The sequence below is a fragment of the Duganella kummerowiae genome, assembly GCF_053572355.1.
This window is the reverse complement of record NZ_JBKFEH010000002.1, coordinates 342,765-456,877: the sequence shown is the minus strand read 5'-3', so window position 1 is coordinate 456,877 and position 114,113 is coordinate 342,765. Positions and strand designations below refer to the sequence as shown.

General features: G+C 65.4%; 98 protein-coding genes, 2 pseudogenes and 2 riboswitches (2 of these 102 cut by a window edge). Of the genes and pseudogenes, 52 read left to right on the top strand and 48 right to left on the bottom strand.

Translation table 11 applies throughout. The features are described 5' to 3' along the window. Positions 1–1,384: the 3' portion of a hypothetical protein gene (locus tag ACLB1G_RS02785; protein ID WP_491625644.1), read on the top strand. It extends 68 nt beyond the left edge of the window; 1,384 of the gene's 1,452 nt are visible here — the last part of the coding sequence; the start codon falls outside the window, past its left edge; its stop codon occupies positions 1,382–1,384. Here the strand turns inward: ACLB1G_RS02785 and ACLB1G_RS02780 are convergent, their stop codons facing one another. After that, positions 1,385–1,768, bottom strand: coding sequence for a cupin domain-containing protein (locus tag ACLB1G_RS02780; RefSeq protein ID WP_491625643.1), 384 nt, complete (start codon positions 1,766–1,768; stop codon positions 1,385–1,387). It lies immediately after the preceding gene. Between the two features lie 65 nt (positions 1,769–1,833). Further along, positions 1,834–2,169 carry a hypothetical protein gene (locus ACLB1G_RS02775; protein WP_491625642.1) on the bottom strand — a complete coding sequence of 112 codons (336 nt, stop codon included), beginning with the start codon at positions 2,167–2,169 and terminating at the stop codon, positions 1,834–1,836. A gap of 197 nt (positions 2,170–2,366) precedes the next feature. Here ACLB1G_RS02775 and ACLB1G_RS02770 point away from each other — a divergent pair, with 197 nt between their 5' ends. Continuing rightward, positions 2,367–4,004, top strand: a complete 1,638-nt coding sequence (locus ACLB1G_RS02770) for a methyl-accepting chemotaxis protein (protein ID WP_491625641.1) — start codon at positions 2,367–2,369, stop codon at positions 4,002–4,004. Positions 4,005–4,114: 110 nt separating this feature from the next. Next, positions 4,115–7,027: a ligand-binding sensor domain-containing protein gene (locus ACLB1G_RS02765; protein ID WP_491625640.1), complete on the top strand. Its 2,913-nt coding sequence runs from the start codon at positions 4,115–4,117 to the stop codon at positions 7,025–7,027. Positions 7,028–7,138: 111 nt separating this feature from the next. Here the strand turns inward: ACLB1G_RS02765 and gcvP are convergent, their stop codons facing one another. The 3 genes from gcvP to gcvT form a co-directional block, all read right to left on the bottom strand. Further along, a complete protein-coding gene (gcvP, locus tag ACLB1G_RS02760; protein ID WP_491625639.1) occupies positions 7,139–10,018 on the bottom strand; it encodes an aminomethyl-transferring glycine dehydrogenase in 2,880 nt (959 codons plus the stop codon). Positions 10,019–10,128: 110 nt separating this feature from the next. Next, the gene (gene gcvH, locus ACLB1G_RS02755) at positions 10,129–10,509 is read right to left on the bottom strand and encodes a glycine cleavage system protein GcvH (RefSeq protein ID WP_491625638.1); all 381 of its coding nucleotides are present in this window, start codon (positions 10,507–10,509) and stop codon (positions 10,129–10,131) included. Between the two features lie 31 nt (positions 10,510–10,540). Continuing rightward, a complete protein-coding gene (gene gcvT, locus ACLB1G_RS02750) occupies positions 10,541–11,674 on the bottom strand; it encodes a glycine cleavage system aminomethyltransferase GcvT (protein ID WP_491625637.1) in 1,134 nt (377 codons plus the stop codon). Between the two features lie 76 nt (positions 11,675–11,750). Further along, a riboswitch (glycine riboswitch) is annotated at positions 11,751–11,857 on the bottom strand. 23 nt (positions 11,858–11,880) lie between these two features. Beyond that, positions 11,881–11,979: riboswitch (glycine riboswitch) on the bottom strand. A 129-nt stretch (positions 11,980–12,108) separates the two neighbouring features. On the opposite strand from gcvT, the gene ACLB1G_RS02745 reads away from it, so the two are divergent. Further along, positions 12,109–12,666 carry an ATP-dependent Clp protease proteolytic subunit gene (locus ACLB1G_RS02745; RefSeq protein ID WP_491625636.1) on the top strand — a complete coding sequence of 186 codons (558 nt, stop codon included), beginning with the start codon at positions 12,109–12,111 and terminating at the stop codon, positions 12,664–12,666. Positions 12,667–12,709: 43 nt separating this feature from the next. Here ACLB1G_RS02745 and ACLB1G_RS02740 read toward each other — a convergent pair whose 3' ends face one another. Then, on the bottom strand, positions 12,710–12,895 hold the full coding sequence (locus tag ACLB1G_RS02740) for a hypothetical protein (RefSeq protein ID WP_491625635.1): 186 nt from the start codon (positions 12,893–12,895) through the stop codon (positions 12,710–12,712). A 149-nt stretch (positions 12,896–13,044) separates the two neighbouring features. After that, the gene (locus tag ACLB1G_RS02735) at positions 13,045–13,668 is read right to left on the bottom strand and encodes a glutathione S-transferase family protein (RefSeq protein ID WP_491625634.1); all 624 of its coding nucleotides are present in this window, start codon (positions 13,666–13,668) and stop codon (positions 13,045–13,047) included. A 98-nt stretch (positions 13,669–13,766) separates the two neighbouring features. Here ACLB1G_RS02735 and ACLB1G_RS02730 point away from each other — a divergent pair, with 98 nt between their 5' ends. The 7 genes from ACLB1G_RS02730 (at position 13,767) to ACLB1G_RS02700 (ending at position 24,048) form a co-directional block, all read left to right on the top strand. Further along, positions 13,767–14,648, top strand: coding sequence for a LysR family transcriptional regulator (locus tag ACLB1G_RS02730; RefSeq protein WP_491625633.1), 882 nt, complete (start codon positions 13,767–13,769; stop codon positions 14,646–14,648). A 107-nt stretch (positions 14,649–14,755) separates the two neighbouring features. After that, positions 14,756–15,370, top strand: coding sequence for a phosphatase PAP2 family protein (locus ACLB1G_RS02725; RefSeq protein ID WP_491625632.1), 615 nt, complete (start codon positions 14,756–14,758; stop codon positions 15,368–15,370). 90 nt (positions 15,371–15,460) lie between these two features. After that, on the top strand, positions 15,461–18,988 hold the full coding sequence (smc, locus tag ACLB1G_RS02720; protein ID WP_491625631.1) for a chromosome segregation protein SMC: 3,528 nt from the start codon (positions 15,461–15,463) through the stop codon (positions 18,986–18,988). Continuing rightward, complete coding sequence (locus ACLB1G_RS02715; RefSeq protein ID WP_491625630.1) at positions 18,985–20,139, top strand: cell division protein ZipA C-terminal FtsZ-binding domain-containing protein; 1,155 nt, start codon at positions 18,985–18,987, stop codon at positions 20,137–20,139. The genes smc and ACLB1G_RS02715 overlap by 4 nt, the downstream gene beginning before the upstream one ends. 35 nt (positions 20,140–20,174) lie before the next feature. Next, a complete protein-coding gene (gene ligA, locus ACLB1G_RS02710; RefSeq protein WP_491625629.1) occupies positions 20,175–22,523 on the top strand; it encodes an NAD-dependent DNA ligase LigA in 2,349 nt (782 codons plus the stop codon). Positions 22,524–22,552: 29 nt separating this feature from the next. Then, the gene (gene def, locus ACLB1G_RS02705) at positions 22,553–23,089 is read left to right on the top strand and encodes a peptide deformylase (protein ID WP_491625628.1); all 537 of its coding nucleotides are present in this window, start codon (positions 22,553–22,555) and stop codon (positions 23,087–23,089) included. Between the two features lie 8 nt (positions 23,090–23,097). Then, a complete protein-coding gene (locus ACLB1G_RS02700) occupies positions 23,098–24,048 on the top strand; it encodes an ion channel (RefSeq protein ID WP_491625627.1) in 951 nt (316 codons plus the stop codon). Between the two features lie 201 nt (positions 24,049–24,249). Here ACLB1G_RS02700 and ACLB1G_RS02695 read toward each other — a convergent pair whose 3' ends face one another. The 3 genes from ACLB1G_RS02695 to ACLB1G_RS02685 all read right to left on the bottom strand — a co-directional run bounded on the left by ACLB1G_RS02695 (position 24,250) and on the right by ACLB1G_RS02685 (position 26,206). Next, a complete protein-coding gene (locus tag ACLB1G_RS02695; protein ID WP_491625626.1) occupies positions 24,250–24,723 on the bottom strand; it encodes a hypothetical protein in 474 nt (157 codons plus the stop codon). Between the two features lie 54 nt (positions 24,724–24,777). After that, the gene (locus ACLB1G_RS02690; RefSeq protein WP_491625625.1) at positions 24,778–25,878 is read right to left on the bottom strand and encodes a DNA topoisomerase IB; all 1,101 of its coding nucleotides are present in this window, start codon (positions 25,876–25,878) and stop codon (positions 24,778–24,780) included. 97 nt (positions 25,879–25,975) lie between these two features. Next, positions 25,976–26,206, bottom strand: a complete 231-nt coding sequence (locus ACLB1G_RS02685) for a hypothetical protein (protein ID WP_491625624.1) — start codon at positions 26,204–26,206, stop codon at positions 25,976–25,978. A gap of 134 nt (positions 26,207–26,340) precedes the next feature. On the opposite strand from ACLB1G_RS02685, the gene ACLB1G_RS02680 reads away from it, so the two are divergent. From ACLB1G_RS02680 to urtE, 7 genes are all read left to right on the top strand, one after another. Further along, complete coding sequence (locus ACLB1G_RS02680; RefSeq protein WP_491625623.1) at positions 26,341–28,059, top strand: S41 family peptidase; 1,719 nt, start codon at positions 26,341–26,343, stop codon at positions 28,057–28,059. 206 nt (positions 28,060–28,265) lie between these two features. Beyond that, a complete protein-coding gene (locus ACLB1G_RS02675) occupies positions 28,266–29,375 on the top strand; it encodes a porin (RefSeq protein WP_491625622.1) in 1,110 nt (369 codons plus the stop codon). Positions 29,376–29,423: 48 nt separating this feature from the next. Further along, positions 29,424–30,680 (top strand): urea ABC transporter substrate-binding protein, encoded by a 1,257-nt coding sequence (urtA, locus tag ACLB1G_RS02670; protein ID WP_491625621.1) that lies wholly within the window; start codon positions 29,424–29,426, stop codon positions 30,678–30,680. 198 nt (positions 30,681–30,878) lie between these two features. Next, positions 30,879–32,435 (top strand): urea ABC transporter permease subunit UrtB, encoded by a 1,557-nt coding sequence (urtB, locus tag ACLB1G_RS02665; RefSeq protein ID WP_491625673.1) that lies wholly within the window; start codon positions 30,879–30,881, stop codon positions 32,433–32,435. Beyond that, positions 32,432–33,526: an urea ABC transporter permease subunit UrtC gene (gene urtC / locus ACLB1G_RS02660; protein ID WP_491625620.1), complete on the top strand. Its 1,095-nt coding sequence runs from the start codon at positions 32,432–32,434 to the stop codon at positions 33,524–33,526. The genes urtB and urtC overlap by 4 nt, the downstream gene beginning before the upstream one ends. Before the next feature lie 26 nt (positions 33,527–33,552). Next, positions 33,553–34,377: an urea ABC transporter ATP-binding protein UrtD gene (gene urtD / locus ACLB1G_RS02655; protein WP_491625672.1), complete on the top strand. Its 825-nt coding sequence runs from the start codon at positions 33,553–33,555 to the stop codon at positions 34,375–34,377. 9 nt (positions 34,378–34,386) lie between these two features. Further along, positions 34,387–35,085: an urea ABC transporter ATP-binding subunit UrtE gene (urtE, locus tag ACLB1G_RS02650; RefSeq protein ID WP_491625619.1), complete on the top strand. Its 699-nt coding sequence runs from the start codon at positions 34,387–34,389 to the stop codon at positions 35,083–35,085. Here urtE and ACLB1G_RS02645 read toward each other — a convergent pair. From ACLB1G_RS02645 to ACLB1G_RS02600, 10 genes are all read right to left on the bottom strand, one after another. Beyond that, positions 35,082–35,828 carry an AAA family ATPase gene (locus tag ACLB1G_RS02645; RefSeq protein WP_491625618.1) on the bottom strand — a complete coding sequence of 249 codons (747 nt, stop codon included), beginning with the start codon at positions 35,826–35,828 and terminating at the stop codon, positions 35,082–35,084. The two genes, urtE and ACLB1G_RS02645, sit on opposite strands and share 4 nt — an antisense overlap. Before the next feature lie 31 nt (positions 35,829–35,859). Then, entirely contained in the window at positions 35,860–36,954 is a 1,095-nt protein-coding gene (locus ACLB1G_RS02640; protein ID WP_491625617.1) for an AI-2E family transporter, read from the bottom strand. Between the two features lie 71 nt (positions 36,955–37,025). After that, a complete protein-coding gene (locus ACLB1G_RS02635; protein WP_491625616.1) occupies positions 37,026–37,448 on the bottom strand; it encodes a nuclear transport factor 2 family protein in 423 nt (140 codons plus the stop codon). Beyond that, a complete protein-coding gene (locus ACLB1G_RS02630; RefSeq protein ID WP_491625615.1) occupies positions 37,445–38,224 on the bottom strand; it encodes an SDR family NAD(P)-dependent oxidoreductase in 780 nt (259 codons plus the stop codon). Before ACLB1G_RS02630 ends, ACLB1G_RS02635 begins: the two co-directional genes overlap by 4 nt. Further along, complete coding sequence (locus ACLB1G_RS02625) at positions 38,212–38,745, bottom strand: DUF3833 domain-containing protein (RefSeq protein ID WP_491625614.1); 534 nt, start codon at positions 38,743–38,745, stop codon at positions 38,212–38,214. Before ACLB1G_RS02625 ends, ACLB1G_RS02630 begins: the two co-directional genes overlap by 13 nt. Then, positions 38,742–40,076 carry an MFS transporter gene (locus ACLB1G_RS02620; protein WP_491625613.1) on the bottom strand — a complete coding sequence of 445 codons (1,335 nt, stop codon included), beginning with the start codon at positions 40,074–40,076 and terminating at the stop codon, positions 38,742–38,744. Before ACLB1G_RS02620 ends, ACLB1G_RS02625 begins: the two co-directional genes overlap by 4 nt. Beyond that, the gene (locus ACLB1G_RS02615) at positions 40,073–40,714 is read right to left on the bottom strand and encodes a chalcone isomerase family protein (protein ID WP_491625612.1); all 642 of its coding nucleotides are present in this window, start codon (positions 40,712–40,714) and stop codon (positions 40,073–40,075) included. Before ACLB1G_RS02615 ends, ACLB1G_RS02620 begins: the two co-directional genes overlap by 4 nt. A gap of 4 nt (positions 40,715–40,718) precedes the next feature. Beyond that, complete coding sequence (locus ACLB1G_RS02610; protein ID WP_491625611.1) at positions 40,719–41,924, bottom strand: class I SAM-dependent methyltransferase; 1,206 nt, start codon at positions 41,922–41,924, stop codon at positions 40,719–40,721. Beyond that, positions 41,921–42,682: a DUF1365 domain-containing protein gene (locus tag ACLB1G_RS02605; RefSeq protein WP_491625610.1), complete on the bottom strand. Its 762-nt coding sequence runs from the start codon at positions 42,680–42,682 to the stop codon at positions 41,921–41,923. Before ACLB1G_RS02605 ends, ACLB1G_RS02610 begins: the two co-directional genes overlap by 4 nt. Continuing rightward, on the bottom strand, positions 42,679–43,959 hold the full coding sequence (locus ACLB1G_RS02600) for an NAD(P)/FAD-dependent oxidoreductase (RefSeq protein WP_491625609.1): 1,281 nt from the start codon (positions 43,957–43,959) through the stop codon (positions 42,679–42,681). The genes ACLB1G_RS02605 and ACLB1G_RS02600 overlap by 4 nt, the downstream gene beginning before the upstream one ends. 98 nt (positions 43,960–44,057) lie before the next feature. Here ACLB1G_RS02600 and ACLB1G_RS02595 point away from each other — a divergent pair, with 98 nt between their 5' ends. Then, the gene (locus ACLB1G_RS02595) at positions 44,058–44,672 is read left to right on the top strand and encodes a TetR/AcrR family transcriptional regulator (RefSeq protein WP_491625608.1); all 615 of its coding nucleotides are present in this window, start codon (positions 44,058–44,060) and stop codon (positions 44,670–44,672) included. Here ACLB1G_RS02595 and ACLB1G_RS02590 read toward each other — a convergent pair. The 8 genes from ACLB1G_RS02590 to ACLB1G_RS02555 all read right to left on the bottom strand — a co-directional run bounded on the left by ACLB1G_RS02590 (position 44,656) and on the right by ACLB1G_RS02555 (position 56,053). Further along, positions 44,656–45,468: a substrate-binding periplasmic protein gene (locus tag ACLB1G_RS02590; RefSeq protein ID WP_491625607.1), complete on the bottom strand. Its 813-nt coding sequence runs from the start codon at positions 45,466–45,468 to the stop codon at positions 44,656–44,658. The genes ACLB1G_RS02595 and ACLB1G_RS02590 overlap by 17 nt on opposite strands. A gap of 31 nt (positions 45,469–45,499) precedes the next feature. Then, the gene (locus ACLB1G_RS02585) at positions 45,500–46,456 is read right to left on the bottom strand and encodes a response regulator (protein WP_491625606.1); all 957 of its coding nucleotides are present in this window, start codon (positions 46,454–46,456) and stop codon (positions 45,500–45,502) included. Then, positions 46,443–49,844, bottom strand: a complete 3,402-nt coding sequence (locus ACLB1G_RS02580; protein ID WP_491625605.1) for a hybrid sensor histidine kinase/response regulator — start codon at positions 49,842–49,844, stop codon at positions 46,443–46,445. Before ACLB1G_RS02580 ends, ACLB1G_RS02585 begins: the two co-directional genes overlap by 14 nt. A 95-nt stretch (positions 49,845–49,939) precedes the next feature. After that, complete coding sequence (locus ACLB1G_RS02575) at positions 49,940–50,701, bottom strand: flagellar brake protein (RefSeq protein WP_491625604.1); 762 nt, start codon at positions 50,699–50,701, stop codon at positions 49,940–49,942. 87 nt (positions 50,702–50,788) lie between these two features. Beyond that, positions 50,789–51,538, bottom strand: a complete 750-nt coding sequence (locus tag ACLB1G_RS02570; protein WP_491625603.1) for a pseudouridine synthase — start codon at positions 51,536–51,538, stop codon at positions 50,789–50,791. A gap of 35 nt (positions 51,539–51,573) precedes the next feature. After that, on the bottom strand, positions 51,574–54,156 hold the full coding sequence (locus tag ACLB1G_RS02565; RefSeq protein WP_491625602.1) for a [protein-PII] uridylyltransferase: 2,583 nt from the start codon (positions 54,154–54,156) through the stop codon (positions 51,574–51,576). A 1-nt stretch (position 54,157) separates the two neighbouring features. Beyond that, a complete protein-coding gene (gene map, locus ACLB1G_RS02560) occupies positions 54,158–54,994 on the bottom strand; it encodes a type I methionyl aminopeptidase (RefSeq protein ID WP_491625601.1) in 837 nt (278 codons plus the stop codon). Between the two features lie 144 nt (positions 54,995–55,138). After that, a complete protein-coding gene (locus tag ACLB1G_RS02555) occupies positions 55,139–56,053 on the bottom strand; it encodes an MHFG family PEP-CTERM protein (RefSeq protein WP_491625600.1) in 915 nt (304 codons plus the stop codon). A gap of 346 nt (positions 56,054–56,399) precedes the next feature. Here ACLB1G_RS02555 and rpsB point away from each other — a divergent pair, with 346 nt between their 5' ends. From rpsB to ACLB1G_RS02475, 16 genes are all read left to right on the top strand, one after another. Continuing rightward, positions 56,400–57,146 (top strand): 30S ribosomal protein S2, encoded by a 747-nt coding sequence (rpsB, locus tag ACLB1G_RS02550; protein WP_491625599.1) that lies wholly within the window; start codon positions 56,400–56,402, stop codon positions 57,144–57,146. Positions 57,147–57,289: 143 nt separating this feature from the next. Next, positions 57,290–58,204, top strand: coding sequence for a translation elongation factor Ts (gene tsf, locus ACLB1G_RS02545; RefSeq protein WP_491625598.1), 915 nt, complete (start codon positions 57,290–57,292; stop codon positions 58,202–58,204). 148 nt (positions 58,205–58,352) lie between these two features. Then, positions 58,353–59,069, top strand: a complete 717-nt coding sequence (gene pyrH, locus ACLB1G_RS02540; protein WP_491625597.1) for a UMP kinase — start codon at positions 58,353–58,355, stop codon at positions 59,067–59,069. 30 nt (positions 59,070–59,099) lie between these two features. Next, the gene (frr, locus tag ACLB1G_RS02535) at positions 59,100–59,660 is read left to right on the top strand and encodes a ribosome recycling factor (protein ID WP_491625596.1); all 561 of its coding nucleotides are present in this window, start codon (positions 59,100–59,102) and stop codon (positions 59,658–59,660) included. 111 nt (positions 59,661–59,771) lie between these two features. Next, on the top strand, positions 59,772–60,524 hold the full coding sequence (gene uppS / locus ACLB1G_RS02530; RefSeq protein ID WP_491625595.1) for a polyprenyl diphosphate synthase: 753 nt from the start codon (positions 59,772–59,774) through the stop codon (positions 60,522–60,524). After that, positions 60,524–61,354 carry a phosphatidate cytidylyltransferase gene (locus ACLB1G_RS02525; RefSeq protein WP_491625594.1) on the top strand — a complete coding sequence of 277 codons (831 nt, stop codon included), beginning with the start codon at positions 60,524–60,526 and terminating at the stop codon, positions 61,352–61,354. The genes uppS and ACLB1G_RS02525 overlap by 1 nt, the downstream gene beginning before the upstream one ends. A gap of 13 nt (positions 61,355–61,367) precedes the next feature. Next, the gene (gene ispC / locus ACLB1G_RS02520; RefSeq protein ID WP_491625593.1) at positions 61,368–62,549 is read left to right on the top strand and encodes a 1-deoxy-D-xylulose-5-phosphate reductoisomerase; all 1,182 of its coding nucleotides are present in this window, start codon (positions 61,368–61,370) and stop codon (positions 62,547–62,549) included. Next, positions 62,546–63,898 (top strand): RIP metalloprotease RseP, encoded by a 1,353-nt coding sequence (gene rseP, locus ACLB1G_RS02515; protein ID WP_491625592.1) that lies wholly within the window; start codon positions 62,546–62,548, stop codon positions 63,896–63,898. Before ispC ends, rseP begins: the two co-directional genes overlap by 4 nt. Positions 63,899–63,943: 45 nt before the next feature. Next, positions 63,944–66,280 (top strand): outer membrane protein assembly factor BamA, encoded by a 2,337-nt coding sequence (gene bamA, locus ACLB1G_RS02510; RefSeq protein ID WP_491625591.1) that lies wholly within the window; start codon positions 63,944–63,946, stop codon positions 66,278–66,280. Positions 66,281–66,309: 29 nt separating this feature from the next. Then, positions 66,310–66,843, top strand: coding sequence for an OmpH/Skp family outer membrane protein (locus ACLB1G_RS02505; RefSeq protein ID WP_491625590.1), 534 nt, complete (start codon positions 66,310–66,312; stop codon positions 66,841–66,843). 41 nt (positions 66,844–66,884) lie between these two features. Continuing rightward, positions 66,885–67,940, top strand: a complete 1,056-nt coding sequence (gene lpxD, locus ACLB1G_RS02500; RefSeq protein ID WP_491625589.1) for a UDP-3-O-(3-hydroxymyristoyl)glucosamine N-acyltransferase — start codon at positions 66,885–66,887, stop codon at positions 67,938–67,940. Continuing rightward, entirely contained in the window at positions 67,937–68,434 is a 498-nt protein-coding gene (gene fabZ, locus ACLB1G_RS02495; protein ID WP_491625588.1) for a 3-hydroxyacyl-ACP dehydratase FabZ, read from the top strand. Before lpxD ends, fabZ begins: the two co-directional genes overlap by 4 nt. Before the next feature lie 3 nt (positions 68,435–68,437). After that, positions 68,438–69,229, top strand: a complete 792-nt coding sequence (gene lpxA, locus ACLB1G_RS02490; protein ID WP_491625587.1) for an acyl-ACP--UDP-N-acetylglucosamine O-acyltransferase — start codon at positions 68,438–68,440, stop codon at positions 69,227–69,229. Further along, positions 69,213–70,373, top strand: coding sequence for a lipid-A-disaccharide synthase (gene lpxB, locus ACLB1G_RS02485; protein ID WP_491625586.1), 1,161 nt, complete (start codon positions 69,213–69,215; stop codon positions 70,371–70,373). The genes lpxA and lpxB overlap by 17 nt, the downstream gene beginning before the upstream one ends. Before the next feature lies 1 nt (position 70,374). Further along, a complete protein-coding gene (rnhB, locus tag ACLB1G_RS02480; protein WP_491625585.1) occupies positions 70,375–71,034 on the top strand; it encodes a ribonuclease HII in 660 nt (219 codons plus the stop codon). Further along, positions 71,031–71,816: a TrmH family RNA methyltransferase gene (locus tag ACLB1G_RS02475; protein WP_491625584.1), complete on the top strand. Its 786-nt coding sequence runs from the start codon at positions 71,031–71,033 to the stop codon at positions 71,814–71,816. Before rnhB ends, ACLB1G_RS02475 begins: the two co-directional genes overlap by 4 nt. Here the strand turns inward: ACLB1G_RS02475 and ACLB1G_RS02470 are convergent. Beyond that, positions 71,813–72,109 (bottom strand): hypothetical protein, encoded by a 297-nt coding sequence (locus tag ACLB1G_RS02470; protein ID WP_491625583.1) that lies wholly within the window; start codon positions 72,107–72,109, stop codon positions 71,813–71,815. The two genes, ACLB1G_RS02475 and ACLB1G_RS02470, sit on opposite strands and share 4 nt — an antisense overlap. A gap of 19 nt (positions 72,110–72,128) precedes the next feature. Next, positions 72,129–72,977 carry a posphoenolpyruvate synthetase regulatory kinase/phosphorylase PpsR gene (gene ppsR, locus ACLB1G_RS02465; RefSeq protein WP_491625582.1) on the bottom strand — a complete coding sequence of 283 codons (849 nt, stop codon included), beginning with the start codon at positions 72,975–72,977 and terminating at the stop codon, positions 72,129–72,131. Between the two features lie 153 nt (positions 72,978–73,130). On the opposite strand from ppsR, the gene ppsA reads away from it, so the two are divergent. The 4 genes from ppsA to ACLB1G_RS02445 all read left to right on the top strand — a co-directional run bounded on the left by ppsA (position 73,131) and on the right by ACLB1G_RS02445 (position 77,497). Further along, positions 73,131–75,569 carry a phosphoenolpyruvate synthase gene (gene ppsA / locus ACLB1G_RS02460; protein WP_491625581.1) on the top strand — a complete coding sequence of 813 codons (2,439 nt, stop codon included), beginning with the start codon at positions 73,131–73,133 and terminating at the stop codon, positions 75,567–75,569. Positions 75,570–75,685: 116 nt separating this feature from the next. After that, positions 75,686–76,105 (top strand): NfeD family protein, encoded by a 420-nt coding sequence (locus tag ACLB1G_RS02455; RefSeq protein ID WP_491625580.1) that lies wholly within the window; start codon positions 75,686–75,688, stop codon positions 76,103–76,105. A gap of 20 nt (positions 76,106–76,125) precedes the next feature. Then, on the top strand, positions 76,126–77,076 hold the full coding sequence (locus ACLB1G_RS02450) for an SPFH domain-containing protein (RefSeq protein ID WP_491625579.1): 951 nt from the start codon (positions 76,126–76,128) through the stop codon (positions 77,074–77,076). Positions 77,077–77,086: 10 nt separating this feature from the next. Continuing rightward, on the top strand, positions 77,087–77,497 hold the full coding sequence (locus tag ACLB1G_RS02445) for a DUF4259 domain-containing protein (protein ID WP_491625578.1): 411 nt from the start codon (positions 77,087–77,089) through the stop codon (positions 77,495–77,497). On the opposite strand, the gene ACLB1G_RS02440 is transcribed toward ACLB1G_RS02445, so the two are convergent. Further along, the gene (locus tag ACLB1G_RS02440) at positions 77,498–78,715 is read right to left on the bottom strand and encodes a cyclic di-GMP phosphodiesterase (RefSeq protein WP_491625577.1); all 1,218 of its coding nucleotides are present in this window, start codon (positions 78,713–78,715) and stop codon (positions 77,498–77,500) included. Between the two features lie 199 nt (positions 78,716–78,914). Here ACLB1G_RS02440 and ACLB1G_RS02435 point away from each other — a divergent pair, with 199 nt between their 5' ends. Genes ACLB1G_RS02435 through ACLB1G_RS02425 form a run of 3 tightly spaced genes read left to right on the top strand, consistent with a single transcriptional unit; the run spans position 78,915 to position 81,621 of the window. Continuing rightward, on the top strand, positions 78,915–79,847 hold the full coding sequence (locus ACLB1G_RS02435; RefSeq protein WP_491625576.1) for an aspartyl protease family protein: 933 nt from the start codon (positions 78,915–78,917) through the stop codon (positions 79,845–79,847). Then, positions 79,844–80,776: an aspartyl protease family protein gene (locus tag ACLB1G_RS02430; protein WP_491625575.1), complete on the top strand. Its 933-nt coding sequence runs from the start codon at positions 79,844–79,846 to the stop codon at positions 80,774–80,776. Before ACLB1G_RS02435 ends, ACLB1G_RS02430 begins: the two co-directional genes overlap by 4 nt. 23 nt (positions 80,777–80,799) lie before the next feature. After that, positions 80,800–81,621, top strand: coding sequence for an NAD-dependent protein deacetylase (locus ACLB1G_RS02425; RefSeq protein WP_491625574.1), 822 nt, complete (start codon positions 80,800–80,802; stop codon positions 81,619–81,621). Between the two features lie 14 nt (positions 81,622–81,635). On the opposite strand, the gene ACLB1G_RS02420 is transcribed toward ACLB1G_RS02425, so the two are convergent. The 3 genes from ACLB1G_RS02420 to smpB all read right to left on the bottom strand — a co-directional run bounded on the left by ACLB1G_RS02420 (position 81,636) and on the right by smpB (position 83,544). Next, entirely contained in the window at positions 81,636–82,190 is a 555-nt protein-coding gene (locus ACLB1G_RS02420; protein ID WP_491625573.1) for a FlgO family outer membrane protein, read from the bottom strand. Between the two features lie 4 nt (positions 82,191–82,194). Beyond that, positions 82,195–82,887 carry a YajG family lipoprotein gene (locus ACLB1G_RS02415; RefSeq protein ID WP_491625572.1) on the bottom strand — a complete coding sequence of 231 codons (693 nt, stop codon included), beginning with the start codon at positions 82,885–82,887 and terminating at the stop codon, positions 82,195–82,197. Between the two features lie 207 nt (positions 82,888–83,094). Beyond that, the gene (smpB, locus tag ACLB1G_RS02410) at positions 83,095–83,544 is read right to left on the bottom strand and encodes an SsrA-binding protein SmpB (RefSeq protein WP_491625571.1); all 450 of its coding nucleotides are present in this window, start codon (positions 83,542–83,544) and stop codon (positions 83,095–83,097) included. Positions 83,545–83,641: 97 nt separating this feature from the next. On the opposite strand from smpB, the gene ACLB1G_RS02405 reads away from it, so the two are divergent. Together ACLB1G_RS02405 and ACLB1G_RS02400 are read left to right on the top strand one after the other, a co-directional pair. Next, a complete protein-coding gene (locus ACLB1G_RS02405) occupies positions 83,642–84,082 on the top strand; it encodes a type II toxin-antitoxin system RatA family toxin (protein ID WP_491625570.1) in 441 nt (146 codons plus the stop codon). Next, positions 84,066–84,344, top strand: a complete 279-nt coding sequence (locus tag ACLB1G_RS02400) for an RnfH family protein (RefSeq protein ID WP_491625569.1) — start codon at positions 84,066–84,068, stop codon at positions 84,342–84,344. The genes ACLB1G_RS02405 and ACLB1G_RS02400 overlap by 17 nt, the downstream gene beginning before the upstream one ends. 19 nt (positions 84,345–84,363) lie before the next feature. On the opposite strand, the gene ACLB1G_RS02395 is transcribed toward ACLB1G_RS02400, so the two are convergent. Continuing rightward, positions 84,364–85,227 carry a hypothetical protein gene (locus ACLB1G_RS02395; RefSeq protein WP_491625568.1) on the bottom strand — a complete coding sequence of 288 codons (864 nt, stop codon included), beginning with the start codon at positions 85,225–85,227 and terminating at the stop codon, positions 84,364–84,366. Between the two features lie 201 nt (positions 85,228–85,428). Here ACLB1G_RS02395 and ACLB1G_RS02390 point away from each other — a divergent pair, with 201 nt between their 5' ends. Continuing rightward, entirely contained in the window at positions 85,429–86,262 is an 834-nt protein-coding gene (locus ACLB1G_RS02390) for a hypothetical protein (RefSeq protein WP_491625567.1), read from the top strand. Positions 86,263–86,281: 19 nt separating this feature from the next. Here the strand turns inward: ACLB1G_RS02390 and ACLB1G_RS02385 are convergent, their stop codons facing one another. From ACLB1G_RS02385 to gntR, 4 genes are all read right to left on the bottom strand, one after another. Then, positions 86,282–88,519: a glycoside hydrolase family 3 C-terminal domain-containing protein gene (locus tag ACLB1G_RS02385; RefSeq protein ID WP_491625566.1), complete on the bottom strand. Its 2,238-nt coding sequence runs from the start codon at positions 88,517–88,519 to the stop codon at positions 86,282–86,284. A 28-nt stretch (positions 88,520–88,547) separates the two neighbouring features. After that, positions 88,548–90,905, bottom strand: a complete 2,358-nt coding sequence (locus ACLB1G_RS02380) for a GH36-type glycosyl hydrolase domain-containing protein (RefSeq protein WP_491625565.1) — start codon at positions 90,903–90,905, stop codon at positions 88,548–88,550. Beyond that, positions 90,905–92,326 (bottom strand): MFS transporter, encoded by a 1,422-nt coding sequence (locus ACLB1G_RS02375; RefSeq protein WP_491625564.1) that lies wholly within the window; start codon positions 92,324–92,326, stop codon positions 90,905–90,907. Before ACLB1G_RS02375 ends, ACLB1G_RS02380 begins: the two co-directional genes overlap by 1 nt. Positions 92,327–92,475: 149 nt before the next feature. Continuing rightward, positions 92,476–93,504 carry an HTH-type transcriptional regulator GntR gene (gene gntR, locus ACLB1G_RS02370; RefSeq protein ID WP_491625563.1) on the bottom strand — a complete coding sequence of 343 codons (1,029 nt, stop codon included), beginning with the start codon at positions 93,502–93,504 and terminating at the stop codon, positions 92,476–92,478. Between the two features lie 201 nt (positions 93,505–93,705). Here gntR and guaB point away from each other — a divergent pair, with 201 nt between their 5' ends. Both guaB and guaA read left to right on the top strand, forming a co-directional pair. Further along, the gene (gene guaB / locus ACLB1G_RS02365; RefSeq protein ID WP_491625562.1) at positions 93,706–95,169 is read left to right on the top strand and encodes an IMP dehydrogenase; all 1,464 of its coding nucleotides are present in this window, start codon (positions 93,706–93,708) and stop codon (positions 95,167–95,169) included. A 71-nt stretch (positions 95,170–95,240) separates the two neighbouring features. Further along, positions 95,241–96,851 (top strand): glutamine-hydrolyzing GMP synthase, encoded by a 1,611-nt coding sequence (gene guaA / locus ACLB1G_RS02360; protein WP_491625561.1) that lies wholly within the window; start codon positions 95,241–95,243, stop codon positions 96,849–96,851. A 560-nt stretch (positions 96,852–97,411) separates the two neighbouring features. Here the strand turns inward: guaA and istB are convergent. Together istB and istA (ACLB1G_RS02350) are read right to left on the bottom strand one after the other, a co-directional pair. Further along, positions 97,412–98,194, bottom strand: coding sequence for an IS21-like element helper ATPase IstB (gene istB, locus ACLB1G_RS02355; protein ID WP_491625560.1), 783 nt, complete (start codon positions 98,192–98,194; stop codon positions 97,412–97,414). Continuing rightward, positions 98,191–99,805: pseudogene (istA, locus tag ACLB1G_RS02350) on the bottom strand (IS21 family transposase). The gene istB and the pseudogene istA (ACLB1G_RS02350) overlap by 4 nt, the downstream one beginning before the upstream one ends. A 188-nt stretch (positions 99,806–99,993) precedes the next feature. On the opposite strand from istA (ACLB1G_RS02350), the gene ACLB1G_RS02345 reads away from it, so the two are divergent. From ACLB1G_RS02345 to ACLB1G_RS02335, 3 genes are all read left to right on the top strand, one after another. Beyond that, positions 99,994–103,164, top strand: coding sequence for an RHS repeat domain-containing protein (locus tag ACLB1G_RS02345; protein ID WP_491625559.1), 3,171 nt, complete (start codon positions 99,994–99,996; stop codon positions 103,162–103,164). Beyond that, complete coding sequence (locus tag ACLB1G_RS02340; protein ID WP_491625558.1) at positions 103,136–105,847, top strand: hypothetical protein; 2,712 nt, start codon at positions 103,136–103,138, stop codon at positions 105,845–105,847. The genes ACLB1G_RS02345 and ACLB1G_RS02340 overlap by 29 nt, the downstream gene beginning before the upstream one ends. Positions 105,848–105,905: 58 nt before the next feature. Continuing rightward, positions 105,906–107,071 (top strand): IS3 family transposase gene (locus tag ACLB1G_RS02335; protein WP_491625557.1). Its coding sequence is split into 2 segments (ribosomal slippage): positions 105,906–106,185 and positions 106,185–107,071, totalling 1,167 coding nucleotides; the frame shifts between segments, so codons are not numbered across the junction. Between the two features lie 14 nt (positions 107,072–107,085). On the opposite strand, the gene ACLB1G_RS02330 is transcribed toward ACLB1G_RS02335, so the two are convergent. The 3 genes from ACLB1G_RS02330 to ACLB1G_RS02320 form a co-directional block, all read right to left on the bottom strand. Continuing rightward, positions 107,086–107,436, bottom strand: coding sequence for an ATP-binding protein (locus ACLB1G_RS02330; protein ID WP_491625556.1), 351 nt, complete (start codon positions 107,434–107,436; stop codon positions 107,086–107,088). Beyond that, positions 107,429–108,913, bottom strand: coding sequence for an IS21 family transposase (gene istA, locus ACLB1G_RS02325; protein ID WP_491625555.1), 1,485 nt, complete (start codon positions 108,911–108,913; stop codon positions 107,429–107,431). Before istA (ACLB1G_RS02325) ends, ACLB1G_RS02330 begins: the two co-directional genes overlap by 8 nt. 182 nt (positions 108,914–109,095) lie before the next feature. After that, the gene (locus ACLB1G_RS02320) at positions 109,096–109,497 is read right to left on the bottom strand and encodes a winged helix-turn-helix transcriptional regulator (RefSeq protein WP_491625554.1); all 402 of its coding nucleotides are present in this window, start codon (positions 109,495–109,497) and stop codon (positions 109,096–109,098) included. Here ACLB1G_RS02320 and ACLB1G_RS02315 point away from each other — a divergent pair. Continuing rightward, positions 109,497–109,877 (top strand): annotated as a pseudogene (locus ACLB1G_RS02315) (FMN-dependent NADH-azoreductase); the annotation flags it as partial. The gene ACLB1G_RS02320 and the pseudogene ACLB1G_RS02315 overlap by 1 nt on opposite strands. A 51-nt stretch (positions 109,878–109,928) precedes the next feature. Next, the gene (locus tag ACLB1G_RS02310) at positions 109,929–110,177 is read left to right on the top strand and encodes a hypothetical protein (RefSeq protein ID WP_491625553.1); all 249 of its coding nucleotides are present in this window, start codon (positions 109,929–109,931) and stop codon (positions 110,175–110,177) included. A gap of 204 nt (positions 110,178–110,381) precedes the next feature. Here the strand turns inward: ACLB1G_RS02310 and ACLB1G_RS02305 are convergent, their stop codons facing one another. From ACLB1G_RS02305 to mfd, 4 genes are all read right to left on the bottom strand, one after another. After that, positions 110,382–110,855, bottom strand: a complete 474-nt coding sequence (locus tag ACLB1G_RS02305; protein WP_491625552.1) for a VOC family protein — start codon at positions 110,853–110,855, stop codon at positions 110,382–110,384. A 52-nt stretch (positions 110,856–110,907) separates the two neighbouring features. Then, on the bottom strand, positions 110,908–112,197 hold the full coding sequence (locus ACLB1G_RS02300) for an acetamidase/formamidase family protein (protein ID WP_491625551.1): 1,290 nt from the start codon (positions 112,195–112,197) through the stop codon (positions 110,908–110,910). 49 nt (positions 112,198–112,246) lie between these two features. Next, positions 112,247–113,089: a phosphoserine phosphatase SerB gene (serB, locus tag ACLB1G_RS02295; protein ID WP_491625671.1), complete on the bottom strand. Its 843-nt coding sequence runs from the start codon at positions 113,087–113,089 to the stop codon at positions 112,247–112,249. A gap of 76 nt (positions 113,090–113,165) precedes the next feature. Then, positions 113,166–114,113, bottom strand: the final stretch of a protein-coding gene (gene mfd, locus ACLB1G_RS02290) for a transcription-repair coupling factor (protein ID WP_491625550.1). 2,493 nt of this gene lie beyond the right edge of the window; 948 of the gene's 3,441 nt are visible here — the last part of the coding sequence; the start codon falls outside the window, past its right edge; it ends in the stop codon at positions 113,166–113,168.

The window sequence follows — 114,113 nt, the reverse complement described above, 5'->3', positions numbered from 1 at the left end:
GGGGCTGTTCTTGTGGTGCTTGCTGGTACTGCTGCTGGTGCTGCAGTCGCTGGTGCATGGCAGCGCCAGGCGGCCGCTGTCCATGGTTTGCATACTGGTCACGGGGGCCGCCATCTCGCTGTGGTGGCAACGGTATGTAAGCAATGCGCAGCGCCAGAACCTGCCGGCCAACGCCGTGCTGGTGCCGCATCTGCGGGCCCGTTTGATGAAGCTGACCGCGCTGCTGTGGCTGGGCTGCACGCTGTTGCTGGCGGCTGTGTGCTGGCTGGGCTTTGGACATTTCGGCTACGCTTTCGTGGGCTTCGGCGGCGCCTTGCTGCTGTTGGCCGGCATGGCCTGGCTGCGCTGGCTGGCACTGGTTCCGGCCCTGCTGTCCATCAGCACCATGCTGGGCGTCCATCAGCCGTATGACGCCATGGCCGACGCCATCGCGGCGCTGGGCGAGCCTGTCGCCAGCGCGGCCGGGCTGCTGGCGCTGGCCGCCACCGGAGCGTATCTGCTGCGGGCCATCTTCCCGCACGGCGGCGAACGGCATTGGTCCACCTGGCGGCGCATCGGGCAGGCTGCGACGGCCGCCGCCAAGGGTGAGCTGCCGGCGCGCGACGGTGCGCGTTCGCTGTCCACACTGTGGGATCGCGGCTACCTGGCGCTGCTGCGGCGCGATTGCGCGCTGACCCGCACAGCTGCGGGCGCATCCGCGTCCGGGACGGCGGGACGCATGCTGCTGTATGCGCTGGGTCCACGGGCACATTGGTCGGGCGCCGTGCTCAGTAGCGTGGTGCTGGCGACGGCGGGGGCCGCACTTGGCTGGTACCAGTCCACACGCGGCCCGGGCGCCCCCATGATATGGAGTCCGGTGATCCTGGTGATGTGGCTGTTGCCGGTGCCCATGCATGTCGCTGCAGTCCGCCTTGCCATGCACGAAAAACGCGCGGAGCAGGCGCTGCTGCGGCTGGCGCCGGTAGCACCGGCTGCGCAGGGCTGGAACCGCCAACTGGGCCACGCATTGCTGCGCCAGCTGGTGCTGGTGTGGGCAGTGGGTCTGGCCAGCATGCTGGCGGCGGACCTGGCGCTGGGTCGGGGACTGCATCCCGCGGTCAGCACCGTGGTCGCAGCCACCGTGGGCGTACTCGTCGGCGCCGGGATATTGCGTGACTATGCCGCAGCCCCTGCGCCCGCGCGCCAGGCGGGCTACGGACCCGCGCCGGCGGTGCTGGTGACGCTGGCGGCGCCGGTGGCGTTTGGGCAGTGGCTGGATCACCCGCTGCATCTCGCGCTTGCGGGCATGGCCCTGGCCGCATGCGGCCTGGCGCGCATGGCCATGCGCTGGCGGCGCATGTGCGCCGCTCCGCCAGCCTTCCCGGCCGGCCGCCTGGCGCAGTGACTACCTGGCCGGAATGGCCAGCGGCTTGTCCTTCTCGACCACGAACACGCCCACCAGCCGCGCCGTGCCCTTGCCGACGTTGCGGGCGTCGTGGATGGTGCCGGCCGGGATGATGTAGGCCTGGCCCGGTTTCAACCGGCGCGGGTCTTCGCCATGGATCAGCAGTTCTGCCTCGCCCTCCAGCACATAGCCGATTTCGTCGCCGGGATGGCTGTGGCGCCCGGCGCTGGCGCCTTCGTCCAGTTCGACCCGGGCCACCACGGCCTGGCGGCCGGTGGCGGCGACGTCGCCTTTTTCGATCACGGTGCGGCGGATGCCGCTTTGCTGCGCTTGCGCCATCGCGGCGCACATCAGGAGGAGCAGGGGCAGGCTGCGTACTTTCATGGCGTATCCTTTATAAGGTTTGTTATCGGATCAGGCAAAGCGATCCGATTGTACGCCTGCCTACCCTAATGGGGCGCGCGCCGCCCCAGCCATAACGCGTCGGCCACGCTGCCCACCCAGCACACGATGATGACCAGGGCGGCGCCATTGGTCTGCGGATTGTCGATGCCGGAGGCATGGATGCGTTCGATCAGCTGGAAGGGATCGAGCGCCAGGAAGCCAGCCTGGATCTCGGCCAGCAGCGCATCGGCCAGCGTAATGACGGCGCGCAGCAGATACGCCACCGCCAGCAGCAGCGGCACCAGGAACACGAGTCCGCGGCGCGCATGGCCTATGGCCAGATGCCCCAGTCCGGGGCAGAGCAGGGCGTTCATCAGGGCCGCCTTGGTGCTGTTTTTCATGCGTTTCCGATTCCTTTCTGGTGCTTGAGCAAGCGCAAGGCCGGCCCCGGCTGCGGAGCGTAGATTACGAAATGCGCTGTGGAAAGATTGCGTGTAGGAACAATCTGATGCCTGTTGCTGACAGCGCCCATCATAGTCGAAAGGAGTGCCATGCGTCGTCTTGCTACCCGCTGCGCCGCGCAACCGTGGGGTGGGGCATGCTGAGCAAACTGAAGATCGGGCCCAAGCTGCTGCTGGCGCCGGCGCTGGCGCTGCTGTTGCTGGCGACCTTGTCCGGCGGCGCCTATCTGGCGCTGGTGCGCCAGAACCAGTCGCTGGACGTGATCGTCCAGCAGCGCACGGCGCGGGTGCGCGAGGCTGGAGAACTGGCGGCGGCCGCCCACCGCTCCCACTCCGAGGTGTACCAGTTGCTGACCTGGATCAGCGGCAGCTTCTCGCCGGCGCGCATCGATGGCCTGGTGGCCGACCTCCATGCGCGCCAGGCCGCGTTGGACCGCATGTTCGTCCAGCTGGAGCTGCTGGTGCAGGCCAGTCCCGCCGAGCGGCGCTATGTGGCGCAGTCGCAGGCCGCCTATGCCGAGTACACCAGGGCGGTGGCCGATGCGGTGGAAATCAGCATGCTGGACCAGTCGATCGCGGCCAACGCCATGTCCAAGGCCGAGCGCGCCTTCGACGTGGTGGCGCGCCGCCTGGCCGAGCTGGCGGAACTGGAGCGCAGCCTGAGTGAACGCGCCTATGCCGAGGCCGAGTCGGAGTTCCAGCTGTGCTCGCGGGTGCTGCCGTTGGTGGTGGTATTGTCGATCTGCCTGTCGCTACTGGTAACCATGGTGGTGCGGCGTTCGCTGCTGCGTGAACTCGATGGCATAGGCGCGGCCGCGCTGGGCCTGGCCAGCGGCAACCTGACGGTGCAGGCGCGCGACTACGGCAGCGATGAAATCGCCGCGACTTCGCGCGCGCTGGACGAGAGCATCCGCAACCTGAACGGCACCTTGAAGCATATCTTCGCGTCGGCGGCCTCGCTCAATGAGGCGTCGCGCGAGCTGGTCGAGGACAACGCTCATCTGGGCAGCCAAGTCGGGGCCCAGGCCAGCGCGCTGGAACAAGCCAGCAGTTCCATGCGCGAGCTGAGCGAGACGGTGGCCCAGGCGGCGGACCAGGCCCGGCTGGCCGACGAGCTGGCGCGCTGCGCCAGCGGCTTCGCGGCGCGCGGCGGCAGCGTGGTCGAGCAGCTGACGGTCACCATGGACAGCATACGGGGCAGCTCGCGCAAGGTGGGCGACGTGGTGGGCGTGATCGACGCCATCGCCTTCCAGACCAATTTGTTGGCGCTCAATGCCGCGGTGGAGGCGGCGCGCGCCGGCGAGCAGGGCCGCGGCTTTGCCGTGGTGGCGGGCGAGGTGCGCCAGCTGGCGCAGCGCTCGGCCATGGCGGCGCAGGAGATCAAGGCCTTGATGGCGGCCTCGGTGGCCGAGATCGACGGCGGCAGCCGCTCGGTGCGGGAGGCCGGCAGCAGCATGGCGCAGATGGCCGCCTCGGTGCGCCAGGTGGGCGAGCTGGTGGGGCAGATGGGCAGCGCCAGCGCGCAGCAGGCGCAGGGGCTGCAGGGGATGCAGCAGGCCATCGTCGACATGGACCAGGTGACGCAGCAGAACATGGCGCTGGTCGAGCAGGCGGCCGACGCCGCCAGCGGCCTGCAGCAGCAGGCGCTCAGCCTGTCGCAGGCGGTGTCGGCCTTCAAGCTGGGCCAAGCGATCGACGCTGCCAACACCCCGGCGTTGCAGGCGCCGTCCAAGGACGGTGGCCCCAGGCTGCACCTGGCCCACGTGCGCAAGTGAACCGCTTGCATCAAATTGGCAACACCGAGGCATGAGTCTACATCGCCCGGTCGGGGCAGCGTAGTCCGGCTGCGCTATACTCGGGAGATTGACGTTGCCCAGATGAAACCATGGGATTGCTCAGGCCAGTCTTTGTCCGCCCGTTCTGGGCCGCCGCCGGCGGCTTGTGGCTGGGGCTGGCCTGCGCACAGCAAATCCCCTTGCGGCAGTACACCCAGGCCGATGGCCTGGCCAACCAGGCGGTTACCGCGCTCGCCCAGGACGCGGACGGCTACCTGTGGATAGGCACGGAGAACGGCCTGTTCCGCTTTGATGGCGCCCGTTTCGCACGCTACGGCGGGGCGGAGGGCTTGCCGCGGCCCTTCGTCACCGCCATGCAGGCCGACCGTGCCGGTCGCATCTGGGTCGGAACCCGGGACGGACTGTGCTACATGGAGCGCGGACGCTGCCTGGCAGTCCCGGGCCCGGACGGCAAGCCGATGTCGCTCTGGGCCGGCCAGCGCATCGCGGCGTATGGCCGCGACGGCGTGCTGGCCGTCAGTGAGCGCGCGCTGCTGGTGGTCGAGCCGGTCCAGGGCGCGGGGTGGTCCAGCCGCTATCTGTTCAGCGCGGCGCAGCGCCAGGCGCAGGCGCCGCTTGCCGATATCCAGAGCATCGCCAGCGGCGCCGATGATGAGCTGTGGATGGGCTGTCAATCCCGGGTGTGCCGATATCGAAATGGTGGCCAGGCACGGGTCTACGGTCCGGCGCAAGGGGTGCCCGAGGGCCGCTGGGGCGGCATCCTGCCGGGCGGCGATGGCCAGGTCTGGCTGCGCAGCCAGCGCCATTTGCTGTCCGTCGGCCCCGATGGCGAGGTGAAGGCGCATCGTCCGCCCGGCGTCGACCAGGGAATATTGCGCCAATACTATCCCATGCTGCAGGACCGCGATGGCGCACTGCTGGCCACCAGCGACTATGGCCTGCTGCAGGGCGGCGCCTGGGCCTGGCGCCAGCTTGGCGCCAGGGAGGGCTTGAAGGCCGACGGCAGCGTTAGCGCCATGCTGCTGGACCGCGAGGGCGAATTGTGGCTGGCGGTCTCCGGGCGCGGCCTGCTGCACTGGCAGGGTTACGGGGAGTGGGAAAACTGGACCGTGAACCAGGGCCTGCCCAGCGACGATGTCTGGTCTTTCTACCGTACGCGGGAAGGCAGCCTGCTGCTGGGCACCAGCGAGGGACTGGCCACCCTGCGCAGCGGGGGCGCCGCCTTCACCGCCGATGGCGCGGACCATGATGGAGCCCGGCACCAGCGCTCGGCCATGGTCCAGGATGGCGCCGGCCACCTCTGGAGCGGCACCTTCACCGGCGCGCTGATACGGCGCGACCACGCCACCGGCCGCAGCCTGAAGGTCGCCAGCCTGCCCCTGATTTACCGCCTGCTGCTCGATACGTCTGGCCAGCTGTGGATCTGCACCAATACCGGGCTGTATGTGGTGCGGGAGCCTGGCGTGGCGCAGCAACCGCGGCTGGTTACGGGGCTGCAGGCGGTGGCGGGCGCGGAGCGGCCCGAAGTGACCGGAGCCTGCCAGAGCCGCGACGGCACCCTCTGGTTTGCCGGACCTGCCGGCCTGCTGCGCCATGCCGGCGGCCGCTGGTCACGGCCACGCCTGCCGCTGGCCCGCACCGAACCCAACCTGCTGAGCTGCGATGGCGACACGCTGTGGCTGGGCAGTACCCATGACGGCGGTGTATGGCGGGCCCGGGCCGACAGCGGCGCGGCCCAGTTGGCGCTGGAGCCCTTGCCGCTGGCCGGCACGCCGCTGGCCGGATTGTCGCTGCAGTCCATGCATGCGGACCGGCGCCACTGGCTATGGTTCGGCACCGACCAGGGCGTGGTGGTCTGGAATGGCAGCGACTGGCGCCTGCTCAACCAGCAGAGCGGTCTGGTATGGAACGACACCAACCAGTACGCCCTGTACGAAGACGGCGATGGCTCGATCTGGATAGGCACCAGCGGCGGCGCTTCGCACCTGCGCCGGCCTGCCGGCCTGTTTGCGGCGCCGGCCATGGCGCTCAGGCTGGACGCCTTGCGCTACGGCGAGCAGCCAATGGATCCCGAGGCGGTCTCGGCCGTGCCTTGGAACGGCGGGGCGCTGTCCGCCAGCCTCGCGGTAACCAGCTTCCGCAACCACGAGGCGCTGCGCTACCGCTACCGGCTGCAGGGACTGGAAACCGGATGGACCGCCAGCGAGAACGGCGTCCTGCACTATCCGGCGCTGCCGGCGGGCCGCTACCTGCTGCAGGCGGTGGCGGACAACCTGGCGCTACGCACCTCGACCAGGATGCTGGAGCTGGCGCTGGAGGTGCGGCCGCCATGGTGGCGGACCAACTGGTTCTATACCGCCTGCGCCCTTCTGGCGCTGTGCCTGGCGCTGGCCGCGCACCGCTGGCGCCTGCGCACTGTCATGCACCAGAAGTTGCGCATGGAAGCCCTGGTGCGGGAGCGAACGGCCGAACTGGAGGCGTCGCGCGAGGAGCATCGCCTGCGTTCCCTCAAGGATGGACTGACCCAGGCCTGGAACCGGATCGCGATCATGGAACTGGCCGCCCAGCAGATTGCCGCCAGCGAGCGTGGCGGCAGCTTCCTGCTGGTGCTGCTGGACCTGGACCACTTCAAGCGCGTCAACGACACCAAGGGCCACCTGGCCGGCGACGCCGTGCTGCGCGAGTTCGTGCGGCGCCTGATGGGGCGGCTGCGCGGCGGCGACGCCGTCGGCCGCTACGGCGGCGAGGAATTCATCCTGCTGTTGCCCGGACTGGACTGCACCACCGGCGCGGCGCGCATCGACCAGCTGCACCGTGACATTTGCGCCGAGCCGGTGACGCTGGATGATGGCACCCAGCTGGCCATCAGCTGCAGCCTGGGCGTGGCCGCCGGGCCATCCCCGGGCTGCACGCCGGAATCGCTGCTGGCGGCAGCCGACGCCGCGCTGTACCGCGCCAAGGAAAATGGCCGCAACCGCATCGAATACAGCGCGGCCTGCTGAGCGGCGCCCGGCCGCAGCCAAATGCCGGCCTGTGGGACGCTGGCATGAAAAAAGGGCGCACCCGCCGCAAGGCAGATGCGCCCCTGTTGCGCCGCACCGTGCGGCACAGGCTTATTCGTAGTCGCTGATCGGCGCGCAGCCGCAGAACAGGTTACGGTCGCCGTACACGTTGTCGGCACGGCCGACCGGCGGCCAGTACTTCTGCTTGCGCAGCGAGGGCACCGGGTAGGCCGCCTCGGAACGGCTGTACTTGCGCTCCCACACGTCGGCGGTCAGCACGGCCGCCGTGTGCGGGGCGAACTTGAGCGGGTTGTCCAGCTTGTCGAACTCGCCGCTTTCCACCTTGGCGATTTCGCCGCGGATGGCGATCATGGCGTCGATGAAGCGGTCCAGCTCGGCCTTGGATTCGCTCTCGGTCGGCTCTATCATCAGCGTGCCCGGCACCGGGAAGCTCATGGTGGGGGCGTGGAAGCCGAAGTCCATCAGGCGCTTGGCCACGTCCTCGTTGCTGATGCCGGTGGCGTCCTGCAGCGGGCGCAGGTCGATGATGCACTCGTGCGCCACCAGGCCGTCGTGGCCCGTGTACAGCACCGGGAAGTGCGGCGCCAGGCGGCGCGCCACGTAGTTGGCGTTCAGGATGGCCGTTTCGGTGGCGGCGGTCAGGCCCTCGGCGCCCATCATGGCGATGTACATCCAGGAGATCGGCAGGATGCTGGCCGAGCCGTACGGCGCGGCGCTGACCGAGCCGATGCCAGAGTCGTCGCGCACATAGCCGTTGCTGCGCTGGTTGGGCAGGAATTTGGCCAGGTGGGCGCCGACGCCGATCGGGCCCACGCCGGGGCCGCCGCCGCCGTGCGGGATGCAGAAGGTCTTGTGCAGGTTCAGGTGCGAGACGTCGCCGCCGAAGGCGCCCGGCGCGGCCACGCCGACCAGCGCATTCATGTTGGCGCCGTCGATGTAGACCTGGCCGCCGTGGCTGTGGACGATCTCGCACAGTTCCTGTATGCCTTCCTCGAACACGCCGTGGGTGGACGGGTAGGTCACCATCACGCAGGCCAGGTTTTTCGAGTGCAGCTCGGCCTTGGCCTTCAGGTCGGCCAGGTCGACGTTGCCGTTGGCGTCGCAGGCGGTCACCACCACCTGCATGCCGACCATGTTGGCGGACGCCGGGTTGGTGCCGTGCGCCGAGGACGGGATCAGGCAAATGTTGCGGTGGCCTTCGCCGCGCGACTGGTGGTAGGCCTGTATCACCAGCAGGCCGGCGTATTCGCCCTGCGAGCCGGCGTTGGGCTGCAGCGAGACGGCGGCGTAGCCGGTCACGGCGCACAGCATGTCTTCCAGCTGGCCTATCATTTCGCGGTAGCCCACGGTCTGGTCGGCGGGGGCGAACGGGTGGATGCTGGAGAACTCGGGCCAGGTCACCGGGACCATCTCGCTGGTGGCGTTCAGCTTCATGGTGCAGGAGCCCAGCGGGATCATGGTGCGGTCCAGCGCCAGGTCCTTGTCGGCCAGGCTGCGCAGGTAGCGCAGCATCTCGGTTTCCGAGTGGTAGCGGTTGAATACCGGGTGGGTCAGGTAGGCACTGGTGCGGGCCAGGGCGGCCGGGTAGGCGTCCTGCACCTGGGCTTCCACGGCGTCGAAATCAGTCGCAGCACCGCTACCGCCAAACACGGTCCACAGGGCGGCGATGTCGTCGCGGGTGGTGGTTTCGTCCAGCGACACGCCGACGCGCTGGCCGTCGATGCGGCGCAGGTTGATGCCCTGGGCGGCGGCGGCCGCGTGCAGTTTTTCCGCATCGTCGGTGGCCACGGTCAGGGTATCGAAATAGGTATCGTTGACGCTGTAGCCCAGACTCTTCAGGTTGGCCGCCAGGATGCCGGTGTAGCGGTGCACGCGCTGGGCGATCTGGCGCAGGCCTTGCGGGCCGTGGTAGACCGCGTACATGGAGGCGATCACGGCCAGCAGCACTTGCGCAGTGCAGATGTTGGAGGTGGCTTTCTCGCGGCGGATGTGCTGTTCGCGGGTCTGCAGGGCCAGGCGGTAAGCCTGGTTGCCCTGGGCGTCCACCGTCACGCCGACCAGGCGGCCCGGCATGGAGCGCTTGTATTCGTCGCGGGTGGCCAGGTAGCCGGCGTGCGGGCCGCCGAAACCGAGCGGCACGCCAAAGCGCTGGCTGTTGCCGACCACCACGTCGGCGCCCCATTCGCCCGGCGCGGCCAGCAGGGTCAGGGCCAGCAGGTCGGCTGCCACCACCAGCATGGCGCCCTTGGCGTGCAGGGCCTCGGCGGCGGCGCGGTAGTCGCGCACGTCGCCGTTCACGCCCGGGTATTGCAGCAGCACGCCGAAGCATTCGCCCAGGTCGCCGATGGCGGCCGGGGCGAAGCTGCGCACCTCGATGCCCAGCGGCCTGGCGCGGGTCTGCACCACTTCCAGGGTCTGCGGCAGCACGTCGTCAGCCACGTAGAACACGGTGGACTTGGATTTGCCCACGCGCTGCAGCAGGGTCATGGCCTCGGCGGCCGCGGTGCCTTCGTCCAGCATGGAGGCGTTGGCGATGCCCATGCCGGTCAGGTCGGTGATGGTCTGCTGGAAGTTCAGGATGGCTTCCAGGCGGCCTTGCGAAATCTCGGGCTGGTAGGGGGTGTAGGCCGTGTACCAGGCCGGGTTTTCAAAGATATTGCGCAGCACCACGCCCGGGGTGTGGGTGTTGTAGTAGCCCTGGCCGATCAGCGACTTGAGCACCTTGTTTTTCGAGGCGATGGCTTTCAGCTTGCCCAGCGCATCCTGCTCCGGCAGGGGCGCGCTGAACTGGCCCAGCGGCAGCGCGCTCTTGTTGCGGATGGAGGGCGGCACGATGGCGTCGATCAGGGAGGCGCGGCTGGCGTAGCCGAGGGTGGCTAGCATGGCTTGCTGTTCTGCGGCGTCCGGGCCGATGTGGCGGGCGATGAAGGCGTCGCGGGCTTCGAGTTGGGTCAGGCTGGTGCGGGTCATGATGGGCGAGGGCAAATGAGGAATAAAGTGCTGCGCCGCTCCCGCGCGCAGCGGGAGCGTGGTGCCGGCCACGGGCCGGCGGTCGTGCCAGCCAATGGCTGGTACGACGATCAGGCGTCGGTGGCCTTGCCGTAGGCGGCGGCGTCCAGCAAGCCGTCCAGGGCCGACACGTCGGCCGGCTTGATCTTGAACAACCAGGCGGCGTAGGCGTCGCTGTTGATGGACTCGGGGGCGCCGGCCACGTCGTCGTTCACGGCGATCACTTCGCCGGCGATGGGAGCGTAGATATCGCTGGCGGCCTTGACCGATTCGACCACGGCGGCGTCGTCGCCGGCGCCGTAGGAGGCGCCCACTTTCGGCAGCTCGACGAACACGATATCGCCCAGCGCATCCTGCGCGAACTCGGTGATGCCGACGGTGACGGTGCCGTCGGACTCCAGGCGCACCCATTCGTGGGATTCGGTGTACTTCAGGTCTGCAGGTATATTCATGTGGGGCTCCAGGTTGGGATGGTTTGTTATGTTAGACAGCCAGGATTTTGCCGTTGCGCACGAACGGCAGCTTGACCACGGAGGCGGCCAGCTTCTTGTCGCGGATCTCGACCTGCACAGTATCGCCCACTTGCACGCCCAGCGGCACGCGGGCCAGGGCGATGGCCTGCTGCATGGTGGGGGAGAAGGTGCCGGAAGTGATTTCGCCGGTGGCGTCCTGTCCTGGTACGATGACTTTCTGGTGGGCGCGCAGCACGCCGCCCTTTTCGCGCAGGATCAGGCCCACGAACTGCGAGCGCTGGCCTTCCGAAAGCAGGGCGGCCTTGCCGATGAAGTCGCGCTCGGAGACCAGGTCTATGGTCCAGGCCAGGCCGGCGTCCAACGGGTTCACGGTTTCATCCATGTCCTGGCCGTACAGGTTCATGCCGGCTTCCAGGCGCAGGGTGTCGCGTGCGCCCAGGCCGGCCGGCTTGACGCCGGCGGCGGCCAGGGCGTTCCACAAGGCCGGCGCCTGGCTGGCGGACACGCCGATCTCGAAGCCGTCCTCGCCGGTGTAGCCGGTGCGCGCCACCATGGCCTGGCCAAAGGCGGCGCTGTGCACGAAGGCGACGTTGAACGGTTTCATGTCGGCAGTGGCGGCCTGCGATTCCGGGATCACTTGCCACACCTTGGCGCGCGCGTTCGGTCCCTGCACGGCGATCAGCGCCAACGCTTCATTGCCCGCCGCGTCACCATCGCGGCGCTGGGTGATGGACAGGCCGCTGCCGGCGGCCTCATTTTGCGCCTGCATCCAGGCCACGTCCTTCTCGGCGGTGCCGGCATTGACCACCAGGCGGAACCAGCTCTCGTCGATGAAATACACGATCAGGTCGTCGATCACCCGGCCTTCCGGATTCAGCATGCAGGAGTACAGGGCCTTGCCCGACACTTGCAGCTTGTCGACATTGTTGGCCAGCAGGCCGCGCAGGAAGGCGCGCACGTTGGCGCCCTTGATGTCGACCACGCACATGTGGGCCACGTCGAACATGCCGACGTCGGTGCGCACCGCGTGGTGTTCCTCGATCTGGGAACCGTAGTTGACCGGCATGTCCCAGCCGCCGAAATCGACCATGCGGGCGCCGGCGGCGCGGTGGACGGTGTTGAGTGGGGTGGCTTTGAGCGACATAGATCCTCGGTCCGGGAGAGTAGGGTTAACAGAACAAGCAAGGAAGCGCCTAGCCGGCCGCTCCACAACATTGATCGCAGACCCCTCTGTCCTTGGTACCTGAGAGATAGCGGGAAGATGTTCCCGCGCGCCCCTTCGGTGGGCCGCCGGCGTGCGCCGCGGCCGCTCTCCAGAGTTGAGCCCAAATCCGCACGGGGCGGATGCAGGTTCCTTGACCGGTCCTTTTGCCTGAGAGTTTATGGGTAATGCCCCTTCGGCGGCAGCGCTGGTAATACCTACCGGCTACCCTCTCCCGATCAAGACTCGGGACTATATGCCAGAAGGGCAGGAGTGTCAATCTTGCCCCGCACCCCGGTGCGCACGAATGAAAGCGGGGCGGCGGCCCTGGACAACAACTATTTGCTAGAATAAATTCATCTTTATTGGAGCCTGCCATGAGCGAAGAACATAGTTTGGAGGGCCAAGCCTGGTTTACCCTGTCCGGCGACGTCAACAGCGATATGGTGCATCGCGTGTTCGACGCCGTGGCCGACATGACCGAGGACCGCATCACCACGGCCCACATCCTGATCCAGTCCAACGGCGGCTACGTCAGCGACGGGATCTGCCTCTACAACTACCTGAGCAAGCTGCCGATCAACATCATCACCTACAACGCGGGCGCGGTGGCGTCGATTGCCGTGATCCTGTTCCTGGCCGGAACCAAACGCTACGCCAGCGAGACCGCCCGGTTCATGGTGCATAAATCGCACGCCAGCGCACCGCATGGCGCCCGTCCGGACGCGCTGCGCATCATCGTCGAGGGCTTGCAGGCGGACGACGCCCGCACCGAGCAAATCCTGCGCAGGCACGTCCAGCTGACCGACGACCACTGGCGCACCCACGCCTACTCCGACCTGCACCTGACCGGCAAGGAGGCGCTCGGCGTCGGCATGATCAACGAGATCCGCGATTTCGTGCCGCCGGCCGGACACCGCGTCACCAACATATGAAAACAGCCCGGCAGGCCGGGCTGTCATATCTTACGCGGCGCCCTTAGCGCGAACGGCTGCCCGAACCGGATTGCTTGTTGCCGTCGTTCTTGTGGCTTTGACGGCCGGCTTCCACGTGCTGCTCGTGGGTGCCGCCCTGGGTGCCGCTGCGTGAACCCTGGTTGCCCGACTGCTTGCTGCTGCTGTTGGAACTTTGCTTGCTGCCGCTGGATTTCTGGTTCGAGGCCATGGTGATTCCTTTATGAAGTCAATAAAAGTATCGGCCGGAACCGCCGCGACGGGCGGCGCGCTCCGGTAATGCCATGATGGGTGTGTCGCGCGGCAGCAGGAATCGGAATGCTACTTGCAGGCCTGTAGGAATATGCCTTGCTGGGCCCTTCAGACCAGCCCATTGCGGCCGTGGGCCAGGAAGGCCGGGCGCTGCGCCAGCCGGTCCAGGTAGGCCTCCACCGCCGGCAGCGCCGCGTGCGCGATGGGCGCCAGCAGCCAGCGGTTGGCGGACAGGCCCAGCACGATGTCGGCCAGGGTCAGCGTGTCGCCCTCGACGTAGCCGCCGGTGTGCTGCAGGCGCCGCTCCAGCAGGGTCATCTGGCGGTTCCATTCGCGTACGCTGGCCTCGATGGCGGCCTCATCTGTATGGGACGGGCTGTTGCGCACCAGCGCCATGAAAGCATAGCGCCAGGAGTTGTTCAGTTCGGTGGCCTGCCAGTCCATCCATTTTTCGACCTGTGCCCTCGCCAGCGGATCGGCCGGCAGCAGGTCGCTGCGGCCGTGGCGACCTGCCAGGTAGCGGCAGATGGTGTTCGATTCCCACAGTACGGCGTCGCCGTCGACCAGGACCGGCACCAGCCCGTTGGGATTCCTGGCGAGGAAGTCCGGCGTGTCGGTGGGCTGGAAGCCGGCGCCATATTGCTCCTGACGATAGGCGAGCCCGATTTCGTCCAGGGTCCACAGCACCTTGCGTACGTTGATGGAGGAAGACTTGCCCAGTAAGGTCAGCATGGCGTTCTCTGGTGTGGTTGGCAAGGCCCCAGTATCGCGTCACGTATCGCCGTGATAAATAGCGTAATATTTAAATTATTCTTAACCAGCGATTAAATATGGACCGCCTGCGCAGCATGGAAGTGTTCGTGGCCGTCGTGGATGAAGGCAGTTTCACGGCTGCCGGGCGCAAGTTCGATATCTCCACCGTCATGGTCGGCAAGCATGTCGCCGAGCTGGAGCAGCGCCTCGGCGCGCGCCTTCTCAACCGCACCACGCGGCGCCAGAGCCTGACCGAGATCGGCGAGCAGTATTGCGAGGAGTGCCGCCAGATCCTTGCCCATGTGCGGCGCGCCGAGTCCGGGGCCCTGGCCATGCGCAGCACGGCGCGCGGCACCCTCAAGGTCAGCGCCCCGGTGGCCTTTGGCAGCGCATTGCTGGCGCCGGCCATGGCCGGCTTCCTGGACAGCCATCCGGAGGTGAGCCTGGAACTGGAGTTGAGCAACCGCCTGGCCGACGTGGTGGAGGAGGGTTTGGACGCCGCCGTGCGTATCGGCGTGCTGGACGATTCAGCCCTGGTCGCGCGCCCGCTGCGCCCCTTTGGTGCGGTGATCTGCGCCGCGCCGGCCTACCTGGACAAGTTCGGCGTGCCCGCCACCCCGCACGACCTGGTGCGGCACCGCTGCCTGGACTTCATGCACTGGCGCCGCCTGCTGCGCTGGCGCCTCGATGGCGTGGAGGGCGAGCCGGCGCTGCCGCCCAGCCGCTTCCGCTCCAACAACGGCCAGGCCCTGAAACAGGCCGCGCTGGCCGGCTATGGCCTGGTGATGCAGGCCGAAATCGTGCTGGCCGACGAGATCGCCGCAGGACGCCTGGTGCCGGTGCTGCGCGAGTTCGTGCCGCCACCTCGCCCCATGCACCTGATTTACCCGCGCGACCGGCAGTCCACGCCCAAGATGAGCAGCTTTGTCGACTTCGTGGTCGGCCGCTTCGGCATCTGAATATTGTTTTTCGGCAATAGCTACTCCGGCCGGCCGACGATTGTGGTTTAATGTTGCGTTGCAAAACAAAATGGAAGGCAGCAGGATCGATGACTTTGTGGCATGGCTTGAGTATATTAGGCAGCCTGGCGGTGACCGGGCCGATCGGCGTCACGATTGCGGCCTGGCTGCTGTTGGGGCGTTCATGGCGCCTGACCACCGCCTGGGGCGTGCTGTTCGGCGCCGGCATGGCGCTGGTGGTGCTGACCAAGGTCGCCTTCCTGGGCTGGGGTGTCGGCCTGGACGAGCCGCGCTTCGAGGGTGTGAGCGGGCATGCGATGCGTGCAGCGGCCGTGTTCCCGGTCGCGGCTTACCTGGCTTTCCGTTCGCGTAGCCGGACCGAGCGCGGATGGGCGCTGGCGGCCGGCGTCCTGCTGGCGGTGCTGATATCGATTTCGCGCGTGAAAGTTCATGCACACGCGGTGTCCGAATGCGTGACCGGCACCCTGTTGGGCCTGTCGGTGTCCGCCGCGTTCATCTGGCTGGCGCGCGGCGAAGGCCAGCTGGCGCTCAGCCGTGTGCTGGTGGCATTGTGCCTTCCGGTGCTGCTGATCGCCCCGCGCGTCGATCCACTGCCCACCGAGGACTGGATGGTGGATCTGGCGCTATTCCTGTCGGGCCGCGAGCAGCCTTATCGGCACGGCTACTGGGACCTGCCCGTACCGCGCAATGCCATGCGCTGACGTCCGTCACACCGCGTGTTTTCGGCCTGTGCGCGTACGTGGGGTGGTATTATTGTGAACTTTTACAGCCTACCAACCTTATAAAACAACGTGCGTCTTTCATCGATCAAATTGTCGGGATTTAAGTCGTTTGTCGATCCCACCAATTTCCAGGTGCCCGGCCAGTTGGTGGGGGTGGTGGGACCGAATGGCTGCGGCAAGTCCAACATCATCGACGCGGTGCGCTGGGTGCTGGGTGAATCCAAGGCTTCGGAGCTGCGCGGCGAGTCCATGCAGGACGTCATTTTCAACGGCTCCACCCACCGCAAGCCGGCCGGCCGGGCTTCGGTCGAGCTGGTGTTCGACAATAACGCGGGCAAGGCCGCCGGCCAGTGGGGCCAGTATGCCGAGATCGCCGTCAAGCGCACCCTGACGCGCGACGGCGCTTCCACCTATTACATCAACGGCCAGCCGGTGCGCCGGCGCGATATCCAGGACATCTTCCTCGGCACCGGCCTGGGGCCGCGCGCCTACGCCATCATTGGCCAGGGCATGATCTCGCGCATCATCGAGTCCCGGCCGGAGGAGTTGCGGGTATTCCTGGAGGAGGCGGCCGGCGTTTCCAAGTACAAGGAACGCCGCCGCGAAACGGAAAACCGGCTGCACGACACGCGCGAGAACCTGCTGCGGGTGGAGGACATCCTGCGCGAGCTGGGCGCCAACCTGGAAAAGCTGGAAGGCCAGGCCGCCGTCGCCACCAAATTTCACCAGCTGCAGGCCGAGCAGGAGGAAAAGCAGAAGCTGCTGTGGCTGGTGCGGCGCAACGAGGCCGAGTACGAGCAAAAGAAGCTGTTCCGCGAGGTCGAACAGGCCCAGAACGACCTGGAGGAGCAGACTGCCAAGCTGCGCAATGTCGAACTGTCGCTGGAACACATGCGCCAGGCCCATTTCGCTGCCGGCGACCGGATGCACACGGCCCAGGGCGCGCTGTACCAGACCAATGCCGAAATCGGCAGCCTGGAAGCGCGCATCAAGTTCGTGACCGAGCAGCGCGCCCGCCTGCAGGCGCAGCTGGCCACCCTGGGCGCCCAGCGCGACCAGTGGCAGGGACAGGCCCAGGATTACGCCACCCACATAGCGGAAGCGGAATTCAACCTGGAGGAACTGTCGGCCAAGGTCGAGGAAGCGGCCATGCGCGCCGAGCAAAAGGCCGAGTCGCTGCCGCTGCTGGAGCAGGCCTGGCGCGAGGCCCAGGCGCGCAGTACCGAATCGCGGGCCCGCATCATGCAGGCGCAGCAGCAGCTGGAACTGGAATCGGCGCACCAGCGCAACGCCAACAGCATCCTCAACAGCCTGGCCGCGCGGCGAGAACGGCTGCAGCAGGAAAAGAATGGCCTGAGCCTGCCGGACAGCCGCCACCTGGAAAACCTCAAGCTGCAGCTGGAGGAAAAACAGCAGGCCCAGGAAGAACTGTCTTATCAACTGGAAGAAGCGCAGGCGCTGCAGCCGCAGCTGGAACAGGAACGCCAGGAAGCCCAGGCCCAGGTCAATGCGGAAACCGCCGCCAACGCCCAGCTGGAAGCGCGCCTGGCGGCGCTGCGCCAGATGCAGGAGCGCGTGCAAACCCAGGGCAAGGTCCAGCCCTGGCTGCAGAAGCATGAGCTGGACAGCCTGCCGCGCCTGTGGCAGCAGCTGCACGTGGAGCAGGGCTGGGAAACCGCCATGGAATCCGTGCTGCGCGAACGCACCTCGGCGCTGCAGATGTCGAATATAGACTGGGCCCAGGCCTTCTTCGGCGACGCGCCGCCGGCCAAGCTGGCGCTGTACGCGCCATCGTCCGCCACGCCACCCGCGCCGCAGGAAGCGCCTGGCCTGCAGCCCTTCATGCAGCTGCTGAAGCTGAACGACCCCGGCCTGCGCGCCGTGCTGCAGGATTGGCTGCACAACGTCTACGCCGCCGAGGACGCTGGCGCCGCACTGGCCGACCGCGCCCGCCTGCCGGCCGGCGGCTGCTTCGTCACGCGCCAGGGCCATGTGGTGACCCAGTCCAGCGTGCGCTTCTACGCCGCCGACGCCGAGCAGGACGGCATGCTGGGCCGCCAGCAGGAAATCGACAACCTCACCAAGCAGCTGCGCGCCCAGCAAATGCTGGCCGATGAGGCGCGCGCCCGCTCGGTGCGGGCCGAGGCCGCGCTGTCCAACCATACACGCCAGCTGAGCGAGCTGAGGGCGCGCGCGCAGAGTCTGACCCAGTCGCTGCACGCGCTGCAGATCGAGGTGGTCAAGCTGTCCGAGATCGAGGCGCGCTACCAGCAGCGCAGTGGCCAGATCGAGAGCGACCTGGCCGAAATCGCCATGCAGGAGCAGGAGCAGACCCAGGCCAAGCTGGAGTCGGAAGAAAAATTCGAGCAGCTCGATATCGCACTGGGCGAGCTGCAGGTCGCGCACGAGGATGGCCAGACCGATTTCCTGGAAAAGGAACAACGCCTGGCCGACGCCCGTGAACAGTTGCGCGAGCTGGAGCGGGCGGCGCAGGAAGCCCAGTTTGCCGAAAAGTCGCAGCGCAGCAGGATGGACGAGCTGCGGCGTGGCATCGCCACCGCCAACGCCCAGGCTGCGCAGGTGGCGGACAGCCTGCGCGCCGGCCAGGCCGAGCTGGAGAGCCTGGAATCGGGCGACGCCGACGAAGGCTTGCAGGACTTGCTGAACCGCCGCAGCGAGCAGGAAAAAGCGCTGTCGGACGCCCGCCATGAGCTGGACCAGATCGCCCAGCAGCTGCGCGCCGCCGAGGAAGGCCGCATGTCTGCCGAACGCTTCCTGCAGCCGCAGCGCGACCGCATCATGGAACTGCAGCTCAAGGAACAGGCGGCGCGCCTGAACCAGGAACAGTATGCGGCCCAGCTGGCCGAGGCCCAGGCCGATATCGAGGCGCTGTCCACCAAGATCCACGGCGAGCTCAAACCGTCCTACCTGCAGGGCGAGGTGACCCGCCTGACCAACGCCATCGCGGCGCTGGGCGCGGTCAACCTGGCAGCGCTGGACGAGCTGGCCCAGGCCGCCGAGCGCAAGAACTTCCTCGATTCGCAGAACGCCGACCTGACCGAGGCCATCCACACGCTGGAAGACGCCATCACGCGCATCGACCGCGAGACGCGCGACCTGCTTCAGGATACCTTCAACCGCGTCAACGGCCACTTCTCCGAGCTGTTCCCCATCCTGTTCGGCGGCGGCCAGGCCAAGCTGATCATGACGGGCGACGAAATCCTGGACTCCGGCGTGCAGGTCATGGCCCAGCCGCCGGGCAAGAAGAACGCCACCATCCATTTGCTGTCCGGCGGCGAGAAGGCGCTGACGGCGACCGCGCTGGTGTTCTCCATGTTCCGTTTGAATCCGGCGCCATTCTGCCTGCTCGACGAGGTGGACGCGCCGCTGGACGACGCCAATACCGAGCGCTTTTGCCGCATGGTCAAGCGCATGTCGGACCAGACCCAATTCCTCTTCATCTCGCACAACAAGATCGCGATGGAGATGGCCAATCAACTGATCGGTGTGACGATGCAGGAGCAGGGCGTATCGCGCATCGTGGCGGTGGACATGGAATCCGCCGCCAACTTCGCTTCCGAGGCACAAGCAGCATGACAGACCTACAAATGAGTTTACTGGCGGCCGGTGGCGGTTTCATCGTCATCGTCTTCGGCTACAACAAGTGGCAGGAGTACAAGGCCAAGAAATCCGTGGAGCGCGCCTTCGCGGCCGACCATGACGACGTGCTGATGCGCGCTGGCGATGCCCCGGTGGCGCGCCAGGAGCCCAGCCTGGATGGCAGCGTTCCCGGCCTGGCCGGTGGCGAAGCCAGCGCCGCCGCCGAGGCCCTGGGCGCCTACGCCACGGCTGCGGCCCCGGCCGCCGCAACGATCGAACCGGCGTTCGACCCGGACCAGCCGGCCGAGGCCCCGGCCCAGGCCGAAGCCGACGCGGCTGCCGCCGCCGAGCAGGCCACGGCCCTGGTCGATCCCCTGATCGACTGCCTGCTGCCGCTGGCGCTGGAAGCCCCGGCGCGCGGCGAGAAGCTGCTGCCGGTGCTGCAGACCTTGCGCATGGTGGGCAACAAGCCGGTGCACTTCATCGGCCTGGCCGTCAGCGGCGGCTGGGAGCCCATCGTCCATGGCCACGTGTACACCAAACTGCAGGGCGGGGTCCAGCTGGCCAGCCGCAGCACGGCGCTCAACGAGCTGGAATACTCGGAACTGGTGACGCGGCTGCGCGCCATGGCCGACGAGATCGGCGCCGAGCCGGAAGTGCCGGACATGATCGAGGTCATGGCCGAAGCGCGCAACCTGCACCGCTTCGTGGCCGGGCACGACGCCCAGCTGGGCGTCAACCTGCACACCAACGGCGCCCCGTGGGCCATCGCCACCCTGCTGCTGGCGCTGGAGAAGCAGGGCTTCGACGTGCGTCCCGACGGCCGCTACGTGATGCCGGACGGCGAGGGCGGCCATTTGTTCACGCTGACCACCAACGTCACCATGGGCGAGGAAACCACGCCGCGCCTGACCCTGCTGCTGGACGTGCCCTGCGTGGCGCCGGCGCGCGACGGCTTCGGCGCCATGGTGGCCTGCGCCAAGTCGCTGGTGGCGCGCCTGGACGCGACCATCGTCGACGACTACAGCCAGCCGCTGTCGGACGCCGCCCTGGCGGAAATTGCCGGCCAGGTGCAGGACTTCTATGCCGAGATGGAAGCGGCCGACATTCCCGCCGGCTCCACTCGCGCGCTGCGCCTGTTCAGCTGAATCAGCGGAATCACCTCACGTAACACCGAAGCACCATGACCGACCAGAACACCCAGGCCGCCGCCACCCGCATCGCGGACCTGACCGCCGAATTGAACCGGCATTTGCACGCCTACCACGTGCTGGACGCGCCCACCATCCCGGACGCCGAGTACGACCGCCTGTTCGTCGAGCTGCAGCAGCTGGAGGCGGCCCACCCGGAGCTGGCGCTGCCCGACACGCCCACCCTGCGGGTGGGCGCGGCGCCGTTGCCGCAGTTCGAGGCCGTGACGCACACGGTGCCCATGCTGTCCCTGAATAACGGCTTTACCGAGGAAGACATCGCCAACTTCGACCGCCGCGTGCGTGAAGGGCTGGACGCGGTGGAAGTCGAATACGCGGCCGAAGTCAAATACGACGGCCTGGCCATCAACCTGCGCTATGTGGATGGCCTGCTCGTGCAGGCCGCCACCCGCGGCGACGGCTACACCGGCGAGGATGTCACCGCCAACATCCGCACCATACGCGGCATTCCCCTGCGCCTGAAGACCAAGGAACCGCCGGCCATCCTGGACGTGCGCGGCGAGGTGCTGATGTTCAAGGCCGATTTCGAGGCCATGAACGCGCGCCAGCGCGAGGCCGGGCAGAAGGAATTCGTCAACCCGCGCAACGCGGCGGCGGGCAGTCTGCGCCAGCTCGATTCACGCATCACGTCGCAGCGCAAGCTCAGTTTCTATGCCTATGGCGTGGGCGCGCTGGAAGGCCATGAGATGCCGGAATCGCACTCGGCGCTGCTGGACTGGTACCGCGAGCTGGGCCTGCCGGTGGCGAAAGAGGCCTCGGTGGTGCGCGGCTACGAAGGCTTGATGGCCTACTACGCCAACATCGGCAAGCAGCGTCCGGCCATGCCATACGAGATCGACGGCGTGGTCTACAAGGCCAACAAGCTGGCCGACCAGCGCGCGCTGGGCTTCGTCTCGCGCGCGCCGCGCTTCGCGCTGGCGCACAAATTCCCGGCCGAGGAAGCGCTGACCGTGGTGCAGGCCATCGAAGTGCAGGTGGGCCGCACCGGCGCCATCACGCCGGTGGCGCGGCTGGCGTCCGTGTTCGTGGGCGGCGTCAACGTCACCAACGCCACCCTGCACAACGAGGACGAGGTGCGGCGCAAGGACGTGCGCGTGGGCGACACTGTCATCGTACGGCGCGCCGGCGACGTCATCCCCGAAGTGCTGGCCGTGGTGCTGGACAAGCGCCCGGTGCCGGAACCCGCGCAGTACGTACTGCCGAAAACTTGCCCGGTATGCGGTTCGCACGTGGTGCGCGAGGAGGGCGAGGCGATCGCGCGCTGCTCCGGCGGGCTGTTCTGCTCCGCGCAGCGCAAGGAAGCGATCCGCCACTTTGCCGGGCGCCGCATGATGGACATCGAAGGCCTGGGCGACCGCTACATCGACAACCTGGTCGAAGCGGGCCTGGTGCACAGCGTGGCAGACCTGTACCAGCTGACCCTGGACGACCTGCTCAAGATGAAGCGGCTGGCCGATGAACGGGATGGCACGACACCGGAGACTGTCGCCCAGGGCAAGATCGCCACCAAATGGGCCGACAATCTTCTGGAAGCCATCGCCGCCAGCAAGAACCCGCCGCTGGAGCGGCTGCTGTTCGCGCTGGGCATCCGCCACGTGGGCGAATCGACCGCCAAGACCCTGGCCGAATGGCTGGGCCGCTTCGACCTGATACGCCGCGTGCCGGCCGCGCTGCTGCGGGTGCTGCCCGATATCGGCGGCGTGGTGGCCGACTCCATCGCCGACTTCTTCGCAGAACCCAAGAACCAGCAAGCCATCGACGACCTGCTGAAGGCCGGCGTGGCGCCCAAGGGCGAACATCCGCCCAGCGCCAGGCTGCGCGAGAAGCTGGACCCGGTCAAGCTGATGACGGCGCTGGGCATCCCCAAGCTCACCGAGCCGCGCAGCAAGCAGCTGGTGGAGCAGGATGTGTCGCTGCAAGTGCTGGCCCACCTGCAGATTTTCACCGTGTTCGGCCTGCCGGCCGCCGTGGCGGACGCATTGACGGAATGGATGGCCGACCCGGCCCACCGCAAGCAGGTAGCCGCGCTGGACCGCCTGCGCACCGACTTGCTGGCCGAGCTGCCGGAAGCGGCGGCGGCCGGCCCGTTCACGGGCAAGACCTTCGTCCTGACCGGGACGCTGCCAACCATGACGCGCGACGACGCCCAGGCCCGCATCGAGGCGCTGGGCGGCAAGGTGTCCGGCTCGGTGTCGAAGAAAACGCATTACGTGGTGGCGGGCGCCGATGCCGGCAGCAAGCTGGCCAAGGCGCAGGAACTGGAAGTGGCTGTGCTGGACGAGGCGGGGCTGCTGGCCCTGATCGCCTCGGCCCAGGCATGACATGCACAAAACAAATAAAGGGGATCGAGATGGCTGTCCGAGAAATTCTGAAGATGGGCGACCCGCGTTTGCTGCGCATCGCCGAGCCGGTGCGCGAATTCGACACGCCGGGCATGCGCGACCTGATCGTTGACATGTTCGACACCATGCACGCCGCCAATGGCGCCGGGCTGGCAGCGCCGCAGATCGGCGTCAACCTGCAGCTGGTGATTTTCGGCTTCAAGCAGAGCCCGCGCTACCCGGATGCGCCGCAGGTGCCGGAGACGGTGCTGATCAATCCCGTGCTGACGCCCTTGTCGGACGAGATGGAAGAGGGCATCGAAGGCTGCCTGTCCGTGCCGGGCCTGCGCGGCAGCGTGCCGCGCTATACGAAGCTGCGCTACGAGGGTGTGGACCCGTTCAACCAGCCCATCCGGCGCGAGGTGGACGGCTTCCATGCGCGCGTGGTGCAGCACGAGGTGGACCACCTGCTGGGCATTTTGTACCCGCGCCGCATCAGGGACTTCAGCAAGTTCGGGTACACCGAGATCATGTTCCCGGGCCTGGACCCCAACGACGACGACTGAGGCCGGCCATGAGCGAGCAGCCCGGACACGTACCGCGTCCCCGGGTAGGGCGGGTGCGCGGCGCCTTCCAGATGGGGAATTCGCAGATACGCCGTGTCGGCGTACGCACCGCACACTGGGCCGACACCTACCACTGGATGCTGACCCTGAGCTGGCCGCGCTTCTTCGTGCTGATGTTCGTGCTGTACATGGCCACCAACCTGGTATTCGCCGCCGCCTACTTCGCGGTGCCGGGTTCCATTGCCAATGCGCGGCCGGGCTACTTCCCCGACCTGGTGTTCTTCTCCATGGAGACACTTGCCACGGTGGGTTACGGCTACATGAACCCGGCCACCACCTACGGCCACATCGTGGCCTCCACCGAAATGCTGATCGGCGTGGTGCAGGCGGCGGCCATCACCGGCCTGCTGTTCGCCCGTTTCGCGCGGCCCACCTCGCGCATCATGTTCTCCAACGTGGCCGTGATCACCCCGTTCAACGGCGTGCCCACCCTGATGCTGCGGGCCGGGAACGAGCGCGACAACCTGATCCTGGAAGCCTCGGTGCGGGCCACGCTGGTGCGGCGCGAAGTGACGCTGGAAGGGCAGGTATTCACGCGCTTCTACGACCTCAAGCTGGAGCGCGAGACCAGCAGCGTGTTCGCGCTGACCTGGACCGTGATGCACAGGATAGACGAGAGCAGCCCGCTGTGGGGCAAGACCCAGGAGCAGCTGCGCGAGGAGGCAGCCACCTTGTCGGTGGCGATGACCGGCACCGACGACACCCTGAACGACTTCGTTCACGCGCGCCAGACCTACGCGGCCGAGCACATCTATTTCAACTACCACTTCGCCGACATCATGTCCGACAAGATCGAGGGCAATGTGCGCGTCCTGGATTACAGCAAATTCCACGACATCTATCCGGACGGCAGCAGCGAAGGCACCATGCCCGGCGCCGCGCTCGCCCATCCCGGCTAGCCCCCGTGTCCATGCCTGGTGTCTGTCCTCCCCCTGGTGTCAGATCTGCCAATGTCCTCCCCCTGGTGTCAGATCTGCCAATACCCCTGGTGTCAGATCTGCCAATGGTACATGAGCTCGCGTCTTCAGGCGGCCCCATGTACCATTGGCAGACCTGACACCGCAGTGCGGACACCGCAGTGCAGTGGACAGCCACCACAGTTATGGCAACTCTGACGCCGACGTCGAGTCCAGCGGAGTATGTGCCGGGGGCGGCAGGTCGGCCAGCAGGTCGCGGGCGTTCAGCAGGGCGTAGACGATCTCGGGATGGCGGTCCAGGCTGCGGCGGATGGCGGCCGGTATCGCTTGCCGCGTCTTGCGGCACAGGCCGGGACGCGGCGCCAGCACGATGCTCAGGCCGCGCACCGTGCGCACCCCGCGGGCGCTGGGCGTGATCTCCAAAGTGACGCCCAGCAGTTCCTGCATCCGCTGTTCCAGCCGCCCCAGCTCGGCATAGCTGGTGATGCTCTCGATTTTCGCGATCAGGCGTTTTTCTTCTTCGCGGTTCAGGCGCAGCACGCGGATATCGGTCCTGTCCGGCGCTTGCTCCCAGCTTTGCAGCAGCTCGGCCTGGCCGCACTCGCACGCGCCCGGCGGGCACTCTACACGAATCGGAAAGGGCAGTACCAGCGGCATCTTGATGACCTGATCAGGGGACGAAAAATCGCCGAATCAGGATTCTACTCCCAGTCAGGCCGCCTGCAAGCGCTGTTGTAGCAGCGCCAACACCGCTGCTTCCTCAGGCCGCAAGGCGTGCACGTCTTCGCGCAGTTCCTCCCGGGCCCGCTGGCGCAGCGCTTCCAGCATGCTGCCATCCAGGTAGGATTCGATCACGGCCGGGTGCACATAGCATTTGCGGCAAATGGTGGGCGTGTTGCCCAGCTTCCTGGCCACGCTCTCGATGGCGCGCACCACGTTTTTCTTGGCCTGGGCTTCCGAGTCGACCTTCTCGTACTCCTGCAGCGCCATGGCCGCCAGCACCGTGCCGGACCAGGTGCGGAAATACTTGGCCGTGTAATCCTCGCCGGCGATGCGGTGCAGGTAGTCGTTGACGTCGGCCGAATCGATGCTGTGCGGGGCGCCGTCATCGTCCACGTACTGGAACAGTTCCTGGCCGGGCAAGTCGCGCACGCTGCGGATGATGCGCGCCAGGCGCCGGTCCGCGACCTTGACCGCGTGGTGTACCCCGCTCTTGCCGCGGAAACGGAATTCGACCTCGCTGCCATCCACCCGCACGTGGCGGCCGCGCAGCGTGGTCAGGCCGAAGGACTTGTTATCGCGCGCGTATTCCTCGTTCCCGATCCGCATCATGGTCGCTTCCAGCAGGTAGACGATGGTCGCCAGCATTTTCTCGCGCGGCAGGCCGGGCAGCTTGAGCGCCTCGTCGACGGCGCGCCGGATGGCGGGCAAGCGCTTGCCGAAGGCCAGCATGCGGCCGTACTTGGATTCGTCGCGCAGTTCGCGCCACCTGGCGTGATAGCGGTACTGCTTGCGGCCGCGCGCGTCGCGGCCGGTGGCCTGCAAATGGCCGTGCCCGTGGCGGCAGATCCAGACGTCCGTCCACGCCGGCGGGATGGCCAGCTTGCGGATGCGGGCAATGGTGTCCTCGTCCTTGACTGGCGCGCCATCCGCATCCACGTAGCGGAAGGTCTTGACGGTGCGGCCCTTGCGGTGGATGCCGGGCTGGCCGTCGTGCACGTAGCGCAGCCCGGCGGCCTTGGCGGCGGCCGGGGCATCGGCGGCGGGCTGGATGGGGGCAGCCGCTGTGGCTGCGGCGGGATCGCGCTTCATGCTGGGTCTCTGGTATGGTTTGTTTCCAGATGCTAGCGCCAGGCGGGGCAGGGCAGCGTGATCCGCATGCGGCCAGTGTGAGGCCGCGTACACATGCCTACTTTTCGATGCGGGACAGGCGCTGGCCGTAGATGCCCCACTTGGTCGGCTCGCCATCGACCAGGCCGCGCAGCGCCCAGCCGGTGCCGATTTTCTCGACCGTGACCTCGCATTCCAGCTCGCGCGCCACTTTTTCGGCCCAGCCGCGCGCCGCGCCCTGGCCCTTGAACAATTCCTGGCCCTCGTAGATCACGGTAGCGTCGAAGACGGGCTGGGCGAAGATGGTCATGGTGTGCTCCCGGTATGAATAAAGGGGCATGATAGCGCCGCAGGCGCCGGATGCGAAGCTTTGATCTTGTGATAATTATGGCGGCATGGCAAGATCATGCTTTTTTGGTAAGGGGTCTAATGCGCGCCGCATCCTTGTCTGCCCTGTTGTTCACTGTGGCCTGGTCCGCCAGCGCCGCCGACGTGACGCCGCCCGCCGCCGGCGCCACCACCCAGGCGATACACCGGTATCTGTTCGACCGGCGCAACGCGCAGGACGACTTGCTCAAGCCGGGCGCCAGCAAGGCCGATGCGCAGCGCGCCGCGACCGAGCTTGAACGTTTGCGCACGTATCTGGAGACGCCTGCAGTGGCGGAGCGCGCCATCTCCTTTGACCGCCTGTATAGCGAACACGTGGAGCTGCAAATCGCACTGGCCTGGTCGTACATGCGCCAGGGCCGCCAGGACGATGCGCTGGTCGCATTGGAAAAAGTAGGCACGTACATGTGGTATCCCGCACTCGGCAAGATCCTGCAGCAACTGCCTGATCTGGCGCCGCTGCGCGGCGAGCCGCGCTATACGGCGATGCTGCAAACATGGGACACGCCGAACCGCGTCTACGGCAAGGCGGCCTTCGCCACGCCTTATCAGCCGGACCTGACTGCGGCGGAAAAAACCGCCGGCCTGTCCCTGTTCTGGGCCGAGGCGCGCGAGCACTTCGCCTGGTTCGACCACGTTCCGGAGCTGGACTGGAACAAGACCTATGTCGAGTACCTGTCGAAAGTGGCGGCCACGCGCAGCACGCGCGAATACTACGATGTCATGCGCCAACTGGCGGCACTGCTGCAGGATGGGCATAGCAACGTCTATCTGCCGGGCGAGCTACAGGACCAGGTCTACCAGCGGCCCGCGCTGGACACCGCGCTGGTGGAGGACAAGGTGCTGGTGACCAGCGTCGGCAATGAGGAACTGGGCAGGCGCATCCACGTCGGCGACGAGGTCGTGGCCATCGACGGCGAACCGGTACGCCGCTACGCCGAGCAGCGCGTGCAACCCTACGTGGCGGCATCGACCCCGCAGGACCGCACGCTGCGTACCTACGGCTACGAGCTGCTGTCCGGCGACCTTGCCACGCCGGTCAAGCTGCGCCTGCGCGGCGCGGACGGCGCCGAACGGGAAGAGACCGTGGCGCGCGGCGGCCGGAAATCCGCGCCCCGCTTCGTGTTCAACGTGCTGCCCGGCGGCGTGGCCTACATCGCCATCGACGATTTCGAGAGCGACAAGGCGGTGAAGGCGGTTGAAAAGGCGCTGCCGGAGATACTGCAAGCCAAGGCCCTGATCATCGACGTGCGCCGCAACGGCGGCGGCAACAGCGGTTTTGGCCTGCAAATCCTGTCCTATCTGGGCAAGGAGGGCATCCCGACCCCGCGCTCGTATGAGCGCGACAGCGCGGCGGTCCAGCGCGCCCGTGGCAACATCAGCATCGTCCTCAAGCCGCTATCCGCAGTGGCCGAGCCGGTCAGTATCCCGCGCCAGCAAGTGTTCCAGGGTCCGGTGGCAGTGCTGACCAGCGCCCGGACCTTCTCGGCTGCGGAGGATTTCGCGGCCAGCTTCCGGCTGATGAAGCGCGGCATCATCGTCGGCGAAGCCACTGGCGGCAGCACCGGTCAAGCGCTATCCTTCCCGCTGCCCGGCGGCGGCATGGCCCGCATCTGCGTCAAGCGCGACACCTGGCCGGACGGCTCAACCTTTGTCGGCAAGGGCATACAGCCCGATATCGCCGCCGCACCCACTATCGCCTCGATTCGCGCCGGCAGCGACCCGGTGCTGGAGGCCGCCGTCGAGGCACTGCAACAACCTATCCCCGCCAAGTAAGCCCCTGCTCGCGGCGCCGTGCCATGCGGCGCCGCATCAACTACGTCAATTGACGTATTCGCCATTCTCTCCCCCTTGGGTAATCTTGCAATCATGTCAAGCGCGGCAGCGCCTGGCGGCAAGTCCAACAACCAAGAATCCATCCAGAACGGGAGAACACCATGGGCGTGGTACTGAGCAGAAAACGGGAGCGAAGCGGGAACCGCATGGCGCTGGCGGCAATGGCGGCGGCGGTCCTGTCGGCGGTAGTGGCGGGACAGGCGCACGCGGGCGCCACCATCAACATCGCCGAGGACAAGTCGGTCACCGTGGGCTTCGGCATGCGCGGCAGCTACAGCAGCGTGGAAGACGCTGCGCCGGACGGCGGCCGCACCAGCGACTTCAACCTGGACAGCGCCCGCCTGTTCTTCGGCGCCTCGCTGAACAAGAACATCAAGGGCATGCTGAACACGGAGTGGGACGGTGAGCAGATCCGCATCCTGGACGCCGCCGGCCAGTTCGCCATCTCGCCCGAGTTCAACGTCTGGGCCGGCCGTTTGCTGTCGCCCAGCGACCGCGCCAACATGGCCGGTCCCTACTACTCGCTGGGCGGCGGCTACTGGGCCGGCGTGGCCTCGCGCTACGGCTACAACGGCGGCATCTTCCGCGGCCGCGACGATGGCGTGGTGGTGTGGGGCAATGTGGCCGACGGCAAGCTGGGCTACTCGGTCGGCGCCTTCGAGGGCCACACCTTCGGCATCGGCTCGCTGACCCAGTCGCAGGCCAAGGCCGCCGGCATCAAGGCTGCCGACAATCTGATGTATGCCGGGCGCCTGCAGTACGACTTCTGGGACGCCGAACCGGGTTACTACGGCACCGGCAACTACCTGGGCAATGCCGACATCCTGGCCATAGGCGTGGCCGCGCGCACCCAGAAGGATGGCGTCATCACCGCCGCCAAGGTGGGCGACTACACCTCCTACAACATCGACTTCCTGCTGGAGAAGCGCATCCCCGGCGCCGGCGCGGTCGGCATCGAGGCTGCTTACTACGATTACGACACCAGCGACATCATCAAATCGGAACAGGGCAAGGCCTATTCGGCCGGACTGTCCTACGTGTTCGACCAGAAGGCCGGCTGGGGCAAGCTGCAGCCCTTCCTGCGCTGGCAGAAGTTCAGCGCCGACACCAACATCGACACCAAGCAGTTCGACGCGGGCGTCAACTACATCATCGACGGCTACAACGCGCAGCTGAGCGCCGTGTATTCGCGCACCAAGGTCACCAAGGCCAACGACAGCGACAAGTTCGTCGTGGCCCTGCAGCTGCAGTACTGATTCCTATATACACACTGACTCACACACTAACCGAACGGGGAAATGAATATGCAAAATCGTCGTCACTTTATCGCCACCCTGAGCCGCATCGCCGCCGGCGCCGCGCTGCTGGTAAGCGGCATGTCGGCCCACGCGGCCGACACCATCAAGGTCGGCATCCTGCACTCGCTGTCCGGCACCATGGCCATCTCGGAAACCTCGCTCAAGGACGTGGCCCTGATGACCATAGAGGAAATCAACGCCAAGGGCGGCGTGCTCGGTAAAAAGCTGGAGCCGGTGGTGGTGGACCCGGCCTCGAACTGGCCGCTGTTTGCGGAAAAGGCGCGCGGCCTGATCTCGCAGGACAAGGTGTCCGTGGTGTTCGGCTGCTGGACCTCGGTGTCGCGCAAATCCGTGCTGCCGGTGTTCAAGGAGCTCAACAGCCTGCTGTTCTACCCGGTGCAGTACGAGGGCGAGGAGCTGGAAAAGAACGTGTTCTACACGGGCGCCGCGCCCAACCAGCAAGCGATACCGGCCGTCGAATACCTGATGAGCAAGGAAGGCGGCGGCGCCAAGCGCTTCGTCCTGCTGGGCACCGACTACGTCTACCCGCGCACCACCAACAAGATCCTGCGCGCTTTCCTGAAGAGCAAGGGCGTGAAGGATAGCGACATCGACGAGGTCTACACCCCGTTCGGCCACTCGGATTATCAAACCATTGTCGCCAACATCAAGAAGTTCGCGGCCGGCGGCAAGACGGCGGTGGTCTCGACCATCAATGGCGACTCCAACGTGCCGTTCTACAAGGAGCTGGGCAACGCCGGCCTGAAGGCGACCGACGTGCCGGTGGTGGCGTTCTCCGTGGGCGAGGAAGAACTGCGCGGCGTGGACACCAAGCCGCTGGTGGGCCACCTGGCGGCCTGGAACTACTTCCAGTCGATCAAGAACCCGGTCAACGCGGAATTCATCAAGAAGTGGAAGGCCTATGCCGTGGCCAAGAAGCTGCCCAACGCGAACACCGTCGTGACCAACGACCCGATGGAAGCGACCTACGTCGGCATCCACATGTGGGCGCAGGCCGTGGAAAAGGCCAAGTCCACCGATACCGACAAGGTGATCGCAGCCATGGGCGGCCAGACCTTCAAGGGACCTGACGGCTACACGCTCACCATGGACGCCACCAACCACCACCTGCACAAGCCCGTGTTCATCGGCGAGATCCGTCCGGACGGCCAGTTCAGCGTGGTGTGGAAGACCCCCGGCCCGGTGCGCGCCCAACCGTGGAGCCCCTTCATCCCGGGTAACGAAGGCAAGCAAAAGCTGTAATTGAAGTGGTGCCCTCCGCCCGCCCGGCGGAGGGATCGGCTGTTTCAAAGCGGCCATGGCGTTGTTGCAGCTCCTTGCCGTGCAGGCGCACTGTCTGCGTCGTCCCGGCCTTGGCCTGCGCCTAGCCACGCCCGCTTTGAAACAGCCTCATATACGGAGCACCCCTTGAAAAAAATACTCCTACTCGCGCTACTCCTGATGGCGGGCGCCGCGCAGGCCGCCATCGACCGCTCCCTGCTGGCGCCGCTGGCCGGCGACGATCCCGACGCCCGCGTGGCCGCCATCGCCCACATCGGCGCGCTGGCCAACGAGGACGCCAGCCGCCTGCTGAACGCCATCAAGAACGAGGCCGTGTACGCCACGCCGGATGGCCATCTCTACATCGTCGAGAACGACCAGGCCTACGATCCCGCCACCGGCCAGAGCGGCCCCATGCCGGACGGCCTGGATGGCCTGATGGTCAACAACCGCCTGCGCGGCGCCGTCGATGACGCTCTGGCCGGGCTCAAACTGTTTTCCCCCGACCGTGCGCAGCGCTACGCGGCCGTCAACGAACTGCAGAAAAGCGTGACGCTGGAGCAGGCGCCGCTGATCGAGAAAGCCCTGGTGCAGGAACGCGACGCGGACATCCGCGAACTGCTGCACCTGGTGGCCGCCACCGCCTATCTGCATGCGCCGGACGCCGCCAAACGCAAGGCCGCCGTCGAGGCGCTGGCCGACAGCAGCAACGCCAACCTGCGGCCGCTGCTGCAGCAAATGCTGGACAAGACTGATAACGCTTACAACGAGCCGGACGAAGGCGTGCGCGTGGCCGCCGCCCGCACCCTGGCCAAGCTGGACAGCCGTCTGGCCCGCACCGAAATGGTCGGCAACTTCTTCTACGGCGTATCGCTGGGCAGCGTGCTGCTGCTGGCGGCGCTGGGCCTGGCCATCACCTTCGGCCTGATGGGCATCATCAACATGGCGCACGGCGAGCTGCTGATGATAGGCGCCTATACCACCTACCTGTGCCAGGTACTGTTCCGCACCTACTTCCCCGGCGCGGTGGACGCCTATTTGTTCGCGGCGCTGCCGGCCGCCTTCATCGTGACGGCGCTGGTCGGCATCGCGCTGGAGCGCACGGTGATACGCTGGCTGTACGGCCGTCCGCTGGAAACCCTGCTGGCCACGTGGGGTATCAGCCTGATCCTGATGCAGACCGTGCGCACCATCTTCGGCGCGCAAAACGTGGAAGTGGCCAACCCGGCCTGGATGTCGGGCGGCGTGACGGTACTGGGTTCGCTGGTGCTGGCCTATAACCGCATCGCCATCATCGTGTTTGCCGCCATCGTGGTGGTGGGCGTGTGGCTGATACTGAACAAGACCCGCCTGGGCCTGTTCGTGCGCGCTGTGATGCAGAACCGCCGCATGGCCGGCTGCGTGGGCGTCTCCACCGCCAAGATAGACATGATGACCTTCGGCCTCGGCTCCGGCATCGCCGGCCTGGGCGGGGTGGCGCTGTCGCAGCTCGGCAATGTGGGACCGGACCTGGGGCAGGGCTATATCGTCGATTCCTTCATGGTGGTGGTGCTGGGCGGGGTCGGCCAGCTGGCCGGCACCATCATTGCCGCGCTGGGCCTGGGCGAAGTGAATAAATTCCTGGAGCCGGTGGCGGGCGCGGTGCTGGCCAAGATCGCCATCCTGGTCTTCATCATCATGTTCATCCAGAAGCGGCCGCAGGGCCTGTTCGCCATGAAAGGCAGGAGCGCCGAATGAGTGCCATCATCACCAAACCATCGCTGTTCAGCGGCCGCGCCTGGGCCGCCATCCTGGCCTGCTGCGCACTGGCCGCGGCGCTGCCGCTGCTGAACGTCGCTTTCCCCGCCGGCCATGCGCTGCACGTGCCGGACTACTGGGTCGGCCTGATCGGCAAATTCATGTGCTACGCGCTGGCTGCGCTGGCGCTGGACCTGGTGTGGGGCTACACCGGCATCCTGTCGCTGGGCCACGGCCTGTTCTTCGCGTTGGGCGCGTATGCGCACGGCATGTATCTGATGCGCGCCATCGGCCGCGAAGGCGTGTACCAGACCGATCTGCCGGACTTCATGGTCTTCCTCGACTGGAAATCCTACCCCTGGTTCTGGAGCGGCACCGACAGCTTCTGGTACTGCCTGGCGCTGGTGGTGCTGGTGCCGGGCGTGCTGGCCTTCGTATTCGGCTTCTTCGCCTTCCGCTCACGCATCAAGGGCGTTTACTTCTCCATCATCACCCAGGCCATGACCTATGCCTTCATGCTGCTGTTCTTCCGGAATAACACCGGCTTCGGCGGCAACAACGGCTTCACGGATTTCAAGCGCATCCTCGGTTATCCGATCAGCGCGCCCGGCACCAAGGCCGCGCTATACCTGGCCACGCTGCTGGCGCTGGTGGGCGCGCTGCTGCTGTGCCGCTGGATCGTCACCTCGAAGCTGGGGCGCGTGCTGCAGGCGGTGCGCGATTCCGAATCGCGGTTGATGTTCATCGGCTATAACCCGCTGTGGTTCAAGCTGTTCGTGTGGACCCTGTCGGCCATCCTGTGCGGCATTGCCGGGGCGCTGTACGTGCCGCAGGTGGGCATCATCAACCCGTCCGAGATGTCGCCGGCGAATTCGATCGAGATGGTGATCTGGGCCGCCGTGGGCGGACGCGGTACGCTGCTGGGACCCATCATCGGCGCGTTTTCCGTCAATGGATTGAAAAGCTGGTTCACCGGCGCCTTCCCCAATCTGTGGCTGTTCGCGCTGGGCCTGATCTTCATCCTGGTCACGCGCTACCTGCCGCAAGGCATAGCAGGACTGGCGGCGCGGCTGCGCAAGGAGCAAGCATGAGTGTGAATGAACAGTTGGCGGAACGCATGTCGGCGGAGAGCAGTGACCCCGGCGGCGCCCAAGGCGTGGCCTACGAGCGCGTGGCGCGCGAGGGACTTGACACCACCCACGGCGCCATCCTCTACCTGGAAGAGATCACGGTGTCGTTCGACGGCTTCCGCGCCCTGAACAAGCTCAGTCTCGATATTTCGGTGGGCGAGCTGCGCTGCATCATCGGCCCGAATGGCGCCGGCAAGACCACCATGATGGACGTCATCACGGGCAAGACGCGTCCCACCTCGGGCCGGGTATTTTTCGGCCAGACCATGGACCTGAGCCGCATGGCCGAGCATGAAATCGCCCACGCTGGCATAGGCCGCAAGTTCCAGCGGCCCACCGTGTTCGAGCAGCACACGGTGTTCGAGAACCTGGAGCTGGCCATGAAGATGGACAAGCGCGTGCGGCCCACGCTGTTCGCCCGCCTGTCGTCGGAACAGCGCGGCAAGATCGACGAGATCCTCAGGCTGATACGCCTGAACGGCAGCGAGCAGCGCCTGGCCGGGCTGCTGTCGCACGGCCAGAAGCAGTGGCTGGAGATCGGCATGCTGCTGATACAGGAACCGCAGCTGATCCTGCTGGACGAGCCGGTGGCCGGCATGTCGGACGCCGAAACTGAGCGCACCGCCGAACTGCTGAACGAATTGCGCGGCAAGCACTCCATCATGGTGGTGGAGCACGACATGGCCTTCGTGACCGAGATCGCGCGCGACGGCATCGTCACCGTGCTGCACGAAGGCTCGGTGCTGGCGCAAGGGAAAATGGGCGACGTGCAGGCCGACGAGCGCGTGATTGAAGTCTACCTGGGACGCTGAGGAAAGCACATGCTGGAAGTCGACAAACTGAATCAATACTACGGTTCCTCGCACACGCTGCGCGGCATTTCGCTGGGGCTGGAACGGGGGCGTTGCCTGGCGCTGCTGGGCCGTAACGGGGTGGGCAAGACCACCTTGCTCAAATGCCTGACCGGCGTGCTGCCGGTGGCATCGGGCACGGTCAGGCTGGAGGGCAAGGACATCACGCGCATGGCGACCCACCAGCGGGCCCGCTCCGGCATCGCCTACGTGCCACAGGGCAGGGAGATCTTTGCCCGCCTGACGGTGGAGGAAAATCTGCTGATGGGCCTGGCCACGCACTCGGGCAAGAAAGCCAGCACCATCAAGGGCGAGGTCTATGAGCTGTTCCCGGTCCTGAAGGACATGCTGCACCGGCGCGGCGGCGACCTGTCGGGCGGCCAGCAGCAGCAACTGGCGATTGCCCGCGCGCTGCTGGCCGAGCCCAAGCTGATCATCCTGGACGAGCCCACCGAGGGCATACAGCCTTCCATCATCAAGGACATCGGCAACGTGATACGCCTGCTGCGCCAGCGCGGCGACATGGCGATTTTGCTGTGCGAGCAGTATTTCGACTTCGCCCACGAGCTGGCCGACCAGTTCGTGGTGCTGTCGCGCGGCGAGGTGGTGGCCGCCGGCGCCCAGGCGGCCATGAACGACCCCGAGGTCAAGCGCCACCTGGCGGTTTAGTCCAGCAGGCGGTCCAGTGTGCGCTGAGGATTCACGATGAAATCGTGGGTGACCAGGTAGTGTTCGGTGTCGTAGTAGTCGGTTTCGCGCAGGCCGCGTTCCGAGCATACGTAGATGCGGGCGTTGGGATAGGCCATCAGGATGGGCGAGTGGGTGGCGATGATGAATTGCGAGCCGGCCCGCACCAGCTGCTGGATGCGCGCCAGCGCCGCCAGCTGGCGCTGCGGCGACAGCGCGGCCTCCGGTTCGTCCAGGATGTACAGGCCACGCCCGCCGAAGCGTTCCATCAGCAGCGTCATGAAGGATTCGCCGTGCGACTGCTCGTGCAGCGAGCGGTCGCCGTGGCTGTCGATGATCAGGGGGCCGCCCATGGGATCCTCGTCCAGCTTTTCGATCTCGGTGGCGACGTTGAAGAAACTTTCGGCGCGCAGGAAATAGCCGTCGCGCCAGCGCCGGTAGCCCTTGGCGACGCGCAAATACTGGTGCAGCACCGAGTGCGAGGCGCGGGTGCCGAAGCGGAAATTCCTGCTGCCGCCTTCGGGGTTGAAGCCGCAGCTGATGGCGATGGCTTCCAGCAGCGTGGATTTGCCGGAACCGTTTTCGCCGACGATGAAAGTGACCGAAGGGTGGAACTCCAGCGTGCCCAGCTTGCGGATGGCTGGCAGCGAGAATGGATAGGCCTCGGCGTCGGGAACGGCGTCCCATTGCAGGCGGGCGGCGATGGCAAATTGGGTCGATATCATGGTTGCCATCATTGTAATTCAAGCCGGGGTGCTAGGGCAGGGAGGCGTTGTCCTTGAGCACGTCCTGCACATACAGCATGGCGATCAGCACCGACAGCACGGCCGCCAGCGGCGTGGCCAGTGCGATGCCGGCCAGGCCGAACAGGGCGCCGAACAGCATCTGCATGGCGATGGTCAATGCGGGCGGCAGCGACACGGTGCGCGCCTCGATCAGCGGCGACAGCAGATAGCCTTCCACCAGCTGCACCCCGGTGAACAGCAACACCGTGTACAAGCCCAGCTCGGGGCTGATGGAAAACGCGATCAGCACCGCCGGCACGCCCGCCATCAGCGGTCCCAGGTAAGGGATGAAGTCCAGCAGCCCGGCAATCAGGCCCAGGATCAGGGCCAGCGGCACCTCCAGCAGCCAGAGCCCGGTGGCGGTCGCCACGCCCACGATGACCATGGAGCAGGCTTTGCCCACCAGCCAGCGGGCCAGCACGGAGCCGATTTCATCCAGCACCTCGCGCGCCCGGCGCCGCCGCGTGGGCGGTATCAGCTTGATGAAGCCTTCCACATACACGGCAGGCTGGGCGGCGAAGTAAATTCCCACGCAAAGGATGATGACGGCATTGCCCACCGCGCCAAACAGGCCGGTGAAGAACAGGCCGGCGTTGGGCATCTGGGCGGTGAGCTGGCGGCGGATCTGCTGTGCGCTGGGCAGGTCGGCCAGGATGCTGCGCAGCAGGGGATTGCTGGCCACGGCCTGGCGTACGCGCTCTATCGCTTCCGGCACCACGGAACCCAGCTGCGAGGCCTGATCTTCGATTTGCGGGGCGGCCGCCATGCCGCCGCCGCCCATGATGGCCAGCAGCGCCGCCACAATGATGGCCAGCGCCACGCCGCGCCGCATAGGGGTGCGGCGCGCCAGCCGGTGGCTCAGTTCATACAGCAGCACGGCGAACAGGGCGCAGGCGAACAGCAGCAGCAGGGCGTCGGCGCCGAACCACAGCGCCGCCAGCCCCAGCAGGAACAGCATGCCGACGCCATAGGCCAGCACCACGCGGTGCACAAAGCTGCGTTCGGCCGCCGGCGCCGGCTGCGCCGTTGCGGGGCTGGCGGGTGCGGGGTGGCGGCTCGGTTCCATGCCGCATTATATCGATCCGGCGTCCGGCTGGATGGCAGCCGGCCGCTATCGTGCGCGCCCCGCTGGCCGTATCAGTCCGGCGTGGCGCGGAAGCGGCGCCGCAGCCAGCGGATGGGCGCTCCCACCACGGGCAGCTTTTGCAGCAATTCCTCGGCAGCGTCCCAGTAGTCGCGGTGCGAGGCCACCATGCCCTCATCATTGAACACGATGTGGCTGCCGCCTTCCACCTGGTAGGGCTGGCCGCGCAGGCTGAACACGAAGCGCCAGGTGACGAAGGCTTGCCGTCCCTGCACGATGCGTTCGGTGATAACGAAGCGCGGCTGCTCCGTGTGGCGGAACATGTGTTGGAACAGCATCTCGATGGCGGCAATGCCGCGCACGTCGTTGAAGGGGTCGCGGAAGCGTGCGTCGGGCGCGTAGTAGCGGGCGGCCTCGCTGATGTTGGCGGGAGTGAGCGCGGCATACCACGCCAGCAGGGCATCGAGCTGTGTCATTGTGGCCTCATGATGCGGGTCAGCAGGGCGAAGCGGGCACGGTAGGGCAGCCAGCGCAGCAGCTTGACCAGCATGGTAAAGCGTTTCGGGAAGTGGATCTCGAATTCGCCCGCGCCCATGCCGCGCAGGATGGCTTGCGCCGCATCCTGCGGGGTTTGCAGGGCCGGCATGGAGAAGTCGTTCTTGGCGGTCAGCTCGGTCCGCACGAAACCCGGATTGATCAGGTAGACGCTCAGGCCGCGCGGGCGCAGTTCCGTGTACAGCAATTCCGCCAGGTTGATCAGGGCCGCCTTGCTGGGGCCGTACACGCTGGCGTTGGGCAGGCCGACATAGCCGGCCACGCTGGCGATGATGGCGATGCCGCCGCTGCCGCGTTCCAGCATGTCCGGCAGCACCGTGGCCAAGCCGGTATAGACGCTGCCCAGGTTGACCTCCAGCGTGTGCGCCGCGCCGGCCGGATCGACTTCCCAGCTGTGTTCCGGGTGGTAGTCGGCGGCGCAGAACACCACCAGGTCGATGCCGCCGATGCGCTCACGGATGTCGCCATAGCGCAGGGTCCAGGCCTCGCGGTCGAGGATGTCCAGCGGCGCCACCATGGCCAGCGGGTAGGGCGCGGCCAGCGCTTCCAGCCGCTCCGCGCGGCGGGCAGACAGCACCACCCGCGCGCCCGAGGCCAGCAGTTCGGTGGCCATGGCCGCGCCTATGCCGCTGGAGGCGCCGACCACCCACACGCGCAACCCGTCCCACCAGCGGATGCGCTGGTTCAGGGGGCGCATGCGCGCCTCCGGAACATCAGGGTGACCTGGCCGAACTCGATGCCGAACTTTCGCATGCTGGCGCGGTTGATCATGGTGCACTGGTCGATCAGGAACATCCAGTCGTCGAACTGCATTTCGTAGGTGGCGCCGTCGACCGGCAGCAGCAGCGTGTATTGCCAGCGCAGGGCGTTGCCGGCGATCTCGCCGGTGGCCTCGCCCTTGACGTCGTCGGCCCGTCCGCGCCAGCGGCCGTCGGGATCGCGCGTCAGGCGCCAGACGCGCTGCTGGGTGCTGCCGTCGTCGTAGCGGAACCGTTCGTCCAGGGTCAGCTTGCCATCGGCGCTGGCGCCGGTGATGACGACGTGGAAGCGCTTGGCCACGCTGCCGTCGCGCTTCTGGAACATGCCCCAGGCGTCGGTGGTGCCGGCGAAATAGGCTTGCAGGTCCAGCGCCGGCTGGACGGCGCGGTATTGCTGCACGTCCGGGCCGGCGCAGCCCGCCAGCAGGGTGAAGGCCAGCGCAGTCAGGGTTTTTTTCATGGTGAGCTCCGGGTGGGTAGGGGATGGCCACGGCGCAGCGCCGCCATCGCCAGCAGTTTGCACAGGCACGGCAGGACGGCGTAGGCCAGCACCAGGGCCTGGCCGCTGCCGGTGGCGGCGCCTGGCCGGTAGCCGAGCGCGGCCAGCAGCGGCAGCGCCAGGCCGGACAGTGCCAGCGCCAGCTTGCCCAGCAAGGTCAATACCCCGTAGTAGGCGCCGGGTTCCTCGTCGGCCGGGATCAGCTGCGCCAGCAAGACCGGCGGCATGGCCAGGTCGGCGCCCAGCGCCAGGCCGGCCGCGATGCAGATGGCGAAGTAAGCCGCGATGTCGCCCGGCCCCAGCAGTGCTGCGCCGGCAAAGCACAGGGTGGCCAGCGCCATGCCCAGCCGCCAACAGGCGCGCACGCCGATGCGGCCCGCCAGGCGGGTCCACAGCGGCAGGCCGCAGGCGGCCGCTGCGAAATAGCTGCCCAGGAAGGCGCCCGCATAGGCCGCGGCCTGGAGCCGGTCGCTGATGAAGAACATGGCCAGCGTGGCCGGCAGCGATACCGACACGGCGTTCAGCAGGTAGGGCGCCAGCAGCTGGCGGAACGGGCGGTTGGCGGCCATGCGGCGCAGCACGGCGCGGCTGTCCCGTACTGCCGCGCAGGGCGCCGCGCTGTCCGGACTTGCCGTGGCCCGCTCCGGCCAGGGCGGCGCGGCCCGCAGCAGCGCCAGCAGGCCGGCCAGCAGCAGGGCAGCGAAGGCCAGGCTGTAATAGGCCATGCCGCTGGTGGCCTGGGCCGGCGCCCCGCCCAGGATGGCGGCGGGGATGACGCTGGCGGCGATCACTCCCAGCAGCCCGGCGCCCTCGCGCCAGGCGGCGGCAGGCAGCAGCGGAGCGGAGGTGCCGCCGGCTGCGCCCTGCAGGCGCGCGCCCCAGGACAGGTAGGCGATGTTGAGCAGGCTGTGGGCGCTGTAGGCCAGCACCAGCATGGCGGCCAGCCAGGGCAGGGCCCAGGCGGCGGGCGGCAGCCACAGGCCGGCAAAGGCCAGCGCCAGCACCACGGCGGCCAGCGCCAGCCAGCGCGCCAGGCTGCCGCGCGCATGGTCGATGGCGTGCCCCAGCAGCGGGTCCTGCACGGTGTCGAACAGGCGGGCGCCAAACAGCACCCATCCCAGCTGCGCCAGGCCGACGCCGTACACGCGGCTGTAGTAGGCCGGAATTTGCACATACACCGGCAGCGCCGCCATCGCCAGCGGCAGGCCCAGCAAGCCATAGGCGGCGTGGCGCCACCATGGCGGCGCTGCGGGCAGGCTGTCCGCGCTGGCTGGCGGCTTGGCCGATATCATGGCTGGCCTCCGAGCAGCTGGCGGCGCAGGCCGGTATCACGGGTGCGCTGGTCCAGCCAGATGGCGAAGAAGGCGCGCGCCAGTTCCGGATCGGCGATGTCAGCCAGCAGCCGTTGCTGGTTGTAGAAGCGCATGCCGTGGCCGGGCGCGTACACGCCGGTCAGCTGGTCGCCTTCCGCAACGTCGGTGAAGGCGCTGTTGAGCGAGGTTTTCCAGCGCGCCAGCGTGGCAGGGTCCAGTTTGCCGCCGTTCAGCCGCTGCATTTCATCGAGGCTGGTTTGCACCAGCCGATCGCGGCTGATGCTGCGGTAGTAGCTCAGCTGCAGCGCGAACGGCTGCTCCGGCTGGAATGGCCGCTGCTCCGCCCACAAGGTGGCGTGGTAGATGCGCAGGCCGAACCAGCGCAGGTCGCCCTGGCCCAGGGCGACGGCGCGCGGCAGCTCGTCGCGCCAGGTGGCGGCATGCCCGGGCGAGGCCAACTGGGCAGCCAGCAGGCACGCCAGCAGGCAGCGCTGCAGCCGGCTGCCCAACCATCCCAGCGTACGATCCCGCGACGGGCCCGGCAGTGGACCAACCGCCAGCCTGGCGCGCGGCCGGGCGGGCGCGCCCGGGGCGGCGGGCTGGGCGCGCCGCCCCATGGCCTCAGCCCTTGCGGAGCAGGAATTGGACCACATCGGTGCGTCCCTCGTCGAAGGCGGCTTCGCAGTAGGCGAAATACAGTTCCCAGATGCGCATGAAGTGCTGGTCGAAGCCCTGGGCCGCGATGCCGGCGCGCGCGGCCTGGTAGTGGGTATTCCAGCGGCGCAGGGTTTCGGCGTAATCGGGGCCGAAGGCGTAGTGCTCCTGCGGCGCCAGCCCGGCGCGCTCGGCGTGGCGCTCGAAGCGTTCCACGCTGGGCAGCATCCCGCCCGGGAAGATGTACTGCTGGATGAAGTCGGCGCTGCTGCGGTAGCGCTCGAAATGGCGTTCGGCGATGGTAATCGACTGCACCAGCGCCTGGCCGCCCGGCGCCAGGCGCGCCGCCACCGTGCGGAAGTATTCGGGCCAGTAGCGCTCGCCGACGGCCTCGAACATCTCGATCGACACCACGGCGTCATACTGGCCGTCCAGGTCGCGGTAGTCGCGCAGTTCCAGCTGCGCGCGTTCTTCCAGCCCGTGTTCGCGGATGCGGCGCTGGGCCACCTCCAGCTGCGCGCGCGAGATGGTCACGCCATGCACATGGATGCCCTGGCGCGCGGCCTGCTCCGCGAAACCGCCCCAGCCGCAGCCTATCTCCAGCACGCGCTGTCCGGGGCGCAGGCCCAGGGTGTCGATGATGCGCTGGTACTTGCGCTCCTGCGCGCGCTGCAGGGACTGGGTGTAATCGCCGTCAAAGATGGCGGCCGAATAGGTCCAGCTGGGGTCCAGCCACAGCGCGTAGAAGTCGTTGCCGATGTCGTAGTGGGCGTGGATGTTGCGCTCGCTGCCCTTGCGGGTGTTGGGGCGCAGCCAGTGGCGCAGGCGGTACCAGCAGCGCGCCAGCACGCCGCCGAACAGCATCTGGTCCAGCGCCGCTTCGTTGCGGATCGCCAGCCGCAGCAGGGCGGCCAGGTCCGGCGTTTCGGCCCAGCCCGCGCCATAGCCTTCCGCAAAGCCGATGTCGCCGGCCTGCAGGATGCGCTGGCAGGCGCGCCAGTCGTGCAGCCGCAGCACGGCCCCTCTCGGGGCATGGGCGTCGCCAAACAACATGCGGTTGCCGTCCGGTGTGATCAGCTCCAGGTGGCCGTGCCGGATCTTGCTCAGCAGCGCCAGGAACAGGCGCGCGCCGGCCGGCGCCGCCAGCGGCTGGGTGGACAGGGTGTGATTCATCGGGCAGTCTCCTGTTGCACGGTGGTGGTTTGGATGGGAGCGGGCGGCTTGCTGAACCAGGGCACGCGCTTGAGCCACAGCCTGAGCGCCTGCCAGTGGATGCGGGCCACGATGCCCACGCCCAGCAAGGGATAGCGCCACAGCGCGGCGCGCACGGCGGCCGGCGTGAGCGGCACGGCGCGCCCGCTCAGGGTGGTCTTGAGCAGCGGGCCGTCGTCGTCGTGGTAATCGATGGCAGTGACGCGGCTCGATTCAGCTTCGCGGAAACGGAAGCGGTAGTGGCCGCGCACTTCGCAGAAGGGCGACACGTGCATCTGCTTGGACGCCATGGCGGCGCCGTCTTGGTCCGGACGCAGCAGGTAGCGGTGGGTTTCGCCAAAGGTGTTGTTGACTTCCGCCAGCACGGCGCACAGTTTGCCTGCGGCGTCGTGGCACTCCCAGAAGCTGACCGGATTGAACACGTAGCCGGCCACGCGCGGGAAGGTCTGCAGCCAGATCTCGCCATCGGCGTCGACGCCGTGCTGGCGCAGCAGGGCGCGCATCCAGGCCTCCAGGCTGGTGCCGTCGCGCGGACCGTAGTCGCGCGTGCGTATCGACAGCGGGCGCCAGCGGTCCACACCGAACCAGGCCGAGTTGCACTGGTCCAGGCGCGCCAGGTTAAGGCGGACGTAGCACACCGGATAAATGAAGCGGTGCCGCGCCGGCCGCAGGCGGGCGTGCATGACCTGGCCGCGCAGCAGCTGTGCCGGGGCGCTCATGGCAGCGTGGCCCAGGGGGGAGCGGCGCCGAAGGCGGCGGCGATGCGCAGCGCGGATTTCAGCCCGTCCTCGTGGAAGCCGTAGCCGCACCAGGCGCCGGCATACCAGGCGCCGCGCACGCCCTGGATCTGCGCCAGCTGCTGCTGCGCCGCGATGGCCGCCTGGTCCATGATGGGATGGTCGTAGTCGAAGCGCGCCAGTACCGCGTCCGAATGCGGCGGCGTATGCGGATTGAGGGTGACCAGCACCGGGGTCTGGAACGGCAGCGCCTGCAGCTGGTTGAGCCAGTAGGTCACGCACACCGGGCGCGCGCCGTCGACCCGCGCGCCGGACAGGTAATTCCAGGCCGACCATAGCTTGCGCCGTTGCGGCATCAGGGCGGTGTCGGTGTGCAGCCAGGCCGTGTTGGGCTGGTAGCGCACCGCGCCCAGGATGGCGCGCTCGTTGTCGTCGGCATCGGCCAGCATCGCGAGGGTGGCCGGGGCGTGGGTGGCGAACACCACCTCGTCGTAGGCCTCGCTGCCGGCGTCGGTGTGGACCAGGACCTGCCCGCCCTCGCGCCGCACGGCGCGCACTGGCGTGCCCAGACGGCAGGCGGGCAGGGTGGCGGCGATCTTTTGCACGTAGTGGCGTGCGCCGCCGGACACGGTGCGCCAGCGCGGCCTGCCGTTCACCTGCAGCAGCCCGTGGTTCAGGCAAAAGCGCAAAAAGGTCGCGGCCGGGAAATCCAGGATGTCGCGCGGGGCGCTGGACCAGATCGCGGCCGCCATGGGCAGCAGGTAGTCGTCGCGAAAGCCCGCACCATAGCCCTGCCGCGCCAGCAGCTGGCCCAGCGTGAGCGGTTCGCTGCCGGCCTGCCCCAGGTAGCGGGAGGCGTTGCGGTTGAAATGCAGCAGGTCCCACAGCATGCGCAGGAAGCGCGGCGAACACAGGTTGGCGCGCTGGGCAAACACGGTATCCAGGCTGGTGCCGGCCCATTCCAGGGCGCCGCCATCCATGGACACGGCAAACGACATGTCGCTGTCTATGCTGGCTACGTCCAGTTCCTCGAACAGGGCGATCAGGTTGGGGTAGGTACGCTCGTTATAGACCAGGAAACCGGTATCCACGCCGTGGGTGCGGCCTTCCAGCGTGACATCGACCGTGTTGGTATGGCCGCCCAGGTAGGCGCCCGCCTCGAACAGCACCACCTCATGGCGGCGGTTGAGGAAATAGGCGCTGGCCAGGCCGGAAATGCCTGCTCCGATGACGGCGATGCGTTTACGTGTTGGATTCATGGTCTCCACGGGGTTTATTCATGCTCGAGTTCGTACCGGCGTGCTAATATTACTACCGGCACCATAGAAAAGCTACTGATTAGTAGCGAAATTTATCGATGAGTATATTTCCTAAACTTAGCTTTAAGAATCAGGCATTCAAGCTGCGCGAGAACGCCATCCTGGACGCCGCGACTGCCGTGCTGAGCAGCAAGGGCTATGATTTGATGACCATGGACGATGTGGCCGGTGCGGTCGGCATCTCCAAGCCCAGCCTGTACAAGCACTTCAAGTCGAAGGAGGAACTGGTGGGCGAGGCGCTGATACGCCTGCTCGACGGCGCGCTGGACTACGTGGCCGGCATCGATGCCGCGCTCGATCCGGTGGCCAAGCTGAAGGTGTTGCTGGAGTGGGCGCTGCGGGTGCGGCTGGAAGGCGGGCTGCCCTTCCTGCCCTCGACCAGCAACCATGTGCGCGAAATGCTGATGCGCAACCTGAAGTACATGCTGCGCATCCGCAAGCTGAACCGGCAGCTGGAAGCCATGGTGCAGCAGGCCCAGCGCGACGGCCTGCTGAACGCCGACCTGCCCAGCGACGTGATCCTGTTCAGCTACTACGCGCGCACTTGCGATCCTGCCGTGGAGTACTTGCAGAAGTTCAGCAAGATGAGCACCGACGATATCGTGCGCCACATGCTGAGGGTGTCCTTCGACGGCTTCACGGGTGGTTCCTGAAGTAGCTGCGGGCGATGGCGTCGATTTCGCCGGTACGCTTCATCTGGTAGATGACGCTGTCGAACTGCTTGACGAAGTCGGTCTTGTAAGTGAATTTTCCGTTGTCGCGGTCGGTGAAGCCGAGGAAGCCGTGTTCCACCGCGATCACAGTGGCCTCGGCCAGCTCGGCATGGACGCCGCCCTCGTCATACTTGCCCTGGGCCTTGAGCTGGTTGCGCGTCCACTGGATGGAGACGCGGTCGTTGATGTAGCAGTCGATGCGCCTGAGCCCCAGCTTGACGATGTTGGTGGCGGTATCCTTGCCTTCTTCCACGCGCAGCTTGCCCTCCCGGACCGCCGTTTCAAATTCATCGCCGCCCACCACGAAGCCGGCGTTGTTGCCGATGGTGAGGCCGTAGAAATCCTGCGGCCAATGCCGGCGCGGCTTGGACAATACATCCTTGCGGCACACCGCCACCACCTTTTCCTCGTACAGCGGCAGTGAATAGGGCCAGGTCCAGGGCTCTTCCCTGGTGTTCATGTAGGGCGGATACAGCGCGAAGGCGGCGCCGCTTTTCAGCATGGCCATGCCGCGCTTCCACGGCACCGGCTGGATGTCGACCTTGTAGTCCGGCATGCGCGAGACGGCCGTGCGCACGATCTCGTAATACAGGCCGGCCGGTTTGCCGGCTTCTTCATAGGAGTAGGGCGGATAGCCGGCGTCGGCGTAAATGGTGACGGGCAGCGGCGCGGCCGCATGGACACTCAGGGGTAGGGCCAGCAGCCAGCCCGGGTAGCGCCTCGCGTTGTTCGTCATCAGCCCGCTGGAGAGGAGTTATGCCAGTTGTTCATCCTATCATGAAAGCCGCGGCCGCTTCCGGTTTCAAGGCCCTGATCTTGTTGAGGGCCACCGAGGCGGCCGAGGTGCGGGTCTCCACGCCCAGCTTGATGAACACATGCTCCAGGTGCTTGTTCACGGTGCGCGGGCTGGTGCCGAGGATGTCGCCGATGTCGCGGTTGGTCTTGCCCTTGATGACCCAGTTCAGCACCTCCGATTCGCGCTGGGTCAGCTTCAAACAGGACATCAGGGCCTCGACCAGGGCCGCGTCCGATTCCTCGCGCAGCACGATCATCCACTGCGCGTTCTCGCTGTATTCGGCCGCCGAGAAGATCAGGCGGCGGGCGCCGCTGGCGATGGTCAGCGGCGCATGGGCCTGGCCGGCGCGGTGCGCCAGCTGGGTGGCGTCCAGCCACGCGCGCAGCTGGGGCGGGGCCTGGGCGCTGTCGTCGGCCGGCAGATAGCCCTGCAGCAGCTGGCGCGCCAGCGGCGTTTGCCACACGATGCGGCCATCTTCGGGACGCACCGCGATCACGGCGTTGCCGAAGGCGTCCAGCGCGCTGCGGGCCTGGTTCATCAGCCTGGCGGTCTGCATGTGCGAGGCGATCCGGGCCAGCACTTCGCTGGTGCGCAGCGGCTTGGTGACGTAGTCGTTGCCGCCGGCCTCGAAGGCCGCCACCACGTGCTCGGTCTCGGTCAGGCCGGTCATGAACACCACCGGGATGTGGCGGGTGGCCATGTCCGCTTTCAGGCGGCGGCACACCTCGAAGCCGTCCATGCCGGGCATGATGGCGTCCAGCAGGATGATGTCGGGCTGGGCGGCGGCGGCCCGCTCCAGCGCGGCCTGGCCGTGGTTGGCCACCAGCACCGTGTAGCCGGATTCGTCCAGCGCATCGTGCAGCACGGCCAGGTTTTCCGGCACGTCGTCCACCACCAATACCAGTTTGCCGCGTTCAAATGGGTTCATGCAAGTCTGCCTTTCCGACGAAGTTGGCCATCGCATCGAGCTGGAAGCGGGCCGCGAAGTTGCGCATGGTGTGCGTGAAGGGATGGTAGCGCGCATCGAGGGCGCTGATCTCGTCCAGCTGGGTGACGATGCCGCGTACGTAGCCAATGCGGATCTGCTCGCGCAGGGCTTGCAGCAGCGGTTCGGGCGGGAACACCAGTTCCTGCGGCGGCTCCGGCGGCGGCGCCGGCGCGCGCGGGCCGGTAGTCCATTCCAGGGCCAGCTGGCGGCCTATCCAGTCCAGCAGCTCGCCCACGTTGACCGGCTTGACGATGAAGTCGGCCGCCGTGATGCCGGCCGCGTTGTCCATGCCCTTGTCGAAGGCGTTGGCCGAGACGATGGCGATCGGCACCGTTGATTGTGCGCGCCGGCGCAGGATGGCGCTGGTCTCCCAGCCATCCATGCCGGGCATGGCCAGGTCCATCAGGATCAGGTCGGGCCGGAAGGCGCTGTAGCGTTCCAGGCAGGCCGCGCCGGAATCGGCCTGGGCCACCTCGAAACCCAGCGGCTGCAGGATGGCTAGCAGCAGTTCGCGGTCGACCTGCTCGTTGTCCACCACCAGCACGCGGCGGCGGGGCCCCAGGTAGCCGGTGCGCAGCAACGGTGTGGCGGCCGTGTCGGCACCGGCCTTGCCCGGCGCATGCACGCTGGGCAGGAACAAACGGATGTGGAACACGCTGCCCTGGCCCGGCGTGCTGCGGATATTCAGTTCGCCGCCCATCATCTGGGTCAGCATCTTGCTGATCGGCAGGCCCAGGCCGGTGCCGCTGGCGTTGGCGTGCGCGCTGGCGCTGCCGCGCGAGAACGGTTCGAAGATGTGGTCGATCTCTTCCTGCAGGATGCCGGGGCCGCTGTCCTGCACCTCGAACGAGGCCATCTCGCGCGCGTAGTGCAGGCGGAACACGATGCCGCCGCGGCTGGTGAACTTGACCGCGTTGCCGAGGATATTCATCAGGATCTGGCCCAGGCGCTTGCGGTCGGCGCGCACCACGCGCGGCAGCTGCCCGGTCAGCTCGTAGCGGAAGGCCAGGCCCTTGTTGGCGGCCTGCAGCTCGAACATGCGCACGATTTGCGCGATGAAGTCGGGGAAGTCCAGTTCCTTGATGTCGAAGGTGAACTTGCCGCCCTCGATGCGGGCGATGTCCAGCGTGCCCTCGATCAGCGACAGCAAATGCTCGCCGCTGCCGCGTATCACGCGCACCGCCTGCTGGCGGTTGGCCGGTATCGAGGGATCGTTGTCGAGCAGCTGGGCGTAGCCGAGGATGGCGTTGAGCGGGGTGCGGATCTCGTGGCTGATGCCGGCGATGTAGCGGCTCTTGGCCTGGTTGGCCAGGTCGGCGGTCTTCTTGGCCTGCTGCAGCTGGGCGTCGGTCTGGCTGTGCAGCTCGATCTCGCGCACCAGCAGGCCGGTCTGCCGGTTCGATTCCTCCTGCGCTACGCGCCGGCTTTCGCTGGTCAGCACCAGCCACCAGGCCACGATGCCGCTGGCCAGCAGCAGGGCCGCGAAAATCTTGAAGAACACCAGCCGCAACGCCGGCAGCAGGGCGGCCGCATCGGCCGGCAGCACCGATTGCTCGTGGTAGTAGATCAGTCCCAGCAGGGCGGCCAGGAACAGCACAGTGACCAGCATCAGCAGCAGGTAGTGTCCCAGCCCGCTGCCCAGGTAGGGCCAGGTGGATTTCGGCAGCACGGCGCGCGCCGCCGCCTCCCACTGGGTGGAGAAGCGCGCGTGCGGCTTGCAGACGTCGTTGCAGCGCGCGTCCAGGCAGCAGCACAGCGAGCAGATCGAACCCTGGTAGGCCGGGCAGTGCGCCATGTCGTCGGCCTCGTACTCCTTCTCGCAAATCACGCAGGTCTTGCTGTGGGGGTGGGCGGCCGGCCGCGCCAGGTAGTATCGCCCGCGCGTGGCGATGGCGATCGCGGGCGACGCCACCAGCGCGGTCAGGAGCGCGATGAAGGCCGAGAAGCTGTGTGCCTGTGCGCCGAACAGGCCGGTGTAGGCGGCGATGGACAGGGCCGAGGCCAGCGCCATGGCGCCCACCCCGACCGGGTTGATGTCGTACAGGTAGGCGCGCCGGAATTCGATCCCTTTCGGGCTCAGGCCCAGCGGCTTGTTGATGACCAGGTCGGCCACCACCGCCGTGATCCAGGAAATGGCGATATTGGAGTACAGGCCCAGCACCTGGTCCAGGGCCTGGAACACGTCCAGTTCCATCAGCAGTACGGCGATCAGGGCGTTGAACACGGCCCACACCACGCGGCCCGGATGGCTGTGCGTGAGGCGCGCGAAGAAATTGGACCAGGCCAGCGAACCGGCGTAGGCGTTGGTCATGTTGATCTTGACCTGGGAGATGATGACGAACACGGCGGTCAGGACCAGCGCCACGGCCGGATCGCTGAAGGCCAGCTGGAAGCCGGCCCAGTACATGTGGGTGGGATTGACGGCCTGCGCCAGCGGCACCGCCGCGCTGAAGGCCAGGTAGGCCAGCAGGGCGCCGCCCAGCATCTTGAGGATGCCCAGCCCTATCCAGCCCGGCCCCGCCGCCAGCACGCCCAGGTGCCACTGCAGGCGGTTGGCGCGGGTCCGGGGCGGCATGAAGCGCAGGAAGTCGACCTGCTCGCCGATCTGGGTGATCAGGGCCACGCCGACGGCGGTGGCGGCGCCGAACATGGGCATGCTGAAGTGGGCCTGTTCGCCGCCGCGCCCGCCGTAGTCCAGCAACTGTCCCAGCAGCTCGGGGCGCCGGTGCAGGATGGCGATGAAGGGCAGGGCCATGAGCAGCAGCCACACCGGCTGGGTCAGCATCTGGATGCGGCTGATCAAGGTCACGCCGTGCGTCACCAGCGGAATGACGATCAGGGCGCTGACCATGTAGCCTATCCACAGGGGCAGGTGGAAATACAGCTCCAGCGCATAGGCCATGATGGCCGCCTCCAGCGCGAACAGGATGAAGGTGAAGGAGGCGTACACGAAGGACGAGATGGTGGAGCCGATGTAGCCGAAGCCGGCCCCGCGCGTGAGCAAGTCCATGTCCACGCCATGGGTGGCGGCGTAGTAGCTGATCGGCAGGCCGGTCAGGAAGATGATCAGGCCCACGGCCAGGATGGCCCAGAATGCATTGATGAAGCCATAGTTGACGGCGATGGTGCCGCCTATGGCTTCCAGCACCAGGAAGGAGATGGCGCCGAAGGCGGTGTTCGCCACGCGGAACACCGACCAGCGCCGGAATGCGCGCGGCGTAAAGCGCAGGGCATAGTCTTCGATGGTCTCGTTGGCGACCCAGGTGTTGTAGTCGCGCCGTATCTTGACGATGCGCTGTGGCGGTTCGGTGTCGGCTGCTGCCGTCATGGTGCGGTCCGTGGTAGCGTAAAAAAGGCCGGATCGTCGCCGATCCGGCCTTTTTCCTTAGCAAAAAATATGCCGACCACGCGGGCGCTATGCCGTCAGCGCGGGTTTTTCTTGCCCAGCCTCTCCAGCAGGCGGTCCAGTTCCTCCTTCATGGGGGCAGACAAGCCGCTGAAGCGGCAGCCTATCTGCACCTGCTCGCCCAGCAGGAAGGAGCGGAAGGTGCGTACCAGCCGTACTTCCAGATCGGCGATCATGACCGTGTCCGGACCCAGATCGAGGCGCACCCGATGCAGTTTGCGGCCCACGTTCAGGCCCGCCGTGTCGCGCGGCGGCGCCCGCATGCCGATGCCGCCCGCCGAAAAGTCGTACAGCTGCAGCTCGTACGGACGCCCGCTGAGCACGAACGAGGCCATGTAGTAAATGCCCAGCGGGGTTTCCAGGCGCGCCGAGGCGCGCCGGTTCAGCACCGAGCACTTGAGTGGAAATTCCAGCGGAATCAGGGTCGGCTCGCCTTCCTTGTGCCTCCACTCCGACGTCAGCTTGAACTGCAGCTTGGCGTTGCGCAGCAGGGTGACGAAGGTGGCCTCGCCGGGCGGCAGGGTATCGCCGGGATTGAGCTCCAGTACGAAGCGCGGCTGCTGGGGATCGACCGAGTGGATGCGTGCCATCACCACGCTGGCCGAGCCGGCCGGGTAGACGGAGACCGCGTCGCCGCTTTCAGCCAGCAGGGTGAAGGAGTTGCCGATATCGTGCTCGTCCGTCATGTCATGCGGCTTGGAGCCGGGCGCGATCGGTTCCACCGCGTCGGTGAGGGCCGGCGGTCCACGGCGGAATTCGTTGGGGATGGGATCGTTCATTGCTCTTTAACGGATCTGTAGCCCGCATAGTGTAGCGGCTCTGGCGGCGCTTGTCTTGCAAAAAGGAAATTAGGAACCGGCCTGTGGCTAAAATTTCTCGTCCGGCCGCAGGTAGCGCCATTTACCAGGCGGCAAATCGCCCAGCATGACCTTGCCTATCCGTACACGCTTCAGGCCCAGCACTTCCAGGCCCACCATTTCGCACATGCGGCGTATCTGGCGCTTCTTGCCCTCGCGCAGGGTGAAACTGAGTTGATCCTCATTCTGCCAGCGCACCTTGGCCGGCAGCAGGGGCTTGCCGTCCATCCACAGGCCGTGCCTGAGCTTTTGCAGGCCGCCGTCCGGCAGCCGCTCGCCCTTGGTGTAGCGTACCCGCACCAGGTATTCCTTGTCGATGTCGGTATGCTCGCCGATCAGCTGCTTGGCCACGCGGCCATCCTGGGTCAGCACCAGCAGGCCGACCGAATCGATGTCCAGGCGGCCGGCCGGCACCAGGCTGCGCAGCTGGGTGGGGTGGAACTGCTCGGGTGAAGGATCGTCCTCCCAGCGGTTTTCCGGCTTGATCAGGGCCACGGCCGGCTGGTAGCCATCCTCGGCCTGGCCGCTGACGTAGCCGACCGGCTTGTTGATCAAGACCGTGACGCGCTTGGATTGCTCGGCCGCCGCCTGGCGCTCGACCGACACGCGCTGGCTGGGATGGATCTTGGTGCCCAGCTCGGACACTACCTTGCCGTCCACGCGTACCCAGCCGCGTGCTATCCATTCATCGGCTTCACGCCGCGAGCACAGGCCCAGTTCGGACATGCGCTTCGACAGTCGTAGCAATTCTTCACTCATGATTCTTCACTCACTTCTTGAACTTCTTGAAATTCTTAAACTTTGATGGCTTCCAGCAGTTCGGTTTCCAGCTGCAGCTGGCTGCGCTGGTTGCTGAGGGCGGCGCCGTCCAGCAGGAACACGTCCTCGACCCGCTCGCCCAGGGTCATGACCTTGGCCGTGTGCAGGTTGACCTTGTACTTGGTCAGCACGTTGGCAATCGAGTACAGTAGGCCGGTGCGGTCGTTGGCCGCCAGCGACAGGATGTAGTACTGGCCGCGCTCGTCCGGGCGCAGGTCCACCGTGGGCTGCAGCGGGAAGGTGCGCGACAGCCGCGACAGGCGGCCCTTGCCGGGCGCCGGCAGCGGCGCGTCCGAGCCGATCAGCTCGCACAGCTCGTGCTCGATCAGGCTGATGATGTCGCGGTAGCTGTTGGCGAAACTCTGTTCCGTCACCAGGAAGGTGTCCAGGGCGTAGCCGTGGCGCGTGGTGTGGATCTTGGCGTCCAGGATGCTGAAATTCTTGCGGTCGAAATAGCTGCAGATGCGTGCGAACAGGTCGGGCCGGTCGGGCGAGTAGACCGCCACCTGCAGCCCCTCGCCGATGGGGGCCAGGCGCGCCTTGACCACCGGCCGGGGGCTGTCCACGCGGTCGTGCAGGGCGCGCGTCTGCCAGGCGATGTCGGCCGCGTCGTGGCGCAGGAAATAGGCCACGTCCAGCTGCTTCCACAGCGCCTCGTGGGCGTGCGGGTCCAGGCCGTACAGGCGCAGCGTGGCCAGCGCCTCCTGCTGGCGGTGCTGCAGTTCGCGGTCGGCCGTGTGCGGCTCGCCCCCCAGCACGCGCAGGGTGATGCGGTACAAATCCTCCAGCAGCTTGGCCTTCCAGGCGTTCCACACCTTGGGGCTGGTGCCGCGGATGTCGGCCACCGTCAGCAGGTACAGGCCGGTAAGGTGGCGCTCGTCGCGCACCACCTGGGCGAAGGCGGCGATGGTGTCCGGGTCCGACAGGTCCTGCTTCTGCGCCACCTGCGACATGGTCAGGTGGTTCTCGACCAGGAACACCACCAGTTCCGTGTCCTCCTCGCTGACGCCGTGGTCGCGGCAGAACTGTTCGGCGTCCGCCATGCCCAGCTTGGAGTGGTCGCCGCCGCGGCCCTTGGCGATGTCGTGGAACAGGGCCGCCAGGTACAGCACCCAGGGCTTGGGGAAGTTGGCCATCAGCTGGCTGCAGAACGGGTATTCGTGCGCGTGCTCGGGCATGGTGAAGCGCCGCATATTGCGCACCACCATCAGGATGTGCTGGTCCACCGTGTACACGTGGAACAGGTCGTGCTGCATCTGGCCCACGATCTTGCGGAAGTTGGGCAGGTAGCGGCCCAGTATGGACATGTCGTTCATGCGCCGCAGGGCGTGGATGATGCCTTGCGGGGCTTGCAGGATCTTCAGGAACAGGGCGCGGTTGGCCGGATCGGCGCGGAAGGCCGCGTCGATCTTGAAGCGCTCGTGCCACAGGGCGCGGGTGGCGCGCGCCGTCATGCCCTTGAGCGAGGGGCGCTCCGTCATCAGCAGGAAGATTTCCAGCATGGCGGACGGCGCCTGCTCGAAGGTGTCGTCCTCGGCGATGTCGATCAGGCCGCCGACCTCGTTGAAGCGCTCGTTGATGGGCACGGCCTGGCCCGATTGCGGGAACAGCCGGTCCTCGATGTTCTGCAGCAGGATGGTGTTGAGCTGGGTGACGGTCTTGGCGGCCCAGTAGTAGCGCTGCATCAGGTATTCGCTGGCGCGCCGCATGTTGGGGCCGCTGCCGGTGGCGTGCAGGCCCAGGGTTTCGGCGATCGCGGTCTGGACGTCGAACACCAGGCGGTCCTCGCGCCGGCCGGCGTGCAGGTGCAGCCGGATGCGGATGTCCTTGAAGGCGCGCTCCTTTTCCATCAGCTGCTTGGCTTCGGTCTGGGTGATCAGGCCGGAGGTGGCCAGGGTGCGCCAGGAGTTGGCCAGGCGCGCTGCCTTGACTATCCACAGTATCACTTGCAGGTCGCGCAGGCCGCCCGGGCTTTCCTTGCAGTTGGGCTCCAGGCTGAAGGCGGTGTCCTCATACTTGGCGTGGCGCTGGCGCATTTCCAGCACCTTGGCGTTGAAGAAGGCTTGCGGGTCCATGGCGGCGTCGTAGCGCCGCTGCAGCTCGGCGAACAGCTGGCCGTCGCCCGTGATCAGGCGCGCTTCCAGCAGGCTGGTCTGGACCGTGATGTCGGCCGCCGACTCGCTCAGGCATTCGTCCACCGTGCGTATGCTGTGGCCCAGTTCCAGCCCCAGGTCCCACAGCAGCTGCACCAGTTCCTCCAGCTTTTCCGTGGTCTCCGGGCTGGGGGACTGGCCCAGCAAAATCAGCACGTCGACGTCGGAATACGGGAACAGTTCGCCGCGGCCGTAGCCGCCCACCGCCACCAGGGCGGTGTCCGGCGGCAGGCCGGCCGCTTCCCAGGCGCTGGTCAGCACCCCGTCCACGCTCTGGCGCAGGCTGCGCAACAGCTTTTCGGGCATGCCGTCGGCCTGGAAGGCCGACACCACGATCTGGCGGTCGGCCTTCAGCCTTCGCTTGAGTTGTTCGCGCAATTCCTTCTTCATCGCGGCCGCGGGCATGTCAGGCGGCGACGGCGGCCGGGGCCGCGCTGGCGCCGCCCGTGATGAAGGCCGGCGGCGGCGGGCTGCCGGCCGACAGGGTCAGCACCTCGTAGCCGGTCTCGGTCACCAGCACGGTGTGCTCCCACTGGGCCGACAGGCTGCGGTCCTTGGTCTTGATGGTCCAGCCGTCGCCCATTTCGCGGATTTCGCGGCGGCCGGCGTTGATCATCGGCTCGATGGTGAAGATCATGCCGGGTTTCAGTTCGTCCAGGGTGCCGGGCTGGCCGTAGTGCAGCACCTGCGGTTCCTCGTGGAACACCTTGCCCACGCCGTGGCCGCAGAATTCGCGCACCACGCTGTAGCCGGCCTTTTCGGCATGCTTCTGGATGGCGTGGCCGATGTCGCCCAGATGCTTGCCCGGCTTGACCTGGGCGATGCCCAGCCACATGCATTCATAGGTGATCTCGGACAGGCGCTTGGCCAGGATGGACGGCTCGCCGATGAAGAACATGCGGCTGTTGTCGCCGTGGTAGCCATCCTTGATGACGGTCACGTCGATGTTGATCACGTCGCCGTTCTTGAGCACCTTGTCGCCCGGGATGCCGTGGCAGATCACGTCGTTGACCGAGGTGCAGATCGACTTGGGGTAGGGCGTGTAGCCGGGCGGGCAGTAGTTCAGCGGGGCCGGGACGGTGCCTTGCACGTTGACCATGTAGTCGTGGCACAGGCGATCCAGTTCGGCGGTGGTGACGCCGGCCTTGACGAAGGGGGTGATATAGTCCAGCACCTCGGAGCCCAGGCGGCAGGCCAGGCGCATGCCTTCGATGTCTTCGGCGGTTTTGATGGAAATAGGCATAGGGATCGCAATCGGCTAGTAGCTAATAATCTGCTAAATAATCGGGGAAACAGCGTAAACGGTGAACAGCGCAGGCGGGCCTGCGCATGTGCGGAACGATGGTGATTATAAACGACAGCGGCGGCCGGGCGTGCGGCCGGCCGGTCACTGCTGTTGCGTGCGGCGCCGGGCGCGGCGCCGCGCCGCCAGTCCCAGCACGCCCACGCCGGCCACCAGCATGGCCCAGGCGCCTGGTTCCGGCACCGGCGGCGGCGGGGCCGGAGGATTGCTCCCGCTGCCGGAATTACTGGAATTGCCTCCGCCGTTGCGGCCGGGATTTTGCCAGCCCTGAGTGGAATCCGGATTGTTCCAGCCATCGGCGCCGCGTCCGGGAAGACGATTGCGCGACCCGTCGTCGTCGCCGCTGACTGTCAGCGGTGCAATATTTTGCGCCCCGGCCTCCTCGCCACCCAGGCCGGGACCGGCCTGCGGCGCGGCTGGCGACGGTTCGCCTGACGCCGCTTCGCCTGCTGGACGCAAGGCGCCCTGATGCGCCAACGTGCTGTCCGGCAGCAGTGCGGCCGGATTCCGGCTAAGCGGGGCGCCGCCGCCACCTCCGCCCCCGGCGGTGACCGGGAAAGGCGGCGCGCTGTAATAGGCCGCCTTTTTTGGTTCCTGTTCGATACGGGTAATGCGGCTGACGTTGCCACATATCCTGGGCACCAGGATGCAGTGCTCGCCCACGCAGTACACTGCGGCCGGTTCGCTGCGGCTGGCGCTCCACTGGCTGCGGGTCACGGTGTGGCATACCGAGGCGGCGCCGAAGTGCATGTCGCGGATTTCCGGCGCATAGCGGTTGCGTCCGGCGATGGCGTCGCGCGTGATGGCGACCCGGTCATCCGGCTGGTTTTCTTCCATGCGCCGCTTCAGCGTGGCGCGCACCCGCTCGGGGATGTCGGCATAGCGGTCGATGGCGGCTTGGGCCGTGCCCCGATAGCGGTTGGCGCCAGGATTGTCCCAGGAGCAGCTGGACTCCACGGTGGAAACGGCGGCAAGCGCCACGGCAAGGGCGATGGACATGATGTTATGCTTTCCAGATAATGCGGCCGCGCGCCATTGCGCGCAAGCATGCTGCCATGATAGGACAAAACCAAGTGTTTTCGGGAAATTTCATTCTATTTATGCAACTGAATGTAACATAATCGCGCATGGCGTAATGGCGACAGCAACAGTCCCCCGCTTAAGCGCGCGTCGCGGCACTTGCCCGGGCACATGCTTGTGGACTATAATCTCGGGTTGCTTGAATTCGGTTTTGAGCAATGTTGTAAAACAAGCGTTTTTTAATTCATTCAACACACGCGAATCCGGTCGACAAGGGTGCCTATATGGTGACTGATCGGATTCCAGACCCAACCCTGGAGTAATCATGTCTGTAACGATGCGCGAAATGCTGGAAGCCGGTGTCCACTTCGGCCACCAAACCCGTTTCTGGAACCCCAAGATGGCTCCCTTCATCTTCGGCCACCGCAACAAGATCCACATCATCAACCTGGAAAAAACCCTGGGCATGTACCAGGACGCCATGAAGCACATCAAGCAGGTCGCCGCCAACCGCGGCACCATCCTGATGGTGGGCACCAAGCGCCAGGCTCGCGATATCATCGCCGCTGAAGCCCAGCGCGCCGGCGTGCCTTACGTCGACCAGCGCTGGCTGGGCGGCATGCTGACCAACTTCAAGACCATCAAGACCTCGATCAAGCGCCTGAAGGACATGGAAGCCGCCCTGGCTGAAGGTTCCAGCGAAAAGCTGTCGAAAAAAGAAGCCCTGATGTTCCAGCGCGAGCTGGCCAAGCTGCAGAAATCCATCGGCGGCATCAAGGACATGGGCGGCGTACCGGACGCGATCTTCGTGGTCGACGTCGGCTACCACAAGGGCGCCATCACCGAAGCCGCCAAGCTGGGCATCCCCGTGATCGGCGTGGTTGATACCAACCACTCGCCCGAAGGCGTGAGCTACGTGATTCCTGGCAACGACGACTCGTCCAAAGCCATCACCCTGTACGCCCGCGGCGTGGCTGACGCCATCCTGGAAGGCCGTGCCGCCGCCGGCGCCGACGTGGTCGAAGCCATCAAGACCGCCAACGACGAATTCGTCGAAGTCGAACAGGCTTAATCGTCCGTAGTCAGCAGTACTTCAGCAGTACTCGAAAAGGGGTGGCGTATGCTCCCCTTTTTTTTAAATGAAAATCGGGACGGGCTGCGGGCTCCGCCTGCCGTGAGCCGGCCCGGACCATCCACCGAATACAGGAGAAACACATGGCAGCTATTACTGCAGCTCTGGTTGGCGAACTGCGCGCCAAGACCGACGCCCCCATGATGGAGTGCAAAAAAGCCCTGACCGAAGCCGAAGGCGATCTGGCCCGTGCTGAAGAAATTCTGCGCGTCAAGCTGGGCGGCAAGGCTTCCAAGGCCTCGGCCCGCGTGACCGCCGAAGGCGTGGTCGCCGCCTACTCGGCCAGCGGCGTCGGCGCCCTGGTCGAAGTGAACTCGGAAACCGACTTCGTGGCCAAGAACGAAGAGTTCCTGGCCCTGGCCGCTTCCGCCGCCAAGCTGGTTGCTGAACACAACCCGGCCAACGTCGAAGCCCTGCTGGCCCTGCCGGCCGGCGACGGCAAGACCCTGGATGAAGTGCGTACCGCCCTGATCGGCAAGATCGGCGAGAACATGACCATCCGCCGCTTCCAGCGTTTCGAAACCACCGGCAAGCTGGCCACCTACCTGCACGGCACCCGCATCGGCGTGATCGTCGACTTTGACGGCGCCGACGAGCAAGTGGGCAAGGACATCGCCATGCACATCGCCGCCATGAAACCGGTGTCGCTGTCGTCCGACCAGGTGCCGGCTGAACTGATCGAGAAAGAGCGCTCGGTCGCCAAGCTGAAAGCCGACGAAGACGCCGCCAAGGCCGCCGCCGAAGGCAAGCCGGCCCAGTCGCCGGAAATCGTCGCCAAGCGCCTGGAAGGTTCGGTGCAGAAGTTCCTGAAAGAAGTGTCCCTGCTGAACCAGGCCTTCGTCAAGAACGACAAGCAGACCATCGAACAGCTGCTGAAGGAAAAAGCCACCACCGTCAAGGGCTTCACCCTGTACGTGGTCGGCGAGGGCATCGAGAAGAAAGTGGACGACTTCGCCGCCGAAGTGGCCGCGCAAGTGGCCGCTTCCAAAGGAGCGTAATCAAGAACGGGCCGCGAGGCCCGTTTTTTTAAGCCCTGCCCACAATAAACGGTGGTGCGCGCGATATCGAAGTGTCAAGATTGTCACAAACAGGTATCATGACGTGTCACCGGCAGCCTCACCGAATTAACCAACTTAGGACTAGCTCATGTCAAAACCAGCCTACAAGCGCGTACTCCTCAAATTGTCCGGCGAAGCCCTGATGGGCGATGATGCGTACGGCATCAACCGCGGCACCATCGAACGCATGGTGGCCGACGTGGCCGAGGTCGCGAATCTGGGCGTGGAACTGGCGATCGTCATAGGCGGCGGTAACATTTTCCGTGGCGTCGCCCCCGGCGCCCAGGGCATGGACCGCGCCACCGCCGACTACATGGGCATGCTGGCCACCGTCATGAACGCGCTGGCCCTGGCCGACGCCATGCGCCACGTCGGCATCACGGCGCGCGTCATGTCCGCCATCGGCATCGAGCAGGTGGTCGAACCCTATGTGCGCCCCAAGGCGCTGCAATACCTGGAGGAGGGCAAGGTGGTGGTGTTTGCCGCCGGCACCGGCAACCCCTTCTTCACCACCGACACCGCCGCCGCCCTGCGCGGCTCGGAAGTGAGCGCCGAGATCGTGCTCAAGGCCACCAAGGTGGATGGCGTGTACACCGCCGACCCCAAGAAAGACCCCAACGCCACCCTGTACCAGTCGATCAGCTTCGATGAAGCCATCGCCAAGCACTTGCAGGTGATGGACGCCACCGCCTTTGCGCTGTGCCGCGACCAGAAGCTGCCGATCAAGGTGTTCTCCATTACCAAGCCGGGCGCGCTCAAGCGCGTGATCCTGGGCGAGGAAGAGGGTACACTGGTACACGTTTGAATTATCTAGACAAGTTACAGGAGAGCAGCAATGTCCATCGCCGACATTAAAAAGAACGCCCAGGAACGCATGGTCAAGTCGCTGGAAACCCTGCGCGGCGACCTGGCCAAGGTCCGCACCGGCCGCGCCCACACCGGCATCCTGGACCACGTGATGGTCGATTACTACGGCAACCCGACCCCCATCAACCAGGTCGCCAACCTGACCCTGATCGACGCCCGCACTATCGGCGTGCAGCCGTTCGAAAAGAAAATGGGCGCCACCATCGAGAAAGCCATCCGCGAAGCGGACCTGGGCCTGAACCCGGCCGCCCAGGGCGACCTGATACGCGTGCCCACCCCGCCGCTGACCGAGGAACGCCGCAAGGAAATGGTCAAGCTGGTCAAGAGCGAAGCCGAGGATGCGAAAATTGCCGTGCGCAACATCCGCCGCGACGCCAACGAAGGCTTGAAAAAGCTGGTCAAGGAAAAAGCCTGCTCGGAAGACGAGGAGCGCCGCGCCCAGGACGAAGTCCAGAAGCTGACCGATAAATTCATCGCCGACATCGACAAGATGGTGGTGGAGAAGGAAAAAGAAGTCCTGACGGTATAATCCGCAGGCCAGCAAAGCCGGGGACCGGGCATGGCGACGTGCCCGGTCCCCGGTTTTCTTGTTTTTTTGCTCCGCACCTGCAATACTTTCTACTTTGGCACTGAAGTTTTCATGAAATATACGAGTTCCACCACGGCGGTACCGGAGACCAGCAATGTGCCGCGCCACATCGCCATCATCATGGATGGCAATGGCCGCTGGGCGACCAAGCGCTTCCTGCCGCGCGTGGCCGGCCATGTGAAAGGCGTGGAAGCGGTGCGCACCGTGGTCGAGGGCTGCGCGCGGCGCGGCGTCGAGTACCTGACCGTGTTTGCCTTCAGCTCGGAAAACTGGCGCCGTCCGGAAGAGGAAGTGTCGCTGCTGATGCGCTTGTTCGTAACGGCGCTGGACCGCGAGGTGTCCAAGCTGCACGCCAACAATATCCGCCTCAAGGTGGTAGGCGACCTCAGCCGCTTTGACGCCAAGCTGCAGGGCATGATCGCCGCCGCCGAGCGCAAGACCGCCAACAATACCCGCATGACCGTCACCGTGTGCGCCAACTATGGCGGCCGCTGGGATATCATGCAGGCCATAGCGAAGATGGTGGCGGCCCACCCCGGCGCGACGGATTTCAGCGAGGAACAGCTGGCGCCGCACCTGGCCATGGCCTATGCGCCCGAGCCCGACCTGTTCATCCGCACCGGCGGCGAGCAGCGCATCTCCAACTTCCTGCTGTGGCAACTGGCCTATACGGAGCTGTATTTCACCGACACCTACTGGCCCGATTTTTCCACCGAGACCCTGGACGCGGCCATCGCGTCCTACCAGAACCGGGAACGCCGTTTCGGCCGCACCGGCGACCAACTGGCCGAGAAAACTAGCTGATGCTCAAAACACGTATCATTACCGCTGTCGTCCTGCTGGCGGTGCTGCTGCCGGTGCTGTTCCTCAATTCCTTCCCGGCCTTCGTGGTGGTGGCCACCGTGTTCCTGGGCGCCGCCATGTGGGAGGGCGCCCGCCTGTTAGGCCTCAAAGGCGCGCCGCTCTTCGCGGCCGTGTGCGCAGCCCTGTATGTCTACGGCTTGTACCACGCCCGCCCTGGCGCCGTGACTTCGCTGTACGCCGTGTGCGCACTGCTGTGGCTGATCCGCTTCCTGCCCTCGCTGGGCATGGGCCTGCCGCCGCTCAAGGGGGGCGGCAACTGGTCGCTGGGCATCGCCTTCGCGTTTGCCGTGTTCGGCTGCTTCTACGCCATTGCCGGCCTGTTCCAGCATTCGCCGCTGTATTTGCTGTCCGTGATGGCCATCGTGTGGGTGGCCGACATCGGCGCCTATTTTTCCGGCAAGGCCTTCGGCAAGCGCAAGCTGGCGCCGTCCATTTCGCCCGGCAAGTCGTGGGAGGGCGCCTTCGGCGGCTGCCTGGCGGTGCTGGGATTGAGCGCTGTCGCCATCCTGGCGGCCGGCGCCGCGCCCTGGCTGCAGGATACCTTTGCCGTGCGCCTGCAAGCCTCGCTGGGCTGGGGGCTGGCCCTGCTGGTGCTGGTGGCCGTGGTGGCCGCCAGCGTGGTGGGCGACCTGTTCGAATCCCAGCTCAAGCGCCGCGCCGGCATGAAGGACAGCAGCCAGCTGCTGCCCGGCCACGGCGGCGTGCTCGACCGTATTGACGCCCTGATTCCCGTGCTGCCCGTGGCCGCGCTGGTCAGCGCCTGGCTCTGAAAGACGATACACCATGCAACGCATTACCATCCTGGGCGCCACCGGCTCCATCGGCGTCTCGACGCTGGACGTGCTGGCGCGCCACCCTGAACGCTATTCCGTGTACGCCCTGTCGGCGCACAGCAAGGTGGAGGAGCTGGCGGCCCAGTGCGCGCAGTTCAGGCCGCGCCGCGCCGTGGTCGGCAGCGCCGCCGCCGCCGACCGCCTGGCCACCCTGCTGCGGGCCCAGGGCCTGGACACCGAGGTGGACTACGGTGAGCAAGCGCTGTGCGCGATTGCCAGCGCCCCCGAAGTGGACGCCGTGATGGCGGCCATCGTCGGCGCGGCCGGGCTGGCGCCCACCCTGGCCGCCGCCCGCGCCGGCAAGAAAGTCCTGCTGGCCAACAAGGAAGCGCTGGTCATGTCCGGCCAGCTGTTCATGGACGCCGTGCATGAATCCGGCGCCGTGCTGTTGCCCATAGACAGTGAACACAACGCCATTTTCCAGTGCCTGCCGCACGCCTACGGCCGCGCCCCGGCGCAGGCCGGCGTGGCCAAGGTGCTGCTGACCGCCTCCGGCGGCCCCTTCCTCAAGCGCGCCGTCGAGACCCTGGACGAGGTCACGCCGGAGCAGGCCTGCAAGCATCCGAACTGGTCCATGGGCCGCAAGATCTCGGTCGATTCCGCCACCATGATGAACAAGGGCCTGGAAGTGATCGAGGCGCACTGGCTGTTCGGCGCCCCGGCCGAGCAGATCGAGGTGGTGATACACCCGCAAAGCGTGATCCACTCCATGGTGTCCTATGTGGATGGCTCGGTGCTGGCCCAGCTCGGCAACCCCGACATGCGCACCCCCATCGCCCATGCCCTGGCCTATCCCGAGCGCATCGCTTCCGGCGTGGCCCAGCTGGACCTGACCCAGGTGGCCACCCTGCAATTCGAGCGCCCTGACATGGTGCGCTTCCCCTGCCTGGCCCTGGCCTTTGATGCACTAAAAGCGGGCGGGACCGCACCAGCATTGCTCAATGCAGCCAACGAGGTGGCGGTGGACGCCTTCCTGGCGCGCCGCATCGGCTTCCGCCAGATAGACCGCGTGATTGCCCACGTGGTGGACACGCTGCCGCACGGCGCCGCCGCCAGCATAGAAGCCGTGATGGAGCAGGACGGCGCCGCCCGCCGCGCCGCGCAAGAGCACATCGCCGGGCTGGCAAGATGATCTTCCTCTCCACCGTGCTGGCCTTTTTCGTGGCCCTGGGGACGCTGATCGTCATCCACGAGCTGGGCCACTACTGGGTGGCGCGGCTGTGCGGCGTGAAAGTGCTGCGCTTTTCGGTCGGCATGGGCAAGGTGGTGTGGTCGCGCCGGGTCGGCCCCGACCAGACCGAATGGGCCGTGTCGGCGCTGCCGCTGGGCGGCTACGTCAAGATGCTGGACGCCCGCGAGCAGGACCTGGGCGCGCTGTCCGAAGCCGACCTCAAGCGCGAGTTCACGCGCCAGAGCGTGTGGAAACGCATCGCCATCGTGGCCGCCGGTCCGGCCGCCAACTTCCTGCTGGCCATCGCCATCTTTGCCGGGCTCTACATGCACGGCGTGCCGGAACCGGTCAGCCGCATCAGCGTGGCCTCGGAAGAGAGCGCGGCCTGGCGCGCCGGCCTGCGACGGGGCGACCTGATCACCGCCGTCAACGGCCAGCCGGTGGCCTCGCTGTCCGAGGCGCACTGGCAGCTGATGCAAGCGGCCGTGGCCAGCCAGCCGGCCAGCCTGGAACTGGAGCGCGCCGGCGCCGGCCGCCAGCGCGTGGACTTGCCCGCCGCCTTGCTCAAGGTGGATGGCGACGTGTTTGCCAACCTGGGCCTGTCGGCCAGCGTACCGCCCGTGGTGCAGGAAGTGGTGGCGGGCGGCGCCGGCCAGCGCGCCGGCCTGCAGGCCGGCGACAAGGTGCTGGCGATCGATGGCCGGCCGGCCGGCGACACCGTGGACGTGATTTCCGCCGTGCGCGCCGCGCCGGGCCGCACCCTGTCCATGGACGTGCAGCGCGGCCGCGACACCCTGCAATTGTCGCTGGCGCCGGCCGCCGACACGGCCCCGTCTGCAGATGGCAAAGGAACTGTAACAGTAGGTAAGATCGGCGTTCTGTTCGCGCGCAGCCCGGATATGATCGAAGTGGCATGGTCGCCGCTGGAGGCCCTGGCCAAGGCGCCCGGCAAGGTGTGGGACACCTGCGTGATGCAGGCCAGGATGATACGCAAGATGATCGTCGGCGAAGCGTCGGTGAAAAACCTGACCGGTCCGCTCACCATCGCCGACTATGCGGGCAAGACCGCACGCATGGGTCCGGTCGAATTTATCGGGTTTATCGCCTTTGTCAGCGTGGGTTTGGGTTTCATGAATTTACTCCCCATTCCGGTTCTAGACGGGGGGCATTTGCTGTATTATTCGCTGGAAGTTTTGACAGGACGTCCACTACCTGAGCGCGTGAGCGACATAATGCAGCGCCTGGGCGTGGGTATGCTGGTGGCGTTAATGATGCTGGCCGTATTTAACGATGTCGCACGGCTGCTGTAGTGATGGGCATCGTCGCGTGTGTGTAGTTTATCCATTGATTAGCCAATGAAATTATATTCTGACCGTATTACTTCGCTTTCGTTTCGCCGCCGCCTGATCGCCGCCGCCGTCCTCACGGTCTGTGCCGGCAGCGCCATGGCCATAGAACCCTTCACCATCAAAGATATCCGCGTCGAAGGGATCCAGCGGACGGAAGCCGGCACGGTGTTCAGCTATCTGCCGGTACGGGTCGGAGAAACCTTCAACGACGACAAATCCATCGCGGCCATCAAGGCCCTGTACGCCACCGGCTTCTTCAAGGACGTGCGCCTGGAAGCCGACGGCAATGTGCTGGTGGTGCTGGTCGAGGAGCGTCCCGCCATCGCCAAGGTGGAATTCACCGGCACCAAGGAATTCGAGAAGGACACCCTGGTCAAGGCCCTGAAGGACATCAACGTGGGCGAGGCCAAGATTTTCGACAAGGCCTCGGTCGACCGCGCCGAGCAGGAGCTGAAGCGCCAGTACCTGTCGCACGGCCTGTATGGCGTCAAGATCACCACCACGGTCACCCCCATCGAGCGCAACCGCGTCAACATCGTGTTCGCGGTGGACGAGGGCGAGGTGGCCAAGATCAAGCAGATCAACATCGTCGGCAACAAGGTATTCTCGGACAAGGAACTGAAGGAACAACTGGCCCTGAACACGGGCGGCTGGTTCGACTGGTACACCAAGTCCAACCAGTATTCCAAGACCAAGCTGACCGGCGACATCGAGTCGCTCAAGTCCTTCTACCTGAACCGCGGCTATATCGAGATGCAGGTCGAATCGACCCAGGTCTCGATCACCCCGGACAAGAAGGACATCTACATCACCATCAACCTCAGCGAAGGTGAAAAATACAAGGTCGCCGACATCAAGTTCGAGGGCGAAACCTTCGGCCGCGAGGACGAGCTGCGCCAGCTGGTGCTGCTCAAACGCGGCGAGGTGTATTCGGGCGAGCGCCTGACCTCGACCAACAAGCTGATTTCGGACCGACTGGGCACCTTCGGCTACGCCTTCGCCAACGTCAACGCCAACCCGGACATCGACCGCGACAAGCGCGAAGTGTCGTTCACCTTCTTCATCGATCCGGGCAAGCGCGCCTACGTGCGCCACATGAACATCGCCGGCAACACCACCACCCGCGACGAGGTGATACGGCGCGAATTCCGCCAGTTCGAATCGTCCTGGTACGACGCCAACAAGATCAAGCTGTCGCGCGACCGCGTCGACCGCCTGGGCTACTTCAAGGACGTCACGGTGGACACTCCGGAAGCGCAGGGCACCTCCGACCAGGTGGACGTCAACCTGACCGTGACCGAACGCCCGACCGGCAACTTCACCATCGGCGGCGCCTTCTCGCAGTCGGAGAAGTTCACCTTCCAGGCCGCCATCCAGCAGGCCAACTTCGCCGGTTCCGGCACCACCGTGGGCATGGAGCTGAACACCTCCAAGTACACGCGCACCATCTCGTTCTCGCAAACCAATCCGTACTACACGGATGAAGGCGTGTCGCGCTCGTTCGAGGTCTACCTGCGCACCCAGGAACCGCCGGCCGTCAACGTCGGCTCCTACACCATCCGCCAGAAGGGCGGCCGGGTCAGCTACGGCGTGCCGTTCTCGGAAAACGACACCGTGTTCTTCGGCATCGGCCTGGAACGCTCGCAGATTGAAACGGACTACACCTCGCCGACCCGCTTCAAGCAGTACGTGACCGACGTTACCGGCATCGCGGACGGCATCGGCACCGCCGCCACCAACTCGGTGCCGTTCACGGCGGCCTGGGCCCGCGACAGCCGCGACAATCCGCTGACCCCGACCATAGGCCGCTACCAGCGCGCCAATTTCGAGATCGACGTGATCGGCCACCAGAAATACTACCGCGCCGTGTACGAGCACCAGTGGTACAAGCCGATCACGCAAAAGATCACCCTGGCGCTGCGCGGCGAGGTCGACTACGGCCACGGTTTGGACCACCAGGCCTACCCGGTGTTCAAGAACTTCTATGGCGGCGGCATCGGCTCGGTGCGCGGCTACTACAGCAGCTCGCTGGGCGCGGTCGATCCGCTGTACGGCGACGCGCTGGGCGGCGCCTCGCGCCTGATCGGCAATGCCGAACTGCAGATGCCGTTCCCCGGCTCCGGCCAGGACCGCAGCCTGCGCTGGTTCGGCTTCGTGGACGGCGGCCAGGTGTACCAGGAAGGCGAGAAGATGTACCTGTCCCAGCTGCGCTATTCCGCCGGCCTGGGCATCAGCTGGATCTCGCCGGTCGGCCCGCTCAAACTGAGTTATGCTAAGCCGTTGAACGCCAAGACCGGCGACCGCCTGGAGCGCTTCCAGTTCCAGATGGGTACCGGCTTCTGATGGCCGTGGTTTAATTGCTTTGGAGAAATATGTTGAACACCGCATCCGCAACCCTCAGTAAGTTTGCCGCCGCGCTGGCGCTGGGCTGGAGTGTGATGGCGCCGCTGCAGGCCCAGACCGCGCTGCCGCCCTCGCGCATTGCCTGGCTCAGCCCGGAGCGGATCTACAACGAGTCCAAGCTGGCCAAGAAAGCCAGCGAAAAGCTGGCCGAGGAATTCAAGACCCGCGAGCGCGCCCTGCGCGATACGGAAGGGCGCCTGAAAGCGGCCGCCGAAAAGCTGGACAAGGACCTGCCTGCCCTGGCCGAGCCGGAACGCACCCGCCGCCAGCGCGAGGTGCTGGGCCTGGACAATGAATTCCAGCGCATGCAGCGCGAGTTCCGCGAAGACCTGAGCCAGCGCACCAACGAGGAGCGGGCCCTGATCTCGGAGAAGGCCACCCGCATCATCAAGCAGCTGGCCACCACCGACGGCTTCGACGTGGTGCTGCAGGACGCGGTCTGGGCCAGCCCGCGCATCGACATCACCGACAAGGTGCTGGCGGCGCTAGACAAAGAAAAATAAACGCATCAAGTACAACCACCGATAGAGATTGGAACACGCCGATGGGCACTCGACTCGGAGAACTGGTCGAACGCTTCGGTGGACAGCTGGAGGGTGACGCGAACCTGGAAGTGACCGGGATCGCGCCCCTGACGGACGCCGGCGTTACGCACATCAGCTTTCTCAGCAATAGCAAACTGCGCGCCCAGGCGCTGCAATCGCAGGCCGCCGCCCTGATCGTGGCGCCGGCCGACCAGGAATTCATCGCAGCCGGCTACCACGGCGCGCTGATCGTCACTCCCAACCCCTATGTGTACTTCGCCCGCGCCGCGCAGTATTTCGTGTCGCTGACGGAGATCGCGCCGGCGCCCGGCATCCACCCCAGCGCGGTGGTGGCCGGCACGGCCCAGGTGGACCCCACTGCCCACGTCGGTCCCCACGTGACCATCGAGGACGGGGCCGTGATCGCCGCGCGCGCCGTGATCGGCGCCGGCTGCTACATCGGGCGCGAGGCCGTGATCGGCGAGGATACCCGGCTGTTCGCCAATGTGACCTTCCACGCGTATTGCCAGATCGGCGCGCGCGGCATTTTGCATTCGGGCGCCGTGATCGGGACCGACGGCTTCGGCTTCGCCAACGAGCGCGGGGTCTACATCAAGATCCCGCAGACCGGGCGCGTGCTCATCGGCGACGACGTCGACATCGGCGCCGGCACCACGGTGGACCGCGGAGCACTGGCCGACACCATCATCGAGGACGGGGTCAAGCTGGACAACCAGATCCAGATCGGCCACAACTGCCATATCGGCGCCCATACCGCCATGGCCGGCTGCGTGGGCGTGGCCGGCAGCGCCAAAATCGGCAAGTACTGCACCTTTGGCGGCGCCGCCATGGTGCTCGGCCACTTGACCATCGTCGACAAGGTGCACGTGGGTTCGGGCAGCATGGTATCGCGCTCCATCCTGGAGCCGGGCCAGTACACCGGCTTCTATCCGTTGGCAAAAAACGCCGACTGGGAAAAATCGGCCGCGATAGTGCGCAATTTGTCCGGCATGCGCGATAAAATCCGCGCGCTGGAAAAAATCATCAAGACCAAGACAGAAAACGAAGAATCATGACCACTACCAATCCCGAAACCTCCAAGACCATGGACATCTGCGAGATCAAGTCCTACCTGCCGCACCGCTATCCGCTGCTGCTGGTGGACCGCGTGATCTCGTACGAGGAGGGCAAGACCATCACCGCCATCAAGAACGTGACCGTGAACGAGGAATTCTTCAACGGCCACTTCCCGCACAAGCCGGTGATGCCGGGCGTGCTGATGATAGAAGCCATGGCCCAGACCGCGGCCCTGCTGTCGTTCAAGACCATGAATCTGAAGCCCGACGAGAATTCGGTGGTGTACTTCGTCGGCATCGACGGCGCCCGCTTCAAGCGCCCGGTCGGCCCCGGCGACCAGCTGCGCATGGATGTCGAGATCCTGCGCGTGGCGCGCGGTATCTGGAAATACAAGGCGGTCGGCACGGTCGACGGCCAGGTGGCGGTGGAAGCGGAACTGATGTGCACCATCCGCAATGCCAGCGACGCCTCGCAGCCGGCAGCGGGACAATAAGCCATGGCCACCATCCACGCCACCGCCATCGTCGACCCCAGGGCGCAGCTCGATAGCGGCGTCGAGATCGGTCCGTACTCCGTCATCGGTCCCCACGTCAGCATAGGCGCCGGCACCGTGGTGGGGCCGCACGTGGTAATCGAAGGCCACACCACCATCGGCAAGGACAACAAGTTCTTCCAGTTCTCGTCCATCGGCGCGGCGCCGCAGGACAAGAAGTGGGGCGGCGAGCCTACCCGCCTGGTGGTGGGCGACCGCAACACCATCCGCGAATTCTGCACCTTCAACACCGGCACGGTGCAGGACAAGGGCGTGACCACGCTGGGCAACGACAACTGGATCTCGGCCTATGTGCACCTGGCGCACGACTGCACGGTGGGCAGCAACACCATCTTCTCCAACAACGCGCAGATCGCGGGCCACGTGGAGATCGGCGACTGGGTCATCATGAGCGGCTTCGCCAATGTGCACCAGTTCTGCAAGATAGGCGCGCACGCCTTCGTCGGCATGAGCACCTCGCTGACCCAGGACGTGCCGCCCTTCGTGCTGTTGAACGGGAATCCGGCCCAGGCCCACGGCGTCAATATCGAGGGCCTGAAACGGCGCGGTTTCACGCGCGAGCAGATCAACGGCATCCGCAGCGCCTACAAGATCATCTACCGTTCCGGCCACACGCTGGAAGAGGCCAAGGCGGCCCTGATTGCCGAGGAGGCCAGCGTGCCGGCGGAGGTGGCGCAGCACATGCGCGCCATGCGCGAATTCCTCGATACGGCCAGCCGTGGCATCGTCCGCTGACATCGCACTGGCGCTGGTGGCGGGCGAGCCGTCCGGCGACATGCTGGCGGCTCGTTTGCTTTCCGGCCTGCGTCCGCACTTGCCGGACGCGCGCTTCCACGGCATAGGCGGACCCAGGATGATGGAGCAGGGCTTTGAGTCGCACTGGCCCATGGACCAGCTGACCGTGCGCGGCCTGCTGCCGGTGCTGCTGCGCTACCGCGAGCTGAAAGGCATACAGGACCAGCTGCGCGACCGCCTGCTGGCCGAGCGTCCGGCCGCCTTCATCGGCGCCGACTATCCCGGCTTCAACCTGGGGCTGGAAATGCAGCTCAAGGCGGCCGGCATCCCCACCGTGCACTACATCGGCCCGCAGATCTGGGCCTGGCGCGGCGGGCGCATCAAGAAGATCATCAAGGCGGTGTCGCACATGCTGGTGGTGTTCCCCTTCGAGGAGGAGATCTACCGCCAGGCCGGCGTGCCGGTCACCTATGTGGGCCATCCGCTGGCCGAGACCATTCCCCTGGAGCCGGACGAGGGCGCCGCGCGCCGCGCGCTGGGCCTGCCCGAGGATGCCAATGTGGTGGCCATCCTGCCGGGCAGCCGCATGTCGGAGCTCAAGTACAACACCGCTGCCTTTGTCGGCGCCGCCAAACTGCTGCGCCAGCGCGACCGCTCGCTGCGCTTCGTAGCGCCCATGGCGGGCGAGAAGCAGCGCCAGTATTTCCTGGATCTGGTGGCGCGGGCCGGGCTGCAGGACGTCGAGATACAATTGCTGGACGGGCAGTCGCACACCGCCATTTGCGCCGCCGACGCGGTGCTGGTGGCCTCCGGCACCGCCTCGCTGGAAGTGGCGCTGTTCAAGAAGCCCATGGTGATCGCCTACCGGATGATGGAACTGGAATGGCAGATCCTGCGCCACTTCGGCTACCAGCCGTGGATAGGCCTGCCCAACATCCTGGCGCGCGAGTTCCTGGTGCCGGAGCTGCTGCAGCACGCGGCCAGCGCGCAAGCCCTGGCGGACGGTCTATGGAAACAGCTGAGCGACGCCCCGCACCGCCTGCGGCTGGCGCAGCGCTTCACAGACATGCATCACAGCCTGCTGCGCAACAGCGCGCAGGAGAGCGCGGCGGCAGTGCTGCGTGTCATACAAGAGAAGAAATAACGTGAAAAAGACATCTCCCGGTCCCGGCCTGTTCGACGACCTGCCTCCGCTCGCCACCGACATCATCTGCGGCGTGGACGAGGCCGGGCGCGGCCCGTTGGCCGGCCCGGTGTTCGCGGCCGCCGTCATCCTCGACCCGGCGCGCCCTATCGCCGGCTTGCGCGACTCCAAGAAGCTGACCGAGGCCAAACGCGAGCTGCTGGCGCCCCTGATCAAGTCGCAGGCCCTGGCCTGGGCCATTGCCCAGGCCTCGGAAGACGAGATCGATGAGCTCAACATCCTGCACGCTTCCATGCTGGCCATGCGGCGCGCGGTGGAGGCCCTGAGCGTGGCGCCCACCCTGGCCCTGATCGATGGCAACCGTTGCCCGGTCATGAAGATACGCAGCGAAGCCGTGATAGGCGGCGACGACAAGGTGGAGGCCATCTCGGCCGCCTCCATCCTGGCCAAGACCGCGCGCGACGCCGCCCTGGTGGCGCTGCACCAGACCTATCCGCAATACTGCTTCGACCAGCACAAGGGCTACGGCACCGCGCTGCACCTGGAGCGCCTGCGCGAGTACGGCGCCTCGCCCGTGCACCGGCGTTCCTTCGCTCCCGTGCGCGAGGTGCTGGAACTGCATTTGTCCATGGCCGCGCAGGTCGGCAAGGCGGCCGCATGAAGTCCATCACCTCACGCGACAACGCGCAATACAAGGAGCTGGTCAAGCTGGCCGGCAGTTCGCAGGCGTGCCGCAAGGCCGGCCGCACCTTGCTCGATGGCGTGCATTTGTGCGAGGCCTATCTGCAGCTGCGCGGCCTGCCGCTGCAGTGCGTGGTGAGCGAAGGCGCGCTGCGCAATGGCGAGGTCGAGGCCATCGTGCGCGCGATCGAGGCGCGCCATGGCCATGTGCTGGCGCTGCCCGATGCGCTGTTCAACGCCCTGAGCCAGGTCGAGCATGGCGTGCATCTGCTGTTCCTGGTCGAGACCCCGGAGCTGGCCGTCAGCGGGCCGTTGTCGCAGACGGCGGTGCTGCTCGATGGCGTACAGGACCCGGGCAATGTAGGGTCGATATTGCGCAGCGCGGCGGCGGCCGGCATCAAGCAGGTGTACTGCAGCGCCGGGACGGCGTTCTGCTGGTCGCCCAAGGTGCTGCGCGCCGCCATGGGCGCCCACTTCGTGCTCGATATCCACGAGAACGTGGACCTGGCGCAGCTGGTGCGCAGTGCGAAGATCGCTACCCTGGCCACCAGCGGCTACGCGACGCAGCGCCTGTACGATATCGACCTGACCCAGCCGGTGGGCTGGCTGTTCGGCCATGAAGGGCAGGGCGTTGCGGACGATTTGCTGTCGCTGGCCACCCACCAGGTGGTGATACCGCACCTGGGCCAGGTCGAGTCGCTCAACGTGGCCGCCTGCGCGGCGGTCTGCTTCTTCGAGCAGGTCAGGCAAAACCAGGGCTAGCCGCCAGCTCCGCCATGGCCGGGCAGCCGGCCTATCAACAAAGAGGCGGCGCCCAGCAGGCTGGCTGCCACGCTCAGGGCGGCGATGATGCCGGCCGGGTTGTGCAGGCCGGCGGCGTCGGCCGCCACCGCCAGCACCACGGTGGCCACCAGCTGGGCCGGCAGGAGCACGCGCAGGCGGCCCAATACGCGGTAGTCGCCGCGCCGCCAGCGGCGCCGCGCCAGCCACAGCGCCGGCCCCCACAGCAGGCACAGATACAGCACGGCCACCATGGCCGCCAGCACTATCCTCATGGCGTTCCTCGGTGCTTGCTCAGTACTCGCGCCGGTTGGGCTTGATTTCCTGCAGGATGGTGGTGGAGATTTCCTCGATCGACTTGGTGGTCGAGGACAGCCAGCGTATGCCTTCGCGCTTCATCATGGCTTCCGCTTCGTTCACTTCATAACGGCAGTTCTCGATGGAGGCGTACTTGCTGCCGGCGCGGCGCTCGTTGCGGATCTCGGACAGGCGCTCGGGCGTGATGGTCAGCCCGAAGATCTTGGCCTTGAATTCATACAGCGAGGAGGGCAGCTTGCGGCGTTCGAAATCGTCGGGGATCAGCGGGTAGTTGGCGGCCTTGATCCCGTACTGCATGGCCAGGTACAAGCTGGTCGGGGTCTTGCCGGAGCGCGATACGCCCACCAGGATCACGTCCGCATCGGCCAAATTCTTGTGCGACTGGCCATCGTCGTGCGCCAGCGAGAAGTTGATGGCCTCAATGCGGTTGCGGTATTCCTCGCTGTCGACGATGTTGTGCGAGCGGCCTATGGTGTGGGTGGATTTCACGCCCAGTTCCTGCTCCAGCGGCGCCACGAAGGTCTGGAACATGTCCATGTACATGCCCTTGCACTGGCGGATCACGTTGGACAGCTCGGTCTTGACCAGTGTGGAGAAGATGATGGGGCGCTGGCCGTCGGCGGCAAAGGCCTCGTTGATCTTGCGCGCCGCATCGTAGGCCTTGTCCAGCGTATCGATGAAGGGCAGCCGCACCTGGCGGAAGCGCATCTCGAACTGGGTCAGCACCGAGTGGCCGAAGGTTTCCGCGGTGATGCCGGTGCCGTCCGAGACGAAGAACACGGTGCGGGCCGATGCGGGTATGGTGGGGCGTTGTTCTTGTGTCATGTAAATTGGCCTGTCAACATTGTGAATCGTAAATTTGCGCCGCAGGCTGTAAAATGATTGCCAATAGCTAGGATTGTGCTGCACGACGCTAAGAATAACAAGAAAGATGTCCGCGCCTCGCGTGAAGATTTTTATCATCAGAAGGGTGTCACTATGACCAACTTGTCCAACGCAGCATTGAAGGAGCAGAACCAGGAGGCGGTGTACGTCGCCTCCTTCGAGAATTTACGCATGACCGATGTCGAATCCGTGGGCGGCAAGAACGCCTCCCTGGGCGAGATGATCTCCCAGCTGGCCGGCGCCGGCGTGCGCGTGCCGGGCGGCTTCGCCACCACCGCACAGGCGTTCCGCGACTTCCTGTCGTACAGCGTGGACGGCGGCAAATCGCTGGCCGAGCGCATCGCCGACCGCCTGGCGGACCTGAACATCGACGACGTGCGCGCCCTGGCGCAAGCCGGCGCCGAAATCCGCCAGTGGATCATCGACACCCCGTTCCAGCCACGCCTGGAAGCGGAAATCAAATCCTTCTACGACCGGCTGGTGGCCGATTCCAGCACTGAAATGTCGTTTGCCGTGCGCTCCTCGGCCACTGCCGAAGACTTGCCGGACGCCTCCTTCGCGGGCCAGCAGGAAACCTTCCTGAACGTGGTCGGCATAGACAACGTGCTGGACGCCATGAAGCACGTGTTCGCCTCCCTGTACAACGACCGCGCCATCTCCTACCGCGTGCACAAGGGCTTCACCCACGCCGAAGTGGCCCTGTCGGCCGGCGTGCAGCGCATGGTGCGCTCCGACGTGGGCGCTGCCGGCGTGATGTTCACCATCGACACCGAGTCCGGCTTCAAGGACGTGGTATTCGTCACCTCCAGCTATGGCCTGGGCGAGACCGTGGTGCAGGGCGCCGTCAATCCGGACGAGTTCTACGTCCACAAGCCCATGCTGGAAAAGGGCAAGTCGCCCGTCATCCGCCGCAACATCGGCTCCAAGCTGATCAAGATGGAGTTCACCAACGAAGCCAAGGCGGGCCGCTCGGTCAAGACCGTGGACGTGCCGGTCGAACTGCGCAACCGCTACTCGCTGACCGACGCCGAAGTGGTGGAACTGGCCAAGTACGCCGTCATCATCGAGAACCACTACGGCCGTCCGATGGACATCGAGTGGGGCAAGGATGGCCGCGACGGCAAGCTGTACATCCTGCAGGCGCGTCCGGAAACCGTGAAATCGCAGCAGAAGGCCACCGACGTGCAGCAGCGCTTCAAGCTGAAATCGTCCGGCACGGTGCTGGCCTCGGGCCGCGCCATCGGCCAGAAAATCGGCGCCGGTCCGGTGCGCGTGATCACCGATCCGTCCGAGATGGAACGGGTGCAGCCGGGCGACGTGCTGGTGGCCGACATGACGGACCCCAACTGGGAACCGGTGATGAAGCGCGCCTCCGCCATCGTCACCAACCGTGGCGGGCGTACCTGCCACGCGGCCATCATCGCCCGTGAACTGGGCGTGCCGGCCGTGGTGGGCTGCGGCGACGCCACCGAGGTGCTCAAGGATGGCACTTTCGTGACCGTGTCCTGCGCCGAAGGCGACGAGGGCAAGATCTACGACGGCCTGCTGGAAACCGAAGTGTCGGAAGTGTCGCGCGGCGAGTTGCCCAAGCTGGACACCAAGATCATGCTGAATGTCGGTAATCCGCAGCTGGCCTTCGACTTCCAGGCCGTACCCAACGCCGGCGTGGGCCTGGCGCGGCTGGAATTCATCATCAACAACAACATCGGCGTGCACCCCAAGGCCATCCTCGAATATCCGAACATCGACGCCGACCTGAAAAAGGCCGTGGAGTCGGTGGCGCGCGGCCACGCTTCGCCCAAAGCCTTCTATGTCGACAAGCTGGCCGAGGGTATCGCCACCATCGCCGCCGCCTTCTGGCCCAAGAAAGTCATCGTGCGCATGTCGGACTTCAAGTCCAACGAGTACAAGAAGCTGATCGGCGGTTCGCGCTACGAACCGGACGAAGAAAACCCGATGCTGGGCTTCCGCGGCGCGGCGCGCTACCTGGCCGACGATTTCGCCGGCGCCTTCGAGATGGAATGCCTGGCCATGAAGCGCGTGCGCGATGAAATGGGCCTGACCAACGTCGAGATCATGGTGCCCTTCGTGCGCACCCTGGGCCAGGCCGAGAAGGTGGTGAACCTGCTGGCCAAGAATGGCCTGAAGCGCGGCGAGAACGAGCTGCGCCTGATCATGATGTGCGAAGTGCCGTCCAACGCCATCCTGGCCGAACAGTTCCTGGAGTACTTCGACGGCTTCTCGATCGGCTCCAACGACCTGACCCAGCTGACCCTGGGCCTGGACCGCGATTCCGGCATGGCCCTGCTGGCCGCCGACTTTGACGAGCGCGATCCTGCCGTGAAAGCCATGCTGTCGATGGCGATTTCGGCTTGCCGCAAGCTGGACAAATACATCGGCATTTGCGGCCAGGGTCCTTCCGACCATCCGGACTTCGCCGCCTGGCTGATGGAGCAGGGTATAGAATCGATGTCGCTGAACCCGGACTCGGTGATCGACACCTGGCAGAAGCTGGCTGCGCTGCAGAAGTAAGCCGGCCCGCCTGAGCGAGTACCCTCGTTGCCTGTCCGGGCGGCGGGGGTTTTTTTATGATGAGCCATGCTCATCATGGGGAAGGGGTGGGGAATACTTTCAAAGGAGGGCGCGGCATGAGCGACTGGAGCATCTGGCTGGCGGCTGCCGGCGTGATCGTGATACTGGAACTGTTCAGCGGCACCTTCTACCTGCTGATGATCGCCATCGGCGTGGCGGCCGGCGGCATCGCCGCGCTGGCCGGCGCAGGCGTCGCCGTGCAGGCGCTGGCGGCCGCCGTGGCGGGGGTGGCCGCCACCGCCGTCCTGCGCCGCAGCCGCTACGGGCGGCCGCGACGGGTGGCTGCCGCCAACGATCCCGACATCAACCTCGACATCGGGCAGACCGTCACCGTGCCGGCCTGGCAGGATGGCGTGGCGCGCGTCATGTACCGCGGCGCGCTGTGGGACGTGGAACTGGCGCCCGGCAGCGCTGCGGCGCCGGGACGGTACACCATACGCGAAGTGCGCGGCAGCCGCCTGATCGTGGCGGCATAACCCTATCGACGGAGACTTGCATGGAAATTGGCATCGGCAATGTGACTTTGGTCCTGTTCATCCTGGCCTTGGTATTCGTGTTCAAGACCATCAACGTGGTGCCGCAGCAGCACGCCTGGGTGGTGGAGCGGCTCGGCAAATTCCACGCCGTGCTGGCGCCGGGACTGAACATCGTGATTCCCTTCGTGGACCGGATCGCGTACAAGCACATCCTCAAGGAAATCCCGCTGGACGTGCCGCCCCAGGTCTGCATCACCAAGGACAACACCCAGCTGCAGGTGGACGGCATCCTGTACTTCCAGATCACCGACCCGATGCGCGCATCGTATGGCTCGTCGAACTACATCGCCGCCATTACCCAGCTGGCGCAGACCACGCTGCGCTCCGTGATCGGCCGCATGGAGCTGGACAAGACCTTCGAGGAACGGGAGCACATCAACACCGCCATCGTGAACGCCATCGATGAATCGGCTGCCAACTGGGGCGTCAAGGTGCTGCGCTACGAGATCAAGGACCTGACCCCGCCCAAGGAAATCCTGCACGCCATGCAGGCCCAGATCACGTCCGAGCGCGAGAAGCGCGCCCTGATCGCGGCTTCCGAGGGCCGCAAGCAGGAGCAGATCAACATCGCCAACGGCGAACGCGAGGCGCAGATCGCCCGTTCCCAGGGCGACAAGCAGGCCGCCATCAACCGGGCCGAGGGCCAGGCCGCCGCCGTGGTGGCGCTGGCCGAGGCCACGGCGCGCGCCCTGCGCGAGGTGGGCGCCGCCATCCGCGAACCGGGCGGCGAGGAAGCCGTCAGCCTGAAAGTGGCCGAGCAGTACGTGGGTGCATTTGCCCAGCTGGCCAAGACCAATAATTCGATCATCATTCCGGCCAACCTGGGCGACATGTCAGGCTTGATCGCCACCGCCATGCAGGTGGTGAAAACACAGAAGGACCAGCCGCTGGTGCGGCCGGCCGCCAAGTAAAGGAGCAACGATGGGAACCTGGGCAGTGGACGCCTTCGGCAACGATTATGCGCAGGACTGGGCACAGGACCTGCATGAGACCAGCAACCTCGATGCGGTGGAAAACACCCTGGACCAGGTGCTGCAGGCCGGCGATGAACTGGAGGCGCCCTACGCGGCCGAGGCGCTGGTGGCGGTGGAAGTGCTGGCCCGCCTGCAGGGCAAGGGCGGAGAGCAGACCGACGACAGCGCGGGCGTGGACGAGTGGGTGGCCGCGCGCAAGCCGAAAGCCAGGCCGCGCGCCGACCTGGCGGCCAAGGCGCTGCAGGCGCTGGACATCATCATCTCCAGCCGATCCGAGCTGTGTGCGCTGTGGGAAGACAGCGAGCACTACGAGGAGTGGCTGGCTTCGGTGGCCGACCTGCGCGCCCGCCTGGGCTGATCAGGCCGGCTCGGCCCAGTAGCGGTCCAGCTCGGTGAAGCCCCACTTGGACGCGTCCTCGCGCGAGACGATTTCATCGCGCGCACCGGGCGCGGCCAGGTCGATGTTCTCGGGCGGTATGTAGCTCATGGACTTGGACGAGAAAAAAGCCCGTATCACTGGCTGCAGCAGCGACTTGGTATTGTCCGCCACCACGCCCAGCTTGCCGGACTTGAGCTTGAGCAGGGTGCCCAGCGGATAGATGCCGATGCACTTGATGAAGGCGGCGAAGATGACGGGATCGAAGTGGCCGCCCTTGGTCCACTCCGCCATCCTGCGCAGCGAATCGGACGGGCACCAGCCCGGCTTGTAGCAGCGCGTCGAGGTGATGGCGTCGTACACGTCGCACACCGCGCCCATGCGCGCGTAAATGCTGATTTCCTGCGCCTTCAGGCCCTGCGGGTAGCCGCTGCCGTCGTATTTTTCGTGGTGGTGCAGACACACGTCGAGCGCGATGGGCGGTACTTTCGCGCCTTCCAGCAGCAGCTTGTGGCCGGCCGCCGGGTGCTGCTTGATGACGGCGAACTCCTCGTCGGTCAGGCGGCCCGGCTTGTTCAGCACCTCGGGCGGGATCGCCATCTTGCCTACGTCGTGCAGCAGGCCGGCCATGCCGCAATCGCGCACTTCCTCGTCGCTCAGGTTGAGCTGGCGCGCCAGCACGATCATCATGGCGCACACCGCCACCGAATGCAGGTAGGTGTAGTCGTCGGCCTCTTTCAGGCGCACCAGGCTGACCAGGGCGCGCGGGTTGCGCGCCACCGAACCGGCGATTTCCTCCACCAGCGGCACCGCCGCCGACACGTCGGACAGCTTGCCCATGCGCGCTTCGTTGAACATGGACGTGACCTGGGCCTTGGACTTGGCCACCAGCTTGCTGGCGCGTTCCAGTTCGGCCGTCATGCCGGTGGGGGCCGGCTTGGGCAAGGTGTAGGCGGGGCCGGTGGCGGCGGCCGCTGTGACCGGGGGGTGTTCCTCTTCCTCGTCCTCGCCGGGCAGGTCCAGTCCCTTGGCGGTGTCTATCCACAGCTCCTTCACGCCGCTGGCCTGCAGCTTTTTGAGCTTCTCGGCGCTGTCGATGGGGAAGGACGTTTGCCAGAAAGGGGTATGCAGCCAGGAGCCGCACAGTTGGTGGACATACATGCCCTGGATGGCCAGTTCTACGGGTATTTTCTTCAACATAAGCGTTCAGGTCGGGCGGATTGAACAAGCTCAGGGAAGGGGAGCGGAAACCGGATGGCGGGCGACGGGATAGGGGCGCTCCACGGCGAAATCTTATCACAGCCGCCACCGTGTAACAGAGCGTAAAAAGTGATGGTTGGTGATAATCCGGCGCCGGCATTGGTGTTAATGTAACGTTGCTATAACTCACGATGGAGATATGATGTTTTCTTTCAAACGCAGCTGCGCCGCGCTGGCGCTGCTGCTCTGCGCGGCCGGCGCGCAGGCTGCCGAGGCACAGTGCCGCTACAGCCAGCTGATGGAATTGCCGGTCAACCTGGGCCGGGGCATGCACCTGCTGGTGGACGGCAAGATCAACGAACAGCCGGTCACGATGATGCTCGATACCGGCGCCTGGAGCACGGCGGTGACCCGGCCCATGGCTGAAAAACTGGGCCTGTGGCTGGAGCCCAAGTCCGGTTACAGCTATGGCGTGGGTGGCGCCGCGCGCAACTATGTCACCAAGGTCAAGCAGATCAGCCTGAAGGAACTGGAGGCGCGCAACGCGCCCATGAACGTCATCGATGGCGACAAGCTGACCGGTTTCGACGTGATCCTGGGCGTGGATTTCCTGCTGCAGGCCGACCTCGAAGTCTCGCTGGCTGATAAAAAACTGCGTTTCTTCCGCTCCCAGGGCTGTGAGCAGAAGGGCCTGGGTTACTGGAGCGCCGATGTGATGGACGTGCCGCTGATCGACGACCGCAGCGACCGCCGCCCGCTGATCGAGGTCGAGCTCAACGGCAAGAAGGTGATCGCCCTGATCGATACCGGCGCGCCCGGCAGCACGGTGGACGCCGACCTGGCGCAGGAACTGGGCGTGTCCCCCATTCCGGGCCGGGTCTACAAGGCCCAGGGCATAGGCAACGAGGTGGTCGAGCAGCGTCCGGCCGATTTCGCCACGCTGAAGATAGGCGATGAGCTGATCAAGACTCCGCGCCTGGCCATCCTGCAGCGCGCCCAAAGCGGCTACCGCCTGCCGCGCATGATACTGGGCGCGGACTACCTGAAGGCGCACCGCATCCTGATCGCGCGCAGCCAGAACCGCCTGTACTACTCGTACAGCGGCGGCGCCATCTTCGACCGCTTCCAATGAGGCGCGCGCTGGCCGGATGCGCGCTGCTGCTGGCGGCGGTGCTGCCATGGGCGGCGCGGGCGCAGCAGGGCGGCTGCGCCTACACCAAGGTGGGTGAGCTGCCGCTCCAGTACCAGCAGGGCGGCCTGGCGCGGGCCCAGGGAGCGATCAATGGCGCGCCGGTGTCCATGGCGCTCGATACCGGCGCCTACAAGACTTTTTTGCTGCGGTCCACGGTGGAGAAGCTGGGTATCAGCCTCGGGCGCGCCAACGAGCGTACCAGCGGCGTGGGCGGCACCATTTTCACCGCATCGGCCAAGATCAAGGAATTCACGCTGGGCGAGGTCCGCACCAGCAACGCCGAGTTCCCGGTGCTCGATGCGCTGGACAAGGCCGATTTCGGCGTCATCCTGGGCGCGGACTTCCTGCTGCAGGCCGACCTGGAATTCTCGCTGGCGGAGCGCAAGGCCAAGTTCTTCCGCGCGCACGGCTGCGATGACAAGGGGCTGGGCTACTGGGCCGCTGATGTGATGGATGTGCCGCTGCGCGGCGAGGCCGGTGAAAACCGGCCCATCATCGAGGTGCTGCTGAATGGCCGCAAGGTGCTGGCATTGCTGGACACCGGCTCCGCCTCGTCCGGCGTGGACGCGGCGCTGGCGGAGGAACTGGGCGTGGCGCCGGCAGCCGGCGCCCGTACCTACAACGCGGTGGGCGTGGGCGATGCCCGGCGCGAGGTGCGCTTTGCCGAATTCGCCACTTTGCAAATTGGCGATGAGCTGATCAAGGCGCCCAGCCTGGGCATCAACTCCGGGCCGGCCTTCAGCGAACACCGCATGATCATCGGCCTCGATTACCTGCGTTCCCACCATATCCTGATTTCGCGCAGCCAGCACCGCTTGTATTACTCGTACACGGGCGGACCGGTATTCGAGCGTCCCGAGCAGCGCTGAATGCTTTGATGTAGCATGGCGGCATGGATACGCACGACCGCCAGCTAGACCAGTTAGCCAGCTTCCTCGACGCCCACCGCGAGGTGCTGGTGCTCACCGGGGCCGGTCTCAGCACCGCTTCCGGCATCCCCGACTACCGCGACCAGGATGGCGTGCGGCGCGGCCGCCAGCCGGTGCAAGGGCCGGAATTCCGTCGCTCGGACGCCGTGCGCCGCCGCTATTGGGCGCGCAGCATGGTGGGCTGGCCGACCCTGGCCCAGGCCGCGCCCAACAACGGCCACCGCGCCCTGGCCGAGCTGGAAGCGGCCGGCCGTATCGGCGGCGTCATCACCCAAAACGTGGACGGCCTGCACCAGCGCGCCGGCAGCCGGCGCCTGATTGAACTGCACGGGAATATCCATGGCGTGGTGTGCCTGTCGTGCCGCGCGCTGTACCGCCGCGCCGATATCCAGCAGCAGCTGCTGGCGGCCCATCCGCAGCTGGCGCACACCGAGGCCCAGGCCCTGCCGGACGGCGACGCCCAGCTGGAGCCGGAAGCGCTCGAGCATTTCCAGGTGCCGCAGTGCGAACGCTGCGGCGGCGTGCTGCAGCCCGACGTGGTGTTCTTCGGCGATACCATCCCGCCCGGGCGCACGGCCGACGCCCTGCGCCGGATGGAGGAGGCGGATGCGCTGCTGGTGGTGGGATCGTCGCTGATGGTGTTTTCCGGCTACCGCTTCTGCAAGCTGGCGGCCGAGGCGGGCAAGCCGATTGCCGCCATCAATATCGGCAAGACGCGCGCCGATGACCTGATCGGCCTGAAGCTGCAGGCATCGGCCCAGGACGTGCTGCCGCGCCTGCTGTAACGCAGTTCTGCAATTCAGTTCTGCAGCAGCATCGAGCGTATCACGGCTTCCTTGGCCAGCACGTAATCCTGGCCGGCCAGCACGAAGTTGGTGTTGGGCTGGATCACCTTGATGTTGATGAACACCATGTCGCTCGTTTCCGCATAGGAGCCGACCACGATGGCTTGGGCGTCGTGGGTTTGCGCCACTTCGCCGATCTCGCGCGTGAGCATCAATTCGCCCTGGTTGCGCTTCAGGTAGACGCTGTTACGCAGCTTCATTTCCACCATGCGCATGCCGCCCTGCGCCAGGCGCGTCGACAGCTGCTCGGACACCAGCCGGCCCAGGGTGGTGGTGCGGTCCAGCGCATCGATATTGACCACGGTGGCCATGATCAGTGGCTTGTCCGGCACCAGCTTGCCGTTCAGCTGGCGCAGCAGCGAATCGGCGGCCTTGTAGTTGGCTTCGATGAACTGGTTGGACGACACGGTCGAATAATTTCCCTCGTCCTTGACCGGAGTGGAGCAGCCGGCCAGCAGCAGGGGCAGGGCCAGCGCGCAGGCGCCGGCCAGTCGGTAGGGGTAGGCCATGGTGTCAGTCTCCGCGTACCTGGTAGGCCTTGGTCAGCTTGGGGCCTTCCGGCGGCGGCGGGTCGATGATGCCGTACAGCTGGCGGTCGGTGTCGGCCACGTAGTAGGCCGAGGTGTTGCGCGCCACGTAGCGGTACTGGTCCGAGACCGACACGGTGACGATGATCTCGGTCCTGGGCGTGGCGCCGGGCGCGAACTGGGCGTTGAACCAGCTATAGGCGTCGTAGCCGCCGGCCGCCACGGTGGCGCTGGCGATGACCGGCGCCTCGATGGCGGTCAGGGCCCACACCCCGCCGGCCAGCGCGGTGGCGTCGCCGTGGTAGCGGTATTGCGGACGGTTGGGCGTGAAGCTCACGGCCTGCACGTCCATCTCCACCTTGAGCGAGCCGGCCGGCGCGCGCGAGACCACATAGCCGTCGTTCACCAGCGAAGTGGTGAGCTGGGCCGCCAGTGCGCGCTGGAAGGGCGAGGGCTGGGCCGGTTCGGCGATGTAGACCGGACGCGGCGGGCTTTTCTTCAGTTCCGCCAGCAGGGTTCTCTCGATATGGCTGGAAATGATGGCCCAGTGCTGGGCGGCCTGCAGCTTGGGTTGGCCGGTGGTGGCAAAGTTGGTCGCCAGCGGCGCCGGCGTGTGGTGCGATGCGCAGCCTGCCAGCAGCAGGCCGGTTGCCATCGCAGCGGCGAATTTCAGCGCCATGGAAGCCTCGTCTTGGTAAGAATATTGCGCGCCACGGTACAGCGCACAAACGTAAAATCGTCCGGGAGCCAGTTTATCATGGATGTTTCTAGTTAGAAATTCGGACACAAGAAAAAACCCGGTGCGGGACCGGGTTTGTCGTGGCGGGCGCAACATCCAGGGACGGGGGAGCATCCCGGGGCGGCATGGCGTGGCACCGGAAGCGGATCAGCGGCGGATGGTCTTCATCGCGGCTTCGACCTCGCGCTTGCCATCGCGGTCCTTCTCGGCGGCGCGCTTGTCGTGCATTTTCTTGCCCTTGGCCAGGCCGATCTCGCATTTCACGCGGCCGCCCTTGTAGTGCAGGTTGAGCGGGACCAGGGTGTAGCCGGCGCGCTCCACCTTGCCGATCAGCTTGTCCAGCTCCTGGCGGTGCAGCAGCAGCTTGCGGGTGCGCACCGCTTCCGGGCTGATGTGGGTGGAGGCGGTGGGCAGGGCGCTGATGTGGGCGCCGAACAGGAACAGCTCGTCGCCCTTGACGGTGACGTAGGCCTCCTTGATCTGCACCCGCGAGTCGCGGATGGCCTTCACTTCCCAGCCCTCCAGCACGATGCCCGCTTCGTAGCGGTCTTCGATGAAGTAGTCGTGAAAGGCTTTGCGGTTATCGGCGATGGTCATGGAACAGTCTACGGGTAAAAACAGGCTTGGTCGGTTAAACTACGGTTTCGCGGGGCAAGCCTGCGAATATTTCAACATCATAGCAAACGGTTAGACTATGGCAGTAGTACATAAATCAGTTTTCCTCGGCTACAGTGCGCAGCAGATGTTCGACCTGGTGGCCAGGGTCGAGGATTATCCCAAGTTCCTGCCATGGTGCGGCGGGGTGGAAGTGCGCGAACGCGGCGAGAACAGCGTCACCGCCAGCGTCGGCATCAATTACCACGGCGTCAAGCAGAGCTTCACCACCTCCAACGTCAACACGCCGCCTACCACCATCAAGATGGCGCTGGTGGACGGGCCTTTCAAGGCCCTTAACGGCACCTGGACCTTCAAGCCGCTGCGCGAGGACGCCTGCAAGATCGAACTGGACCTGCAGTATGAGTTTTCCAGCATGATACTGGAACAGCTGATCGGTCCCGTGTTCGGCATGATCGCCAACAGCATGGTCGATTCCTTCTGCAAGCGCGCGGACACGGTGTATGGCCAGCCTGCTTGACATCCAGGTCTGCTATGCGCTGCCGGACCGCCAGTGGCTGCGCCAGCTGCAGGTGGCCGAGGGCTGCACCATAGGGCAGGCCATTGCCGCGAGCGGGCTGCTGGCCGAGGCGCCCGGCATCGACCTGTCCACCATGCAGGTCGGCATCTACGCCAAAAAAAAGACGCTCGATACGGTGCTGCGCCAGCACGACCGCATCGAGATCTACCGGCCGCTGATTGCCGACCCGAAAAATGCGCGCCGGCGCAGGAAGAGGGGATGAGGCCTCCTGGCCGGTGCTATCATTTCTGCCATAACCAATAAGGATAGGGTGGTTCGGAGAACAAGCGCAAACTATCCCTGACGATAGTGCCGGTCACGCATCTGGTCACGGTGGTCTTCATGCTTTGATGGCGTTGGAACGCTGCCATTATCTGTTTTTTTGCCAGCAGCCGCTCGCCGCCGGCGACCGGGTTCCAGCAGATCCGTGGCGACAGCAGGAATTGCATGTCGGGATATTTACCTTTGCGCCAGCAGCGGATTGCGCACAGCACGTGGTTGCTGGCCACATGTTCCACCGCGACCTCCCGGGCTGCGGCAAGATCGGAACCGTCGCGGATCTGGTAGGTGTAGGTCTTGTAGGCGGCGCCCAGGGCGACAGCGTAAATCCAAATCCATTCGCCGTCTTCGTCGCTGCAGCCCTCGATGGGAAAGTAGGGCGCGACCTGGGGCCGCAGTGTCAGGCATACGGCAGTCTTGGGGCTGATATCATGGCGATCTTCCCGGTAAACCGGCAGGTTGTCGATGTAGTGTTTCCACAGTGCGCTGGTCAAACCTTCGGTGGACTTCAGGGTAATCACAATGTAGGTATTGGGATCGTCTTTTAACCAGACGCGATAGCGGGTTTTATGCGGTGAAAATGGTTCGGCGGCCTTGGGTATGCCCGAGTCATCAAATTTGGCTACTTGCTGAGTGTTGAGGTGCTTCATATCTATCTTGACCTTTAATTCGAGGTCCAGATCCTCGCCCCCGAGTAGCAAATTTTGCATGAACTGGAATTCCGGCGTCTGGCGGTTATGAAAGCCGTTGGAAAAGATCTCTTCAGGCGGCCGGGTATCGCCCCGAAAGGCCAGCGAATTGATGATGGAGGTTTCGGTCAGTCGCATCGGTTTTCTCCAATGGAATCGACAGTATGGCGCCAGGAACAGTTGCTTGCCTCGATGGAGCCACCGGGCTGCGCTGGTGCGTCGCCAGCCAACGATACATTGTACTGTCAATTAAATAATATTTGTTCATTATGCGCGGCTTGGTTTTTCGCCGATCCAATACTATGATGCCGAACTCCAACAGCTTGGGACGCCGCAGCCATGAATGAACCCGATTACTCGCACTATGATGAGGCGCAGCTGCGCCAGGTGCTGGCACGCATCGACGCGCAACGCTATCCGGAACGGGTGCGGGCGGTGCACGAACGGCTGGCGGAACTGGAGGGGTTGGCGGCTGATCGCGCGGCGCAGCCGCCCTGCGCCGGGCCTGTGCGTGGGGGCGACCTCGATATCATCCGCCGGGTTGGCAAGGTGCTGTTGGCCATCGGCGTGGTGGATACCTCGGCGGCGGTGATGTTCACGCTGGCGGGTGTAGCCTATCCGTCCACCCTGAACCTGATGGCCCTGGCCGCCGGCGCCGTGCTGTGGAGTGGCAGTTTGCGCAGCGCGGTCGTGGTGCGCTGGCTGGCAATGCTTTCCTTGCCGGGAACCTTGATCCTGACCCTGCTGCTGCTGACACAGCCGCTGGAATTGAGCCTGATCGAGCTGAAGCTGACGCCGGTCTGGTTCCTCGGCACGCTGGCGCTGTCGCTGCTGGCCATCGCCGTGGTGTACTGGACCCAGCGCCAGCTGGGGAGGGAAGCCGTGCTGGCGGCGCGCGCGGCGGCCGGCCGCAAGGCCTATGGCATGGCCCTGCCGCTGGGCCTGGGCGCGGCGCTGGCGCTGGCCGGCTACGGCTTCAGCTACGCCATGCTGCACGGCGAACGCGCCGAGCGTGCCATGGCCATGGTGGCCAGCCAGTACGGCCCGCAATACCGCTACCACGTCAGCTCCCTCAACGTGGTCAAGAACGCCAGCGGCGACTACGTCAGCGGCGCCGTGCTGGTCTGGAGCAGGGACAAGCTGGCCCAGGTCCCCGTCAGCTGGCGAGAGTGACGGGGAACGCCGGACTGGCTTACTTGCCGTGCAGGTCCACGCTGCGGGCGTCGAGGTGCAGCTTGACGGTAGCGGCGGGTTGGGCGGTGGCGGAATCGGCCAGCGTGACGATGTAGTCGCCGGCCGCGATGTTCCAGCGCTTGGCGGCGCTGTCGTACACGCCCAGCAGGCGCGGGTCGATGCGCACCGTGGCCTTGCCGCTGGCGCCGGGCTGCAGGTCCAGCTTGTCCCAGCCCGCCAGGCGTTTCGGGGCTTCCCAGCCGCCGGCCGCCGGCGCCACGTACACCTGCGCCACATTCTTGCCGGCGCGCTTGCCAGTGTTCTTCACGCTGAAGCTCACTTCCATGCCGTTGCCGGCCGCCCGCGCCGCCAGGCCCTCGTACGCGAAACTGGTGTAGGACAGGCCGTAGCCGAAAGGGAACAGCGGCTTGTGGCCCTTGAGGTCGAACCACTTGTAGCCCACCGCCGCGCCTTCGATGTTGTAGTCGGTCGTGGCTTTTTCCTTCACCGCTTCATCCTTGGTGTGGGCGTCGCCGTCGATCACGGGACGCGGCAGCTGCGCCACCGAGGACGGGAAGGTGGCCGGCAGGCGGCCGGACGGATTGACCTCGCCGCTCAGCACGCGCGCGATGGCGCCGCCGCCGCTGGTGCCGGGATACCAGGCTTCCAGCACCGCGCCGACCTGGTCCAGCCAGGGCATGACCACCGGGCCGCCGGTCTCCAGCACCACCACGGTATTCTTGTTGGCCTTGGCGACGGCCGCGATCAGCGCATCCTGGGCGCCCGGCAGGTTCAGGTCGGGCTGGTCCAGGCTCTCGCCGGTCCACTGGGTGCCGAACACGATCACCACGTCGCTGGCGGCGGCCAGTTTGGCGGCCGCCGCCGCATCCTTGCCGTTGTTGTAGGTCAGTTTGGCCTTGCTCAGCTTGCCCAGTTCCTGCAGCGGCGACGAACGGTGGTACACCATGGGACCGGGGAAGCCTTTCGGGCCCTCGTTGGGAACGGCCATGCCGCCCAGCGGATAGACCTGGGCCGAGCCGCCGCCCGACAGCACGCCGACGTCGGCATGGCCGCCGATGATGGCGATGGTTTTCACGCCGGCGCCCAGGGGCAGCAGGCCGCCACGGTTCTTCAGCAGCACGATGGCTTCCTCGGCATCCGCTTGCGTGACCTTGGCGTGCGCCGCGAAGTCGATGCCGGCCGAGGGCGAATCCGGCGCCTTGACCGGATGCTCGACCACGCCGTTGGCAAACATGGCCCAGGCGATGCGCTTGACCATGTCGTCCAGGCGCGACTGCGGCACGTGGCCGTTGACGACCGCTTCCTTGAGCGCCTCGTTGAAGTAGGGCGACTTGTCGAAAGGATGGCCGGATTGCTGATCCAGGCCGCTGAGCGCGGCCGGGATGGTGGAATGGGTCGCGCCCCAGTCCGACATGACGAAGCCCTTGAAGCCCCAGTCGCCCTTGAGCACCTGGTTGAGCAGGTAGTCGCTCTCGCAGGCATAGGGGCCGTTGACGCGGTTGTAAGAGCACATCACGGAGCCTGGATTGCCGCGCTCCAGGGCGATCTGCAGGGCCAGCAGGTCCGACATGCGCCCGGCCGCATCGGCGATCCTGACGTTGATGGTGTTGCGGTTGGTCTCCTGGTCGTTGAAGGCGAAGTGCTTGAGGGTGGAGACCACGTGGTTGGACTGTATGCCGCGTATCTGCTCGCCCACCATGACGCCGGCCAGCAGCGGGTCCTCGCCGCCATACTCGAAGTTGCGGCCGTTGCGCGGTTCGCGCATCAGGTTGACGCCGCCGGCCAGCATCACGTTGAAGCCGGTGCTGCGCGCCTCGGCGCCTATCATGGCGCCGCCTGCGTAGGCCAGCTTGGGATTCCAGGTGGCCGTGGTGGCCAGGCCGGAGGGCAGGGAAGTGCGCTCATACGGCGACTTGGAGGCGGCCTGGGTGGCCACCCCGACCCCGGCGTCGGTCTGCCACTGCGAAGGCAGTCCCAGGCGCTCGATGCCGGGGATGTAGCCGGCCGAATCCTTGCGGCCCGCCTCCGGCGCCTTGAATTTCTTCGGCTCGAAATCGGTGGAGAAGTAGCCGAACACGGTCTGGATTTTCTCGTCCAGCGTCATGGCGCCGACCAGTGTGGCGGCGCGCTGCTCGGGGGAGACGGCGCTGTCCAGCCAGGGCCGGTCGGCTGCCGCCGCGCCGTTGATCATCAGGGGATATGCTAATGCGAGGGACAGCCATAGACGTTTCTTCATGCTTCTCCACTTTCCTTATTATGAGTAATCAGCGTGGGACCAGCACCTCGAGTGCGATCCTGTCTCCTGCCTTGAATCCGGTCACGCGCGGCTCCGGCAACAGCTGGCCGGCCTGCCTGACCAATACTTCCGCTACGTCCGCGCGCACGATCTCCACCTCGAAGGTGGCGCCGCGGAACTGGCGCGTCACCTTCATGCCCGGCCAGGCCCGGGGCAGCTGCGGCTTGACCAGCAGGGCGTCGCCGTCGCCCTGCAAACCGCACAGGCCTTCGATGAAGCAGCGGTAGGCCCAGGACACCGTGCCGGTGTTGAACAGCTGGCTGGAACGGCCCGCCGTGCGCGGATACTGATGATACGCGCCCCGATAGTAATTGGGTATGAATATCGGCAGCTGGCCGCGCTGCAGGTAATCCTGTTCGTCGGGTCCCGGTATCATCTGGCGCAGCGCGCGCCAGGCCCGTTCGCCTTCGCCTATCGTGTACAGGCTGTAGATGTAGAAGATGGCGGCGTGGTTGTACACCGCGCCATTTTCCGCCGATCCCGGATGCTTCTGCGTCACGCGGCCGACATCGTCGCGCATGGCGCTGTAGGGCGGTGCGAACATCTGCACGCCGTAGGGGGTGCTGAGCTGCTCCTCGACCTGGGCCAGCACGGACGCGCGCTGGCCGGCGTTGGCGGCCCCGCCCAGCATGGCCCAGGCTTGCGGGTTGAGGTAGATGCGGCCTTCCACGTCCTTGCGCACGCCGAATACCACGTTGTCGTCGGTGATGCCGCGCGCGTACCAGTCGCCATCCCACAGGTGTTCGTTGGCGGCGCGGTTGACGGCCTGGGCGCCGCTGCGGTAGCGCACCGCCGCCTCGTGCTGCAAGTGTTTTTCGCACATGGCGGACCACAGGTTGAGCGCGTAGGCGGTGGCCACGGTCAGCCAGCCGGACACGCCGCGCCCCTTGTAGCCCACCATGTTCATGGGGTCGCACCAGTCGCCCTGGGCGATGTAGCTCAGGCCGCGGTGGTCGCGCGCCTGCAGCAGCCAGTCCATGGCGGCGCTGACGCGCTCGAACACGGTGCGGGTCTGGCCGTCGCTGCCCGTCACCGCTTCGTCCAGCAGGGCGTAGTCGTCGGTCTCGTCCAGGTAAACCTTGAGGCTGACCGGCAGCCACACGCAGTGGTCGGTGTGCGGCACCTGGTTGATGTACTTGAGTTCCGCGCCTTCCACCAGCAGGATACCGTCCGGCATGGCGCCGCTCGCTTCCTGCTGCGACAGCGCGTGCAGGAAGGCGGCGCGCATGGTGGACGGCCGGATGTAGCTCATGCCCATGTTGTCCTGCAGGTAGTTGCGGGTCTGCGGATCGGTGCTGAGGCGGTTGACATCGCCGTGGTAGTACACCTGGCGCGGCAGCCAGTGGTTGACGAAGTTGTCCAGGTCCGCATCCGGTGTTTCGATGCGCAGCACGCCCCGTCCCTGCGCCACGTAGTCGGCGTAGGCGGCGGCGGTGGCGGCGAAGGCGCGCGCGTTCAGGTATTTGTCGCGCATGGCGCGGATTTCGGCGTCGTCGAACGCGGGGCCGAACAGGAAGCGGTAGGCGTGCGAGCCGCCGGCCTCCAGCTGCAGCCGGTACTGCACGGCGGCGGTGGGCGTTTCGTAGCGGGCGTCGCTGCCGGATAGCTGCTCGGCCAGCACGGCGGACGGCGCGTGCAGGCCGCCTTCGCCTTCGAAGGCCTGCTGGCGCGCTTCCCAGGCCTGCGGCGCTTCCTCGCACAGGAAATAGGTCTTGTCCTTGAAATCCTTTTGTTTGAAGTAGTCGGCCACTTTCTGGTACGGCGCCACGCAGCTGGCCACCACGCCGCCCAGGTCGGCGCGGTATTCGGCCGACTGGTTCATCCACGACATATAGCCGATCGGGAAGTAGGGATAGACGCTGAGCCGGCGCGCGCGGCCGGACAGGTCGGTCACGCGCAGCGACCATAGTTCCGCCACGTCGTCCACCGGCAGGCCCAGGGTCAGTTCCACCCGCAGGCCCAGGTGCTCCACGCGCCAGGCGATATCGCTTTTCCCGGCCGAGAATGTAAAGCTTTCCACCGGGGCCCGCACAGGTTCGTAGGGGGCCGAAAACAGCTGTCCCGTGTCTTCGTCCTTGATGTAGAAGAAGCGGCCCGGATGGTGCGCATAGTAGTTCTGCTCCGGCTGCATGAAGGTCTTGGCCTCCAGGTTGGGGGCATGGGCGTACTTGGCCGGCTCCGGCTGCATGAACTGGGCCGTCGCGTAGCCGCGGCAGGTCATTTGTATCATCATGCGGCGGTTCCACAGGAAGCCGCCCGCCTGGGGCATGGCGGTGGGGCTGGTCAGTTCATAGCGGTCGCCATTGTGGGTCGGGCGTAACAGCATCAGTGCTTCTCCATGGGTGACTTGCGGTGTTCGAGGTCGGACTGGATGCGCGCCAGCGCGGCCCGGTCCAGGTTATAGAAGAACATGACGGCCACCGCCAGCAGGGCGAAGGCGGCCGGAATGAAGGACATCAGCCACAGGATGCCCTGCTGCGAGCCGGCCGATTGCACCGCGTTGGCCACGTAGCCGAGCCGGGTGAAGATGGCGCCGATCACGGCCACCGCCAGCGCCGTGCCCAGCTTCTGCGAGAAGGTGGCGGCGGCAAAGGTCATGGCGGTGGCGCGGCGCCCGGTGCGCCATTCGTTGTAATCGGCCGTGTCGGCGTACATGGAAAAGGCCAGCGGCGACTTGGGGCCCAGCGCCAGGCCCATGCCGACCTGCAGCGCGAACATCAGCCACACCTGTTCCGGCGGCACGAAATAGAAGGCCGAGGACAGCACGGCGGTAATGCCCATCAGGACCATCATCAGCTTTTTCTTGTCGATGTAGCGCGTCATCAGCGGCGTCAGGGCGGCGCCGGCGGCGGCCGACATCATGTAGGCCGGCACGAAGCCCTGCATCAGCTCTGGCCGTCCCACCACGTACTTGAAGTAGTAGGCGGCGCTGCTGGTGCGCAGGGTGATGGTGACCATGATGATCAGCGCCAGGAAGAACAGCGCCATCCAGGGCCGGTTGCCGGCCAGGTCGCGCACGTCCTGCATTACGTTGGAGCGCTGCGCGGCCACCGGCGCCACGCGCTCGCGGGTGTTGAGGAAGGTGACGATGAACAGGCATGAGGCCAGTGCGGCCCATGCCAGCATGGTGAGCTGCCAGCCCAGGCGCTCGTTGCCTTGGCCCAGCCAGGACACCAGGGCCGGCGTGGCGGCCGTCACCAGGGTGCTGCCGGCAAAGGCGAAGATGAAGCGCAAGCCGTTGACCACCGAGCGCTCCTGCGGATCGGCCGACAGCACGCCGGACAGGGCGTTGTAAGGGATGTTGATGCCGGTGTAGCACACCATCATGAGCAGATAGGTGGCGTAGGCCCACACGATCTTGCCGTCGCCTTCCAGGCCGGGCGTGGTGTAGGTGAGCAGGGCGGCGGCCGCCAGCGGCAGCGGCATCCACAGCAGGTAAGGGCGGAACTTGCCCCAGCGCGTGCTGGTGCGGTCGGCGGCGGCGCCGATCAGGGGATCGGTGAAGGCGTTCACCAGCTTGACGGTAAACATCATGGAGGCGGCGGCCGCCGCCGAGATGCCATACACGTCGGTGTAATAGATCAGCAGGAAGGTGGCGACATTGGTCCAGTAGAAGTTGAAGCCCATGTCGGCGATGCCATAGCTGACCTTTTCGCGCCAGGACAAGGGGGCAGGGGCGGCGAAAAGTGGGCGGCCCTGGCCGCTGTCCTGGCCGGGGCCGCCCGAAGCGGCGTGGCGGGCGGTCATGCCGCCGCGCCGATAGGGAGAACAACTCGCATCGTGCACATCCTGTCTTGTTAGCGCTAACATCAAATGGGAGTTTAGCCGTTTCGATAATAATGTAAAGCTTTATCGATGCTGCGCCGCAGCAGGCAGGGCTGGCCCGGCCGGCACGGTCACGCGCTTTCGCGTGCCATCAGCGTGAAGCCCAGGTCGATGCTGGTGGCCTGCGGGGTCTCGCCCTTGATCACGGCGCGCAGCAGGCTGGCGGCCTCGTAGCCGATGCGGTAGCGCGGCGTGCCGATGGTGGTCACGGAGGGATTCATCCAGGCCGAGGCCGGCAGGTCGTTGAAGCCGCAGATGGCCAGCTCACGCGGCACCTGGATGCCGCGCCGCTGGCACTGGTAGATGGCGCCGTGCGCCAGGTCGTCGTTGCAGCAGAAGATGGCGGTCACGTCCGGCGCCTTGGCCAGCATGCGTCCCAGCAGTTCGGCGCCCAGGGCGATGGTGGACGGGTCCGGCACCATCACTTCCAGGCCGGGATCGGCCAGGCCGGCGTCCTGCATGGCCTTGCGGTAGCCCTCGGCGCGGCGCAGGGTGCGCTCGTCGAGCTGGGCGCCGATGAAGCCGATGCGGGTGTGGCCTTTCTTGATCAGGTAATTGGCCATGGCGTGGCCGGCCTGGAATTGCGAAAAGCCCACGGTCAGCTGGGCCGGGTCGGTTGACATGTCCATCATGGAGACGATGGGCACGCGCGAACTGGTCAGCATGTTACGGACCCGCTCGCTGTGGCTGAGGCCGGACAGCAGGATGCCGTCCGGGTTCGATTGCAGGTAAATGCCGAGCAGCTTTTCCTCCTCGGCGTCCGAATAGCGGGTGTTGCCGATCAGGATCTGGTAATCGTCCTGGTCCAGCGCATCCTGGATGCCGGCCAGCACCTCGGTAAACACGGCGTTGGACAGCGAGGGCACCAGCACGGCAATCATCTTGGACTGGGACGAGGCCAGGGCGCGGGCGGCGCGGTTGGGCACATAGCCCAGTTCGGCCACGGCTTTCTCGACCCGGTCGCGCAGAACCTGCGACACCATCTCTGGCGAGGTGATGGCGCGCGAGGCCGTCATGGTGGCCACGCCGGCCCGTGCGGCCACCGCGGCCAGGGTGATGCGCCCGCTGGCGCGGCTTTTACCGCCTGTCGTCTTGCTCATCCGTGATATCGCTCAGGGTGGTGATTGATAGCGATATCATACGGTAGCGGCGCGCCAACGGCTACGTTGAGGGAACATTATTTGCAATTTGCAAGTGTTTGCTGGCTGCGGCATGCCGGACAAGGGGCTAGCCCCGGGCGGAAGTCCGGACAGAATGCCGATTTCTCTGTATAATCTGCTTTTGCGCCTATAGGAAATGCTATGCGTCTACTCCAAAAAGCACTCACTTTCGATGATGTGCTCCTCGTCCCCGCGTATTCGAACGTCCTGCCTGCCGATACGTCCCTCAAGACCCGCCTGACCCGCAATATCTCGCTGAACATTCCGCTGCTGTCGGCGGCCATGGACACGGTCACCGAGGCCCGCCTGGCCATCGCCATGGCGCAGGAAGGCGGCATCGGCATCATCCACAAGAACCTGGCGCCGAAGGACCAGGCGCGTGAAGTGGCGCGCGTCAAGCGTTTCGAGGCCGGCGTGCTGCGCGACCCGATTACCATTCCGCCGGACATGAAAATCCGCGACGTCATCAAGCTGACCGAGCAGTATGGCATTTCCGGCTTCCCTGTGGTGCAAGGCAAGGAAGTGGTGGGCATCATTACCAACCGCGACCTGCGTTTCGAACAGGAACTGGACGCCGAAGTGCGCGCCAAGATGACCCCGCGCGACAAGCTGGTGTACGTCAAGGAAGGCGCCGACACGGCTGAGGCCAAGCGCCTGATGAACAAGCACCGCCTGGAGCGCGTGCTGGTGGTCAACGACGCCTTCGAACTGCGCGGCCTGATCACTGTCAAGGATATCCAGAAATCCACTGAACACCCGAACGCGTCCAAGGACCAGCACGGCAAGCTGCTGGTGGGCGCCGCCGTCGGCGTCGGCGCCAAGGATGAAGAGCGCATCGAGCTGCTGGTGGCGGCCGGCGTGGACGTGCTGGTGGTGGACACCGCCCACGGCCACTCGCAAGGCATCCTGGACCGCGTGAAGTGGATCAAGACCCGCTTCCCGCATGTGGACGTCATTGGCGGCAATATCGCCACCGCGGCGGCCGCCAAGGCGCTGGTGGAGTACGGCGCGGACGCGGTCAAGGTCGGCATCGGCCCCGGTTCCATCTGCACCACCCGCATCGTGGCCGGCGTGGGCGTGCCGCAGATCACCGCCATCTCCAACGTGGCCGAAGCGCTGGCCGGCACCGGCGTGCCCTGCATCGCCGACGGCGGCATCCGCTATTCGGGCGACATCTCGAAAGCGCTGGCTGCCGGCGCCTCCACTGTCATGATGGGCTCCATGTTTGCCGGCACCGAGGAAGCGCCGGGCGAAGTGATACTATACCAGGGCCGTTCCTACAAATCGTATCGCGGCATGGGCTCGCTGGGCGCCATGTCGGACGGCTCGGCCGACCGCTACTTCCAGGACGCCGCCATGAAGGCCGACAAGTTCGTGCCGGAAGGTATCGAAGGCCGCGTCGCCTACAAGGGCAGCGTGCTGGCCATCATCTTCCAGCTGGTGGGCGGCGTGCGCCAGTCCATGGGCTACTGCGGCTGCGCCACCATCGACGAGCTGCGCGAAAAGGCCGAGTTCGTCGAGATCACCTCGGCCGGCATGCGCGAATCGCACGTGCACGATGTGCAGATCACCAAGGAAGCGCCGAACTACCGTTCCGGCGACTAAGTCCTTGCAACGCCGGCCGCTCGTGGCCGGCGTTTTTTCATCCCGATTCCTAGACCTCTTCAGTCCTCCCCATGCATTCCAAAATCCTCATTCTCGACTTCGGCTCCCAGGTGACCCAGCTGATCGCGCGCCGCGTGCGCGATTCCGGCGTGTTCTCGGAAGTCTATCCGTATGACGTCAGCGACGAGTTCGTGCGCAACTATGGCGCCTCCGGCGTCATCCTGTCGGGCAGCCACAGCTCCACGCTGGAAGGCGACGCCCCGCGCGCGCCGCAGGCCGTGTTCGAATTGGGCGTGCCGGTGCTGGGCATCTGCTACGGCATGCAGACCATGGCGGCCCAGCTGGGCGGCAAGGTCGAGAACGGCCTGGTGCGCGAATTCGGCTACGCCGAGGTGCGCGCCCGCAGCCACACCAAGCTGCTGGACGGCATCAACGACTTCGTCACCGACGAAGGCCACGGCATGCTGAAAGTGTGGATGAGCCACGGCGACAAGGTGCTGGAAATGCCGCCCGGCTTCGTCCTGATGGGGAACACCCCGAGCTGCCCGATCGCCGCCATGGCCGACGAGGAGCGCCGCTACTATGGCGTGCAGTGGCACCCGGAAGTGACCCACACGGTGCAGGGCAAGGCCATGCTGGGCCGCTTCGTGCACGAGATCTGCGGCATCAAGGCCGACTGGAACATGCCCGACTACATCAGCGAGGCAGTCGAGAAAATCCGCGCCCAGGTCGGCAAGGACGAGGTCATCCTGGGCTTGTCCGGCGGCGTCGATTCCTCGGTGGCGGCGGCCCTGATACACCGCGCCATCGGCGACCAGCTGACCTGCGTGTTTGTTGACCACGGCCTGCTGCGCCTGAACGAAGGCCAGATGGTGATGGACATGTTCGCCAAGAACCTGGGTGTCAAGGTGATCCGCGTGGACGCCACCGAGCAGTTCATGGGCCAGCTGGCCGGCGTTACCGATCCGGAGCAGAAGCGCAAGATCATCGGCCGCGAGTTCGTGGAAGTGTTCAACGCCGAATCGGCCAAGCTGGTCAACGCCAAGTGGCTGGCCCAGGGCACCATCTACCCGGACGTGATTGAATCGGCCGGCAAGGGCAAGAAGGGCCAGACCATCAAGAGCCACCATAACGTGGGCGGCCTGCCCGAGCACATGAAGCTGCAGCTGCTGGAACCGCTGCGCGAACTGTTCAAGGATGAAGTGCGCAAGCTGGGCGTGGCGCTGGGCCTGCCGCACGACATGGTGTACCGCCATCCCTTCCCCGGTCCGGGCCTGGGCGTGCGCATCCTGGGCGAAGTGAAGAAGGAATACGCCGACCTGCTGCGCCAGGCCGACGCCATCTTCATCGAAGAACTGCGCAACACGCCGTACGAGGCCACCGTGGTGCCGGGCTTCGACCAGGACAGCGTGCCGAAGAACTGGTACGAAGCCACTTCGCAGGCGTTTGCCGTGTTCCTGCCGGTGAAATCGGTGGGCGTGATGGGCGACGGCCGCACCTACGACTATGTGGTGGCGCTGCGCGCGGTGCAGACCCAGGACTTCATGACGGCGCACTGGGCGCATTTGCCGCACTCGCTGCTGGGCAAGGTGTCCAACCGCATCATCAATGAGGTGCGCGGTTTGAACCGTGTAGTGTACGACATCAGCGGCAAGCCGCCGGCGACCATTGAGTGGGAATGATTTCCCGTTAGGCGAGCGCTGGCGACAGCAGGCAGCTCAACCAGGACAAGCCCCTGATTTCAGGGGCTTTTTTTTATTCCGAGCTGGCGAAGCCGGCAATCCCTGGCAAGCGCAAGCAAGCCCTGTCGATGGTATTTCTGATGGACCGGATTTGAACCCTTGCTGGAGGGATTTGTCTAAAGCTTGTTTATGATCGAAGAATGTTGCGGCATTTGATGGTATACGTTCCCGTAAGTGTTTGATTCTTTAAGTGAATTCCATGCTGACGAAGCACCGGGGCCTTGATGGTATACCGCAGACCAATTTGCAGAAGAGCCTGCCGTTAACCCATTGAATATACGCGATTTTCGGACATCTGATGGTATCCGAGGCCCGATACCATCATTGACACCTGGAGGGCGGTATGTTGAGCGAGACTAAGTTACGGAACCTGAAGGCAAGAGAGAAAGCGTATAAAGTGGTCCCCGTTGGCCAGGTTAAATTCCTCCACCCTTGGCCAGGTCAAAATCCCCCAGGCAGGACACTCCGGATTGTAGTCCATGTTCCCGCCGTTGGCCTTGTCAGTCCGGCTTGACGTCGGCGGACGTCAAGCGCGTGAGCCGTGACGCGGCCTCCTTCAGCCGGTAGCTTTTCCCCTCGAACTCGAGGATGTGAGCCCGGTGCATGAGCCGGTCCAGGATGGTGGTCGCCATGGTGTTGTCGCCGAGGTACTTGCCCCAGTCCTGCACGACCCGGTTCGAGGTCACCACGATGCTGCGCTTGAGCTTGTAGCGCTGATGTACGAGCGTCTGCAGCAGTTCGCCTGCCTTGTCGCTGATGCGGCGCGCCAGAAACAGATCGTCGAGGATTAGCAGGTCGGCATCGACCAGCATGCGCAGCTGCTGCCGCTGCTCGGTGTCGCCACCGAGCGCGTACGCCGCGAAGGCCCCGTCGGCCTCCAGATAGCGCACCTTGTGGCCCTGCAGCGTGGCCTGGTAAGCCACCGCCTTGGCGATGTGGCTCTTGCCCGTACCCGGCCTGCCGATGATCAGCGCGTTCTGTCCCTCGGCGATGAACTTAAGGGTGTGCAACTCAAAGCACGCCGCCCTCGGCAGCTTGGGATTGAAACGCCAGTCGAAGTCGGCCAGCGACATGCGTTCATCAAGGCCGCTTTGCTGGTAGCGCCGCTCCATCAGGCGCGAGCGGCGCCGGTCCAGTTCATCCTGCAGGATCAGCGCGAAGGTGTCGAGGAAGGGTTCCTGGTTGGCTTGGGCCTGCAGCACACGGGTGTCGAGGGTGGCGCGGATGCCGGACAGGCGCAGCTCGCGCAAGGCGCGTTCGATCTCGTTCATAGTCATGGTCATGGTTTTTCCTTGGTCGGTGTCATGGCGGCGCTGGCGTTGGCCGCGTGCGTGAACAGGTCGGCGTAGTCTTCGCCGTCGCGTATCAGTGGATGGTGCTGCTCCAGGTCCAGTTCGGCCTGGCGTGGCGCGTCGATCTCGGCCATCGCCTGCGCCAGCAGGCGTTCCGTCAAGTTCTTGATCGACTGGTAGGTCCGCACGTTCTCCTGCAACGCCTGGGCGCAGGCTTGGTCGATCAGGCGCCGTGGGTAGCGCTTGGCCAGCCCCACCACGCCGCGCAGCTTGCGCTGACCGACCCGGCCCTCATGCTCGAACCACTGCTGGCACAGGCGCAGCGTGGCCTCGCCGATGTCGCCGGCCTGGGCCAGGATGCGGCGCGTCTCGCGCGATGGGTTGAAGGGCCGCTCGTCGTCGGGCAATAGCACGCTGCCGGGACGCTGAGCACGCGGATGGGCGCGCAACAGGGCCAGCGTAACGCGATCACGGATCTCGACGTGGCGCTCGAACAGGCGCACCAGCACCCGGCTGCCGATCTTGGCCGGTCGCGCCGCAATAGCTGCTGTGCTCGATGCGGATGCAGGTGTCGTCGGCGACGGTACGCTCGCACTCGGTGTAGTAGGCGAAACCCTGCAGCGGCAGCGCGCCGAGGTGGGCGCGCTCTTCCTGGAACATGGCCTCGACCTAGCGGCGGGTAGAGCCGTGGATGCGCGGTGCCGCCCATTTGGTTTCCCACTGTTCGAGGAAGGCGTTCTGCTCGTCGATGGTCTCGAAGCGGCGCCCCTTGAGCGCGGTGCTCTGGGTGTGCTGGATCGCGTTCTCCACAGTGCCCTTGCGGTTCGGATCGCGCACCCTTGCAGGGTCGGCGACGACACCGTAATAGGCCAGCACGTCCCTGTAGACGGGGTTCAGCTCTGGTTCGTACAGGTCGGGCTTGATGACGCCCTCCTTAAGATTGTCGAGCACAACATAAGCCGTCGTGCCGCCGAAATACCGGAAGGCCTGCTCGTGCAGCTGGGCCCAGGTTTCCTTCGACGAGTTCCACACCACGCGCCGGAAGCAGCGGCGCGAGTAGCGCAACGTCATCACGAACAAGCGTGGCCGCCGATATCGGTCGCTGCCGGGGATGCGCGTCAGCGCCGCCTCGCCATAGTCGACTTGCGCCTCCTCGCCAGCGGCGAATTCAAGCCGGTCGAACTGCTCCGGCTCGCGCCGCACCAGCCGGCCGGCGAAGCGCTTGACGCTGTTGTAGCGGCCGGTGAAGCCGAACTGGTCGACCAGGTCCTGGTAGATCGACGTGTAGTTGCGGCGCAGGCGTAGCTGGGCGTCGATGAAGGCGCGGTGCGGTTCGCACAGCGATTGCGGGCCGCTGTCGATTGCCGGTGGCCGGGGCGGGGGAATTTCAACCTGGGAGCCGGCGGCTGGGGTGGAGGAATTTGACGGCGCCGCCCCGGTGGCCAGGGTGGGGGAATTTGGTTCCGGCCCGGTCATGCCCTGTGCAAGGCGGCGGATGGTTTTGCGGTCCACCCCGGTGAGCCGCGCTATCTCGCGCTGGCTGGTGCCGTTCGCCAGCAGAGTGGCGACTGTGGTGCGTTTGTTTGGTTTCAAGACGTTCACCCTCCATGCTCCCCTTCGATGGTCGAAGGGGTAAGGTTACGTCCTGCCAGCGGGATTGCTCTCCGGTGACCGGCTGCCTACGGCAGCACTAAACGGTCAGGAGGTGGGGGATTTTGACCCGGCCAGGGGGGGGGATTTTGCCTGGCCAACGGGGGGATGTTATTCCGAGGCTGCCGGATTGTGTCGGTGTGGCACAGAGTTTCTATAACGGTGCAGCTACCGAACTCGCCCAGGATCAATACGTCAATGCCCGTGCCGCTAACCGCGCTACGGTACAGGCTGCTATCAACAGCTACGCCGACGCGGTAGCGGCTATAGACTCCCGCTCGACTGCGGCGGGCACGGACTACGGCCTCGCATACTCGGCCTGGAGACCGTTTTACGACGATAAGATTGCAAAAGAAAGAGCCCGGGACGCCGCAGCCGCCAATGTCACCACCACAAAGGGTGAGCTGGACGTAGCGGAGCTGCTGTCCGCAGCGGCGTTGACCACTTGGAATGACGCTCAAGGGCTCACCATTGAGAGTGATGCGTTGTATTCGAGCGCCCTCTCGCAATACAGCCAGGGAGTGCTGGTACAGCAAGCCTCCGTCACCCGCAAGGCGGACATCACGCGAATGATGGTCGCGCTCGGACATCCTCCGGCCGTAAGCGAGATGGTGCGCTATCTGACCAATAACTTCACGATGGCGCAAATCGCCGCCGAGCTGCTGCCGTCCGGTTCAAGCCTGAGTGATACGGCTACGCTGATAGATTTCCTATACAATACAGTATTGGGGCGGTCACCCGAACTGGCCGGTAAAGCGTGGTGGATGACATCCATGCGCAGCTATACCAGTGTGGGTGAGGCGGCCTACCAGTTTGTGCTGGGCTCGGCGAACGAACTGGACGGCACCACCCGGGACGACAAGATTGTACGATCCAAATTCGGTACCGATCTCAAAAACGCTTGGGGCGATGTAGTACACGACGCCCTGGAAATCACCGATCCCTACAGCAAACTGCGGACTAGCGTAGGCGAGCGTCTCGCCGCCACGCTCAAGGAAAAGGAAAGTGCCTTCAAGCAAGCCGAAACGGAAAAGGCCTCGACGACGGCCTCCCTGCGTACGGCAAGCTTGAACGCCGCCGTGGTGGCCGACAACCTGGTGATCACCTTCGACAGCGCCAAGGTGGCGCAACTCACCACGTCTGCGGACTCGACCAAGGCCGTCAACGAGGTCAAGAACCTGCTGGGTCTGAGCAGCTTGCTGGCCACCAGCTCCGCCCTCGCGACTGCCGTTACTCAGGAAAACCTGCTGAAGCAGCAGCTTGACCTGGACGTCACCCTGCAAGGAGATCTGACCCTGGTGCAGAATGCACAGAAGGCGTTCAGCGACCGCATCGCTGCGATCACCAGCGCCACGCCGGCACAGGGACGCGATATCCGGATTGCACAGGTCTATGTGGCCATGCTGGGTCGCGGTCCGACGGCGGCCGAACAAAAAGCAGCGCTGGAACTGTTATCCACCAAGTTTGGCTATGACGAGCTGGCTACCAGCATCAGGTCCAGCAATCCGGGCGCCTATCCCGGTAGTCTTACCAACGAAGCCTTTGTCAAACAGGTGTACCTTAATATCACAGGGCATGAGTTACTTGACCTTCAGGCCTTGGGTGAAATGGTTAAACAACTGGCCACGCTAACGCGCGGCGATGTGGCGTTCCGCATGGTCCAGAGCATCGCTGACGTTGCGGGCCGGGATACCAGCACCTACGACCTCAAGGTGGTTGCAGCCCTGACGCAATTGGCGGCCCAGCTTAATACCGGAACCGGGCAGCCCTCCGCGGACAGCTATCTGGCGGCTAATGCTTTGGCGTTGCGCAATGCCGAGCTGGCGGCTGACAGCGACGCCGCCGCAACCTTGGGCAGCAACCAGGATGCTAAAACGGTGAAGCGGCTTACCCAGCTCTACACCGTATTGCTGGGACGAGCTCCGGATGCAAGCGGTTTGTCCTACTGGACTGAAACCATCAAGAAATGGAACATGCCTGCATCCGATCTGGCGTACAACCTCCTGAATTCCATGGAGGCGTACCAGCGGATAGGGAGCTTGGATGGCGACCAGTCTGGATTTGTGCAGCGTGTTTTTAGCGTTGGACTGGGGCGTGCGGCGACTGCAGATGAGATTGCCAAGTACGCTGCTCAACTTCATTACTCAAGTGTTGGCGAAGTCATCCTCAACATTTGCGATGATGTGGCCGGCTATAACGGCAACGACTTGGGCATGCAGATGAGCAAGCTGTTGTTGAATGCCAAGGTAAATACGGCATTGGCGCAGATCGCCACCGAACGCCGCGCATACGCGGTCTCGCTGGGCGTCGCCAAACCAGTGGTCGCAGAATTGCTTGCTACTAGTCCTGATTACCGCTATATGGGACCTGCCGTCAATATCAGCACGATAACCAGCACATTGACCACGCCGAAGTATGACGTGGACCGTTGGGGCAACGTGCTGTCCGTAGTGGACGTGCGCTACCCGGACCTGAAGACCACCTACACCTACGACGCCAACAATCAGGTAACCAGCAAGACGTTACCGGTAGGCGGTAGGCTGGCTGGTGGCGTCGATACCACCGCCAACTACCAGATCAAACAAGGCTACGACCAGCTCGGCCGCTTGGTGAGCAGCACCGACGCCAACGGCAATACCAGCAAAACTGTCTACGACGCCAACGGCCACGTGGTCAAGGAGGTGCATGCCGACGGTGGCCTGGTGATCAGCGAAGTGGATGCCCTGGGCCAAGTGAAATCGGTGTGGCAGTCGATGACGGCCAGCGATACCGGGCCCGGCGTGAAGACCAGCTACGAATACGACCGCCTGGGCCACGTGCTGACCGCCACCACCGGCAACGTGAAGGTATACACCAGCACCTATGCCGGCAAACAGGTGACGTTGGACGTGGGCCGCGACGCGGCCATCGTCAACGTCTACACATACGACGAACTGGGCCGGCGCACCAGCCTGGGCGTGCGCACCAGCGACAGCAACAGCGTGACGGTGACGGCGGCCATGCGCTACGACGCTGCCGGACACGTGATCGCCAGCCGCGACCAGGCCGGCAAGGAAACGATCAGCCGCTTTGACGTGGCTGGGCACGAGCTTGAGCGCCTGGACGCCAAAGGCGGCAGCCAGCGCTGGAGCTACAACACCCGCGGCCAACTGGTCACGCACATGACGCTGGACCAGCACCCGATCACCTTACACCTACACCAACCACGGCCAGCTGGCCACGGCCAAGCTGGGCGAGGCGCTGCTGCAGCAATACAGCTACGACCTGCAGCACAAGGGCGCGGTGGCAACCATCTACGACGCCACGCTTAAGCAGACGACGACGTATGGCTACGACCTGGTGGGTAACCGCACCCGCGAGACCACCGAACGTGAGGTGGGCAAGGATACACAGTTGATCCTCCAGAGCCAGACCAATGAGTACGATTGCCAGAATCGCCTCAAGACGGTGGCGACCGGGCTGCTGGGGCCGAGCGGCCAGCTGCCCGCGTTTTATGTGATCAAATATGAGTACGATGGCAATGGCAACCGGCTGGTGGAAACGACGGACTACAACACCCCGGACCGCACCGATCGCGCCACCACGGTGACGAACCACTTCGACACCATGAACCGCTTGATCAAGAGCACGTCCTTGCGAGAGTGGACGCCGGTGGCAAGGGGCAACCAGGTCAATAAGGATGGTGTGACCTACGAGTACGAAGACCCGCGTATTCCGTCGATCACCGTGTCGCACGAGCTGACCTACGACAAGATGGGAAACCGTACTTCGGACATCGAGACACACGGTGAGACGGAGACGCTCAACGAAACGTACAAATACGATAGTCTGGGCAGGCTGGCGGAGATATGGAACAAGAACGGGATACAAACGGGCTACCGCTACTATGACCAGTACAGCCACGTAGTAGTCTCGCGAGACGGTGCCGACTACCGCGCCAGCAGCTACGATGCGGCCGGGCGCCTGGAACACCAGTCGGTGTGGCAGAACAGCGTCAGCGGGGTGCCGGCGACGCGCATCGATTACACCAACTACGATGGACTGGGCAACCTGGTCCAGTACGTGGTGACCGAAGGAACCAAGGTCACGACCTACACCAGCGAGTACAAGGCCAGCTTCGACAGCTGGGTGGAGGTGCGGCAGGTGCTGAACGACGGCGCCGAGACGGCCAAGGAGTACGCTTACGGCCGGCTGGTGCTAGTGACCATGAAGAACAACAAGAACGAGACCAGCACGATCAAGCTGATGAACGACGCCAACGGCCAGATCCTGCAACAGGACAAGGGCGGCCGCATCACCCACATGGTTCTGGCCAACGGCCAGCTGCTGGGCGGCAGCGACGAGACCTCGGAATTGTTCACGCAGCGGGTCAGCTCGATCACGAGCGGATCGAGCGCGGCGTCGCCGTCGGTGTACACGGTGCCGGCGTTGCAAAGCATGCAGGACGTGGCCAACGCGGTGTGGGGCGACCGCACGCTGTGGTGGCTGATCGCCAACGCCAACCCGGGCGTGGATACGGGGCAGGTGCCGGTCAACACCAAGCTGAACATCCCGGTACGGGTGTCGGCTGTCCACGCCGACTACCAGACATTCGAAGCCTATGACCCGGCCAAGATCATCGGCGACACCACACCGAGGGTGGCCGCGCTGCAAGGGCAGGGCGGCGGCTGCGGCAATGTGGGCAAGCTGATCATGGTGGCCGTGTCGGTGGCCGTGACCATGTCGACCGGTGTGCCAACCTCCGTCTTGCAAGGTGCATTGATGGGGGCGGCGGGCTCGATGGCGGGGCAGGCAGTGGGGGTCGTCCTCGGCGTACAGGACAGCATCGACTGGAAAGGAGTGGCGCTGTCGGCGGTGAGCAATGGCATCAGCACCGGAGTGGGCGTATTGGCGAGCGCTGAAAATAGCGTGCTACCGACAATATTCAATGCGAGTAGCCCAGCCGGTGCGGTTGCGCGCGCGGCGCTGTCGAACGCGGCTTACCAGGCGGTGACTATCGTGAGCAGCCAGCAGAACGGCTTCAGCTGGAAGAACGTGGCAGCCTCCGCAGCGGGCGCCTACGTAGGCGCATCAACCCAGAGCGATGTGTCCAAGGTGATTACCAATCCGACCTTGGCCGCCGGCGCGAGCGGTTTCGCGGCAGGCATGACGACTGCGGTAATGCGTGGTGGTAAAATCAATGTGACACAAGTAGCTACAGATGCGTTTGGCAATGCGTTGGGTAACGAATTGGGCGGCAGCTTAGCCGGTATAGGTTCCGAGTATGGGCAAGGTTCGACTGGCGCGCCCTTGTCGAAAGCGCAGGCCGAGCGCGCAAGCTACGGCGGGATGAGCCGGAAGCAAGTTCTGAATGGCGAGAAAGACTATCTCGGCATGCTTAGCGCCTTTAGCGGCGATTTCGCTCTCAACCAAGTCGGCAGCTCATGGAATGAGAGTGTCGCCGCTTGGCAGGCAGCTAACCCGAGGTATGTCCAGCAGGTTCAGGTGCAAGACCAGCGGTGGTCTGCCGAGCAGAAGGTTGCCGATATGTTCCCGGGGAGTGATTCGTTCCCATTGAATGCAACGGAGCAATCGCGCAACTTCAATCAGCGCTTCTACAACGCGCAAGAGGCCTCAGCGTCGAACCCTGTCAGCGCAGCATTCTGGCATGTCGCGGGCGTGACGAGCGATGCCGCCCATAATTTGGAAGCCGCCGGCCGTGGTGTAGCCTCCCTGATTACGGATGGCCAAGCACGGGCTGCGGCCCTAAATGGCTTACAACAGACGTGGGATCATTTGCCTTCGGTCGTAATCAAAGGAATGCAAAACTTCTCCCAGATGTCCTACGGACAGCAAGCTGGCTCGCTGTACAAGTTCGGATTGGAGAGCGTGGCAACCTTTGGTGCTGGCAAGGTCGTCGGTGCGGCGGGCAGCTTGGCATATGACGGTAGTGTAAGCACATTAAAATGGCTTGCGCCCAAGGCAGGTGAATTCGCCTTTGATTACGCCCAGTGAGGTAACCTGACTTTTTCGGACACTTCCATTTGATAAACTTGTCAAAGGGAGTGAAATCATGAGATCAACAACATACACGCCGGAATTCCGGGCAGAGGCAGTCAAGCTGGTGCTGGCGCAAGGGCTTTCGCTGGAGGAAGCTGCAAAACGAATCGCCATTCCAAAAGGGACACTGGCTAACTGGGTAAGTGCGGCCAAGCGCAGCACCGATCCGGCAGCGCCGCCGGGGAGCCGTAGCGTGTCGGAACTGGAAGCTGAGGTGGCCAGGCTGCGCAAAGAGCTGGCCGTCGAACGGATGGAAAAGGATGTGCTAAAAAAGGCCACCGCGTACTTCGCGAGGGAGTCGCTGCCCGGTACGCGTTCATGAAATCGGTGCGACTCGACTATCCTCTTGGCTTGTTGTGCCGCGTCTTTGAAGTGTCGCGCAGCGGCTTCTACGCAGCACTGGAACGCAAGCCGTCGCAGCGTGCGCAAGATGATGAACGATTGAAGGTCGCGATTAGGGCCGCGCACGTGCAGACGCGCGAGACATATGGTCCCTTGCGTTTGCAGCCGGAGTTGGTCTCGCAGGGATTCAATGCTGGCCGTGACAGGATCGTGAGGCTGCGGCGAGAGCTTGACCTGCGGTGCAAGCAAAAGCGGAAGTTCAAGGCCACGACGAATTCGAATCACGCGTTCCCAGTGGCGCCGAACCTGCTGGAGCAACGCTTTGCACCGACGCGGCCAAACGAAGCCTGGGTCAGCGATATCACCTATGTCCCGACCGATGAAGGATGGCTTTACCTGGCTGGCATCAAGGACGTCTTCACGTGCGAAATGGTGGGCTATGCCCTGGGTGCGCGAATGACGCAGGAGTTGACGGCGCAGGCGCTGTGGCGGGCGGTGCGCAGTAAGCGGCCGGCGCCAGGTCTGATTCTGCACTCGGATCGCGGCAGCCAATATTGCGCCGACGACTACCGCAAGCTGGTCGCGCAGTTCGGCATGCGGGCATCGATGTCACGCAAGGGGAACTGCTATGACAATGCCCCGATGGAGAGCTTCTGGGGCAGCTTGAAGAACGAGATGATTCATCATCAGAGATACGCTACAAGGGCCAACGCAGAATCAGCAATCAGGGAGTACATCGAGATCTTCTACAACCGCCAGCGGCGTCATTCACGCCTTGGCTACGTAGCGCCAGCATCGTTTGCAGAGAAGTTCAGCAAACAGGCGCTGGCTGCTTGAAACGGACGTGTCCATTATTGACAGTACACCTCACCAGGCCGTCCCACCGCGATAACGTTGATTGCATCCTTGATGAAGTCGCCGCCTTGCAGGCGCTCCATCTGCATCCGGGTGGCGCCGTCGAAGCAGCTCAGGTTCAGGGTGCGCAGCGTTTTGCCTGGCAGCAGACCGGACTGCTTGCGCAGCCGTTCGGTGCGCCGCGCGGCCTTGGCCGCCAGCTCGATGCGGCCCAGTTCCAGCAGGTAGGCCTCGTGCGTCAATCCTTCCTTGGCGGCGCGCAGCGCGGTGGTTGCTGCGGCCTCGGCCGTCGCCGGCAGATTCAGTGAGCGCAGCAGTGTTTGCAGTTCATCGCGGGCATTAGCCATGTTGGCTCCTCGATGGGATCAGGTGGTCGTAGCTGGCCAGATTGATGGCCACTTTCTCCAAGGCCGGCGCCGGCTCGGATTGGTCCTGGGCGACCCGTTCGCGTACCGCATCGAAGGTGGGCGTCATGCCCGTCTCCAGCAGGGATGAGATCACCCGCTCGACATCGGCTTCGGAGCCGCTGGCGGCCAGGTGCAGCAGGCGCAGATAGTGGCGGTCCGCCTGCGACGGTGTCGCCGCCAGCAGGGCGTCGTAAGCGCGCCTGAAGGCGGTGGTCGGGAACAGCTCTTCCCGGTAGCAGTAATTGGCGAAGGCGCCCGGCTTGCGCACCAGCGACCAGATCAGGTGCCGGTAGTCGATACGGCGCTGGTTGCGTCCGGCGATGCGCGGCAGCGTCAGCACATGGGCCGCGCCATGGTACAGCTCCTGGGCCTCGGAACGCACCCGCACCTTGAGCTTGGCGCCGATCAGGCGTGACGGCACCGAGTAGTGGTTGTTGAGCACACGTATCAAGCTGAAACGCGAGACGCGCACCACCAATTCGCGCCCGAAGTCCAGCGGCTCGGCCGGCAGGGGGCGCAGTGCCGCCAGGTCCGCTGCAAAGCGCTGGCCGCGCGTCAAATTGCGGCTGCGCACCAGATCGAGCAGGAAGCGTTCGTAGGCGCCGCGGTCGGTGAAATCGCGGCTGCCGCGCACCCGCAGGGCCTGGTCGACCGCCGTCTTGAAGCGGAAGTGCGATTGCTCGACATCCCCGTTCTGATTCGCGCAGCCGGCGGTGTTGGCCGATGGCTGCATGCCGTAGTGCCGCATCAGCGCCTGGTAGTTGGCGGTGAAGTCATGCAGGCCGTCGCGGTCCAGGTCACGCACGGCGGCCGACAGGTTATCGGTGCGGTGCATCAGCGGCACGCCGCCGATCTGCCACAGGCACGCTTCCAGCCCTTCCGACAGCGCCTCAAAGCTCTCCGAGAAGCACACGCGCACCGCCTCCACGTTCGAGTAGGTCAGCACCAGGTGGTACACGAGGTGGGGGAATGGCGCGCCGCCGATGGTCACGCCCAGCGCGTTCATGACCGTGAAGTCGGATTGCGCCATGCGTCCGGGAACATGCTCTTGCTGAAACATGACTTCGCGGTGCTCGCCGTGCTGCAGCCGCCAGCCCTGGACGTGCCGTTGCAGGGTCCGCAATTGGCTTTCCTGATAGCGTCCAGGATAGGCCTGGCAAAGCAGGGCGAACAGGGTCTTCGTTTGCAGCGCCGGGTCGCGCCGCAGTTGCGCCTCCACCCAGGGCCAGTCGGCTTCAAACGGATTGCTCCGGGTGCGGTGGGTGCGCGGTGCCTTGATCTGGCTGGGCAGCTTGCCGGATTGTTCGTACTTGCGCACCGTCCGCTCACTCATGCCGGTGCGCGCCGCCGCCAGCTTCTGGCTCGCACCTTTTCGACGTTCTTCCAATAACAATTTGATTTCTCCGTCCTTCTTCATGCCGCCCCCCTTTCTGGAGGGCATGATAGACAAGAGCCGGACCGTCTCACCGGACCGGCTCCTCAACCGGCAAATCTAATTGTCGTCACCGGGATTTCTAATTGTCGCTGGACAAGCTGGCATTGCTGCGTCATGGCGAGCCGATCCACTCCACCTGCCGGTGCGGCTGGCGGCCGCTACCATCACCGCGTTCGATGAATGACCCCATGGGCAGGAGCCATCTCCCGTTCGGCCGCCTGGTCAAAGCGTTGATGGGCTTCAGTAATGGCCAGTTGGTTGTCGTTTGCCCAATTTACAAGCGCCATCACAGGCCCGAGTAGCGTCCGTCCCAGTTCAGTGAGTTCGTAATCGACGCGCGGTGGGATGGTTGGATAGATCGTCCTGGTAATTAGCCCGTCGCGCTCCATTCCGCGCAGCGTCAGCGTCAGCATGCGTTGCGAGATGCCGTCTACGCGGCGCTTCAACTCGTTGAAGCGCAGGGTTCCATTCGACAGTGCGGCAATGATGTAGAGGCTCCATTTGTCGCCGACGCGATCCAGTATTTCGCGGGTGGCGCGACAGCCTCCCGTATTGGCGTTCGGCACTGCGCGCAGCCGACGTGATCGTGCTCGGCTCGGGAATGATGAATTTCGGTCCGCCTTCGCAACTCAAGGCCTGGATAGACAACGTCACGTGGCCTGGCATCACCTTCAGCTATGGCACGGGCGCACCCCAGGGACTGCTAACTGGCAAAAAGGTCTATCTGGTCACCGCCGCTGGCGGTGTGTTCTCGGAGGGACCCTATGCGCCCTTCGATTTCCAGACCAGCTACCTTCTGCACATGCTTGGATTCATCGGATTGACGGATATCGAGCTGGTGCGCATCGAAGGCACCGTGCTCGGCACGGACGCGGCCCAGGCCGCTATTGCTAAAGCGGACGCGACGGTGAAAGCCTGGTTGGCGAAAGCGGAGATAAGACATTGAATATCATGATCAAGTGCCTCGGCGCTGGGTCCGGAGTCCGGGAGGAATGAAATGAAGCTTGCCCTCGGAGCCACCGGTTATATGGGACGGTATATACGCCTGTATAACATCATGGCTACGATGCGGCAATTGGGCGTGCGGCGCCTTTTCCAGGTATCCACGTCCAGTTACCGCGACCCACAGGATGGATTCTCCCTCAGCTCGTATGTGAGAGCACTTTTCTTCAAGGTGTTTGTACGCAAGGCTTACGATGATATCCCCGCAACCGGGGAATTGATCGCCCATTCGGAACTGGACTGACGCTGGCGCTGATTCCTTTCCTTAAAGACGGAGCGGGGAACGAAAAAGGTAATGTGGGCTGGAATAAGCAAGCTCGGATCGAAAATTTCGCGGGGTAATCTCACGGAATTCCTGATCCTAGGCGCAGGAGCTGCGGCGCCACGACACCCTCGCGGCGACCAGGAATTGGCGTGATCGCGCCAATTTCTGGTTCGAAAAAGCGTGCTAGGCCTGTATCGCCGCTTCGATTTGGCCTACGTCTATCTTTTGCATGGTCATCATCGCTGCGAATGCGCGCTGGGCGATATCACCGCCCTTGGAGAGTGCGTCGGTTAATACGCGGGGGGTAATTTGCCAGGATATACCCCATCGATCCTTGCACCAGCCGCATGCGCTTTCCTGGCCGCCATTGCCGACTATCGCATCCCAATAACGGTCGGTTTCAGCCTGGTCATCGGTCGCTACCTGAAAAGAAAATGCTTCGCTGTGTTTGAATATGGGGCCGCCATTCAGGCCCAGGCAGGGTATGCCCAATATACGGAATTGCACTGTCAATATATCTCCCTTTTTACCGCCGGGGAAATCGGCAGGGGCGCGGTGTATTGCAGTCACCTCACTGTCGGGAAAAGTCCGGGCATAAAACCCGGCAGCTTCCTGAGCATCATGGTTATACCAAAGGCAAATAGTATTCTTGCTCATCGTAAATCTCCTTTACGCAGGCGGGATCGCCTGGCAAGACCGTAGCATGGATTCAGCGCGATAGGCGCTGCAGACCGGCTTTATTGATTTGGGCGGAAACACCGACGCTCCGGCCCGCCAGGTTGGCTATGGTGTAATGGACGGCGCCGCCCAGCACCTGGGTGGCCTGGGACAGTGTCAAGCCATAATCCTGTTGCAGCCATTGCAGCATGCCTGAGGTGGCAGCGCGCAGGGCATCGTCCAGCGAACCCGCCTGGCCCAGCACCATGAGCCGCGTGGGCGATTCCACGCGCGGCATGCTGACCGGGCGGCCCTTGATGAGCTCCACCGAGAATTCGACGTCCATCGAGGTCTCCAGCGCATACTGGCTGGTTTCGCCGTCACCCTGGGCGGCGTGGGCGTCGCCCAGGTAGAGCAGGGCGCCGGGTTGCATGACGGGCAGATAGACGGTGTTCCCTTCGACTATCTCGTTGAAATCCATATTGCCGCCGAAGCGGCCGGTATCGCCGGTGGAAATCGGCGGCGAACCGTTGCCCGGGGCAACTGCCAGCCCGCCCAGCATGGGCTTGAGCGGGATGCTGAATTGGGACAGCGCGCCGTCGCGCTGGCTGGGGTAGGCGACGCCGCGCTGGCGGTCCAGGGTCCAGCGCACCGGCTTGCCCAGGGACGCTACCTGGGTGGCCAGGTAGGGTGTCTGGGCCCGGCCCACGACGCCATCCAGGCTGTCGGCCCAGTCGCGGTTCAGGCGCAGGCGCTTGAAGTGGACTACCAGGGTATCGCCCGGCATGGCGCCTGCCACGTAGAACGGGCCGGTCTGCGGATTGCCGTACAGGGCACGCGTGTTGCCATGTTCGTCCATGCCGCCGGAATCGATGGTCTGGGTGTGTACGCTGTCGCCCGGCCAGATGGTCAGCACCGGTGCGCGGTGCGGGCTGAACTCATTGGAGAAGCTGGTGGGCGCATAGTCGTGGGTTTGCGGCCCGGCCGCCGCGCGCTCCGGTATGCGGCGCGCCGTGAAGCTGTGCGTGACGCGGCGTTCGGCGTAGTTATTGTCGGGGAAGTCGGCCGTGCCGGCATAAGTGTCGCCGGCGGACGTGGCGCTGTAGCGGTATTCGGCCTGGTTCTTGTCCGTGGCGGTGAAGCGCAGCGCGCCGCCATCGCGCCGGGCGGTGACGGGATCGCCATCGAGGTCGCCGCTGCCGTCCGGCTTAAGCGTGAGCACCGAATAGGAAAGGTTGCCCCAGCGGTCCAGGGCCAGCACCCATTGCTCGTCCGCGCGGGCGGCAGCGCCCCACAGGATGAATGATGACAAAACCACGGACAGCGTGCGGTGCATACCCATCAAGGTCTCCCGGTGAGTGGTGCGGCCGACCGGGCCGCGCGGGCTGCGCCTAGGCCAGCAGTGGCAAAATGCCGTCCAGGCCCACGTAGTTGAGCGCCACTGTGGCCTGCTCGCGCACCACCGGCTTGGCGCGGAAGGCTACCGACATGCCGGCGATGCTCATCATCTTGAGGTCGTTGGCGCCGTCGCCCATGACGATGGCCTGCGAGGTCGGAACACCCAGCTCTGCGCACACGCGCTCCACGGTGCGTTTCTTTTCCTCGGCGTCCACGATGCCGCCCACCACCTGGCCGGTCAGCTTGCCGTCCACGATTTCCAGCTCGTTGGCGTGGGTGTAGTCCAGTTTGAGGCGCTGCTTGAGGCGCTCGGTAAAGAAGGTGAAGCCGCCCGACACCAGCAGCGTCTTCAGGCCGGCGGCCTGCACCGCGGCCAGCATGGTTTCGGCGCCCGGCGACAGCTGCAGGCGCTCCTCGTACACGCGCTCCAGCGCCGACGCGTCCAGCCCCTTGAGCAGGGCCACGCGGGCCTTCAGGCTGGCGGAGAAATCCAGTTCGCCGCGCATGGCGGCCTCTGTGATCTCGGAGACTTCTTTCTTCAATCCCTGCATGTCGGCGATTTCGTCGATGCACTCGATGGTGATCAGGGTGGAATCCATGTCCATGGCGACCAGCCTGAAGTCGCTCATCTTGTGCAGGCCGATGGTGTAGGTGGCGTCCAGCTGGGCGGCCTGGGCCGCCACTTCGATGGTCTGGCGCAGCGCCGGCGAGAAGCTGATGCCTTCGCAGCGCAGCGCGTTGGGACCCAGCCACACGGTGCGGGTGGGGGCGGTGAGGGCGGCGATGCGTTCCAGGCGTGCCGCGCTGTCGTCCAGTCCCTGCAGGACCAGGTTCATGGTGGTTTTTGCGTTAGTCATGACAAGTGAGAACAGTTCCGAGTTAGCGTTTTTTGGGCTAGCTGTAAATACGCCGTCAGGCGGTCAATTGTTTGATGGCGTTCTTGATGTGGGTCACCCGCGCTGCCAGGTCCGGCATGCTGGCGGTGATCTTCAGTTTGTCCTGTCCATTCAGCTTGATTTGGCGGTTCTTCTGGATCAGCTCAATGATGCGCATCGGGTCGATGGGCGGCTTGGGCATGAATTGCAGGTTGGCGGCTTCGCCGTGGGCGTCGATCTTGATGATGCCCACGGTCTTGGCCGCGATGCGCAGCCGGTGGGTCTCGATCAGCGCCTTGACCGCATCCGGCAGCTTGCCGAAGCGGTCTATCAATTCTTCCTGCAGGTCGTCGATGGCGCCCTGCTGTTCGCAGTTGGCCATGCGCTTGTAGATCGACAGGCGTTCGTGCACGTCGCCGCAGAAGTCGGCCGGCAGCAGGGCCGGCACGTGCAGGTTGATTTCAGTGGTGGTGGCCAGCGGCGCCGCCAGGTCCGGTTCCTTGCCGGCCTTGAGCGAACGTACCGCCTCGTTCAGCATGTCGGAGTACAGCTGGAAACCGATCTCGGTCATCTCGCCGGACTGGCTGTCGCCCAGCACCTCGCCGGCTCCGCGGATTTCCAGGTCGTGCATGGCCAGGTAGAATCCGCTGCCCAGTTCCTCCATCTGTTGGATGGCGTCCAGGCGGCGCTGCGCCTGCTTGGTCAGCGATTGCACATCGTGCACCAGCAAATAGGCATAGGCCTGGTGGTGCGAACGGCCGACCCGGCCGCGCAGCTGGTGCAGCTGGGCCAGGCCGAACTTGTCGGCGCGGTGCATGATGATGGTGTTCGCGGTCGGCACGTCGATGCCGGTCTCGATGATGGTGGTGCACAGCAGGATGTTGAAGCGCTGGGCCACGAAGTCGCGCATCACTTTTTCCAGGTCGCGCTCGTGCATCTGGCCGTGGGCCACGCCTATGCGCGCTTCGGGGAGCAGCTCGGTCAG

Excerpts from the sequence above, each read along its gene's own strand:
- ACLB1G_RS02780 (WP_491625643.1), bottom strand. The coding sequence starts at position 1,768 with ATGAAAGTACGCAGCCTGCCCCTGCTCCTCCTGATGTGCGCCGCGATG.
- ACLB1G_RS02775 (WP_491625642.1), bottom strand. The coding sequence starts at position 2,169 with ATGAAAAACAGCACCAAGGCGGCCCTGATGAACGCCCTGCTCTGCCCC.
- ACLB1G_RS02770 (WP_491625641.1), top strand. The coding sequence starts at position 2,367 with ATGCTGAGCAAACTGAAGATCGGGCCCAAGCTGCTGCTGGCGCCGGCG.
- ACLB1G_RS02765 (WP_491625640.1), top strand. The coding sequence starts at position 4,115 with ATGGGATTGCTCAGGCCAGTCTTTGTCCGCCCGTTCTGGGCCGCCGCC.
- gcvP (WP_491625639.1), bottom strand. The coding sequence starts at position 10,018 with ATGACCCGCACCAGCCTGACCCAACTCGAAGCCCGCGACGCCTTCATC.
- gcvH (WP_491625638.1), bottom strand. The coding sequence starts at position 10,509 with ATGAATATACCTGCAGACCTGAAGTACACCGAATCCCACGAATGGGTG.
- gcvT (WP_491625637.1), bottom strand. The coding sequence starts at position 11,674 with ATGTCGCTCAAAGCCACCCCACTCAACACCGTCCACCGCGCCGCCGGC.
- ACLB1G_RS02745 (WP_491625636.1), top strand. The coding sequence starts at position 12,109 with ATGAGCGAAGAACATAGTTTGGAGGGCCAAGCCTGGTTTACCCTGTCC.
- ACLB1G_RS02740 (WP_491625635.1), bottom strand. The coding sequence starts at position 12,895 with ATGGCCTCGAACCAGAAATCCAGCGGCAGCAAGCAAAGTTCCAACAGC.
- ACLB1G_RS02735 (WP_491625634.1), bottom strand. The coding sequence starts at position 13,668 with ATGCTGACCTTACTGGGCAAGTCTTCCTCCATCAACGTACGCAAGGTG.
- ACLB1G_RS02730 (WP_491625633.1), top strand. The coding sequence starts at position 13,767 with ATGGACCGCCTGCGCAGCATGGAAGTGTTCGTGGCCGTCGTGGATGAA.
- ACLB1G_RS02715 (WP_491625630.1), top strand. The coding sequence starts at position 18,985 with ATGACAGACCTACAAATGAGTTTACTGGCGGCCGGTGGCGGTTTCATC.
- ligA (WP_491625629.1), top strand. The coding sequence starts at position 20,175 with ATGACCGACCAGAACACCCAGGCCGCCGCCACCCGCATCGCGGACCTG.
- def (WP_491625628.1), top strand. The coding sequence starts at position 22,553 with ATGGCTGTCCGAGAAATTCTGAAGATGGGCGACCCGCGTTTGCTGCGC.
- ACLB1G_RS02700 (WP_491625627.1), top strand. The coding sequence starts at position 23,098 with ATGAGCGAGCAGCCCGGACACGTACCGCGTCCCCGGGTAGGGCGGGTG.
- ACLB1G_RS02695 (WP_491625626.1), bottom strand. The coding sequence starts at position 24,723 with ATGCCGCTGGTACTGCCCTTTCCGATTCGTGTAGAGTGCCCGCCGGGC.
- ACLB1G_RS02690 (WP_491625625.1), bottom strand. The coding sequence starts at position 25,878 with ATGAAGCGCGATCCCGCCGCAGCCACAGCGGCTGCCCCCATCCAGCCC.
- ACLB1G_RS02685 (WP_491625624.1), bottom strand. The coding sequence starts at position 26,206 with ATGACCATCTTCGCCCAGCCCGTCTTCGACGCTACCGTGATCTACGAG.
- ACLB1G_RS02675 (WP_491625622.1), top strand. The coding sequence starts at position 28,266 with ATGGCGCTGGCGGCAATGGCGGCGGCGGTCCTGTCGGCGGTAGTGGCG.
- urtA (WP_491625621.1), top strand. The coding sequence starts at position 29,424 with ATGCAAAATCGTCGTCACTTTATCGCCACCCTGAGCCGCATCGCCGCC.
- urtB (WP_491625673.1), top strand. The coding sequence starts at position 30,879 with ATGGCGGGCGCCGCGCAGGCCGCCATCGACCGCTCCCTGCTGGCGCCG.
- urtC (WP_491625620.1), top strand. The coding sequence starts at position 32,432 with ATGAGTGCCATCATCACCAAACCATCGCTGTTCAGCGGCCGCGCCTGG.
- urtD (WP_491625672.1), top strand. The coding sequence starts at position 33,553 with ATGTCGGCGGAGAGCAGTGACCCCGGCGGCGCCCAAGGCGTGGCCTAC.
- urtE (WP_491625619.1), top strand. The coding sequence starts at position 34,387 with ATGCTGGAAGTCGACAAACTGAATCAATACTACGGTTCCTCGCACACG.
- ACLB1G_RS02645 (WP_491625618.1), bottom strand. The coding sequence starts at position 35,828 with ATGATATCGACCCAATTTGCCATCGCCGCCCGCCTGCAATGGGACGCC.
- ACLB1G_RS02640 (WP_491625617.1), bottom strand. The coding sequence starts at position 36,954 with ATGGAACCGAGCCGCCACCCCGCACCCGCCAGCCCCGCAACGGCGCAG.
- ACLB1G_RS02635 (WP_491625616.1), bottom strand. The coding sequence starts at position 37,448 with ATGACACAGCTCGATGCCCTGCTGGCGTGGTATGCCGCGCTCACTCCC.
- ACLB1G_RS02630 (WP_491625615.1), bottom strand. The coding sequence starts at position 38,224 with ATGCGCCCCCTGAACCAGCGCATCCGCTGGTGGGACGGGTTGCGCGTG.
- ACLB1G_RS02625 (WP_491625614.1), bottom strand. The coding sequence starts at position 38,745 with ATGAAAAAAACCCTGACTGCGCTGGCCTTCACCCTGCTGGCGGGCTGC.
- ACLB1G_RS02620 (WP_491625613.1), bottom strand. The coding sequence starts at position 40,076 with ATGATATCGGCCAAGCCGCCAGCCAGCGCGGACAGCCTGCCCGCAGCG.
- ACLB1G_RS02615 (WP_491625612.1), bottom strand. The coding sequence starts at position 40,714 with ATGGGGCGGCGCGCCCAGCCCGCCGCCCCGGGCGCGCCCGCCCGGCCG.
- ACLB1G_RS02610 (WP_491625611.1), bottom strand. The coding sequence starts at position 41,924 with ATGAATCACACCCTGTCCACCCAGCCGCTGGCGGCGCCGGCCGGCGCG.
- ACLB1G_RS02605 (WP_491625610.1), bottom strand. The coding sequence starts at position 42,682 with ATGAGCGCCCCGGCACAGCTGCTGCGCGGCCAGGTCATGCACGCCCGC.
- ACLB1G_RS02600 (WP_491625609.1), bottom strand. The coding sequence starts at position 43,959 with ATGAATCCAACACGTAAACGCATCGCCGTCATCGGAGCAGGCATTTCC.
- ACLB1G_RS02595 (WP_491625608.1), top strand. The coding sequence starts at position 44,058 with ATGAGTATATTTCCTAAACTTAGCTTTAAGAATCAGGCATTCAAGCTG.
- ACLB1G_RS02590 (WP_491625607.1), bottom strand. The coding sequence starts at position 45,468 with ATGACGAACAACGCGAGGCGCTACCCGGGCTGGCTGCTGGCCCTACCC.
- ACLB1G_RS02585 (WP_491625606.1), bottom strand. The coding sequence starts at position 46,456 with ATGAACCCATTTGAACGCGGCAAACTGGTATTGGTGGTGGACGACGTG.
- ACLB1G_RS02580 (WP_491625605.1), bottom strand. The coding sequence starts at position 49,844 with ATGACGGCAGCAGCCGACACCGAACCGCCACAGCGCATCGTCAAGATA.
- ACLB1G_RS02575 (WP_491625604.1), bottom strand. The coding sequence starts at position 50,701 with ATGAACGATCCCATCCCCAACGAATTCCGCCGTGGACCGCCGGCCCTC.
- ACLB1G_RS02570 (WP_491625603.1), bottom strand. The coding sequence starts at position 51,538 with ATGAGTGAAGAATTGCTACGACTGTCGAAGCGCATGTCCGAACTGGGC.
- ACLB1G_RS02565 (WP_491625602.1), bottom strand. The coding sequence starts at position 54,156 with ATGCCCGCGGCCGCGATGAAGAAGGAATTGCGCGAACAACTCAAGCGA.
- map (WP_491625601.1), bottom strand. The coding sequence starts at position 54,994 with ATGCCTATTTCCATCAAAACCGCCGAAGACATCGAAGGCATGCGCCTG.
- ACLB1G_RS02555 (WP_491625600.1), bottom strand. The coding sequence starts at position 56,053 with ATGTCCATCGCCCTTGCCGTGGCGCTTGCCGCCGTTTCCACCGTGGAG.
- rpsB (WP_491625599.1), top strand. The coding sequence starts at position 56,400 with ATGTCTGTAACGATGCGCGAAATGCTGGAAGCCGGTGTCCACTTCGGC.
- tsf (WP_491625598.1), top strand. The coding sequence starts at position 57,290 with ATGGCAGCTATTACTGCAGCTCTGGTTGGCGAACTGCGCGCCAAGACC.
- pyrH (WP_491625597.1), top strand. The coding sequence starts at position 58,353 with ATGTCAAAACCAGCCTACAAGCGCGTACTCCTCAAATTGTCCGGCGAA.
- frr (WP_491625596.1), top strand. The coding sequence starts at position 59,100 with ATGTCCATCGCCGACATTAAAAAGAACGCCCAGGAACGCATGGTCAAG.
- uppS (WP_491625595.1), top strand. The coding sequence starts at position 59,772 with ATGAAATATACGAGTTCCACCACGGCGGTACCGGAGACCAGCAATGTG.
- ACLB1G_RS02525 (WP_491625594.1), top strand. The coding sequence starts at position 60,524 with ATGCTCAAAACACGTATCATTACCGCTGTCGTCCTGCTGGCGGTGCTG.
- ispC (WP_491625593.1), top strand. The coding sequence starts at position 61,368 with ATGCAACGCATTACCATCCTGGGCGCCACCGGCTCCATCGGCGTCTCG.
- rseP (WP_491625592.1), top strand. The coding sequence starts at position 62,546 with ATGATCTTCCTCTCCACCGTGCTGGCCTTTTTCGTGGCCCTGGGGACG.
- bamA (WP_491625591.1), top strand. The coding sequence starts at position 63,944 with ATGAAATTATATTCTGACCGTATTACTTCGCTTTCGTTTCGCCGCCGC.
- ACLB1G_RS02505 (WP_491625590.1), top strand. The coding sequence starts at position 66,310 with ATGTTGAACACCGCATCCGCAACCCTCAGTAAGTTTGCCGCCGCGCTG.
- lpxD (WP_491625589.1), top strand. The coding sequence starts at position 66,885 with ATGGGCACTCGACTCGGAGAACTGGTCGAACGCTTCGGTGGACAGCTG.
- fabZ (WP_491625588.1), top strand. The coding sequence starts at position 67,937 with ATGACCACTACCAATCCCGAAACCTCCAAGACCATGGACATCTGCGAG.
- lpxA (WP_491625587.1), top strand. The coding sequence starts at position 68,438 with ATGGCCACCATCCACGCCACCGCCATCGTCGACCCCAGGGCGCAGCTC.
- ACLB1G_RS02475 (WP_491625584.1), top strand. The coding sequence starts at position 71,031 with ATGAAGTCCATCACCTCACGCGACAACGCGCAATACAAGGAGCTGGTC.
- ACLB1G_RS02470 (WP_491625583.1), bottom strand. The coding sequence starts at position 72,109 with ATGAGGATAGTGCTGGCGGCCATGGTGGCCGTGCTGTATCTGTGCCTG.
- ppsR (WP_491625582.1), bottom strand. The coding sequence starts at position 72,977 with ATGACACAAGAACAACGCCCCACCATACCCGCATCGGCCCGCACCGTG.
- ppsA (WP_491625581.1), top strand. The coding sequence starts at position 73,131 with ATGACCAACTTGTCCAACGCAGCATTGAAGGAGCAGAACCAGGAGGCG.
- ACLB1G_RS02455 (WP_491625580.1), top strand. The coding sequence starts at position 75,686 with ATGAGCGACTGGAGCATCTGGCTGGCGGCTGCCGGCGTGATCGTGATA.
- ACLB1G_RS02450 (WP_491625579.1), top strand. The coding sequence starts at position 76,126 with ATGGAAATTGGCATCGGCAATGTGACTTTGGTCCTGTTCATCCTGGCC.
- ACLB1G_RS02445 (WP_491625578.1), top strand. The coding sequence starts at position 77,087 with ATGGGAACCTGGGCAGTGGACGCCTTCGGCAACGATTATGCGCAGGAC.
- ACLB1G_RS02440 (WP_491625577.1), bottom strand. The coding sequence starts at position 78,715 with ATGTTGAAGAAAATACCCGTAGAACTGGCCATCCAGGGCATGTATGTC.
- ACLB1G_RS02435 (WP_491625576.1), top strand. The coding sequence starts at position 78,915 with ATGATGTTTTCTTTCAAACGCAGCTGCGCCGCGCTGGCGCTGCTGCTC.
- ACLB1G_RS02430 (WP_491625575.1), top strand. The coding sequence starts at position 79,844 with ATGAGGCGCGCGCTGGCCGGATGCGCGCTGCTGCTGGCGGCGGTGCTG.
- ACLB1G_RS02425 (WP_491625574.1), top strand. The coding sequence starts at position 80,800 with ATGGATACGCACGACCGCCAGCTAGACCAGTTAGCCAGCTTCCTCGAC.
- ACLB1G_RS02420 (WP_491625573.1), bottom strand. The coding sequence starts at position 82,190 with ATGGCCTACCCCTACCGACTGGCCGGCGCCTGCGCGCTGGCCCTGCCC.
- ACLB1G_RS02415 (WP_491625572.1), bottom strand. The coding sequence starts at position 82,887 with ATGGCGCTGAAATTCGCCGCTGCGATGGCAACCGGCCTGCTGCTGGCA.
- smpB (WP_491625571.1), bottom strand. The coding sequence starts at position 83,544 with ATGACCATCGCCGATAACCGCAAAGCCTTTCACGACTACTTCATCGAA.
- ACLB1G_RS02405 (WP_491625570.1), top strand. The coding sequence starts at position 83,642 with ATGGCAGTAGTACATAAATCAGTTTTCCTCGGCTACAGTGCGCAGCAG.
- ACLB1G_RS02400 (WP_491625569.1), top strand. The coding sequence starts at position 84,066 with ATGGCCAGCCTGCTTGACATCCAGGTCTGCTATGCGCTGCCGGACCGC.
- ACLB1G_RS02395 (WP_491625568.1), bottom strand. The coding sequence starts at position 85,227 with ATGCGACTGACCGAAACCTCCATCATCAATTCGCTGGCCTTTCGGGGC.
- ACLB1G_RS02390 (WP_491625567.1), top strand. The coding sequence starts at position 85,429 with ATGAATGAACCCGATTACTCGCACTATGATGAGGCGCAGCTGCGCCAG.
- ACLB1G_RS02385 (WP_491625566.1), bottom strand. The coding sequence starts at position 88,519 with ATGAAGAAACGTCTATGGCTGTCCCTCGCATTAGCATATCCCCTGATG.
- ACLB1G_RS02380 (WP_491625565.1), bottom strand. The coding sequence starts at position 90,905 with ATGCTGTTACGCCCGACCCACAATGGCGACCGCTATGAACTGACCAGC.
- ACLB1G_RS02375 (WP_491625564.1), bottom strand. The coding sequence starts at position 92,326 with ATGACCGCCCGCCACGCCGCTTCGGGCGGCCCCGGCCAGGACAGCGGC.
- gntR (WP_491625563.1), bottom strand. The coding sequence starts at position 93,504 with ATGAGCAAGACGACAGGCGGTAAAAGCCGCGCCAGCGGGCGCATCACC.
- guaB (WP_491625562.1), top strand. The coding sequence starts at position 93,706 with ATGCGTCTACTCCAAAAAGCACTCACTTTCGATGATGTGCTCCTCGTC.
- guaA (WP_491625561.1), top strand. The coding sequence starts at position 95,241 with ATGCATTCCAAAATCCTCATTCTCGACTTCGGCTCCCAGGTGACCCAG.
- istB (WP_491625560.1), bottom strand. The coding sequence starts at position 98,194 with ATGACCATGACTATGAACGAGATCGAACGCGCCTTGCGCGAGCTGCGC.
- ACLB1G_RS02330 (WP_491625556.1), bottom strand. The coding sequence starts at position 107,436 with ATGGCTAATGCCCGCGATGAACTGCAAACACTGCTGCGCTCACTGAAT.
- istA (WP_491625555.1), bottom strand. The coding sequence starts at position 108,913 with ATGAAGAAGGACGGAGAAATCAAATTGTTATTGGAAGAACGTCGAAAA.
- ACLB1G_RS02310 (WP_491625553.1), top strand. The coding sequence starts at position 109,929 with ATGAAGCTTGCCCTCGGAGCCACCGGTTATATGGGACGGTATATACGC.
- ACLB1G_RS02305 (WP_491625552.1), bottom strand. The coding sequence starts at position 110,855 with ATGAGCAAGAATACTATTTGCCTTTGGTATAACCATGATGCTCAGGAA.
- ACLB1G_RS02300 (WP_491625551.1), bottom strand. The coding sequence starts at position 112,197 with ATGGGTATGCACCGCACGCTGTCCGTGGTTTTGTCATCATTCATCCTG.
- serB (WP_491625671.1), bottom strand. The coding sequence starts at position 113,089 with ATGAACCTGGTCCTGCAGGGACTGGACGACAGCGCGGCACGCCTGGAA.